73 protein-coding genes, 2 pseudogenes and 1 riboswitch are annotated in these 82716 nt (G+C 44.6%); of the genes and pseudogenes, 33 read left to right on the top strand and 42 right to left on the bottom strand.

What is annotated here, in order from left to right:
* Positions 1-711 precede the first annotated feature (711 nt).
* On the top strand, positions 712-1887 hold the full coding sequence (locus tag AB4307_RS10875) for a threonine/serine exporter family protein (protein WP_372131878.1): 1176 nt from the start codon (positions 712-714) through the stop codon (positions 1885-1887).
* A gap of 312 nt (positions 1888-2199) precedes the next feature.
* Here the strand turns inward: AB4307_RS10875 and AB4307_RS10870 are convergent, their stop codons facing one another.
* The 16 genes and pseudogenes from AB4307_RS10870 to AB4307_RS10795 form a co-directional block, all read right to left on the bottom strand.
* Positions 2200-3183: a CobW family GTP-binding protein gene (locus AB4307_RS10870; protein ID WP_065584640.1), complete on the bottom strand. Its 984-nt coding sequence runs from the start codon at positions 3181-3183 to the stop codon at positions 2200-2202.
* Positions 3184-3275: 92 nt separating this feature from the next.
* Positions 3276-4952 (bottom strand): amidohydrolase family protein, encoded by a 1677-nt coding sequence (locus tag AB4307_RS10865; protein WP_102319826.1) that lies wholly within the window; start codon positions 4950-4952, stop codon positions 3276-3278.
* Positions 4953-5061: 109 nt separating this feature from the next.
* Positions 5062-5697, bottom strand: coding sequence for a hypothetical protein (locus AB4307_RS10860; RefSeq protein WP_372131876.1), 636 nt, complete (start codon positions 5695-5697; stop codon positions 5062-5064).
* Positions 5657-5779, bottom strand: a pseudogene (locus AB4307_RS10855) (carboxylesterase family protein); the annotation flags it as partial. The gene AB4307_RS10860 and the pseudogene AB4307_RS10855, both read right to left, overlap by 41 nt.
* A 44-nt stretch (positions 5780-5823) precedes the next feature.
* The gene (locus AB4307_RS10850; RefSeq protein WP_372131874.1) at positions 5824-6108 is read right to left on the bottom strand and encodes a hypothetical protein; all 285 of its coding nucleotides are present in this window, start codon (positions 6106-6108) and stop codon (positions 5824-5826) included.
* Between the two features lie 377 nt (positions 6109-6485).
* A pseudogene (gene tnpC / locus AB4307_RS10845) lies at positions 6486-7445 on the bottom strand (IS66 family transposase); the annotation flags it as partial.
* Complete coding sequence (gene yegS, locus AB4307_RS10840; RefSeq protein WP_017066040.1) at positions 7346-8086, bottom strand: lipid kinase YegS; 741 nt, start codon at positions 8084-8086, stop codon at positions 7346-7348. The gene yegS and the pseudogene tnpC, both read right to left, overlap by 100 nt.
* 19 nt (positions 8087-8105) lie before the next feature.
* The gene (locus tag AB4307_RS10835) at positions 8106-9011 is read right to left on the bottom strand and encodes a LysR family transcriptional regulator (RefSeq protein ID WP_017059228.1); all 906 of its coding nucleotides are present in this window, start codon (positions 9009-9011) and stop codon (positions 8106-8108) included.
* 78 nt (positions 9012-9089) lie between these two features.
* Entirely contained in the window at positions 9090-10484 is a 1395-nt protein-coding gene (locus tag AB4307_RS10830; protein ID WP_102428301.1) for a BatD family protein, read from the bottom strand.
* Positions 10481-12205 carry a vWA domain-containing protein gene (locus AB4307_RS10825; RefSeq protein WP_372131872.1) on the bottom strand — a complete coding sequence of 575 codons (1725 nt, stop codon included), beginning with the start codon at positions 12203-12205 and terminating at the stop codon, positions 10481-10483. The genes AB4307_RS10830 and AB4307_RS10825 overlap by 4 nt, the downstream gene beginning before the upstream one ends.
* Entirely contained in the window at positions 12198-13277 is a 1080-nt protein-coding gene (locus AB4307_RS10820; protein ID WP_102332862.1) for a vWA domain-containing protein, read from the bottom strand. Before AB4307_RS10820 ends, AB4307_RS10825 begins: the two co-directional genes overlap by 8 nt.
* A complete protein-coding gene (locus AB4307_RS10815) occupies positions 13270-13812 on the bottom strand; it encodes a DUF4381 domain-containing protein (RefSeq protein WP_017066901.1) in 543 nt (180 codons plus the stop codon). Before AB4307_RS10815 ends, AB4307_RS10820 begins: the two co-directional genes overlap by 8 nt.
* Positions 13813-14775, bottom strand: a complete 963-nt coding sequence (locus AB4307_RS10810) for a DUF58 domain-containing protein (protein ID WP_372123008.1) — start codon at positions 14773-14775, stop codon at positions 13813-13815.
* Positions 14776-14787: 12 nt separating this feature from the next.
* Positions 14788-15771: an AAA family ATPase gene (locus tag AB4307_RS10805; RefSeq protein WP_017094550.1), complete on the bottom strand. Its 984-nt coding sequence runs from the start codon at positions 15769-15771 to the stop codon at positions 14788-14790.
* Positions 15772-15920: 149 nt separating this feature from the next.
* The gene (locus AB4307_RS10800) at positions 15921-18329 is read right to left on the bottom strand and encodes a tetratricopeptide repeat protein (RefSeq protein ID WP_372131870.1); all 2409 of its coding nucleotides are present in this window, start codon (positions 18327-18329) and stop codon (positions 15921-15923) included.
* A 192-nt stretch (positions 18330-18521) separates the two neighbouring features.
* Entirely contained in the window at positions 18522-20069 is a 1548-nt protein-coding gene (locus AB4307_RS10795; RefSeq protein ID WP_372131868.1) for an arylsulfatase, read from the bottom strand.
* Between the two features lie 346 nt (positions 20070-20415).
* On the opposite strand from AB4307_RS10795, the gene AB4307_RS10790 reads away from it, so the two are divergent.
* Together AB4307_RS10790 and AB4307_RS10785 are read left to right on the top strand one after the other, a co-directional pair.
* Positions 20416-21978 (top strand): arylsulfatase, encoded by a 1563-nt coding sequence (locus tag AB4307_RS10790; protein WP_017064704.1) that lies wholly within the window; start codon positions 20416-20418, stop codon positions 21976-21978.
* Positions 21979-22271: 293 nt separating this feature from the next.
* Complete coding sequence (locus AB4307_RS10785; protein ID WP_102320967.1) at positions 22272-22937, top strand: DUF2057 family protein; 666 nt, start codon at positions 22272-22274, stop codon at positions 22935-22937.
* Positions 22938-23116: 179 nt separating this feature from the next.
* Here the strand turns inward: AB4307_RS10785 and AB4307_RS10780 are convergent, their stop codons facing one another.
* The 3 genes from AB4307_RS10780 to AB4307_RS10770 form a co-directional block, all read right to left on the bottom strand.
* A complete protein-coding gene (locus tag AB4307_RS10780) occupies positions 23117-24139 on the bottom strand; it encodes an adenosine deaminase (protein WP_136979512.1) in 1023 nt (340 codons plus the stop codon).
* Positions 24140-24229: 90 nt separating this feature from the next.
* Positions 24230-24329, bottom strand: a riboswitch (purine riboswitch).
* A gap of 75 nt (positions 24330-24404) precedes the next feature.
* Positions 24405-24899, bottom strand: a complete 495-nt coding sequence (locus AB4307_RS10775) for a GNAT family N-acetyltransferase (protein ID WP_017060016.1) — start codon at positions 24897-24899, stop codon at positions 24405-24407.
* A gap of 166 nt (positions 24900-25065) precedes the next feature.
* The gene (locus tag AB4307_RS10770; protein ID WP_102332872.1) at positions 25066-26049 is read right to left on the bottom strand and encodes a DUF2860 family protein; all 984 of its coding nucleotides are present in this window, start codon (positions 26047-26049) and stop codon (positions 25066-25068) included.
* A 204-nt stretch (positions 26050-26253) separates the two neighbouring features.
* On the opposite strand from AB4307_RS10770, the gene AB4307_RS10765 reads away from it, so the two are divergent.
* Positions 26254-26751: a fasciclin domain-containing protein gene (locus AB4307_RS10765; RefSeq protein ID WP_017060018.1), complete on the top strand. Its 498-nt coding sequence runs from the start codon at positions 26254-26256 to the stop codon at positions 26749-26751.
* Between the two features lie 127 nt (positions 26752-26878).
* On the opposite strand, the gene AB4307_RS10760 is transcribed toward AB4307_RS10765, so the two are convergent.
* The 6 genes from AB4307_RS10760 to AB4307_RS10735 all read right to left on the bottom strand — a co-directional run bounded on the left by AB4307_RS10760 (position 26879) and on the right by AB4307_RS10735 (position 30113).
* On the bottom strand, positions 26879-27175 hold the full coding sequence (locus AB4307_RS10760; RefSeq protein WP_372118171.1) for a hypothetical protein: 297 nt from the start codon (positions 27173-27175) through the stop codon (positions 26879-26881).
* A 131-nt stretch (positions 27176-27306) separates the two neighbouring features.
* Positions 27307-27564, bottom strand: a complete 258-nt coding sequence (locus tag AB4307_RS10755; RefSeq protein WP_017060020.1) for a hypothetical protein — start codon at positions 27562-27564, stop codon at positions 27307-27309.
* Positions 27565-27729: 165 nt separating this feature from the next.
* Positions 27730-28212: a GNAT family N-acetyltransferase gene (locus tag AB4307_RS10750; protein WP_017064712.1), complete on the bottom strand. Its 483-nt coding sequence runs from the start codon at positions 28210-28212 to the stop codon at positions 27730-27732.
* A gap of 98 nt (positions 28213-28310) precedes the next feature.
* A complete protein-coding gene (locus tag AB4307_RS10745) occupies positions 28311-28625 on the bottom strand; it encodes a cupin domain-containing protein (protein WP_372131866.1) in 315 nt (104 codons plus the stop codon).
* A gap of 60 nt (positions 28626-28685) precedes the next feature.
* Entirely contained in the window at positions 28686-29189 is a 504-nt protein-coding gene (locus AB4307_RS10740; RefSeq protein WP_017069852.1) for a YgjV family protein, read from the bottom strand.
* A 123-nt stretch (positions 29190-29312) separates the two neighbouring features.
* The gene (locus AB4307_RS10735) at positions 29313-30113 is read right to left on the bottom strand and encodes a PhzF family protein (RefSeq protein ID WP_372131864.1); all 801 of its coding nucleotides are present in this window, start codon (positions 30111-30113) and stop codon (positions 29313-29315) included.
* 575 nt (positions 30114-30688) lie between these two features.
* On the opposite strand from AB4307_RS10735, the gene AB4307_RS10730 reads away from it, so the two are divergent.
* Positions 30689-31720 carry an ABC transporter substrate-binding protein gene (locus AB4307_RS10730; protein ID WP_372131862.1) on the top strand — a complete coding sequence of 344 codons (1032 nt, stop codon included), beginning with the start codon at positions 30689-30691 and terminating at the stop codon, positions 31718-31720.
* 3 nt (positions 31721-31723) lie between these two features.
* On the top strand, positions 31724-34153 hold the full coding sequence (locus AB4307_RS10725; protein WP_372131860.1) for a putative bifunctional diguanylate cyclase/phosphodiesterase: 2430 nt from the start codon (positions 31724-31726) through the stop codon (positions 34151-34153).
* A 233-nt stretch (positions 34154-34386) separates the two neighbouring features.
* Here the strand turns inward: AB4307_RS10725 and AB4307_RS10720 are convergent, their stop codons facing one another.
* Together AB4307_RS10720 and AB4307_RS10715 are read right to left on the bottom strand one after the other, a co-directional pair.
* Positions 34387-35412, bottom strand: a complete 1026-nt coding sequence (locus tag AB4307_RS10720; protein WP_017069848.1) for a GGDEF domain-containing protein — start codon at positions 35410-35412, stop codon at positions 34387-34389.
* Positions 35413-35421: 9 nt separating this feature from the next.
* Complete coding sequence (locus tag AB4307_RS10715) at positions 35422-35877, bottom strand: putative pterin-binding protein (protein ID WP_372131858.1); 456 nt, start codon at positions 35875-35877, stop codon at positions 35422-35424.
* A gap of 462 nt (positions 35878-36339) precedes the next feature.
* Between AB4307_RS10715 and AB4307_RS10710 the strand changes: the two genes are divergently transcribed.
* The 6 genes from AB4307_RS10710 to AB4307_RS10685 all read left to right on the top strand — a co-directional run bounded on the left by AB4307_RS10710 (position 36340) and on the right by AB4307_RS10685 (position 41904).
* Positions 36340-36714: a c-type cytochrome gene (locus tag AB4307_RS10710; protein ID WP_029235248.1), complete on the top strand. Its 375-nt coding sequence runs from the start codon at positions 36340-36342 to the stop codon at positions 36712-36714.
* A 37-nt stretch (positions 36715-36751) separates the two neighbouring features.
* Positions 36752-38176, top strand: a complete 1425-nt coding sequence (ccoN, locus tag AB4307_RS10705) for a cytochrome-c oxidase, cbb3-type subunit I (RefSeq protein WP_017069846.1) — start codon at positions 36752-36754, stop codon at positions 38174-38176.
* Positions 38177-38791 (top strand): cbb3-type cytochrome c oxidase subunit II, encoded by a 615-nt coding sequence (locus AB4307_RS10700; protein ID WP_017064719.1) that lies wholly within the window; start codon positions 38177-38179, stop codon positions 38789-38791.
* The gene (locus tag AB4307_RS10695; protein ID WP_372131856.1) at positions 38788-40944 is read left to right on the top strand and encodes a c-type cytochrome; all 2157 of its coding nucleotides are present in this window, start codon (positions 38788-38790) and stop codon (positions 40942-40944) included. Before AB4307_RS10700 ends, AB4307_RS10695 begins: the two co-directional genes overlap by 4 nt.
* A gap of 267 nt (positions 40945-41211) precedes the next feature.
* Positions 41212-41439: a PAS factor family protein gene (locus AB4307_RS10690; RefSeq protein ID WP_372131854.1), complete on the top strand. Its 228-nt coding sequence runs from the start codon at positions 41212-41214 to the stop codon at positions 41437-41439.
* A 282-nt stretch (positions 41440-41721) separates the two neighbouring features.
* Positions 41722-41904 (top strand): hypothetical protein, encoded by a 183-nt coding sequence (locus AB4307_RS10685; RefSeq protein WP_372131852.1) that lies wholly within the window; start codon positions 41722-41724, stop codon positions 41902-41904.
* A gap of 171 nt (positions 41905-42075) precedes the next feature.
* On the opposite strand, the gene AB4307_RS10680 is transcribed toward AB4307_RS10685, so the two are convergent.
* The 7 genes from AB4307_RS10680 to AB4307_RS10650 all read right to left on the bottom strand — a co-directional run bounded on the left by AB4307_RS10680 (position 42076) and on the right by AB4307_RS10650 (position 51660).
* Positions 42076-43368 (bottom strand): alpha/beta fold hydrolase, encoded by a 1293-nt coding sequence (locus AB4307_RS10680; protein WP_017064721.1) that lies wholly within the window; start codon positions 43366-43368, stop codon positions 42076-42078.
* A 396-nt stretch (positions 43369-43764) separates the two neighbouring features.
* Positions 43765-44502, bottom strand: a complete 738-nt coding sequence (locus tag AB4307_RS10675; RefSeq protein WP_017064722.1) for a DUF3726 domain-containing protein — start codon at positions 44500-44502, stop codon at positions 43765-43767.
* Positions 44499-46310: a hypothetical protein gene (locus tag AB4307_RS10670; RefSeq protein ID WP_372131850.1), complete on the bottom strand. Its 1812-nt coding sequence runs from the start codon at positions 46308-46310 to the stop codon at positions 44499-44501. Before AB4307_RS10670 ends, AB4307_RS10675 begins: the two co-directional genes overlap by 4 nt.
* 263 nt (positions 46311-46573) lie before the next feature.
* Positions 46574-48181, bottom strand: a complete 1608-nt coding sequence (locus tag AB4307_RS10665) for a BCCT family transporter (protein ID WP_372131848.1) — start codon at positions 48179-48181, stop codon at positions 46574-46576.
* Between the two features lie 230 nt (positions 48182-48411).
* Positions 48412-49407: a membrane dipeptidase gene (locus tag AB4307_RS10660; RefSeq protein ID WP_017060833.1), complete on the bottom strand. Its 996-nt coding sequence runs from the start codon at positions 49405-49407 to the stop codon at positions 48412-48414.
* A 206-nt stretch (positions 49408-49613) separates the two neighbouring features.
* Entirely contained in the window at positions 49614-51074 is a 1461-nt protein-coding gene (locus AB4307_RS10655) for an aldehyde dehydrogenase family protein (protein WP_017060834.1), read from the bottom strand.
* 187 nt (positions 51075-51261) lie between these two features.
* Complete coding sequence (locus AB4307_RS10650) at positions 51262-51660, bottom strand: RidA family protein (protein ID WP_017060835.1); 399 nt, start codon at positions 51658-51660, stop codon at positions 51262-51264.
* A 157-nt stretch (positions 51661-51817) separates the two neighbouring features.
* Between AB4307_RS10650 and AB4307_RS10645 the strand changes: the two genes are divergently transcribed.
* The 10 genes from AB4307_RS10645 to AB4307_RS10600 all read left to right on the top strand — a co-directional run bounded on the left by AB4307_RS10645 (position 51818) and on the right by AB4307_RS10600 (position 60360).
* Positions 51818-52702 (top strand): LysR family transcriptional regulator, encoded by an 885-nt coding sequence (locus tag AB4307_RS10645; RefSeq protein ID WP_105058091.1) that lies wholly within the window; start codon positions 51818-51820, stop codon positions 52700-52702.
* 757 nt (positions 52703-53459) lie between these two features.
* Positions 53460-53861, top strand: coding sequence for an ATP synthase subunit I (locus AB4307_RS10640; protein ID WP_372073222.1), 402 nt, complete (start codon positions 53460-53462; stop codon positions 53859-53861).
* A 1-nt stretch (position 53862) separates the two neighbouring features.
* Positions 53863-54633, top strand: a complete 771-nt coding sequence (gene atpB / locus AB4307_RS10635; RefSeq protein ID WP_017060838.1) for a F0F1 ATP synthase subunit A — start codon at positions 53863-53865, stop codon at positions 54631-54633.
* A gap of 47 nt (positions 54634-54680) precedes the next feature.
* Complete coding sequence (gene atpE / locus AB4307_RS10630) at positions 54681-54917, top strand: F0F1 ATP synthase subunit C (protein ID WP_004730405.1); 237 nt, start codon at positions 54681-54683, stop codon at positions 54915-54917.
* 54 nt (positions 54918-54971) lie between these two features.
* The gene (locus AB4307_RS10625; protein WP_017060839.1) at positions 54972-55442 is read left to right on the top strand and encodes a F0F1 ATP synthase subunit B; all 471 of its coding nucleotides are present in this window, start codon (positions 54972-54974) and stop codon (positions 55440-55442) included.
* A gap of 11 nt (positions 55443-55453) precedes the next feature.
* Positions 55454-56005, top strand: a complete 552-nt coding sequence (locus tag AB4307_RS10620; RefSeq protein WP_017060840.1) for a F0F1 ATP synthase subunit delta — start codon at positions 55454-55456, stop codon at positions 56003-56005.
* A 9-nt stretch (positions 56006-56014) separates the two neighbouring features.
* Positions 56015-57556 carry a F0F1 ATP synthase subunit alpha gene (gene atpA, locus AB4307_RS10615; RefSeq protein WP_104216112.1) on the top strand — a complete coding sequence of 514 codons (1542 nt, stop codon included), beginning with the start codon at positions 56015-56017 and terminating at the stop codon, positions 57554-57556.
* Positions 57557-57602: 46 nt separating this feature from the next.
* Positions 57603-58472, top strand: coding sequence for a F0F1 ATP synthase subunit gamma (gene atpG / locus AB4307_RS10610; RefSeq protein ID WP_017064727.1), 870 nt, complete (start codon positions 57603-57605; stop codon positions 58470-58472).
* A 44-nt stretch (positions 58473-58516) separates the two neighbouring features.
* Positions 58517-59902 carry a F0F1 ATP synthase subunit beta gene (gene atpD, locus AB4307_RS10605; protein ID WP_017060843.1) on the top strand — a complete coding sequence of 462 codons (1386 nt, stop codon included), beginning with the start codon at positions 58517-58519 and terminating at the stop codon, positions 59900-59902.
* A 14-nt stretch (positions 59903-59916) separates the two neighbouring features.
* Complete coding sequence (locus tag AB4307_RS10600) at positions 59917-60360, top strand: F0F1 ATP synthase subunit epsilon (RefSeq protein WP_017060844.1); 444 nt, start codon at positions 59917-59919, stop codon at positions 60358-60360.
* 184 nt (positions 60361-60544) lie between these two features.
* On the opposite strand, the gene AB4307_RS10595 is transcribed toward AB4307_RS10600, so the two are convergent.
* The 5 genes from AB4307_RS10595 to AB4307_RS10575 form a co-directional block, all read right to left on the bottom strand.
* The gene (locus AB4307_RS10595) at positions 60545-61081 is read right to left on the bottom strand and encodes an RNA-binding S4 domain-containing protein (protein ID WP_017064730.1); all 537 of its coding nucleotides are present in this window, start codon (positions 61079-61081) and stop codon (positions 60545-60547) included.
* Between the two features lie 117 nt (positions 61082-61198).
* A complete protein-coding gene (gene yejF, locus AB4307_RS10590; RefSeq protein WP_372131846.1) occupies positions 61199-62851 on the bottom strand; it encodes a microcin C ABC transporter ATP-binding protein YejF in 1653 nt (550 codons plus the stop codon).
* 9 nt (positions 62852-62860) lie between these two features.
* Positions 62861-63883 (bottom strand): ABC transporter permease, encoded by a 1023-nt coding sequence (locus AB4307_RS10585; RefSeq protein WP_372131844.1) that lies wholly within the window; start codon positions 63881-63883, stop codon positions 62861-62863.
* Positions 63884-63914: 31 nt separating this feature from the next.
* Complete coding sequence (locus AB4307_RS10580) at positions 63915-65003, bottom strand: microcin C ABC transporter permease YejB (RefSeq protein ID WP_004730359.1); 1089 nt, start codon at positions 65001-65003, stop codon at positions 63915-63917.
* Between the two features lie 12 nt (positions 65004-65015).
* A complete protein-coding gene (locus tag AB4307_RS10575; RefSeq protein WP_372131842.1) occupies positions 65016-66911 on the bottom strand; it encodes an extracellular solute-binding protein in 1896 nt (631 codons plus the stop codon).
* Positions 66912-67252: 341 nt separating this feature from the next.
* Here AB4307_RS10575 and AB4307_RS10570 point away from each other — a divergent pair, with 341 nt between their 5' ends.
* A complete protein-coding gene (locus AB4307_RS10570; protein ID WP_372131840.1) occupies positions 67253-68296 on the top strand; it encodes an endonuclease/exonuclease/phosphatase family protein in 1044 nt (347 codons plus the stop codon).
* A 115-nt stretch (positions 68297-68411) separates the two neighbouring features.
* Here the strand turns inward: AB4307_RS10570 and AB4307_RS10565 are convergent, their stop codons facing one another.
* Positions 68412-68924, bottom strand: a complete 513-nt coding sequence (locus tag AB4307_RS10565) for an outer membrane beta-barrel protein (RefSeq protein WP_240799178.1) — start codon at positions 68922-68924, stop codon at positions 68412-68414.
* 85 nt (positions 68925-69009) lie between these two features.
* On the opposite strand from AB4307_RS10565, the gene AB4307_RS10560 reads away from it, so the two are divergent.
* From AB4307_RS10560 to AB4307_RS10525, 8 genes are all read left to right on the top strand, one after another.
* Positions 69010-69324, top strand: coding sequence for a winged helix-turn-helix domain-containing protein (locus AB4307_RS10560; RefSeq protein ID WP_017060852.1), 315 nt, complete (start codon positions 69010-69012; stop codon positions 69322-69324).
* A 200-nt stretch (positions 69325-69524) separates the two neighbouring features.
* Positions 69525-69944 carry a D-ribose pyranase gene (rbsD, locus tag AB4307_RS10555; RefSeq protein ID WP_017060853.1) on the top strand — a complete coding sequence of 140 codons (420 nt, stop codon included), beginning with the start codon at positions 69525-69527 and terminating at the stop codon, positions 69942-69944.
* A 100-nt stretch (positions 69945-70044) separates the two neighbouring features.
* Positions 70045-71550, top strand: a complete 1506-nt coding sequence (gene rbsA, locus AB4307_RS10550) for a ribose ABC transporter ATP-binding protein RbsA (RefSeq protein ID WP_016766766.1) — start codon at positions 70045-70047, stop codon at positions 71548-71550.
* Complete coding sequence (gene rbsC, locus AB4307_RS10545) at positions 71547-72539, top strand: ribose ABC transporter permease (RefSeq protein WP_009844905.1); 993 nt, start codon at positions 71547-71549, stop codon at positions 72537-72539. The genes rbsA and rbsC overlap by 4 nt, the downstream gene beginning before the upstream one ends.
* Positions 72540-72660: 121 nt before the next feature.
* A complete protein-coding gene (gene rbsB, locus AB4307_RS10540) occupies positions 72661-73539 on the top strand; it encodes a ribose ABC transporter substrate-binding protein RbsB (protein WP_372131837.1) in 879 nt (292 codons plus the stop codon).
* A gap of 198 nt (positions 73540-73737) precedes the next feature.
* Positions 73738-74682 carry a ribokinase gene (gene rbsK / locus AB4307_RS10535; RefSeq protein WP_136982135.1) on the top strand — a complete coding sequence of 315 codons (945 nt, stop codon included), beginning with the start codon at positions 73738-73740 and terminating at the stop codon, positions 74680-74682.
* A gap of 152 nt (positions 74683-74834) precedes the next feature.
* Positions 74835-75836 carry a substrate-binding domain-containing protein gene (locus tag AB4307_RS10530; protein WP_372131835.1) on the top strand — a complete coding sequence of 334 codons (1002 nt, stop codon included), beginning with the start codon at positions 74835-74837 and terminating at the stop codon, positions 75834-75836.
* Between the two features lie 221 nt (positions 75837-76057).
* Complete coding sequence (locus AB4307_RS10525) at positions 76058-78517, top strand: CHASE3 domain-containing protein (RefSeq protein ID WP_372131833.1); 2460 nt, start codon at positions 76058-76060, stop codon at positions 78515-78517.
* A gap of 102 nt (positions 78518-78619) precedes the next feature.
* Here AB4307_RS10525 and AB4307_RS10520 read toward each other — a convergent pair whose 3' ends face one another.
* Positions 78620-79411, bottom strand: coding sequence for a carbon-nitrogen hydrolase family protein (locus AB4307_RS10520; RefSeq protein WP_372131831.1), 792 nt, complete (start codon positions 79409-79411; stop codon positions 78620-78622).
* A 154-nt stretch (positions 79412-79565) separates the two neighbouring features.
* The gene (locus AB4307_RS10515) at positions 79566-79988 is read right to left on the bottom strand and encodes a lysozyme inhibitor LprI family protein (protein WP_372131829.1); all 423 of its coding nucleotides are present in this window, start codon (positions 79986-79988) and stop codon (positions 79566-79568) included.
* Between the two features lie 345 nt (positions 79989-80333).
* On the opposite strand from AB4307_RS10515, the gene AB4307_RS10510 reads away from it, so the two are divergent.
* A complete protein-coding gene (locus AB4307_RS10510) occupies positions 80334-81911 on the top strand; it encodes an EAL domain-containing protein (protein WP_372131827.1) in 1578 nt (525 codons plus the stop codon).
* 385 nt (positions 81912-82296) lie between these two features.
* Positions 82297-82650, top strand: coding sequence for a DUF4870 family protein (locus tag AB4307_RS10505; RefSeq protein WP_017068500.1), 354 nt, complete (start codon positions 82297-82299; stop codon positions 82648-82650).
* Positions 82651-82716: the final 66 nt, after the last annotated feature.

The following is an 82716-nucleotide window of genomic DNA, read 5'->3' as shown; positions in this document are numbered from 1 at the left end:
CGAGATACCGACTACTTCTTGGAAAGCCGCGATGAACCACAAATAAGCGGCTCTTTTTTAGCCCAACTTTCTGCTCTTAAACCTTATCGACTGTATCCGCCCCATGAACCCACGGGACGATATTGTTAATACGTGAGCGCCGCAATCACACTGTTAGCGCTAAGGAACCTTTGAAACCGTCACCAAAGCTCACTCATAATAAGCTATTATTTACAGTAGATTTCGGTTAATTTCCCAAAGGCCATTATGAAAAACAAACTGAGTTTAGCAATTCAAGCATACTGCAACTGGATTGATTCAAACATTATTGAAATTGCTTATGTCGGTTCCATTCTAGTTGTGATTCTAACGCTCATCATCAATCTTATTTAGGCTTCCATTTCCTAAATATTAGTTTCCTTTACTCATTACCGAGCTTTTCTAAAAGCCTCAGAGTTAAATCAATCACCTCATGGATTTGGAGTTTTACGCCTTCAAATAGCTGCGTGAGCGGATCTATTTTTGAGGTTGCAGCTTCAACAATGACTGATTTACCTCAACGATAAACTGATAACCTCTCATTCAATGAATCCTATCTTTTTAACCATTGCCTTGTTCGTTTGTAGGAGCCCGTCCTCTATACACGACTATTGGTTACGCTTGAATGAGGATACTATTGAATTAGAATGCCCCTCAAACATATATCGCCTTGGTTATTGAGAAACAAACAGAATGAAACAAACAAATCATATCGAACAATGCCAGCAAGAAATTTTGAGCTTTTCGGACCGATTACATCAATCTGGTTGTGCGCCTTACTCGGTAGCTCAATACACTCAAGCTTATGCAAAACGCCAGAACATTGATGTCTCTATTGATGTGACCCCGACAAAAGTCATCACTATTTTTGAGCAACCCACGCAAAAAGTCGTGATGGAAAACAAAAAACCACCCTCGGTTAACTTACGTGATTTAGTCGCAACGCTTAAAGGGTTTTCGACTCATTCCCATTACGAAGGTTCAGAAACCTACTCGAATCGTACCTTGTGCTTTGCCAATTTATTGCTTCCGCCATGTTATTTAATGTTAGTTGGCAGTACTTATCTGGCGGTCGGTTTATCCATTATTCTGGGCGCTATAGCCTGGCTAGCACAAATTCTCCTGACTGGGCCAAGAAGCATTCTTGTCGAGTTCTTTGTCGCCTTAGTAGCCAGTTTTTTAACCGGTATGATAGCGGCACAGGTTCCCGGCTTACCAACATTGGCACTGTGCATTTCTTCCATTGTCCTTTTTATTCCTGGGTTAACCGTCACCAACGGCTTAGCCAGTCTTGCTCTCAATGACTTTCGGTCAGGTATCGAACTGCTTGCACAAAGCGCACTCATAGTAATGAAAATATTCATCGGCATTGTTATGGGGTTAGGCTTAGCCAACATAATCAATCAACCATTATCGGTACCGGTATTTATTGATGAAATCCCATTCGTTCTTCATGTCACCGCACTGATCGGGATTTCTGTCGCTATTGGCCTTATTTTCAACGCAAGTATGACAGAAATTCTCTTAGGCCTTCCTGTCGCGGCAATTGGCATGTGGGGGCCACATTGGTTTACTTCCGATTGGGTTGTAGGTACATGGGTAAGCACAATACTCATTACGCTTTACGGGTTGGGGATGGGAAAATTGCGTCACGTTCCACCACTCATATACATTATTCAAGGGATCATCATTCTTGTCCCCGGTAGTCGAATCATTGTCGGAGCAAGTGAGTCCTTCTTTGCGACCTCCATTTTACCCATTCCGAATATTGGTCTGTCCGCCTTGCTGATGTTTGGCGCGATTATGGCGGGACAAATCATGGTTTATTCTATATTTAGTCGTCATTTTGATTCCATCATTGAGGACTAACCATCGAGCTAACAATCGCTGATCAACACGCCCCAATAACCCACGATTGAGTCTTTATCTGCTTTTTGACGTTAAACGATTCTGAGAAGGTACTGATGAACAGAGTCTCGAAAATCGATAAGACTATTTTGTTTCAGATGGCGAGGGGAATGAGCAATATGGATTTGGAAAAACCGAATAGAATCGAAATTAGCCAATAATTCAATAAGATAAGGATGCTTAGGATGAGTCAATGCAAAGTAGGCAGAGGTAAGCTAGGTATAGGCAAGCGCTAGGTTGATAGGCTTGCCATCTACTCCATTTCCGTTCTAACTACGCCACCAGTGCGTTCAGTTTTTTACGCATACTCTCTTTATCAAGGCCACCTTTAGGTCCAATGAAGACTAACCGTGACGAACGAGATTCATCATCTTCCCATGCATCTCCAACCGTCACATTGGCTCGCTGACCCGTGCACTGAAATACACAGCGATGATCAGGACGATCGGTTAAATTTAAAATACCTTTCATGCGATAAGCATCAATTGAAAACTGTTGCAGTAGAGGATACAAACTTTGTAGATTAAGCGGTTGATCAGTTTCAAAGCTGAATGTTTCGAAATCATGGTTCACGTGATGACAGTGCTCATCATGACAATCATGGTGCTGGCATTCCTTTTGATCAGCCGCTATTTTGTTAGTGACAAAGCGCGTACTTTCAGGGGCATCAAATAAGATAGGTAAATCCACTTCGCCGAATGAAATATCAATCAATTTAGCAAACGGAGCTTGTACTCGGCACCATGCTTTGACTTGCTCTAGTTTATCAGCATCGACTAGGTCAACTTTATTAACCAGAACAATGTCAGCCACTTGAATTTGCTGCTTCGACAACGTCTCCATTGGGCCTTCTAGCCCTAAAATGTTTTCCGCATCGATCGTCGTCACGATTGCATTTAAAGGTGCGTGTGCTTGCAGTTCCGGATCTTCAAATTGAAGTGCCACTTCTTTGGGTTCTGCGATACCTGAAGTTTCAACAATAATATGGTCTGGGCGTTCCTCTAATGCGAGTAAACGCATTACCGAAACGACTAGTCCTTCTGCAAGGTTACAACAGATACAGCCATTCTCTAGGCTGATCATATTTTCACTTTCAGATTTAACTAACTCCGCATCAACATTGATTGATCCAAAATCATTGACGATCACAGCCATGCGCATTCCATTTGCATTGGTTAATATATGGTTTAGTAGGGTCGTTTTCCCTGCTCCTAAAAATCCGGCTAAAATTGTTACTGGAATAGGCTTCTTGCTCATAGCATGCTCTCTTTCGATTTTCGTTGTCTATATTTACTCGGTAAGCAATAAAAAAGGTTGAGCTAATGCCCAACCTTTTAAGTCAGGATAACTTAGCCAGTAACTTTGTTGCGAACCGCTTCACCTGGGTTTGAATCTAACAACATTTCACCAGCTTCAATGATAGGTGTCCCGTTTACAAGTACGTATTTCATGCCTGTAGAAAGGGCATTTGGTTTATCAAATGTTGCAACGGCTTTTACTTCATCAAGTTTGAAAATAGCTAAATCAGCATCTTTACCTACTTGAATACGACCTTTATTTGCCATTTGTGGCACAGCATCCTCAAGAATACGACATGCGTTTAAGCTAGTTCTTTCCATCGCTTCTACTAGTGTTACCGCTTTGTATTCCTCGACATATTTTTCAATAAAACGAGAGAAACAAGCAAGTGAGCGAGGGTGAGCTATTGCGTTGCTTGGAAGTGGCCATACATCACCTTCAATTAATACGCCTTTATCATCCATCCAAGGCATTGCATCTGAAGCGATAGCTGCACCTGGGAACAATACTGAACGGTCCATTTTAGCGCGATCTTCTTTGTTCTCATCGGGTTTTAAGAAGTGCATGACAACCACGGTACCGGGCGCTGATGCTTGTAGTTCAGTGACTTTTTCTTGGTTTAGTGCTTTACCATTCGCTTCCATGTAGCTAGCGCTTGGTACACCCCAACGTTGTAACCAATCGTCACCACGGAAAACTTCTGCGCCAATAACGGAAGAGCCAGCACCATAAGGATAAGCTTCAGTAGTAACGGCTAAACCTTGATCAATGGCGGATTGAACTAAATCGGCACAATCTTCGATATCTTGTACTGACGTGCTGTTGAGGTGACAAATGTGCATGTGTGCACCCGTTGTCGCCGACAGGCTAATGAGTTCTTGGTATGCTTCAAAGCTTGATTTTGGCTCTGCGCTGTTTAGGTAACGAACGTGAGTGTAAGTTGGTACTTCATAGCGTTTTGCTAGTTTAGCAAGATCATAGTACTCTTTGTGGCCATAACCTGGTGCGTAACCCGCGTTAATACCAATGCCTAAGCCCCCCTCTTTAAGACCTTGCTCAACCGAGCCCAGAATTTGTTTTAATTCATCTGGGGTTGCTAGGGTATTTTGCCAATTGTTTTTAGAAAAAGCTTTCTGGAACCAAACAATCGTACCATCAGGAGCAGGCATCGTAGGTTCTTTTGCTTGAATACGAGCGTAAGTCCATGCTACAGAAGCGCCGTAATTAATCGGGCGACCTTCAGCAGCAGTAATATCGTAGTACGTTCCGATTGGGAATAGACCAGATTCCATCTCAAGAGCGGTGGTTACGCCATCGAATGCTTGAGCACGGGCAGCAGGAAGTTGTTGTCCGTGAGCGTGCATATCTATAAAGCCAGGTGCAACCACGAGACCTTCAGCATCGATGATTGTTTTGCCTTGCAGCTTTTTGTCTGAGATTGCAGCAATACGCTTACCTTTAATACCGACGTGACGAATTGCGTCGAGTCCAGTTTCAGGATCAACAACACGGCCATTTTCGATAACGATATCAAATGGCCCTTTCTCGTTAGGCATCAGTTTGATGTTTTGGCCAACCAGTTTTTCAGGGGCTGCATGTAAAACAGAGGCAAAAGGCAGTGCCGCAGCCCCAACCGCTAACTTAGTCAAAGTCGAACGTTTATCTGTATCGACACCATCAAGTAATACTTGCGTAGCGTCCAATTCATTTGGGTCGTAATTTTTCATATTGATACCTGTTATGTTTGTTGTAAAAGAATATTAGTTCATGATTGTTATGAAAACTATGCTGCATGTAGAAAAATCAATCGATTGACTAACACCCACCTTTCCATCATTAGAATCCACTGCCAACCGTTATATAAAACGCGCTGTCAACGTAACTAAAAGCGAGGTCTACCCCCATGTGTAACCCATATCGGCAAGCTATCTGATAGCGAAATCCAGCACCATACGCATCGACACTTTCATCGTCTGACAGACTGCCCTCTACTGTCGCTTTATCCAGGCCATAAAACGCAGAAACGGTCCAACGATTATCAATCGCATTATCGTATTCCGCGACAACACCCAGCCCAGAGGTCACCGAGCTTTCGCCCATAAAATATTGAATAACGCCATTGATAGCGTTATTCACATCTTCATTACTGGTCTCAAACTCTACCGAGCTCTGGCCAATAATCTGTTTCACACCCAGCATCAATGGTGTGTTTGCCACTCGAAACTGGAGCTGCTGAAGCGCAGCGACTCCCGAGGTTTTTGTGCCGAATTGAATCGTTTTGTTGTACGACGCACCTATACTGAACTCTTTGAAAATATCGAGGTTCGCCTTTCCAGCGCCAACGCCACCCGTATATCGAATGGTATCTTTTAGCCACGACGGTATCACCGTTAATGTCGGTATCAGAACCTGCGCCATATTCAAAGTCCCCACCATGAATAAAGACATACACGGGTAATGACTCTGAACCATTGATCTCCGAAGGACGCCAAATATTAAGATTCAAGCAATCTTCAGATTGCTCTTGCTGGGTTATTTTAAGCTGTGGGCACACGGCGCCAAATTGTGTCGCATCTATAGCGCTATCAGCATTGTGTTCTAATTGACGGAGTGACTGTGCTGAAAACGTTGTTGATCGGCGTAAGTGATTCCTTTAAACGCTTCAATGAATACGCGTTGCTCGTCACCTGCTAAGGTATTGATCACAACAGACTCTCTATTTGCGAAAAGAGTCGCGTCCCCGATGGATACTGAAACCTGCTCTGTTGGTAATGTCTGAAGCGGTTCTGGCTTAATAGGACGTGAGCTGGTTTCATCACTACCCCACGCAGAAAGAGCAACAGTGATAGCGATAACCATGAGTGAGCGATGCGTTAAATTCATGGTTGTACCCATAAATGTGTTCGGCCATCTGACCTGATATTGGTATCATCAAACCTGAGAATCCCTATGCTCAGCCATGCTCATTTCTGGAGTATTTGAAGTATTTTTTCTTTATGGTGCGATATTAATTCACTCTTTAAATTTGAATAAATCGCTTATGCAGGACGTGATCCTACATATATTCACTACCGTGAGTGGATGTCGCTTTTTATTTATCACAAAGACTTCTTGTTGTACCTTCTTTGGCTGACTATCTAGGGTTGATAAAATTTAAACGGGTTCTTGAAACAGCTCTATAGGGGGTTGCTGTGACTCTCCTTCTGAAGCTTCAAACTCATCAAAGAACCCAAATATGTTATTAGAGTCCGATGGCATAGTTAGCACCAAACGTAAGTTTCGAGGCCAAAGCCAATATTGTTGAGGTCTGTTTTGACTTGACCCGAAGAGGTCCAAGGTAGAAGTGCGTCGATATCAGGCTCTGCTTTCGCGAGCTCTTTCATGCACTTGACCATGTAGTTTTAGAGGATAAGACCGTTGGCTTTCGCAGTCTCGACGATACTGTAAAGCATCGCGCTCGCCTCAGCGCCATTTGGTGTGTTGGAGAATAGCCAATTTTTCCTGCCAATAACCAGCGGTTTAATTGCGCGTTCAGCGCGATTATTATCGATAGATAAGTGACCATCGTCGATATAACGAATGAGTTTAGGCCATTGCCCGAGCGTGTACTTTATTGCTTTGCCTAGTGGGCTAGAGCCTATCACCTTCTGGGTTGTCATCCATTGGTAAAGCTCATCCAGTATCGGCTTGGCATACGCTTAACGCTCTGCTTTGCGTTCTTCGGCAGGCGCACCTTTTAAGCGTGATTCTATCCCGCAGAGCTTTGGGGGTTTAGCCAGCGCTTTATCAGCCTTGCCCGATTTACCTTCCCCTTGAAGCTTCTTCGCGTCCATGAACTTGCGTTAAGCACCCCACATTAGTGACGTGATGCAGACCATGATAAGCCGTGTAGCCATCGGTTTGTAGATAACCGTTGTAGTCACCTAAAAAGTCCACGGGGCACACCCTCGCGCGACTGTTTTGATAGTCGTACAAGGCGATTTTTTCACATTCGGCAGTGCCGCTTCGGGCGAGTCAGCGCCTGAGCAGTAAAGCCACATATAACACTGCTTCTCTTCTTTGAGCACATTGAGCGGCGTTTCATCCGCCTGAACCACCACTTGTTGAAGTAGGTTCTCCTTCAAGGCCGCATACAGCGGGGCGAACTTCTCACTGACTTGGATAACCCACCTTGCCATGGTGGCGCGTGATAGCTCGATACCCGACTGGGTAAACAGCGATCATCAATCAATGCATTGGGTGCTAACTCTTGTCCTCCACCCGCTAAGCGACCATTACAAAAAGCACCCACAAGGATCTCGCCGGTAAAGCTGCCTTTGTCTATGGGCAACGTGCCACTGTAGGGCTTAAAGCCAAGTGCTTTCACCACACCTGTTAGTGTATACGCACCGCCACCGAGAAAATCTTTAAGCTCGACTGGCGTTTCAGCTGTGACTTCAGCACCAAAACCCGCCGCAGCGACATTCATAAAATAGCGGTCATTCGCACGCGCGCTATCCACCGCAAACGCCTTGCCTTCCAGCGCTAGTTCAAAAGCACCCGAAATATCGTTAGGTATTCCCGTTGCGGTAGCAAAATCATTCGCAGTGCCCATTGGGATAAGCGCCAGTTGTGGTCTTTCACTGGCACGGAACTGGTTGAGCGCGTTAACGGCTTCATTCACCGTTCCATCGCCACCGACAACAATCAGACGCTTAACACCATCGCATATTGCCTCGCTTACCAAACGAAACATGTCCGACGATTCCCAAGTCACTCTAACTTGCAGGTCAATATCATTGTCCCTCGCCGCAAAGATGGCTTGCCTTAATTCCGGGATATTGGCTTTCTTTCCGTTTAAAATCACGCGAATGCTGTCCATGGCTATGTCCTTGTATAGGCTAACTTGATAACTCTTTTGCTGCCGCTTTGATCTTAGCTCGTAACCACTTATGGCTTGGTTCATTAGTACGGCTTGGATGCCAAATCATACACATATCGAGGTCTTCCAACTCGAAGGGCAATGGCAGTGTTTTTACCGCGTACTTTTCAGCAAAACAATGCACTGATGAAATAGGCATTACTCCGATGTACTCAGAGCCTTCGATAACAGGAAGCATCTCTACAACGCCCGCTGCGCGATACACGATTCTACGTTTCTCAAGGTCACTATAGTGCTCAGAGCTTAATAAGCTTTTGCGCGCATGCCACCTAGAGACCACCACATGCTCGAGTGCTAAGAACTGTTCCATATCGATGGTATCGCCAACCGTAGGATGATCACTACTACACACCACCACCAGCTCTTCTGTAGAAATCACCTCGTGCTTAAGCATGGTTCTTCCTTTAGGCGTCATATCAACAATCACGTCGTGTCTTTGCAGCCTTAAATCAGACTCATAGTCTTCGGTAAACAGAGGATGAACCTCTAACGCGATACCTGGTGCGACTTGGCTGATTAACCGCATGACTTTTGGCATCATTTCGTAGCTCGCCGCCGAGACGCAGGCAATGGAAAACACGCGGCCTGAGGTTTTAGGATCGAAGTCTCTTGATGCGGATAAGGTAGAAGTAAAGTTTTTAAGTGCAGCGGCCATTGCAGGATAGATATCAATAGCGAATGTGGTTGGCTCTACGCCTGATGTGGTGCGATGAAACAGTGGCTCATCATAGATATCTCTCAACCTTGCAAGTGCTTTACTCACTGCTGGTTGGCTTATATCCATGCGATTAGCAGCTCTAGATAAGTTCTGCTCTTCATAGATAGCAACAAATATAGGAATTAGATTTAGTTCGGTACTTTTCATACAGTTCCATATTAAAGAAGCAGGTTCCCCATAGTAGAGAACCTGCCGATTATGTTCGATGCGAATAACTAAAGTTTGCTACTTAGTTCTATCTTTTAAGTTTGGCAAGGCTTTAGGGATTTTCAAGCGAGCGGCAATTGAACGAGATTGACTCTGGCTTGATTTCTCGTTGGGCAAGTTACGTAACCCTTTCCATAAACGGGTGAATACGTTTTTATCTTCACATCCTTGTTGAAGGGCTTCGCTATCCTCTAGCCAACGCTTTTGCCCATTTGATTTACCATTTTTCGCTTTATCATGTTGCGCTTTATTCAGCTCTAACTGAGAGGTTTCGTTTCGCAATTGACGGTAGATAAAGGTTCTTAATGCAGCCCAATTACCTTGCTTGAGTAAACGACGTAGTACCAACCAACCTGGTGTTGGGCGGTTCGCATAATAACGTTTAACCGAAACAAAGCACGCCACACTGAACAACAGTGCCAGACCAACGCTAATAAACACTGACATGTAAGCCTTGATGAAAGATTGGACTGTGTGTTTGGCTTCAAACAGATTCCCTTTTATCACCACGGTTTCAAGGCGTTGATTTTTGCTGTCCCACCACTGAAATGAAAACTCTGGCAGCGTAAATTCACCGCCCTGCTGAATAACATAAACCGTCTCCTCAATTCGACTGGAACGGTAGTTACCACGATCTTGAGTATCATCTAAACGATTAGGTTGCGGGTAAGCTTGGTACTGCTGGGTCGATTCATTGTTCAACACATCTGGCAGCAACACAGAAAAGCTGTCTTTTGCCTTAATCGTGATAGTTCGAGTAATAGCATCGCCAACTTTTAGCTCTTCACTTGAGCGTTGCCATTGCTGCTCTATATCTACTTCTGTCGCAGAAAACCAAGGCGTTTCATTATCGAGTAAACCTGAAGGCAACGAAGCTTCAAACTTAATCGGCTGCGTGTAAAGCGTACCGCCCACGTTTGAACCATCAGGAGCAGAAACTTGGATACGAACCGGTACGGTTGGAATAACAAACTCACCGGAAGTCATCGGATAAAGCGTCACTTCCCAACGCTGACGTGACCATGTAGTACCACCGACTCTTTCTGTGTAGTTCGTCGCGAGTTGGTTACGCTGCTTAGCGATAACGTTAGGGATTTCGATACTGCCGATTCGAGTGCCGCCCGTTAACCAGCGCGGTGTCGCCACCTCAATGTTCAGAATGACCTGCTCATTTACGCTGACTTTGCCCGGCGTTATCTTATCGCCTGACTTTGGCTTTTCCCCTACCCAAGCGATAAGCTCAACGTCACCACTTTTTTGGAGATCGAAGATATCTGCAGCAGAAACAAAAGTAGGGAAAACAGTGCTAATCAATAGAACCATCGACACAAGCAAGGTCTTGGTTAGTTTAAAGGACTCTGAGCGCCCTACCTTTACTTGAATCGATTCAAGAGCTAAATCATATCGACTCATTGCGTTTGCTCCTGTTTTGATGCCTGTTCCTGTTTTGGTGTCTGTTCGATAGAAGGCGCAGGATCTCTTAACTGAATTTGGAATTTGGATTTCAAGAAGAACTTAGGATCGGCTTCTACTCGCTTTAACCACTTGTCGGCAAGCTCTTGGCTGCCCAAGATTTCATTGGCGTTAAGTGTTTCCTTAAGCATCAATTCCGCTACCGTTTCTTCTTCAGCGCCATCACCCGTTCGCGGCTGATCGTCTTCGAGTTCTAAAGATTCTTCAGGGCCATCTGTGGTTCCAGACTGGCTTTCACTGGTTCGGTTTACCTCTTCGACAATTCCACTAAGCACAGCAAGATTGTTCTCCACATCCGTTCTTAGTTCTGGTGACAGATCCTCTTTCTCACTTAATGATTTCAAGAGGTCTCGTGCGGAAAGGTATTCACGCTGCCTAGCTAACGCACTCGCTGCATTGTACAAACCAAGGTCAGTTTTGGTTTGCAAAAACGCACTGTGAGCGAGCTTAAAATCACGAGCATAGTAATAAGCCGCGCCCTTTCGCATTGGGTCAGTAAAATGTTTGGCAGCTTGAAGGTACTCTTTCTGGTTCAACAAACGTTGACCTTGTTGGTCGGGCGTTAGCCATAAGTCCCACCACCATTGAGTGGTCTTATCCAAAGCTGTAAACGACTCCACCACAACGGGTTTCTCAGCAGTTAAGTTGACTGTTTTCGCCAAAGTGCTTGGTGAATAAATACTGCCTGAAATAACTAGGCTAACAACACACCACTGCACCAACCACCCTTTTCTGAACCATAGCAACATAATGAAAGCCATTGGAATAAGCAGTCCATAGCCCATGTCTTTCCAAGGCATTGAAGATTCGCCGTTGAGCTGCATGTTTCTTTCAACCGCTCTGTTCAGTTGTTGGATATCCGAATCATCAACGGTCACTTCAATCACTCGTCCACCCGTCTTACTCGCTAAGTTACGCAGTGAATCTAGGTCGACAGGGTTATCGCTCACCACATTACTGTTTCCTGCGGCGAGAATGAGCAACTGATACGGATTGTCGTTAAAGAAACTCTCGTACGCCCTAATGGTGCTTGGGTTTACACCATCTGATACCAACAGTACAGAAGAGCCTAACTCACCAGACAGTTGCTGATTAATCAGTGGCAGTGCTTCCTCTGCTGACTTACCTGAAACAGGCATGATATCGGGTGTGATAGCCGCTAGAAACGGTTCAAACACCTTGCTGTCTTGCGTGACGGGCATCGCCACGTGTGCGCTGCCTGCATAAACCACTAAGCCCGTATTACCGCCTTTGCGAGCTGCCAATAAGTCTCTAATTTTCTGCTTAGATCGTTCCAAGCGACTTGGAGGCAAATCTTTAGCAAGCATAGATTCACTATTATCAAGCACAACCAACATCGACGCTTTGTCTTCACCAAAAGGCGATGCTTCACGTTGCCATGTTGGGCCAGAACAGATAATGATGGCGATAGTCACAATTACCACCAATAGCTTCAACGGCAGTTGCTTGCGCCAGCCTGTTTCGCCAATCGTCAATGCATCACGTAAATGTGCAGGTATAATGTCTTTCCACGTTGGTTTGGTCTCTTCTCTCCAACGAACCCATAACAGGAAAAACATTGGAATAAAGGCCAACAACCACAATGGTCGGATAAAATGAAACTGGGTAAAAAACTGTTGTATCGTGAGAGAATCAGGCATCACTCTCTCCTTTCAAATTCTTAACAGAAGAAGCGAGCAGCGATCTTCGGCGTATCGTTGCTAAGCTGAATGCGGTCAAATACATCACTACAACAATCGCCATCAAATAGTGGTGCAGCCCCTGTTTAGGGCGATAAGTGGTACTTTCATATAACTGAGGTTCAAGCTCACCAATCTGAGCATAGGCTTTGGTCAGTTCGTCGCGGTTAAGTGCTTCAAAGGCTTCGCCACCTGACTCTTGAGCGACACGCTTGATGGTTTCCATATCCAGAGCAACCTCTCCAACGGTTTGCGGATCGCCCATCGCAATAACGTGAATTCGAACGCCTTTAGCCTTGGCGACTTTTGCGGCATCGATAGGCTCAACAAAACTTCCTGTATCATTACCGTCTGTTAATACGATCACGACTTTCTCTTTTTCGTTGGTGTCGACGTTTGAATCTTGAACGGCAGCACTTTGCTTTTCACTTTGTTCAAACACCTTGATCGCCAAGCCAATTGCATCGCCCAAGTGCGTACTTTGCCCTGCCATCGCGACATCGGTTTGATTAAGCAGTTCAAGCCATACATCTTGGTCCGCGGTAAATGGCGTTTGTACAAACGCTGCATCACCAAACAAGATCAAACCGAGTCGGTCTCCTTTTCTGGTTTTCGCAAAATCGGCTAACACCTCTTTGGTCGCATCTAAACGAGAGATTTTATCGCCTTGTTTAGAAGTGAAATCTTGCTCCGCCATTGAGCCAGACAAATCGACCACCACCATCACATCACGACCCAATTGTTCGCGAACCTGTGGCTCACCAAGAATGGTTGGTTTCGCTAACGCACACACGACCAATACCCAAGTAATAATGAGCGTGGTTCGTTGCCACCAGCTTGGAGTTAACTGGCTTGCACCTTCTGACGGTGCTTCCCCAATCGCTTCTACCAATTCTCGAAAAAATGGCACCTTAATCGCCATTTGCTTAGTTCGATAAGCTGGCACCGCAAAGTAGACCAACAACGGTAAAGGCAGCGCAATAAACCACAGCGGATGCGCAAATTCAAAACTGGCAGATAAAACATCAAACATTGTCTTGCCCCTCAACCGTTACCTGTACATTCGGCTTGTGAAGTTTTAGCCACATCATCGCGGTTTGAATTACCTCTAAACGCTGTTCAAAGCTCAAACGCACATTAGGGTCAATTAGGCTTTGCATCCATAATTCCGAAACTTCATCGGCAAAGAACGCATTGCTGTTTTCACTCGTGTTGGCGCTAACAGGCAGATAAGCGTTCAAACGGTTCACATAAGCTTGGCCAAACAACTTGGCATTACTGCTGTCTAGGTAACGAAGCACCACTTTGAGGACTTTAAAGGTTCGTTCGGTTGAGTTCTTGTCTCTTGCATCCAGTACCATGAGTTCTTGAAGCGCTTCTTTGCGATAACGGTTATTCCACCACCTTAACGCCAAGCGATAAGCCAGATAGATAGCGACCAATAACAGAATAACGCCAAGGATCTTCCAGCCGATCGTTTGAGGAGCCCAGCTCACACTGTCAGGAATGGCGACATCATGTAGGTCGCGAAGGATATAAGTACTTGGAGGCGTATGTTCAACAGCCATTTAGCGCCCTCCCACTAGTTTCTGCAGCTGTGATATGTGATTGCCCGACGTGTCTAATTCTATATAAGGGAGGTTTTTCATCGCCATCAATTTAGCAAGGGACAGTTTCTGAAGTGCCGCTTTTTGGGCAAGGCTTTTACTTGCGAGGTTAACCTTAGATTGGCTATCCAGATTAAGTTGAAAGCGACCATCACCCACCACCCAGTTTGCGCTTGCCAGATCTTGAGGCAATGATTGTTCTAATGGATCGGTGACCATAATGGCTAAGATGTCGTTGTGTTGTTGCAGTTGCTTTAGTCGGTCAAGATGTTGCTCTTGGCAATCTCGCCAATCACTAATAAAGATTAAGGTCGATTGCTTTAATCTCATTCGTTTTATCAGTTCAATCCACTGGCTAAATCCAACACCTTCGCTATCGCTCACACTGACACCTAAGCTTTGATTAGCCTTGGTAAGATGTTTTAACTGAGCCAATAAGTCCGATTGAGAACGCTGCGCTTTGGTATGAAAGAGCTTTTGGTGCGACGCCAAAACGAAACCAACTCGATCACCATCTTTCAGCACTCGCCATCCACACAATGCCGCCACTTCGGCAGCCACAACAGATTTCATGGTGTTTTGAGACGCAAAGAACATCGAACTGCGCTGATCGACACAGATCATCACATTACGGTCTTTCTCTTCGGTATAGCTACGAACATGAGGCTTACCCGTTCGCATCGTAACTTTCCAATCGAGATTACGGATATCATCACCCAATTGGTAATGACGTAATTCTTCGAAGTTCAAACCACGACCACGGAACAAAGAGTTATGTCTGCCCGAAAGTACGCTGCCCGCTTTTAAATGAGGTAACAGTGAAAACGACTCAGCTTGAGCCTGAATTCGCACTAACCTTGAATAATCACAATACAGTCGTGGATCAAGGCCTTGCGATTTGGGAGCTTGTGTTGGCTTCGCCATCACGCCCCCTAGTTATCCAATCTCAACATTATCGAGCAGTTCTTCAACCACTCTTTGATGGTCAACACCATCGGCCAATGCGTCGTAAGACAACGAGAATCGGTGACCTAATACGGTTGGTAACATGGCACGCACATCGTCCAACGTGACATGGTCACGCCCTTGCAGCCACGCATAAGCGCGAGCACATTTATCCAATGAAATAGATGCACGCGGACTTGAACCAATCTCAATCCATTTAGACAAGTTTGATTCTGGGTAACGCTCTGGCTTACGAGTTGCCATCACCAAGGCCACAATGTAGTTCTCAACTAAATCAGAAACGGCAATGTCTGGAAGTTGGCGCCGAGCTTCAAGTACCAACTCAGGTTCAATATGTTGTGGCGTGACTAATTCTGAACTGGTCTCGCTACCGAGTTCCTCACTGCGCACAAGTCGAATGATGTCGCGTTCAGCTTCATCTTCTGGATAGTCGACTGTCACTTTCATAATGAAACGGTCCATTTGTGCTTCAGGCAGTGGATACGTACCTTCTTGCTCAACTGGGTTTTGTGTGGCTAGCACCATGAACAAATCTGGCAGGATGTGAGTTTGACCACCCACCGTAATCGTCCCCTCCGCCATCGCTTCAAGCAGAGCAGCCTGTACTTTTGCAGGCGCACGGTTCACTTCATCGGCTAATACAATGCTGTTGAAAATAGGACCCGGTTGGAAATGCAACTGAGGCTTTCCATCAAGCTCTTGATACACCTCCGTGCCCGTCACATCAGATGGCAGCAGGTCTGGCGTAAATTGAATTCGACCAAAACTGGTGTTCAGTAGATTCGCCAGCGATTTTACTGAGCGAGTTTTCGCTGTACCGGGAAGTCCCTCTAAAAGCACATGGCCATTAGTCAATAACCCTATCACCAGAGCCCGAACGACGTGGCTCTGACCGATAACACTTTTCTCTGTTTGTTCAATCAGTTGGTTTATTGCTTGTTGCGCATGGTTCATAGGTCTTCCCTTAATTCAATCTGGCTGCGTACATCCTACTCACAAGCTCCATAACTATTAGTTATACACATGATAAACAGTTATAAACGCGATAATTGGTTACAAGCGGAATAAGCAGCAAGCTCGATAGCCAAGCTCACCTCATCGCTTTATTTAAACCTAGCTTTCAATTGGTTAATGGCTTCCGGCGGTGCCACTTTGCTCAATGATGAAATACATTGCTCAAACGCCTTTGGTACGCCCGGTATATGACTGTTTCGCGCCAACACTTCACACTGGGCATACAGGTGCTGTGGGTTGCGGCTAAATTGGTAAGCCTTATGCAGTGATTGACTTGCCGTAAGCACATCCGATTTTTCCAAAGCCAATCCGTACACATACCAATATTGAGGGTCGGTTTGCGCAGTTTCAGCGGCTTGTTTAAGGTAGTCCGTTGCTTGTTCGTAATCTTTCACACGAAGCAGAGACAATCCTGTGCTGTATGGCAAAACACTCGATTTAGGCTGAGCTTCAATACCTTGCTTCAAGGTCGACAACGCTTTTGCCTCGTTACCTTGCGCTCGATACAAATCCGCTAAATTGGCGTAGCTGTTTTCGAAATAAGGCTCAATCTCGATAGCGCCTAGATAAAACTCAATCGCTTTGTCGTGCTGGCCTAAATCTCGGTAAACGTTGCCTAGGTTAGTACGTCCAAATCCTCTGTCGGCATTAAATTGCTGTATTTCAATGTACTCTTCTAATGCAGGCTTGATTTGGTCTTTCTGCAGAGGGTTCATTTCTCCCCAATAACGCACTAATGCGACTGCGGTTTCTGAACGAATCGACAATACAGGGTCTTTCAGTAGCGGCTCTAGAATTTGCCAACGGTCAGTGAATGGGAAACCAGACGAGCCTTGTACCACACCCAAACGGATCATTTCATCATCATGTTTCACCGCTCTTGCCAGCGAAATAAGCGTATTCTTACCCGTATTACCGCCCAAACGTTCTAAGCTCGATGCACGAATGATATTGCTTAAGCTAGAGTCCTGAGCCGAGTATGCCAACGCATCCTCTGCACCTCTGTGCCCTATCGAGTCAGCATAAAAGGCAACGGCAAAGTGCTGCTGATTACGATACTTAGAATCTGGGAACCACTCACCGATTTGCTTATCTGCCCACTGGTCGGTTTGATCTGCATGACAGCTAGTGCACACGTTCGGCGTTTTAATGTGTTGGCTAATATCAGGACGTGGGATATGCCAACTGTGGTCACGCCTTGGGTCGACCTCCATGTAAGTCGTCTCTGGCATGTGACAAGTCGTGCATTGTGAAGCTTCAGTATTCGCTTCGTGGAATGTGTGCTTTTCAGGCGTGTATTCTGATGCAATATGACATTGGCTACACACGGCTTCTTCCGCAATTTTTAGTTCAGCGGTATGAGGATCGTGGCAGTTAGTACATGTAACGCCTTTTTCAGCCATCACGGATTGAAGGAAAGATCCGTAAACGTAATCTTCATCGTAGATTTGACCATCGTTGTGGTAAAGCTCTGGGGTAATCAAGCTCAAGCGATACTTATCAAAGAAAGACCCGTTAACGTGATCACCCGTTTCATTTAACTGAGTACGACGGCTGTGGCATTGAGCACAGGTTTGAACTTGATTGGTATGGATGATGTCTTTTGGTTGCAGGGTTGAATTACCCTCTTGATAGATCCACTCTTTGACCGACTTCGACAAGTCGCGGTCAAAACCATAATGCGCCGAGACTGGAGCATCCTTTCCACCGTTAGCTTTTGCTAGCTGAGCCTTTTCAACGTGCTCACTCGCAGGGCCATGACACGCTTCACAACCGACATTAATCTCAGACCAAGTAGTGTTGTAGGTATTACTCGCGCTGTCGTAGTTTTTCTCTAGGTTCGTTGAATGGCAATCAGCACACATGAAGTTCCAGTTTTGACCGCTATTGGTCCAGTAAAATTCATCGGTGTTGGTGGTATCAGGATAGAGGTGAAACCAGCGTTGACCGCCTTCGCCCTCAGTGCGAGAATCCCAAGCGAAAGGAATCAACTGTACACGGCCGTCTTCAAATTCAACCATGTATTGTTGTAGTGGTTCAAAGGCAAAGGTATAGCTGATTTTGTAATCTTTAAAGTGGCCGTCTTGCCCTTCAATATTGACCCAGAACTCTTCGCCCTTGCGGAAAAATCGGTTGGGTTTTCCGTCATGAGTGACCGTTTGATCGTTGAAATCACCTAATACAGATTCGTCTGTAGCGTGCTTCATCGCCATATCATGATGAGAGCCCTCCCACGCTTCGACTTCTGCACTATGACAATCAACACACGCTTCCGAACCGACATACGTGGCTTTAGAGCCGATAGGTAAAGCATCAGAGCTAACGTGCGAAGCTACAAAGTTGGCCTTTGAAATATCAGAGTTGATATTAGGGTCTTGCTCGTTGGCATAAGCGTTCAGACTGAACAGCGACAACATCAGTGAAGACAAGATTGCGGATAATACTGCGACTCGCTGGTGTTTCAATCCGTTTACCAGTGAGCACAACCATGCAGACATAACATTCCTTGTTTTTATACATCCTTATGCTTAATAAGGTAGACGTAAAAACAACGAATTTACAATTATTTAGTGGCAATGAGCTCGATTGTTGTGATTCGTATTCACGACCGGGATTTACTCATCGATATGCGCATAAAAAAAGAGCTCCTAAGAGCTCTTCAATCTGTTCAGTTTCACTCAAACAATCACTTACTTGTTATGAGATTCCTGCAGTTTTTCCATTACCTGATCCAAGCTAAAGCTCGCAGCTTTTTGACGTGGCGGATATTCAGCAAAGGTTTCTAGGAACTTGCCCACATACGCTTGTGCTGGAACGAACATATAAGCATGGTCTAACAACCAGTCGTAATATGTGTTCGATGTAATGTCTGCGTTTTCGTATGGGTCCATACGCAGGTTAAACAGCTTAGGAAGACGTAACGTCACGAACGGCTCAGCCCAAATTTGCATGGTACCCGTTGCACGCTGCTCCATGAACACCGCTTTCCATTGGTTGTAACGAAGCGCCGCTAAATCACCATCATCGGTAAAGTAGAAGATCTCCGAACGACGGCCTTTCTCTTCTTCACCCGTTAGGTAAGGAAGGAAGTTGTAACCATCTAAGTGAACCTTAAACGTTTTATCACCGGCAGTATGACCTTTGAGTAGTTTCTCTTTGATTTGGTCATCACCAGCGGCGGCAACGAAGGTTGGCATCCAGTCCATATGGTGCATGATTTCGTTAGATACGGTTCCTGGTTCAATCTTACCAGGCCAACGAACCATTGCTGGTACACGGTATGCGCCTTCCCAGTTGGTGTTTTTCTCACCACGGAACGGGGTTGTACCCGCATCAGGCCAAGAGTTCATGTGAGGGCCGTTATCCGTTGAGTAGAAAACAATCGTGTTGTCTTTGATACCCAACTCATCCACTTGCTTCAATAGTTGCCCAACGTGTCGATCGTGCTCAACCATACCATCAGCGTAGTTACCGACACCGGTTACGCCTTTACTGTCGGCTTTCACGTGCGTTCTAAAGTGCATACGTGTCGCGTTCCACCACACGAAGAATGGTTTGTCCGCTTTCACTGCGCGAACCATAAAATCAAGTGCCGCGTCTAGTGTTTCTTCATCAACCGTTTCCATACGCTTACGCGTCAGTGGACCGGTATCTTCAATCTTGCCATCAGCGAATGACTTAATGACACCACGAGGGCCAAATTTCTTACGAAACTCAGGATCGGTTGGGTAATCTTCATTCTCTGGTTCTTCTTCAGCATTTAGGTGGTAAAGGTTGCCAAAAAATTCGTCAAACCCGTGTGCTGTTGGAAGGAATTCATCTTTATCGCCAAGGTGGTTTTTACCAAATTGACCTGTCATGTAACCCATAGGTTTCAGCATTTCTGCGATTGTCGCGTCTTCTGCTTGTAAGCCAATGTCTGCGCCCGGCAAACCTACTTTACTCAAACCCGTTCGTAATACACTTTGTCCCGTGATAAAGGTAGAGCGACCAGCAGTACAAGATTGCTCTGCGTAATAGTCCGTAAACATCATCCCTTCTTTCGCGATGCTATCAATATTCGGGGTTTTGTAACCCATGAGACCGAAGGTGTATGCACTCACATTGGATTGACCAATATCGTCCCCCCAAATAACCAATATATTTGGCTTTTCAGCCGCAAAAGTGGCGCTGGACGCGGCCATCATCGCTGTACCCAAAATCGCTAATCGACGTTTAGCGCCATATTTCGCTGTCATAGAAACCTCTTCGTAAGTTATTTGCATCCTGCCCTACAACGTATAGTCCATTTTTTACACATGCGCGAGATACCCTAAGCTATTAATCTTTTTGTCATTTTTATTGAGATACGGATACAGAAATCATCGATAAGGTTTACGCCAACAAACATGATAAGGATCACACATACAAACTAAGGCTTTATTCTACGTACCCACTGGAGCTGATATTAATCAATAGGTTACCTAAGCATCATAACGATTGGTTATAAGCACTATAAAAGGACGTAACGGAATTTTGAGAATAACATTTGCTCATCGATGCGTTGTTCTAACGCATTAATCTTAAAAGTGAATCGGAGTCCTTATGGGTACTAAAATTAATAAACTAGCATTAGGTGTTGGCTTATTAGCAGCTTCTTCAGCGGCAACAGCAGCGGAAAAACCGAATATTCTTGCTATCTGGGGTGATGACATTGGTGTTTTCAACATCAGTGCATACAACAACGGTATGATGGGTTACGAAACGCCAAACATTGACCGTATTGCGAATGAAGGCGCACTATTTACTGACCACTACGGTCAACAATCGTGTACTGCTGGTCGTGCTGCATTCCTAACCGGTCAAGAACCTTTCCGTACTGGTCTATTGACTATCGGCATGCCAGGTTCGGACCACGGTATCCCTGATTGGGCTCCAACGATCGCAGACCTTCTTAAAGAACAAGGCTACATGACAGCTCAGTTCGGTAAGAACCACATGGGTGACCAAGACAAACACCTTCCAACGAACCACGGCTTTGACCAGTTCTTCGGTAACCTATACCATTTAAATGCAGAAGAAGAGCCTGAAACATATTACTACCCTAAAGACCCAGAGTTCCGTAAGAACTACGGCCCTCGTGGTGTAATCAAGTCTACTGCTGACGGTAAGATTGAAGATACTGGCCCAATGACGCGTAAGCGTATGGAGCATGCGGATGAAGAGTTCCTAGAAGAATCTCTAGCATTCATGGAAAAAGCGGTAAAAGCTGACAAACCATTCTTCATCTGGCACAACACCACTCGTATGCACGTGTGGACTCGCCTACAAGAGAAATACCAAGGTAAGTCAGGTATCAGTATTTATGCTGATGGTATGTTAGAGCATGATGACCATGTTGGTGTGCTTCTAGACAAGCTGGATGAACTAAAAATCGCTGACAACACTATCGTAATTTACTCTACCGATAACGGTGCTGAAACGGTTTCTTGGCCTGATGGCGGCGCAACTTACTTCCACGGTGAGAAAGGTACAACTTACGAAGGTGGTATGCGTGTGCCTCAGTTAGTTCGCTGGCCTGGGACTATCAAACCTGGAACTAAAATCAACGATATCATGGGCCACCAAGACTGGATTCCTACTCTACTAGCAGCCGCTGGTGATGATAAAGTGGTTGAGAAGCTAGCATCTGACAAAGGTGCAACTTACAACGGTAAAAACTGGCGCGTACACCTAGATGGTTACAACTTCCTGCCTTACTTCCAAGGTAAAGAAGAGAAAGGCCCTCGTGACAGCATGCTTTACTTCTCTGCTAACGCTGAGCTAAACGCAGTACGTTGGAATGACTTCAAGATTTCGTTTGCTGTGATGGATGGTAACATTGTGGATGCAGTTCGTTTCCAACCAAACTGGCCTCAAGTTGTTCACCTACGTGCTGACCCATTCGAGAAAGCACCGCACGAGTCTGGTATGTACCTACGCTGGATGGCAGACAACATGTGGTTATTCGTTCCAGTAGGAAATCAGGTTCAAGAGTTTATGACGACGCTACCAGATTACCCTATGCAGAATAGCCAAGTACTGAACCCAGGTAACTTCAACCAGAATGCATACATGCTTCAAGGTAAACTTAAGCAACTAGAAGCAGCCGCAGCACAAGCTAAATAAGCTACTCTAGATTAAAAATGTAATAACGAAGCCGTGGTGACTGAATGCAGTGACCGCGGCTTTTTAGTATCCAATACAAATAACATAAGACGCGAACCGCCAACTAGTACAATTCACACCCAACCTACCCTCTCATTTTTCAAAAATAAAAACTCACACTAGTCAATGTGAACCTTAATATATGACCGTTGCGTTAAGATTTCGCAAATTTTTTCAAATCCTTATGACATGACTTGAATTGGAGTTCTTACCATGCGATTGTAGTTCAACTGCCCATAAACAACTGTATGATTATGAAAACATTAAAATCCATTGCGCTGCTTTCGACAATTATCGCAGCACCACAAGTGTTAGCTGACGTAACAATTGAAGTTCCTTCTAGCGCAGATGCTTTAGTCGAAGTCTTAGCTGTTAATGAGGCTAAACCTGATCTCGACGGTGGTTTCTTCTCTTCGAGCAAAACGATCACCGTTCCAGATGGCGTGAACCAAATCGTTTTCAAATATCAACTTGCTTTCAGCCAAGGTAACGACCGCGAGTTTGTCGATAGCGATACCATTATTGCTACTTTTGATGCGACAGACACAGCATTGACGTTCGACATGCCTAAGTTCCGTAACACCAACGAAGCGAAAAAAGGCCTTCAAAACTTAGATTGGAAACTGGTTGATGAAAACCAAAATGCAATCAGTGTTAAGCAAGATAAGCTAATCAAAGATGGCATGCAGATCGGTCGTAAGTACCCGCAAGAAGCGAAGGAGTACAACCAGAAAGGCGGCATCGCTGCACTTACAGTAGGTTCTAGCGCGGGCGTAGCAGCTGCTGTCGCACAACCGGTAACGCTTCCAACAAAGATTGACGGAAATGCCGCGAATACAGCTGAAGAAATGTTGTATTTCTGGTACGAAAAAGCAGATGCTGAAACCAAGCAGAAATTCAAAGACTACGTGAACAAGTAACTCAACTGTCTTACTTTAAAAATGAAAGAAGCTGGCACACTGCCAGCTTCTTTTTTGTCTTCATCTAGATGATTTAGGCTTATAGAGATTAAGCAGACTCAGTCGATAACACTTTACCATCCACTTTAGTTGGCCATCCTAGCGCTTTATACTCAGCTGCTAGTAAATGGGCACAGCGGCTAGAAATTCTGGTCAAAATCAGCTTTAGCTAAGTAACCTTGAACAAGCTCTCGATATTGCTGCTTCAATGGCGCTTCAATAAAGCTCGCGTCTATCGCATTCAAACTAAACAGCGCTAACTCCTGATGCGTCATCTCATGAGCTTTGCTCACCGCATTAAAGTTATCCGACATGTAACCACCAAAATAAGCAGGGTCATCCGAGTTAATCGTTACAGCCACACCCTTTCTGAGCAGTTCGACAATGTTGTGGTCTTCCATCACATCGAATACACGCAATTTAATATTCGACAGTGGGCACACCGTCAGTGGCATTTTGGTTTCAATCAGCTCTTCGATTAGAGCTTCGTCTGTCATGCACTGGACACCATGATCCACTCGACTCACGCTGAGCATTTCAATCGCATCGACAATGTTCTGAGCCGGCCCTTCTTCTCCTGCATGAGCCACCGTCAAGAAGCCCGCTTGTTTCGCTTGTTGGAATACACGCTTGAACTTCTCGGGTGGGTGTCCTAATTCAGAAGAGTCCAGTCCAACCCCGACGATCTTATCTTGATGCTTCAATACCTCTGCGAACGTTTGAATGGCGCTCTCTTCAGATAAATGGCGCAGAAAACATGCGATGATTTGAGAGGTAATGCCCAACTCTTTATGACCCTGTTCAAGCGCACGATGAATGCCGTTAATAGCGGTGTCGAATGCAATGCCACGATCGGTATGTGTCTGAGGATCAAAGAAAATCTCAGTATGGATAACATTGTCGGCTTTACAGCGTTCTAGATAAGCCCATGTTAAGTCGTAGAAATCCTGTTCTGTGCGCAGTGCATCGGCACCTTGATAATAGATATCCAGAAATGACTGTAAATCATCAAATTCGTATGCGCGTCTTAGTTGCTCTGGGGATGAATAAGGCAGCTCAATGCCATTGCGTTGAGCAAGCTGGAAAAGTAACTCAGGTTCGAGCGAACCTTCAATGTGTAAATGCAACTCTACTTTTGGGAGCCCTTGAATAAATGCGTTCATATTTCACCTACTATGGATTTTAGGTGTGCACTTACTCTGAATAATAGACAGGAGGTTTTCTTGAACGCCATTACAAAGAGTAAGAACACAATTGTGATCTAAACCCTTCGTAATCAGCACTTTGCGGGAGCTGGTAGAGACCCCCAAACCATATCATTGGGGTTATACGAAGCAAACGGTTGCTACTATACAGAGTTTAATGGGAATTTCACTAATCAATTGCTCATTAACCGATTTCTAAAGCAGGAACCTGTTTGGTTCGATCTCAACGGTAATCTGGTCGTATTCTCGACATCAGCAACATATCGATGTACTTACCCGCTTTGAACGTACTGAGTCTTTTTGTGCCTTCTAACTGAAAGCCTACACGTTCATACAAAGCAATAGCGGCGTGGTTATCGGCATGAACCTCTAACTCAAGACGCACGAGATTAAGCCAGTTATCCGCCTGATTGATCGCTTCTTGCATTAACGCCTTACCGACCCCTTTACCATGCATATCTGGGTGAATAGCAATACCAAGACCAGCGCAGTGCCTGTCTCTTACCTTGGTGGTCATGAATAAAGTAATGTGACCCACTACTTTGCCGGAGACTTCCGCAACCAGAGTGAAATGGTCTGAATGACCAAACAGTCGCTCCACTTGTTCAGAACTAAGATAAGGCTTTTGTGAGGTGTTTTCTGAAACTGAAGGGCGGCGATAAATATCGAAAATATCTTGGCTATCCGTTGCTTCTAAATGTCTAATTTGTATTTCCAAAGCGCTTCCTTATCCTATTATTTCTATCCATAAGCTAATTTTCATATTACGGATAGCAACGGGAACCTACAACCTTTAAAGGTGTAAGTGCCCGAAATAATTAAACAAATAGTAAGACTGAACTTAAACTTCTGCTTTGATGAGTATTTTTAAAATAGTGTGAATATCAGAATTTATAATCCACACCCACACTCGCTAATACTTGCTCGGAGTTATAGAAATCGATATTAGAATCTATGCTTCTTAAACCCAGTAAAGTAATGAACGCCCAATCTTTATAGCCCATCAAACCACCAAACTCATAAGCTAAGAATGCACCGAATTCATTCTCTTCACGTACTTGCCCGTAAATTGGATTCGACTCATCATATTCACGATCACTTGCATCTAGGGTGACAACAAAACCATGACGACCGATTCTCTTCGCGTAGTTTAATTCAATACCATAACTATCGAAGCTGAGTGCTCCTCCTTCTGCGTCTGAGTGGAAATACACCATTGAAGGAACAAATAGACCTGCGTGGTTTGGTAAGATAAAGCGGTATCCTGCTTTGGCGTACACATAGGTTCTTTCCCTATCCAGCAGCACAGTATCTTCCGGAGATAAGCCTTGGCTACCAGATAGCTCTTCATCAACATCTGATTGCCCAAATGCGAGATCCGTTCGAAAACCAGTTCCACCGATATTAGTGAGCTGCAGTCGTCCTACATTACCTTTCACATCCGTTTCATTTCGATTAACGCCAACAGCATACGGATCCGTCCAAGCCTTACCCGAGATAAGCGTAGGAATAACAGAAAAATCCAATATGGTGCCACCAGAAAGTTGATATCGATAACCGATCTCAAACGCAATGGTACCTGTTGCAATATCCTCTCGTGTCGTACCCGCATACACTTGGTGAGTCAGCGATTCGCCAAAAGTATATTGAACAGTACCCAAAAAGCCGAGTAGCCCTTGGTTTTCACTCTCCCCTTCCTGGGTGTTGGTGGCTTGATTCGAATCTTGTTCAGTACTCAAATTACTACTGTCAGAGTAGAAACCGGCCAATACACTGAAGTTACCGCTGAAGCCTTCACTTGGAGCAAGGCCACTGTATGCAGGCATTGAAGCCAATGCAGAAAAGACTACTGGTAAAACAAACCTCATATTCACATCCATTACTTGAATAATCACCAAATAACTATAAGCATCAAAATGGAATTATAACAAGCATTTAACAATATAAGTTTATTCGCTTGACGCTGTCGATATCGCTAACCATTCACTCAAAGACACAACAAATTGATCTATCACGATTGGGCTTTCGTAATACCTCTCGAAAATAACGGACAAAACTCAAAGGAAGACAATATGTTTAATAAATTAATCAAAACCATGTCAGTGCTAGTTGCGACGCTTCTTTTTACGGCTTTTGCTCACGCTGATCACCACGGAATGAAGAAAGATATCGTTGACGTGGCGGCTGAAAACGGCTCTTTCAACACCTTGGTAGCAGCGGTAAAAGCGGCAGGCTTAGTTGAAACATTGAAAGGTGACGGTCCCTTCACAGTGTTTGCGCCAACGGATGAAGCGTTCGCTGCGCTACCAGAAGGAACGGTTGATATGCTGTTGAAGCCAGAAAACAAAGACAAGCTGATTGCAGTACTGACCTATCATGTGGTGCCAGGGAAAATAATGGCGTCTGAAGTGATGAAACTTGATAGTGCCGTAACAGTGCAAGGCGAAGCGGTAATGGTAGGAATTGATCACGGCAACGTGATGATCAACAAAGCGCAGGTCGTGATGGCAGATGTTGAAGCAAGCAATGGTGTTATCCATGTGATTGATGCTGTATTACTGCCTAAATAATAAAGATGAACACAAATCAAAGGTTCTTAGAGGGTGTGACAGGTTCACACCCTTTTGACGTTTAAATACCAAGTTAAGATCGGTATCAAACTAGCCGAACCTGCCTTTATATAAGCAAGAACCCGGATTACATAAACAAGCGCCCGAATATCAGAAAAGTCGCCATCGATACCACCTTCGTGAAGACCACTACCCAGATGCAGTCACCAATACTAGAGTGCGTCGCTTTCCCGAGTAGGAACACAAACAGAATCAACCCTAACACCCAACCTACTGTTGGAATCAATGACACCAGAGCAACGATAACAGCAATAGTAAGAAGGGATTTAAAATCTGCGACCACGAAAGACATTTTAGAGGCGATGTACATACAACATGCGGTGATTAATGCGTCCATCACAAACGCTAAAGCTTCAATACCCACTTTACTTCCTTCACTGATATTAGTTGAAGTGAATATTATCTCTAAAGAGATGATTTTTCTTGAATAAGAGAACAAAAAGCAGGTGAAAACTGTGTCAAAAATGAGATTACCGTTCGTCTGAAGGCATAGGTTTATTTGTTCGAGTCTTCTAAGCCTTTGACCAGTGCTCGCGACCGAGTCTGATTTGCTTTTTGATAGGCATCAAAGCCATCTTCGCGTTTACCTCCGAACAAACAAAGAAACGAGTTGATGACAAATGAAAAGAATGAGATTACGACAACAAAGAGAGGAAATAACCCCGACACCCCAGCATCTAAGGCAAGAACGCCAACAGCGAAGGACAACATCGACACCAATGTATATAGTTTAGATCTACTCACATGACTCATGAACAACACTCCTTGTATTCATTCAATGTTTAGATTAGACAAATTATCTTGCACACAATTTGAACTCATCGACAATATCAATAGATCAGGAAAAGTTATCCTTAATAAGGTTCATTAATATTTCAAACTCGGTTTCTGTATCCCTAAGAACACGAGTCCGCCTATTCAGCTGCCTTGTCCATCTTCAACTATCTTTTCCATCACGTAATTGGTCAGCTTTACGCCACGCATTTCGACTTCCTGTTCATTTACTACCTTAAAGCCAAGGTGCTCATAAAAAGGCCTTGCGGTAATACTTACTTCAGAGAAATATCTCGATACGCCACGAACTCGACCCACAGTGAAAACATGTTCCATCAACGCTTTCCCGACACCCTTCCCTTGATATTCGTGGTGACAGAAAAAGTGATCAATCAAGCCGTTAGGTTGCAGGTCAGTATAGCCAACAACGCAGCCATCGAGCTCAGCCACAAAGGGTTGTAACCCATTCATACGCTTTTGCCATAACGCAAAGTCAAAGCTACTGGGTGCCCAAGCTTCGACTTGCTGTTGAGAATAATCTCGAACATTCACGTTACGTACGGTATGAAAGAAGATCTCCCACAGTGCTTTGTCATCACTCGCTTGATAGTTTCGAATTCTAACCACAACATACTCCTTTTTGTCTTAAGTCCTTTCTGAGGTGCAAATAAACAGCTGAATCAGCAAGCTTTATAACCTAACAGCCTCAGCTTTAGAGCAAGATATCAACGATAAAACACAGCGAGCCAGATCGTCACCGCATCTTTATCCGTCCTCAGCACCTTGTGTTTTTCACCTGCGGAAATATTGAGATAATCCCCTTTAGGCAAGGTAACAATGCGACCATCTTCAAACTCGATGACGCCTTGACCTTCTATCACCATCACCCATTCATTCTCATCTTGATCATACCAACCCTCTTCCGGGGAGCTGTGTCCATGCGACAATATTCTTTCAATTCGAACACTGTCGTTGGCAATCAGGTCATTGAATATTTCATTGGGTATTGATGAAAGAACATCATTGTAAATGTTTGGCATCAAGCTCTCCTAGCTAGCATTGAATTGATTAACAACTTGGGCCTTAGCTGTACTGTAAACCTAAGCAGTGGCACTCTTTCTGAAGTAAAAACGGTAATAGCCCACCAAGTTACTGCAGATAAACAGCGCCTCCATAACAACCGCTGTTGGCGAACCAACTAAATAATTGTGAACCAACCAAAAGCTGGTTCCGATGATCATCAATTCTCTTAATCGACGGTCATCTTTATTGAAGGCAGCAAAGGTCTGAAATACGGAGGCAAAGCAACTCAATATGCTGGTCAGCCCCGAATAAGTCACAGCGGTTGCGACCACCGACATCGAGCAGAACAAATATTTAAACTTAGACGAGGTAGAAAAGACGCTCGTCAAATAACGAATCGTGGCAATCGTCATTAAGCTTGCCGCTGTCCATTGTTCAAGAAGGATAAAGTGACTCGAAATAAGAACGCCAGCAAAGAACAGACAAGTGACGATTTTCTTCCTTTCCTTGAATTGGAATGACAGAAGATCAAAACAAATGGCTATCGCGACTAATACTTGGGAAAGATAAAAGGCAGACACGGTGATTCCTTCAATAATAACATTCCGCCCTAGCCGCTTCTTTCACGGTGAATAATCGAATAAAACATACTAGGCGGTTACAACAAAACAGAGCAAACAGCGCTCTAAAGCTTCTATAAAAATCTAAAGCTTCAACACACCACTAATCACAGTGGTCGCAGAGCCGATTAACTTTATTCGCCCATTAGCCAATAATTCAGTCGACATATAGCCACCACGACGAGACGCCTGATAAGCACTGAAACTGCTTTTGTTGAGCTTTTCTGCCCAGTGTTGCGTCAATGCGCAATGTGCCGAGCCAGTCACAGGATCTTCATTAACCCCAACCCAAGGTGCAAAGTAGCGAGAAACAAAATCAAGTTCCGTATTTGCTGCCAATGCTGTCACCACTACACCTCGCCCTTGAATACCTTTTAACGCATCAAAGTTTGGTGAAAGCTCCAATAACATTTGTTCGTTGGAAACTTCGATTAACTGCTTAGAGTCAAATTCTCTGAATGAAACTACTTGATGCGGATCTAAACCTAGGTGTTCAAGCAGCGTGAGGTTGGGTTCAGAACGCAATGATAGCTGTGTACTAGGAAAATCAAGCTCGATAGACGATTCACAAACGGCGGCAGATAATTCCCCAGATAAGGTGTTAAACACGACCTTATCACCTGTCTCAAGCAGTCCTTGTTCTTTCATCACATGAACCGTTGCCAGTGTGCCATGTCCACACAGCTTCACTTCGACTTCGGGAGTGAACCATTTAAGCGTCATAGTGTTAAGCGCGAGAAAAGCCGTTTCAGATACCGCCATCTCTTCAGCGATTGAAAACATTAACGACTCATCCAACGGCTCTTTGGAGATACAGACCCCGGCAGGGTTCCCTTTAAACGCTTGAGTTGTAAACGAATCTACTTGATATATCTCTAAATCCACAATGGCTCCTAAATGCACAACATTTCCCAAACCGGCAATCATGGCTCGTTGGGACATAACCTAGATATTGCTGCCCACAATAAGCACAATCACCTTGTGCTACAAGTCTTTAGCAACAACTTTATCGATACTTATTGAGAAACGAAACAAATGATAAACAAAACGTTATAGAAGTGTTTTTAGGGATAAAAGAACATTGAACATAAGAGTAAATCGCGATGGCAAAACAAAGGAATAACGACGATTAATGCGAGCGAAAACCCGAAAAAGGTAATCACCGCATCATTATTTAATGCTTAATATTTGCATAATAACTTGTAAGAATGGATATTATGATGAATATTAATTTAAATAATCCATTCACGGACAATAAACTGGAATACGTACTTGTGTTGAATACGATACGACGGAGTCATCCTTGCCTCACACGATAAAGGTTCGGTATCAAGTAGGAGTAGCAAGTTGCTATTTGCATGAAATGCATGAAGTTGAAGTTAAATTAAGTGCCTAAATTTGAATCATGTCGCAAATTTTGGGCTACGATTTAGTTATCACGTACGAAAGGGAATCCGTCAGTGAAAGCGTTTTGCGTATCAATACTTGCGTCAACATCCTTTTTGGCTAGCCCTGTATTTGGCCAGCAGCATGATATTTATCTCTACAATTGGGATGAATTTTTATCTGACAGCGTCGTTACCCAATTAAGGGACACCTACGGCATCTCACTAAAGCAGCAATATTTTTCTGACGAGTCCATTCGTGATGAAGTGCTATTGAGTGAACGACGAGGTGCGTTTGAATTGGTTGTCATTGAAAGTATGAAACTGAAAGCGCTGGCTAAACAGAACTTATTCCACAACCTGAGCGACTTGCAGCAATCCCTTTCAAGCAACTTTGACTCAAGATGGGTGGATGGGTGTGGCGAATATGGAATCCCCTACGCTTGGGGGACATCCGGCATCTTATACCGAAGCGGAAAAGTTGAGACTCCCAAGTCTTGGGGCGCTCTTCTAGACCCTGAAACCAAAACCAGCGGCCGAATCAGCATGTATTATGAGCCTACGGATTTGGTGAGTGCTGCGCTTCTGATGAATCAATTTGAGCCGTTTACCAACAACGAACAAGAACTTCGAGTCGCTTACAAAACGCTACAAGCACAGAAGCCTCACCTTGAAAGTAATGAATACGTTGTCGATTATATTCGTCATCCCGAACACTTAGCCAACATCGACCTCGCCTACGGATACTCAGGTGACAGCTATGTGCTTAATGATGCCGAACCTGAGGCATCTTGGGCCTACACAGTACCTCTAGAAGGAACAACCTTATGGTTAGAGTGTATGGCTGCAATTAACAACGGAGAGCGATCTCCACAGGCAACCACGATTCTCTCCTTCTTATCGCAACCCGAAATCGCCGCTCAAAACGCAATGGATTCATGGTTTGCAACGCCAAGTTCAAAAGCAAAAGCACTCACTTCTCAGGAGTATCAAAACGATCCCGAGCTTTTCCCGAATAAAGAAGTATTAGATCGCAGCTACCTTTATCAGCCGTTAGAACCGAGTAGCATTCAAATTCGCAATCGTATTGTCGACAGTTTGAGATAACTCATGCCAGTATTGAAGAAGCTCTATTTTGTACTTTTACCAACGCTGACATTTGTGCTCCTGATAGCAGGAATCGTGATGTACAACTTCGCATCAAATCATGCTAAGCACATGTATTTGGACAAGGTGCAATCTGATGTGAACACCGCTTTAGTCGCGGCGGAATACGAGCAGCTCCGCTTGTCCTTACTAGTTAAAGATATCGGTTCTTCGTTGCAGTTCCTCCGCTACATTCAAAATCCTGGCGACTACACGACTCTATCGCTATTGGAAAAACGAGTACTCCGAGTATTAAGCCAGAATCACGTCAATCAATTTGGGCAACGCAATGTTTATATCGTGGACCCTAAGTTCAAATTAACGCTTTCGACTCTCAGAGCCGATCCTTTCGAGGGGCTAAAGATCCCTGACAAGATTTACGAAAGAGTCTTCGATATATACACCTCGTTAATCAGCAAAAATGAACTCTCCTACGAAGGCTTCTCTTATATCTCGATCAGTGGAGAGCTCAGATACTCGTATGTTGCAGCAATTGACCCTTACCTCCTTCCCCAAGACAAACGTGCAAGTAACAGTTTAAATCGCTACATCTTGATTGCTGACGGACCTCTGATACAACTCTCTAGCTTATTAATCAAATACAATGACGATGACAATATTCAGTTCTTAATCGAGCCATCCTCTGACGCTGCCAACATCGGAAATACCCAATTCGTTATCAAATCAATTGAGCAAACCCAAGATAATATCAATGTGCAGATGACCAGCCGAAATCTCATCGCGCAAGTAAATATTCGAGAACAAAAGTTCAACCATGAGAAAGCCATCATCACTAAACAAACCTTGTTAGGTGGCTTTGGCACTCTCTTTACGATCATGTTGATCGTGCATTTAGTGGTGCGTTACCAACTTGTGCGCCCGCTTAAAGACTTACTTCAAGAGATATCGATCGGCGGGCTCAAACTTAGATACTTCAAACGCTCATCAGGGCAAAGTGAAGTTGATGGTTTAAAGAACGCGTACATAGACTCATTAACAGAGTTGAAGTTCGAAGCCGAATTCGACCAACTCACCAAGCTAGCTAACCGACGCTCTTTCATCAGACACCTTGATGTACGACTAAAAAGCTCGATGAGCCCACACTGCTATGTGGTTTGTTGGGACATCATCGATTTTCGTAAAATTAACGATCTCTACGGGGCAAAAGTTGGTGATAATGTACTGATAAGCTTAGCTCAAGCACTGAAAGAGACACTACAAAACCAACAAGCCTCTTTGGGCTTTAGTTGCAGTGATTACTCTTTAGCCAGACTGGGAGGGAATCAGTTTATCGCGATCTTGGAGATGGGTAAGAACCAAGTGATAAACGAAGAAATTGAGAACATCAACAATACGCTGACCGGCACCACCTTCCTTGACTACTATGGGTTTCGATTATCACTCGCAACAGGTGTTTTACCGCTCGACACGCCAAAGTTCGATGAGATTTGGCACCGATGCATCGATGAAATGTTAGCTAATGCGAAGTCTCATAGTGATGGCGAAAGTCGTATTGTTTATGGCGAAGAGTTGTTACATACCTTGGAACGCCATGACGTTGTAGAGAAAAGACTCTTAGAGTGCTGCGAAAGTGACAACTTTGAACTTCGCTTTATGCCTATTTTTAACGCCAAGACACTTCAGATAGATGGCGCGGAGTGCCTGATTCGTTGCCCAGCCTTATTCGATATCGATGCGGGACCAGAAGAATTTATCCCAGTTGCAGAAAAGAGTAACCTTATTGCCAGGCTCGACATGTGGGTCATTGGCACCGCGATCAAAAGCTATAAAGAGCTTTCAGAACTTCATAAATACAAGGGCACTCTGTCAATTAATATCTCGGCGATGGAGCTCTACAACCGTAATTTTGCCGACAACATCCGTAAAGTACTCGAACGTTATCAAGTGCCACCTGGCAACATTATTATAGAGATTACCGAGACCAGTTACGTGAAAAGTACCAAGCTTACGGTGCAGACTATCGAGAGCCTCAGAAGCTTAGGTTTAAAGGTCTCCCTTGACGATTTTGGTACGGGCTACACAGCGTTTAACCAACTTCTCCACTACCCTGTGGATGAGCTCAAAATTGATAAGAGCTTTATCGATAACATGGTAGACGACAAGGCCGACCGCAAGTTGGTCGAATCTATGGTTAACTTAGGCCACTCTTGTGACACGCTAGTCGTCGGAGAAGGTGTTGAGTCGATAGAACAGTATCATTACCTCAGAAAAGCCAACTGTAACCTAATACAAGGCTACTTCTTCAGTCAGCCACTCACTTATCTGGAATTCATCGAGTTTGTTCGAAACCATAACCCGCAAGCAATTTTAAACCCGCAGTCTGTTAGCAGTTCGAGATCTAACGAGCGAATCGTTGCACTCACTCAAAAGTAGTAACCTTAAACCTAAACCTAAACCTCAAAGCCTCTCTTCCTATTCAAGCGCGGAAAGCCACTATAGCTATAACTAGTAGTAGAACTATCTTCATCAGAGCAGGAGCTCTCTATTGGCTGCACATTGAATGAGGAGGCAAATAAAGAATGGCAAAAGCCATGATAGTGAAGCGGGAGAATGGTGAGCGTACAGTCAACAAAACCTAATGATCTAACTTATCGCTGATGCGGGGATTAACTCTGCATCGTCGTTAGTAGCTCCATCATATCTTTAGAGCTGATGTTCTTCTTATGCCTGACTACAGCGTCAATCATCAATTCTAAATTCCCCGCAGAGATATAATCCTTAAGCACGTCATTGAATTTTTCCTGTATCTCATCACTTGTGTACAATTGCTCAGGAATGAAGAATAGAAACTGACTGCCACTACTACGAAACGAGATAGTACTTTCCGGTACCTTTGCCGTCAGGGACTTAGCAGCTGAACTCACCACCAAGTCTCCATATTCAAGTCCATACTTTTGGTTTATCTCACTAAGGTTTCTGATTCTTACAAAGTAAAGGTCGAAATTACCGTTTGTTGGATAGCTGTTCTTAACAAACTGCATGAGCGAGACTCGATTGCGAAAGCCAGTAATGAAGTCGGTAGAATGAAGTTTTCGTTTGATTGCAAAGTCGACGTAAAAAATTGCTCCTGTCACAAGCAGTAGCAACACCAGAAATACGCTGCTTATCTGATGCATCATCACCAACTTGTCGACCATTGTGGTGTTTTCTTCAATAACCGGGCTTTGAAGTCGAAACTTTTCGTTAATAAATTCGACCAGCGTGTTGTAACAAATATCAATTTTCTTCTGCAGTGATTCCTTAGGCAAAGCGCCTTGATTCACCAACTTAATTGAGGATTCTAACGACTTAAACTTTTCAAACTCTGCGGTAAAGTACGGTTTAAAGTTTGCTGAGCGAATAAAATTGGACGATTCAGTGCTGTTGATCAGAATATCAAAACGACTCCAAGTAATGTCATATGCCAACCAAAGTTCATCATAATCAATCGTCTTTGCATGGCTAACCATCAAGAAGTTTGCATACTCTTTGACGAGTTGAAAAACAAACCAAGTGGCCTCATTTTGGCGGTTAGAAAAGCTCTTGTTGATGTCATTAATTCGAGTGACACTGTAGATATTGACGGATAGAACAACCACGGCCAAAGACAAAACAACGACTTTGATTGCGGCCATAGACAACAGCTTCTTCATAATTAGCCTCTACAGGTGAATATCACGAATCTGCCAAATCATCTTGGCATGGAAATCAGGGGTATTGGTTTCAGGGTTCGCAGAGATTGGGTAAATCAACCAAAACGGGCCTTTCTCTCTCACAGACATAAACTCCCCATTCTTTTTAATCGCAATGATGGGTTCATAGGTATCAAAATCTTCTTTGGGCACCGCAATTTTGTAGTCATTCAATGCTACGAAAGTGACTTGTGATGATATCGGTAGATCCATATTTTCAAGCACCGTTTGTAACGTCACACCACTATAAACGGTCAGACCCTCGACCCAAGGCAAGGTGGTAGTAATTTCTTTTTGAGGAAGTGACAGGAGTTGCTCTCTACTAAAACCATGCTTTTGCCCGGAGTGGTCGAAAACCGTTAACTCTGAGGCTGCAAAAATCGAAAACGAGCAAAGCCAAAGCATCACCAAGAATACAGTTCTCATTCTAAACTCCATTTAAAAAGGTCACTAATTTGAGTCTAGTATAAATTGACCATTTAACTTGTACCGATACCACTCAGATTGATTGGTATCGCTTTATCCCTAATGCCCCTACACCTCGCTGTTTTTCAATAACTTCGCCGTTTCTCTGTCTCTTCCATCACCGCTCTCGTTCAGCACTCCCTACCCGCTTGACGTATTCCTTCTCAACCGTCTAGTAACAAAAACTCGTATTTTACTCTGCGTAAGTAAACCAATAAGCCCTATGAATACGTATGAAACAACAAAATTAACAATAAATATGAGTAAGTCAGTAGCGAAAATGCTGGTTGCTGCATAACCTTTAATCGAACGTAAGCAGCTTTAAGAGGCTTAATAACGAGTTCCAGTCGTTTCTACTTCACCAGTTGATCTCGTGTATTGATCTTAGAAAGCTTACTCATTTCATAATCAAGGGAATCGAGAATGAGTTTGAATATAAAAAAATTTAACCCCATGGCGACACTTTCTACCCTAGTAATGACGCTGGTCATGTTTCCTGTTTCTGCTGAAGTTAATCAAGAACAATTCGAATTAGGTAAACAAAAAGCTAAAGTGTGTATGACCTGTCATGGCGCTGATGGCATCTCAACACAAGATCCCTACCCGAACCTTCGCGGTCAAAAAGTGGGTTATCTCATCTCTTCATTGAAAGATTACCAGACTCGAGAAAGAACCAGTGGCTTAGCGATTCTCATGCAACAACAAGCCGACACGCTCTCAGACCAAGACATCCGTGACATTTCCTATTTCTATTCTGTGCTCGGCAACGAAGCAGGCTCGCTCAGCGATTCAAATTAAGTCAGCGATTCAAAACCTCTAGGCAAGGAGCCTTGTTATGGAACAAGTGACAACGCAATACAGCATTAAGGTCGTGAAGTACTTCATCATTGCATCCTTAGTGTGGGCGATTGTAGGTATGATCATCGGCGTGATTCTCGCCGCGCAATTATATTGGCCAGTCTTAAACTTTGATTCTCAGTATTTCCAATTTGGTCGACTGCGTCCGCTACATACCTCTGGAGTAATTTACGGCTTCGTCGTGAATATCTTGATGGGGACGTCTTTGTACATTGCCCAGCGAACAGGCCATTGTGACTTGTTCAACAAAAGCCTTTCATGGATGGTATTTTGGGGCTGGCAATTCATCCTGTTACTTGCGGTCATTTCCTTACCCGCAGGCCACACTACCTCAAAAGAGTATGCGGAGCTTGAATGGCCAATCGACTTGATGATTGTGTTGGTTTGGGTGCTGTACGCGGTGTTGTTCTTTGGCACCCTTGCTAAACGAAAGGTCAGCCATATCTTTGTGGCTAACTGGTTCTTTGCTGCATTCATTATCGTCGTTGCAATGATTTTCATCGTGAACAACCTCGCGATGCCTGTGTTGGCGATGAAGTCCTACTCTGTGTTTGCAGGCGCTCAAGATGCGATTGTTCAATGGTGGTGGGGACATAATGCCGTCGGTTTCTTGCTGACCGCTGGTGTGATTGGTATGAACTACTATTTCATACCCAAAGCGGCGGATCGACCTATCTACTCGTACCGTTTGTCTGTGATCCATTTCTGGGGCTTGGTCGGCTTTTACACGTGGGCCGGAACGCACCATTTGGTTTATTCTTCTGTTCCCATCTGGATTCAGAACATCGGCATCGTTATGTCTTTGATCCTGTGGCTCCCTTCTTGGGCAGGCGCGTTCAATAGCGCAATGACCCTCCTACAAAATAAAGAAAAGCTGAAGTCCGACTACATTCTTTTATTCTTTTTCTCAGCGATTCTTTACTACTGCTTGGCAACATTCGAAGGTCCGCTACTCGCTATTCGCTGGTTCAACATGGTGGCACACAACACCGAATGGATCATCGGGCACGTACATTCCGCGGCTCTCGGATGGGTTGGGATGTCAGGGATAGCGGTTTTTTACTACTTCATTCCACGCTTATGGGGCCAAACCGATCTATGGTCACGACGACTGATTAAATGGCACTTTTGGCTTGCTCATGCTGGCGTCGCCATCTATGCAATAGCACTTTGGATCGCAGGCATCGGCGAGGGATATATGTGGCTCGCTCAAAATGAAAATGGCGAACTGATTTACAGTTTTGTAGAAGCTATGGACTTTAAAGCACCTTGGCTATTCATGCGTTTCTTTGGTGGCGCGCTGTTTGTACTTGGATTGTTCTTAATGGCTTTCAACTTGTACAAAACGGTTCGTATGCCCGTAACAAATGATGCTAAACACACTGTTAATGAAGGAGCTTAAATGATGAGTAAAGACTTTACACATTCAATCGTCATTTTAATTTTGACCACTGTTGTCGTGGCCTCCTTCTCTTTATTGGTCTGGGTAGTGCCAAGCATTGTCCGTGGCGATGATATTGCCAAAGGCAGCTTAGCGATGCCTCTCACACCGATTGAGTTAGCAGGCCGAGACATATACATCAGTGAAGGCTGCCATGTTTGTCACACACAAATGGTTCGCCCTCTAGAGCCAGAAGTGAAGCGTAATGGTCGCCCGAACCAAGAAGCAGACGATATCTATGAGTTTCCTAACTTGTGGGGCTCTAAACGTACTGGTCCTGACCTCACTAACTTAGGTAGAAAGTATTCTGACCAATGGCATGCTATTCACTTAATTGACCCTCGAAAAGTCGTACCGACCTCGATCATGCCCTCTTACCCGTGGCTATTTGAGCAGACTCTGACTGGCGATGATATTAGCGCCAAAATGGAAGTGTTACGTACCTTAGGTGTGCCTTATACCGATCAAGAAATTGGTGATGCCCGTTTGCAAGTAAGAGGCAAAACCAAAGGTGAAGCTCTGATTCGCTATTTACAAAGCCTGGGTAAAGATACGTCACAGGAGGTATCACAATGAGCACATTCTGGAATCTATGGGCGGTACTCTTAACCTTAATATTCTTTGTTCTGATGGTGTCTGTTGTCGTTAAATACTGGCGTAGCAATCACAAGGCCGATCACGACCACACCATTGGCACCTTTGATGGTATTGAAGAGAAAGATGCTCCTCCACCTAAGCTATTATTTGTCAGTTATGCAGTGGCATTTCTTTTGTCTGCTGGTTATTTGGTGCTCTACCCCGGGCTCGGCGAATGGGAAGGGTTAGTCGATTGGGAACAAAGCGACGATAAGCTCAGTTCACCATCCACCACTCTCAATGAGCAATTTGCACAAACCAGTGAAACCACGTTAGAAGGACTAGCTGCCGTCCCAGAGATCGTGAACAGCGGTAGGATTCTATTCCAAACTCACTGCGCCGCTTGTCACCGAGATAACGCTCAGGGACAAAAGCACTTTCCTAATCTGATAGACCAAGAGTGGCTTTATGGTGGCAGTGATGAAGCTGTGATTCATTCAATCGCCAAAGGCCGGAACGGTGCTATGCCGGGTTGGAGTGAAATCATGCGCCCAGATGAGGTGGCAAAAGTCTCTTACTATCTAGCGTCTCTCAACCAACGTCATACCGATGTGCCGGAGATTAAAGTCGAGCTCGGTAAAACCTTGTTCGTCCAATACTGTTCGTCTTGTCATGCTGACGGTGCTGTCGCTAACCCAGCGATTGGTGTACCTGATCTTTCCGATGACATCTGGCTTCACGGCGGCAGTATTGAAGAGATTCAGCACACCATCAATTACGGTTTGAACAACCTAATGCCTGCGTTTGATGAGCAGCTCACCGAGAACGAAATACTCGCGCTTGGGGCTTATATCCGACACGCTGGTGAAGTGGAGCAACAAAGGCTCGCGAGTTTGAAAGCGTCATCTGTTGAGCGCGGAGAATATCTCGCTTATGCCGGTGACTGTGTGGCTTGTCATAGTGCAGAAGGTGGCGAACCCTTTGCTGGCGGCCTACCCTTTGTCACCCCCTTCGGCACCGTGTATTCAACCAACATAACGCCACACACTACCGAAGGTATTGGGACTTATGACTTCGATGATTTCCGAGCGGCGTTAGTCGCAGGTAAAGGCAAGAATGGTTACCTGTACCCTGCAATGCCTTACACCTCCTATCAATACCTCACCGACCAAGACATGGTGGATTTATGGGAATACATGCAGTCAATCACCGCCGTGCCGCGACGCAATGATGACAACAGCATGATGTTTCCATCCAATATTCGCTTAGGTTTGCTTGGCTGGAACATCGTATTCATGGATACCGACCCTATTGATTATGAAGTGCCAGAGGAACTCAAAGGAGAAATTGAGAATGTCGATAAGTGGCAACAAGGCAAATATTGGGTCGCAGGACTTGGTCACTGTTCGGAGTGCCATACACCTCGAAATATTGCCCAAGCACTGATACCAGAACGTATTTTCCAAGGTAACTTGATCGACGGTTGGAACGCGCCTGATATTACAGCCAATGAGCTCTATATCGATGGTTGGGATGAAGCAACACTCACAGACTTTTTACACACAGGACATTCAGACAAAGGCACCGCTTTTGCGGGTATGGCTGATGTAGTGAAAAACAGCCTAAGCTTGATGACGCGTGAAGATATTGAGTCGATGTCCTATTACCTACTCAGTGGGGACATCAACAACACCATTGCCAGTGATGCCGTTCAGTTACAGCCTAAAGGGTTTGATGAAGCTGCGTATGCCAGTGAAATCTACACCACGTATCGTCAAACCTGTGGGGCCTGTCATGGTGACGATGGTAAAGGTCGCGATCCAATCGCCCCTACTCTGTTGAACAACGGTATTATCATGCACAGCGACCCATTCAATACCATTGCGGTAACGGTGCGCGGCTTGCAACCCACCTATCTCGACAAAGACAGAAATTTCATGCCAATGGCAAGTTTTGAGGATGTACTGTCGGATCAACGCTTAGCTGAGTTAATCACGTTTGTGCGTTTAAACCTTGGCGACAGAAATGAACCGGTCACGGCTGAGCATGTTCGAGAGGTAAGAGAAACACTTGAAGCAGCAGGCTATGCAGGTGGATTACACACCACACCTGAAATGTACGAAAATCGAGATAAGAACATTGACATACGATAGGCGCTGTAGCTGTGCGTAGCCGATTGGCCCAACAAGCAGCGAACAGCACGTAACTTTTATGTTTGCCTAACAAGCCAAAAGGAGACCACTGTGTCTCCTTTTCTTTTGCCCAAACCCAAGTTTTCGATACTTTGCCGTACAACACAATTGTAACTAACTGATTACACAATTAAGCAGAGCTGAACATAATGCGATCAATCTCGCAGAACAAAGATGACACCAAGTGCATAATATGCAAAATTTTCTAAAGATGTACTAAGGACAGTTATGGATACAACTACACTCATCTACGATACGTTGGAAGGCCTGTCGAGCGCAAAGCCTCAGCAACACGCTCAAATCCGCCAAAATCTATATAACCAATTAGATTTATCATTTGAGAAGCAGTTGGCTTTGTATTCATCAGTTCTTGGTCCAGCAAGTGCTGGTAGATTGACCGATTTGGATAGTGCAGTGATGTCTGCACGCAATATTGTTGGCTTAGAAAACAGCTAAGCAATCTTCAACCTATCTCAACTTTAACGCTGCCATTGTGCAGCGTTTTTTTATGGACGCTATTTACGATAAGTAAGGTTGGTTACGATAAATGCTGTTAGTTGCGATAAATACGGTTAGTTGCGATAAACGCGGTTAAGAAGATAAGTGCAGTTGGGTCTGTTTTTCAAGTTACACGCATTCTCATTTGGTTAATCTTATGTTCCATTTTTAACAGGTGTGTAACCACAATAATGGCGCTAATGTTAGTAGCACGTTAACCACACATCGGATGGAAGAATCATGAGAGTACTTATTGAATATACACAAACAGGCAAATACCGTGATCATGCGTGGGAAGCATTAACGATTCGTTCAAAAGGCGAAATTCAAGCTGTAACTCCCTCTTATGCGGCTCAGCTTATCGAACAGAACCGCGCCAGCTTATTGACCACTGAAAATCAAGATATCGTCATCCAACCTTAATGGCTTCAAGGGCTACCCCTCCTAGTTCCTTAAATCGAATAGTTCGATGACATAAAAAAACGCTGCATGGGTGCAGCGTTTTCTTGTTTCTGGCGTATCGTATTTCTAACGTAGATAGTTTCTAAAGTAGAAAGCTTCTAACGCATCTTGTTTCTAGTGCAAATAGCTTGATTACTTTGGCAGATTTTCTAACGCTTCAACCATCGTCATCAATTTATCGACAATCCTTTCGCCGTCTACTCGCAAGCCATTGTGTTCATATTCATTGGTGATCCACGCTTTCGAGTTAGGAATGTTCGCCAATGTTTCACGGCTGTAATCCAACTCAACGTACATGTCATCGGCGTAAACGGCACACGCCATTGGCACTGTATTCTTGCTCAACTGCTCTGCGTTGTACAAAGTGCCCCAGTCCGACTTTTCAGCCAACATGTTCGCGGCTTCACGCAGTGGCTTCAGCGTTTCAAGTTGGTCGAACATCCATGGGTACACCATTTCACCAGTAAACCAGAACTCACTGCCCGATTGGTAGTTGAAGTGTGGGTACTGCTCACGAACACGATGTGCAGACCAGTTAGACGCTGTACCTTGACAGTAAATCGATTCATGCAAGATTGCGTAAATTGGGTTAGTTAAGTAACCCTGCTCTTGCTGCATTTGATTTAGGAAGCTGTAGCTCAGCTGTCTGTTACCGTTCACTTCAACAAACGCACTCTCCAGTGTGAAATACATTGGAAGGTTTGCTTCGCCGCCACCAAGATTAATACCTATTAGCTGGAACTGTTCAACTGTGAACACCTGACCGTTTGGCAGTCTCACATCGTTGTTGAGCAGGTAATCAGAGATCTCGCGACACATAGCTTGTGCTTGTGGGAACTGAGCAAAGAAAGCTCTGTTTTTGTCTTCTACACGCTTGTAAGTCGCACGATAAACATCGTCAGCTTCTCGTTCAATAGAAGGAATGCCGCCCGTCACATAACAACGCTGCAAGCTCTGTGGGAACAGTGACAAATAGCTCAGTGTACAGAAGCCACCAAAGCTTTGACCAATCGTCGACCATTGCTTAATACCAAACTGTTCACGAATCGCTTCAGCGTCACGAACGATGTTATCCGCTCTGAAATGCGTTAAGTATTCGACTTGTTGTTCTGGAGACAAATGCGCCAAAGTTTCATGGCTGATAACCGTGCTGTTGCCAGTACCACGTTGGTCTAGAAGCAGAACACGGTAGTTTTGTAATGCACGCTTTAGCCAACCCGATTGACCACTCACCCGTGGAGAAGGAAAACCTGGGCCGCCTTGAAAGTAGATCAACCACGGCAGCTCTTGCTCATCTTTAGCGAGATCAACCAGCTCACGTGCGAAGACTTGGATCTGTTGTCCATCTTTGGCTTGATAATCAAGTGGCAACTCGAAAGAGTGCTGACGGTACAGGGTGGTTCCATCAATAAAGTTAGCTTGCACGCTTCATTCCTTTTTATCTGATTCTAAAGTCATTGGTACGAATAAAAATGGCACCCTTTGGCACCGTAGTTAGCAAGATACGCATACTAGCTTGTAAATGAAACCGTTTGTTGAACCTGAATGTGAAGGTACTTCATTAAATCGCCAAATTAGCTTTATACGCGTAACAACTTGTGTCAAAACAGAGAGTTTAAGATGTGATCTATTGAGAAGAAGAACAAAAGTGGGACACAAATAAAAAGAGCTTAACGAGGTGAGGATACGTTAAGCTCTTTGGTTTTATCTGTTGTAAATGAGGTTTTTAGGTTGAACAAGCTCAGGCTTTATAGGTTTAGTTTCTATAAGCCAAAGATCTATAAACTGAGCTTCTGTAACTTATATCTCTATAAAACAAAGCTAAGAAGCCTCGAGCTCACCTGCACCTTGAATTGAACGTTGGCTGTTTTCAACAAGGATAGCCGTCGCCGTTTCTTTCAACGCGCCCCACTCTCCATCGTCAACTTCAATGCCCTCGTTCCACGCCTTCTCTTGAGTTTTAAAAAGCGCTTCCGATTCAATGTGTGTTTGGTAGCCATCTGACAAACGTTCGATATCGAAATCCTGGACGGAAAGCTCGATGGTCATATTGTGGATATGATCGTCCGATGCCAGAGGCAAATCTGATAAAAACAGTTCTGGTGCAACGCAACCACGGTTAAGCACATACAAGGTGCTCTTAGGATTTGAGCCATTATCCCAACGTGCGGTACATGCGATGCCTTTCGCTGCCAGTTTTACAAGCTCACTGTACGCTAACCAACGGTTATGGCAGTTGTTTAGCTCGATTTTCAGCGTCTTTTTACCGACCATTTTTTCAATGGCGTAATCCATCACCACAGGAAGATGACACGCTAAGCTCGCCTTGTGCAGGTCCACTTCAACTGTGTTGTCGCTTGTCACTTGGATGTCTACAGGGCAATCGTCTTCTAGCCCCATAAAGTTGCTCGCATTGTTAAAATGACGAACACCATCCAAGCCAACCATTTGTAAATCTGCCACCATGTTCGCTATCACATCGGCTTCACCACATGTACGACGCATACCCAGAAAGGCTTTATTAACGGCCGCTACCAGTTCATTGTGAGAAACGATCATAACGATTTACCTCCATGTTGAGCGTTGATATGTGTAGGAACTTTATTTGAGTCAGCGATCTCCGCTTCACTTGGTAAGATTGGGAACACCCATTCGTCCTGATGAATTTCATCAAGCAACGGTGCACCTTGGAAAAACGTCACTCGTACCCAACGGTCTGAGCGAGGATCAAACTTAGTCGCTCCAAACATCGCTAGCTTACAACGCAGCAAATGCATTGGTGGTGAGTCTTGGTGCAGCACGTTCATTTGAATGTCGCCCATCGCCTTGTTACCTAACGTCCACACACGGCGCGCAATGGCACGATGCTGCGGTTGTTTAACAAGGAATTCAGCCAATGAAAGCTCTGGCGCGAATTGCAATAAAGCATGGTACAGACGGTAAGCTTGACGGCCGATATCCAACGGCAGTTCGCGCTCTTCGCCGAGTTCCTCGCCTCGAACACCGAGCCTTGGCTCTTCTTTGTCCTGAGAGCGATACCAGAACCAGTAGTTATTTTCTGCTTTCGTAAAGTCAGTCGTGATCGCCCAACGGTACTTTTCTTCTAACACAACCAATAGGTCTTGGATCTTTTTGCCACTAGGAAGCGACAGTGTTTCGCTACAATTCATTTGCTCTTGATGGGCGTCCACTAATTCTGGGTACAATTCCATCAAGCATGAGATAAGGATTTCTTGGGCTTCCATACTCATGTGCTTAGATTGTTCAACTAACTGCGCCCATGTATCGCAATGGTTTACAGAAGCTTCTAGTGACTGTTCTGCGTGTTTCAACTCATCAACAGCGGTTTTGTTCAACTCTTGCTGATTTTCATTGATGGTAACAACTTGTTCTAAATGACAAATCGCTTTTTTAACTAATGTACGTAGGGGCTCAATCAATGCCGTATCCGTGTGATTAGCTAACACGTCAGCTAATGCATGCTCACGGGTTGTCATCCATTGATCGACAATACTTGGGTGGTTAATCAGATATGGCGCCATACCTAAACCTGTGGCATTACCCACACCTAGGTAGCGTTGTAAGCCTCTGTGCAAGGTAATCGCTTGTTCACCGCCTTGTTGCTCCGCTAGGTAATGAACCCAATCTAGGCTGAACTCACGCAGCATATAAACAGCACACATTTGAGCACTGAACGATTGATTAAAATCTGGATTCTTTTCCAAGATTTTAAAGTCAGCAATACCAAACTTACCATTACCATAAACCGCTGTGGTTCGTAGGATGTAGCCAACTTCCGCTAGCTCTTTTGGCGTTGGTTGAACACCTTTAGCCAAGTGACTAACAATATGTTCAAACACTCGTACACTTTTGTTGGCACGCGCTAAAACAAGCACATTGTTAGGGTTACGGCCTGCTTCTTGTAGCGGTACATTCGCACGAAGTCTCTCAAGTAGGGTGACATCAACATCACCAAGAACCAGAGCAAACGTTACGTCCCACTTTTCAGCAATTACACGGTCATTTCGTTCGTCGTCTGCAATCTCATCGCAGAAAACAACCAAATGATAAACATGATTTGGCGTCTCTAGCTTATAGATAACATGACCAAAACCTCGAGCGTCTAGTTGCCACTCATGCTTAGTCACTTTCCATTGCTGTTGCGCCATTTTACGAATCAGAGTTCTTACGAAGCTGATGCGTGTTTGGTGCATAGCACCCAGTCTTTCCGGTGCCATGACGACCGTTGCGTCACGTAGTGCTGATTCAGTGTAGGTAGAACGATGTGCATCCATTTTGCTCACCACCTTATAGTTATTGGATTTTGCTAGCCATTCAGAACCGATCGTTGCTGTCTTTTGAAGCATATATAGCGACAGTATGTTGGTTAGCTTTCACGTTTTTAATCGTTATTGATATTATCGAGGCAAGCGAACTCGCCACTTATTATTTGTCCTGACTAGATCGATTGACCTAAATACGTGCCGCCCGGTGTATCTTCACCAGTACGGTTTTTATATTCCTTCCGGAATCTTGTATCAGCCTTCTTTCAAAGGCTCACACCTTGTTTATCTTCAGTTTTTAGAGAGCTTTATCTCTACATTTTCTTCTTTATACCGGCATTGATGTTTTATAAGCCTTGCTCTTTTGCCATCTTGATTGCGATTTGAGGCGCATTCCAAAGTGATGGCAACAAGATTAAGGACACCGGTACCGCTGTGATAACTATGAATGATTGCAGCGCTGAAATACCGCCGGAACCTAGGGAAATCAGAATCAATGCTGTTACCCCCATCATCACACCCCAGAAAGTACGAATAATTGCGTTAGGCTCTGTCTCACCGCTGACTACCACACTGATGGTGTAAGTCATTGAGTCACCTGTCGTTACGATGAAGATCGTCGTCAAGATCAAGAACAGAATAGAGATAAGCATTGGCATTGGTAGTTGCTGAGTTACTGCCAGTAGCGCGCCAGGTAAATTAAAGCCTTCGAACGCTTTACTTACGCTGCCTGGGTCTGCAATTTCAAACGCAAGGCCAGAACCGCCAACAATGGTGAACCAGAAACATGTTACGAACGGTGCAATAAGACTGATGGTTGATACCAATTGGCGAATACTACGACCGCGTGAAATACGTGCGATGAAGATTGCCATCATTGGGCCGTAACCTAAGAACCAACCCCAGAAGAATACTGTCCACCAGCTCAACCAACCTTCGTCACCACGGTATGTTGCCATTGGGATGAAGTTGTCTATCATGCTGCCTACACCTTGGATGTAGCCATTGAAAATGAAGTTTGTTGGGCCGAAGATCAGAATGTAGACCATCAATGACATTGCTAAAATTACGTTGTAACGGCTTAGCATTTGCATTCCGCGGTTAAGACCACTTAATGCCGACAATGTGTATAGAATGATAGCGAACAGGATGATGATAAGCTGCGTCGTGAAGCCATCAGGAATATCAAACAGTGCGTTCAGTGCGTAGCTCACTTGCAAGCCTAAGAAGCCGATAGGACCAATGGTGCCCGCCGCTACTGCGACAATACAACATGCATCAATCAATGCGCCGGTGTGACCTTTCAATGCTCGCTCGCCTAAAACTGGGTAAAGCAAAATACGAGGTTTAAGCGGTAAGCCTTTGTCGTAGTGAAGGTGCATCACCACAATAGACGTTAAGCTACCGACAATGGCCCATGCTAGAAAACCCCAGTGCATGAAGGATTGCGATAAAGCATTCACCGCGCCTTGCTGTGCGTTTTCTTGTGCGCCGTACAATGGTGGTGGGCTAACGTAGTGAGCGATAGGCTCTGCTGCTGCCCAAAATACACCGCCACCTGCCAGTAGCGTACAGAAGATGATCGCCATCCAACGGAAGCCGTCCATTTCAGGTTTAGCGATGCCGCCTAGGATAACCTTGCCTGTTCGTCCTGCCGCCAGGCCAAGACCAATAAGAAAAGTCAGAAGAAGAAGCATTTGCCAGTAAGGACCGAATACTTTTACAGACCATGCAAAGCCCGTATTTACTAGGCTTGATAACAGCTCGCCATCAAATAGAGCAAGTGCCACGAACAGAGCGATAAAACCGCCGCTGTACCAAAGTGCTGGGTTGGATAGGCCTAATTTGTCTGACGTAGACTCAGACTCGTTTGTGTTGCTTTTTGCATTAATTGTTGTGTGTGCTTGACCCGCATTTAAGCTTGAAGATTTCACGCTATTGGTTAAATCAGACATACTCTGACTCCAGAGGTTTCTTTGCAGCTGTCATTTGAATGATGACTACAAGGGTGTATTTAACACCTGCCCTATTGTTTTTTGTGTTGGGCAGGCTAATCCATGTTTGGGTTACCGCGTTGCGAAATAGACCGTTGTTCCTTTTGAATAGTGAAATTGGTTTAAGCAGCACTTGCTTATTGAACGTTTGTTAGAAGGCTGCTAATTCGATGATGGCTCGCGAGAAACCGTTAACCCTTGGTTTGAGGCTCTAGGCCATCTTTCAAGAAGTTAAACCAGTTTTCTCCCAAGACTTGCCCAGCTTCAGACTCGCTGAAACCATGACGCATCAATCCGTTATATATGTTTTCCATACCCGCACTACCACAGAACCAAGGCAACGCATCTGGCCAACCTGAGTTGTTTGCAGAGCCTTCACCGTAGTCCATTGCCTTCGACCAACGACCATTTCTCATCCATTCAAGAACGGCTTGAGGTTGGTTTAAGCATAGGTCACTGCCAATACCGAGGTGCTCTACGCCGACCATGTCAGCCGTAGTCGCAACCATCTGGCAGAAATCTTCCAAGGTACATTGGCTGCCGTTTGGTAGGTGGAATGGGTACAAGCTGAATCCGATTAAGCCGCCGCGTGCGGTTAGAGCTTTAATTACATCGTTTGATTTATTTCGTAGTGCATCATGAGCAAACGTCGGGTTCGCATGGCTGATACAAATAGGACGAGAAGACAAGTCGATAGCTTCAAGTGTTGAGCGCTCTGCACTGTGAGACATATCTATGATCATGCCCACTCGGTTCATCTCTTCGATGGCTTGTTTACCAAAGCGAGTAATACCTGTGTCGTTCTTCTCGTAGCAACCCGTCGCCAATAAGCTCTGGTTGTTGTACGTCAGTTGCATGATCAAAAGACCTTGCTTACGCATCACTTCGATAAGACCGATCTCATCGTCGATTGGAGAACAGTTTTGAGCACCAAGGAAAATGCCGACTTTGCCAGTCGCTTTTGCAGTCTCGACATCAGCCATTGAGTGAATCGGCATGATAAGGTCTGCGTTCTGCTCGAATCTTAAATTCCATTCTGCAAAGCGAGATAAGGTTTCACGAGCCGTCTCGTGGTAAACCGCGGTAGCGTGAACTGCTGTAATGCCGCTCGCCTTTAGTGTTTGGAAATATTCTCTGTTCCAATTGCAGTATTGCAATCCATCTATAACAATCCGTTGCTGGTACATAACCACTCCTATTGAAAGCTCAGTGTTCTAGCTCGGTTTTGAAAACACGCTCAAATAACATGTTTTCAAAAATGGGTTAAATCACTTGTCTAAGTTCGTTTGCTGCTTTGGTTTGAATGTTGGCCTGACTCTGTGAATCAGGCCAATTCGATAGCTGGATAGCTAGGAAGTTAATTCAGCTATCCAATTCTTATTTAGAAAGTGGATTAGTAAGGACGTTGGTAAGCCGTCTTAACCACTGTGTAGAACTCTTTCGCGTATTGACCTTGCTCACGAGGACCGAAGCTAGACTCTTTACGACCACCAAACGGTACGTGGTAATCCGTGCCTGCTGTTGGTAGGTTGACCATCACACAACCGGTCTGCGCTTGTTGCTTGAACATTGCGCTAGTACGTAGGCTCTGAGTAATGATGCCGCCTGTTAGACCGAAGCGAGTGTCGTTGGTTGTCGCAATCGCTTCTTCTAGGTCAGCGACACGAATCACACTTGCCATTGGTGCGAACACTTCTTCTTGGTTCACTTCCCAATCGTTCTTAGTGTTCAAGAACAGCGTTGGAGACATGTAGAAACCTTCGTGCTTCATACTCAAGCGTTCGCCACCAAATGCCAGCTCACCGCCGCTTTGACGTGCTTTCTCAACCCAACCTAGGTTTGCTTCAAGTTGGTTGCCATCAACGACAGGGCCCATGAACACACCCTCTTCCAGTGCGTGACCCACTTTCAGCTCGCTCATACGTTTAATCAGTGCTTCAACGTATTGGTCGTGAATGCTATCCATAACCACAAGGCGAGAAGACGCGGTACATTTTTGGCCTGCGCCAGAGAAAGAACCTGCAATCGTTGCATCAACCGCAGTTTGGATATCAGCATCGTCAGCAATAACAAGTGCGTTCTTACTGCCCATTTCTAGTTGGCATCGAACGAAGTTTGGCGCTGTAGCCGCTGCCACTTTACGACCCGTATCAACAGAACCGGTAAAGCTCACACCGTTCACTTCTTTAGAGTTGATCAGTGCATCACCTACTGTTGAACCGCTACCCAGTACAAGGTTAAACGTACCTGCAGGGATACCTTGGCGGTGGATGATCTCTGTAAGCGCGACCGCACTTGCTGGTGTTAGGTTTGCTGGTTTCCAAATAACGCTGTTACCGAAAGCCAATGCTGGAGCAATTTTCCAAGCTGCTGTTGCTGTCGGGAAGTTCCAAGGAGAGATAATGCCGATAACGCCCACCGCTTCGCGAGTCACTTCAACAGAAACACCCGGGCGTACAGAATCTGCGTTGTCACCAATTTGGCGAAGCACTTCAGCCGCAAAGTATTGGAAGAACTGACCTGCACGGTAAATCTCACCGCGACCTTCAGCAAAAGGCTTACCTTCTTCACGAGATAGCAAAGTGCCCAGCTCATCACAACGGGCAATCAGCTCATCACCAATCGCTTGAAGCACCGCTTGCTTGCGTTCAATCGGCGTTTTTTCCCACTCTGGTTGAGCGTGTTTCGCCGCTGAAATCGCTTGTTGAACTTGTTCAGCACTTGCTTGTGCAAAGTTGCCAATATTTTCAGAAATATCTGATGGGTTAATGTTCGCTACGGTGCTTACACCCGCTTGCCATTCGCCGCCAATGTAAAGTGCGTTTTCTGCTTGAACATTCTGTAAGTGAGTCATCATTCTGTCCTTGTAACGTTAGGTTGCGGTTGAGTCTGGCAACCATCGGATTAATTAATAAATTGTTAATTCATATAGAGAATAAGTATTAATTTTGTATCTAGACGTAAAACTATTCGCTTGTATTAGTAAAGATCTGCGTAGACAAACAGCTTTGATTGGCAAATTGCCTCAGTTCACAGTCCATTTATTCAGGTTGAGACGCCGATGCATAAACCACGAACTCAACCAACATCTCTTCTCTAGCTAGCCCTGCAACAACGACTGCTGCACGATTTGGATAAGGTGCGTTGAAGTATTCTCCGTATACGCTGTTTACCGTTTTCAGGTATTCACGGTCAGTCACGTAAATCAGAACCTGCAGCACAGAATCCATCGATTCGCCTGCACACTCCAAGGTATGAACAAGGTTGTTAAAAGTCTGACGCGTTTGCGCTTCAATACCGCCTTCTACTACTGCGCCCGTTTCATCGATTGGAATCTGCGCAGTGTATAGAGTGCCGTTATTAACGATTGCCCACTCTAGTGGTGCTTTTGAAGCAAAAAGAGAGGTTTTTACTGGGTGTTTTTTAGTTTGTGCGTTCACGATTTCATCCAACTTTGTAACAACTATGTTTCAAGATGGTTAAATACTGCGCCTTGACGCCTGATAAATCTAACGGTAAATTTTGTGCATTTGATAAATAAAATCTATCACCTTGCAAAAAGTAAGGTATAGCAAGGGCTAGAGAAGGATCGGAGTCATGAGTATTAAGCTACAACAGTTAAAACATTTCGTTTTGGTGGTCGAAGAAGGTGGATTTAGAGCGGCATCTCACCGTGCAAATCGATCGCAAGCGGCACTTTCGACTTCGATAAAAGAGTTGGAAAAAATACTCGGCCAACCTCTGTTTGAAACAGGCAACAAATCGACACTGACGCCTTTTGGAGAAATATGTTTGCCCAAGATCATTCAATTTCTGAACGTTTACAAAGCATTAGACAATGACTTACGCGCAGCGGCAGCAGGACAACAAGGAAGAGTTCGAATAGCGAGCGTGCCTTCGGTGGCCGCAAAACTCATCCCTAGTGTTTTAGGGGCATTTTGTGAGCAGTACCCGAATGTAGAAGTGAGTTTGATTGATGATAATGCGGCAGGGGTAGAAGCACGATTACTCTCTGGAGAAGTAGATGTCGCCCTAGGCAACACCTCCCATTTAGAAGAAGAGAGTATCGACTTCACCCCACTTCTTTCCGATCCTATCGGTGTGGTCTGCTTAAAGGACAACCCTATCGCCGCTCAACCTGAAGGGATCGAATGGCAAACTCTGTTAAAACAGCCCTTCATTCGTAACGGTACTTGCACCCTACTCGATCCAACACCTGCACGTATGCTCAGCGAACAAGCCCTATATTCCGTAGAAAACATTACTTCTCTGTTTTCTGTATTGGAATTAGGCATTGGGGTAACCACGCTGCCTAAGCTTGCTTTTCCAACCAATGAAACGCGTTTAGTGTGGATTCCTTTGATCGACCCGCCGTTACAGAGACAAATTGGAATATTCCGACTGTCTGACCGTACTATCTCACCCCAAGCGCAAGCTTTTCATGACTTGTGTATTCAATATCTGAGCTATGAAGCTTCATAAACAAGGTTTAGCAAATGGCAGTGCTGCACTGCCATTTGTTGCTTTAAAATACGCTTTATCTGGCCGCATCAACCACTATCAACAAGCTCTTAAGTGGAGTTTGAACTTCATAAAAACGGCTTTAACACTCTCAATTCTTCTTCTCACCTTCCAATATAACCGGCCATAAATACCTCGATGAGTAACAAAAATGCGGATAACCATTGATGTGACACAGTTTTTCCACGCTTCATGAGTAATAGATAAAAAATATATATTCCCGCGTTAATAAACGCACGCTGCTCGCTATAAATAACCAAATAGTGATGAATTAACACATCTAGAGTCCGACTCTAACTCTGATGAAAAGTTAATTTAAGTGCCTGAAAAATATAAATTGATTGCCGTCAACACACTTGGCTTGACCCTGATTTATTCGAGCAGTTATCAATACTTCAAGTTATCAGTAAATCATCTGAAATATTCATGATTATAGTGACAGAATTATTACTTTCATAAATGGAAAACACCCATTTCAAAAATGGAATTATTGATGTCGATATTTGTCGTTTTGATCACATAATTTTAGGCGTAGTTTATATTTTGTCGAAACGAGAGCGAATTAGTTTATATCGTTCTATTTCGTCAGGAGATATAAAACCAGCAAGATTATCTCTTTGTTAACAAGCAAAGTTTTATTAACAAGTAAATGCGAGTAGCAAGACATATTCAAACTGTGTTTTATATGAGCTTACACTGTTAAATATAAGGTTTTATTATGAGGCTTAATGGGATAAGTGGTGACATTCTTGTTGCTGCTAAAAGAGTTGTTCTCTGCCAAGTAGTATTAGCCGTCGGTGTAGTTTTATATGAAGTGTTTTTTGGTAATAAAGTAGATATGGAATCGTCGGCTTTGGGTATCGTTATTGCGATGCTACCTCCGCTGTTTGGTTTTATATATGCAAGCCTAAAGGTGCACAAGAATCCTAATTATAGTTTACGTGACTTAATGCAAATGAGTCGTGTCGTGAAAATAACTTATACGTTCTTAATGTTTATCTTGGCGTTCCAGTTTTTCAAATTGGATAACCCAGTAATATTGTACGCATATATTCTCACTATGGTTGGGTACTTCTTAACACCATTTATTACTGCCTCTACAAGATCGGAGTACGTGTAGTATGGATCAAGTAACTACCGCTCACGAATACATAGAGCATCACTTAACCTTCTTAACTACAGGTGATGGTTTCTGGGCGTTCAACATCGACTCGATGTTGGTATCTTGGATTACGGGTTTACTGTTTATTGGAGCGTTTCGATACGTAGTGACCAAAGGCACCAGCGGTGTTCCAGGTCGATTTCAATGTTTTATCGAACTGATATTTGATTTTGTAAACAACCTAGTAAAAGAGATTTTTCAAGCGGAGGATAAATTAATAGGGCCACTGGCATTAACCACTTTTGTTTGGGTGTTGTTAATGAACGCGGTCGATTTATTACCAATAGATTTCATACCAGCATTAAGTCGTGCAATGGGTCTAGAACACTTTAGAGATCTACCAACGGCGGACGTAAATATACCAATGTCGATGGCACTCGGTGTATTTATCTTACTGTTGACTTATACATTTAAAAATAAAGGATTGAAAGGCTTTATCAAAGAGCTTACTACGCAGCCATTTGATAACCCTCTTTTATACCCTGTTAACTTAGTTCTTGAATTAATAACATTAATTTCAAAACCTATATCACTAGGCTTACGATTATTTGGAAACATGTATGCAGGTGAGATGATATTTATTCTGATCGCATTAATGCCATGGTGGATGCAATGGGCACTGAGTGTTCCTTGGGCACTATTCCACATATTAATCGTATTCTTGCAAGCATTTATATTTATGGTACTGACCGTTGTTTATTTAGGTATGGCAACAGAAGAACACCACTAATTAATAACTAAAAAATTTAACTAACAAATTATTTATCGGAGATACAAATGGATATCGTAAGCGCAGTTTTATATGTAGCAGGTGCATTACTGATCGGTTTAGGTGCAGCAGGTGCAGCATCTGGTATTGGTAACTTAGCAGGTAAATACCTTGAAGGTGTTGCGCGTCAACCAGACCTTACTCCAATGCTTCGTACTCAATTCTTCATCATGATGGGTCTTGTGGATGCAGTACCGATGATCGGTGTTGGTATCGGTCTATACATCATCTTCGCCGTGGCTTAATCAAACCGCTTTGAAAGATCGATTTGTAAATAATCAAGATTTAGTGAGGAAGGTATGAACTTAAATGCAAGCATGTTTGGACAAGCAATCTCATTCGTGATTTTTGTTTGGCTCTGCATGAAATATGTATGGCCCCCTCTCACCGCGATGTTAGACGAGCGCCAAAAAGAAATCGCTGATGGTTTACGCCACTCAGAGAACGCTGCGAAAGAGCTAGAACTAGCAAAATCAAATGGCGCGCAACTCATCGAAGATGCAAGAAAAGATGTGACTGAACTGGTTGAACAGGGCCGAAAACGCCGCAATGAAATCATCAGCTTAGCGCAACAAGAAGCCGAGCAAGAAAAGGCACGCATCTTAGAACAAGGTAGAGCTGAGCTAGAAGGCGAACGCCAAAAGATACGCCGTGAACTTCAGGCAGATATGGCAGACGCAGTAATTCAAAGTGCACAGAAACTGATTAGCAAAAACCTAGATTCCGCAACGAACCGAGCGCTAGTTGACCAAATGATTAGCGAACTCTAAGGAGAGGCAATATGTCAGATTACACCAATATTGCTCATCCCTACGCCAAAGCATCGTTTGAATTTGCTTTAGGTGAAAACCAGTTACAAGAGTGGCACTCAATGCTGTCCATTCTTGTGGCTGTCGCGGAAGAAGAAACGATCGCTAGTCAGATTTCTTCAGCAGAAGGTGCTTCTACACACCAAACAGAAGAGCTGGCAAACCTCATCATTCATATTTGCCAAGGACTCGTTGATGACCACGTCATTAATCTTATTCGAGTCTTGGCCGAGAACGGCCGCCTTTCTGTTGTAAGAGACCTGTTTGAATTGTACTGCGAGCTAAAGGACGAACATGAACGTGTAGTGCCTGTCACTGTCACCAGTTCAGAAATGCTGACACAAGATCAAGTTACGTCACTAACAGCTGCACTTGAGAAGAAATTAGAGCGTCAGGTTGAAATGAAGCAGGTTATTGATGACACGTTAGTAGGTGGAATGGTCATCAAGGCGGGTGAAACCGTTATCGATGGTTCTTTAAACACATCAATTGACCGATTGGCTCATCAACTTCACGCGAGATAGGTAACAATTATGCAATTAAATTCAAATGAAATCAGCGATCTAATCAAAGAACGCATCTCGAAATTTAATGTGAGCACCGAGGCTCGCAATGAAGGCACTATCGTATCGGTTCGTGATGGCATCATCACAATCAATGGCCTTGCTGATGTTATGCAAGGCGAGATGATTGAGCTACCAGGTGGCAAATACGCACTCGCACTTAACCTCGATACGCACTCAGTAGGTGCGGTGGTTATGGGCCCCTACACTGACCTATCTGAAGGTATGAAAGTGAAAGGTACAGGTCGTATCTTGGAAGTCCCCGTCGGTAACGGTCTTCTTGGCCGTGTTGTGAACACATTAGGCGAGCCAATCGATGGCAAAGGCCCAGTAAGTTGTGACCGACTCGACCCTGTAGAAGTGATTGCACCCGGTGTAATCGAACGTAAGTCTGTTGATCAGCCAATTCAAACTGGCTATAAAGCGGTTGATACCATGGTGCCAATCGGTCGTGGTCAACGTGAACTTATCATCGGTGACCGTCAGACGGGTAAAACAGCGTTAGCTATCGATGCGATCATCAATCAGAAAGATTCTGGCATCAAATGTGTGTATGTAGCGATTGGCCAAAAAGCCTCCACTATCGCTAATGTGGTTCGTAAACTCGAAGACCACGATGCGCTAAAAAACACCATCGTAGTCGTGGCATCAGCATCAGAGTCTGCAGCGCTTCAATACCTAGCCCCTTATGCGGGTTGCACCATGGGTGAATACTTCCGTGACCGCGGTGAAGATGCGCTGATCATCTATGATGACCTATCAAAACAAGCCGTTGCTTACCGTCAAATCTCATTGCTATTGAAACGCCCACCGGGTCGTGAAGCCTTCCCTGGCGACGTATTCTACCTTCACTCACGCCTACTAGAACGTGCAGCACGAGTGAATGCAGAGTATGTAGAGAAGTTCACTAACGGTGAAGTGAAAGGCCAAACAGGCTCATTAACGGCGCTTCCTATTATTGAAACTCAGGCGGGTGATGTATCAGCGTTTGTACCAACCAACGTAATCTCAATCACTGATGGTCAGGTTTTCCTTCAAACCCAACTGTTTAACTCAGGCTTACGTCCTGCAGTAGACCCAGGTATCTCGGTATCTCGTGTGGGTGGTGCGGCGCAATGCAAGATCATCAAGAAACTGTCTGGTGGTATCCGTACTTCATTAGCTCAATATCGCGAGCTGGCGGCCTTTGCTCAATTCTCTTCTGACTTAGATGAGATGACGCGCAAACAGCTAGACCATGGTGAGCGTGTTACCGAATTAATGAAGCAAAAACAATACTCTCCAATGTCAGTCGCTGAGCAAGCAACGGTTATCTACGCAGCAGAGAAAGGCTACTTGGCCGGTGTTGAGCTAAACAACATTGCCCGTTTTGAAGAAGAGCTGATTGCTTATGCCAAAGGTCAGAACCCTGCGTTGTTCGAAAAAATCAACGCGACAGGCGATTACAATGACGAAATCGACGGTGCTCTTAAAGAGATCCTAGAAGGTTTTGTTGGGATGAAAGCTTGGTAAGTGCTCCGGTTTGTTAGCTGGAAATCAAAACAAATAGGAGCAGATTATGGCAAGTACTAAAGAAATTCGCACCAAGATAGCCAGTGTTAGTAACACTCAGAAAATCACTAGCGCAATGGAAATGGTTGCAGCAAGTAAGATGCGCAAGGTTCAAGACAACATGACGCTAACTCGCCCCTACGCCGAGAACATGCGAAAAGTTATCTCTCATGTTGCATCGGGTTCCCTGGAGTACCAGCACCCTTACCTGCAACAGCGTGAACCTAAGCGTGTCGCTTACATCATTATCTCGTCCGATCGCGGCTTGTGTGGTGGCTTGAACTCAAACTTGTTCAAGAAAGTGTTAGAAGAAATGGAGCAATGGCGCACCAAGGGAGTCGAGGTAGAAACAACCTTAGTGGGATCTAAGGCTATCTCGTTCTTCCAACGCGGCGGCAACGTTATTGCACAAACGTCAGGTCTTGGCGATACACCTAAGTTAGAAGACATCTTAGGTACGGTGAATGCGATGCTCGGGCATTACGACGAAGGTAAAATCGATAGCTTGTATCTCGTTTACAACCAGTTCGTCAACACCATGGTTCAAGCGCCAACGACCTTGCAGTTGCTCCCCCACCCTTCGGATTCTGAGGAAGGTGGTGAGCCTAAAAAAGCGCGTCGTTGGGACTACATCTATGAGCAAGCACCCAAAGACATACTCTCAGAACTGTTACATCGATACATCGAATCGCAAGTGTATCAAGGCATTGTTGAGAGCATTGCCTGTGAGCAAGCAGCCCGAATGGTCGCTATGAAAGCGGCGACTGATAACGCAGGCCAACTCATTGATGACTTGCAGTTGGTCTACAACAAGGCGCGTCAGGCTGCCATTACCCAAGAGCTGAGTGAAATAGTCTCAGGTGCCCAAGCTGTCTAGGGGTAGAAAAGACTGGGTCAAGAACAGAATTTGAGGATTTAAGAATGAGTGTTGGAAAAATAGTTAAAGTAATCGGCGCGGTGGTTGACGTCGAGTTCAGCGGCGGCAACAGCCCACGCGTTTATGATGCATTGAAAGTGACTAGCGACGAAGCAAGCTCGTTAGTATTGGAAGTACAACAACAACTGGGTAGCAATATCGTTCGTTGTATTGCAATGGGTACGTCAGATGGCTTACGTCGTGGCCTAACGGTTGAAAACACAGGCTCTCCAATCACGGTTCCTGTCGGCGAAGAAACGCTAGGCCGTATCATGAACGTGCTTGGTCAACCTATCGATGAGTGTGGTGAAATCGGTCAGAAAGAAAACTACGAGATTCACCGTGAAGCCCCTTCTTATGAAGAACAAGCAAACAGCACTGAGCTTCTAGAAACAGGCGTTAAGGTTATCGACCTTATCTGTCCATTCGCTAAGGGTGGTAAAATTGGTCTGTTCGGTGGTGCTGGTGTAGGTAAAACCGTCAACATGATGGAGCTTATCAACAACATCGCCAAAGCCCACTCAGGTCTTTCTGTGTTTACCGGTGTAGGTGAGCGTACTCGTGAAGGTAACGACTTCTACTACGAGATGAAAGAAGCAGGTGTACTAGACAAAGTAGCCATGGTTTACGGTCAAATGAACGAGCCACCGGGAAACCGTCTACGTGTAGCACTTACAGGCCTAACTATGGCTGAGCGCTTCCGTGATGAAGGTCGTGACGTACTGTTGTTCATTGATAACATTTACCGTTACACGCTTGCGGGAACAGAAGTATCAGCTCTGCTAGGTCGTATGCCTTCAGCAGTAGGTTACCAACCAACACTGGCTGAAGAGATGGGCGTACTTCAAGAGCGTATCACGTCAACAAAACAAGGCTCTATCACCTCTATCCAAGCAGTATACGTACCTGCGGATGACTTGACTGACCCATCGCCAGCAACAACCTTTGCTCACTTAGATGCGACCGTTGTACTGTCTCGTAACATCGCGGCACTGGGTCTATACCCTGCGATTGACCCGTTAGATTCAACGTCACGTCAGTTAGATCCGCTGATCGTAGGCCAAGAGCACTACGACATTGCACAAAAAGTACAAACAACGCTGCAACGCTACAAAGAGCTAAAAGACATCATCGCGATTCTTGGTATGGATGAGCTGTCTACTGAAGACAAACAGACCGTATCTCGCGCTCGTAAGATTGAACGTTTCTTAACGCAGCCTTACCACGTAGCCGAAGTGTTTACCGGTCAGAAAGGTGTCTTTGTACCGCTAAGCGAAACACTAAGAGGCTTTAAAGGTCTGTTAAGCGGTGAATATGACGATATCCCAGAGCAAGCGTTCTTGTACTGTGGCTCTATCGACGAAGTGCTTAACAAAGCAAAATCACTCTAAGAGGCAGGTGCACCATGGCTATCGGAATTACAGATAATACATTTCAACTTAATATTGTAAGTGCGGAAGGTACGCTGTTTTCAGGTCCAGCGTATGCCCTAGCCGTTTCTGGCGCTGACGGTGAACTGGGGATCCGCCCCGGTCACTCCCCGCTTCTCAGTAAGATCAAACCGGGCGTAACCGTGTTTGTTACAGACCCTAAATCAGAAGGCCAAGTGCTGTATGTCTCTGGTGGGATGCTGGAAGTTCAGCCGGATGTGGTTACGTTATTAGCCGACACGGCCTTGCATGGTAAAGACATTGACCGCGCTCGCGCAGAAGAAGCGAAATATGCCGCTCTAGAGAACATCAACAAGGGCAACATAGACATTAACTTTGCACAAGCTCAGCTAGAACTAGCGAAAGCCGTTGCTCAGTTACGTGCATCAGAGCTAACTTCTTCTCACACAAGACACTGAGAATAAGCGTTATTGGCCGTTAGCTGTGCTAGCAAACAAATACAAAAAAGGCTCACTAAATAGTGAGCCTTTTGATATCTGCGTAACGTAAAACCTAGGTCTAACGTTGCTTGATGTTCAAACGAATAGTTTTAAAAGATTCGTTTTAGAAAAGCAGTTTAGAGCAGTCGTTTAGAACTGTAGTTTAAAAGAACTCAATCGAATTACGGCCGCTTTTGTCATCACGTGTTGGCTTTGGCGTATCCGCTTTCTTTTTCGGTTTCTTCTCTTTTTTCTCTTTCTTTGGTTCAGCCTTTGCGCTTAGCATTTCTGCTTTGCTTTTCTTAGATTCCTTCTTCTTAGAATCCTTTTTAGACTGACCTTTCTTCGCCTTGTTCTCTTTTTTAGGCGTTTCTTTCTTTTTCGGCTTTTCTGATTCTTCTTGTACTGGCTGATCACACACCACTACATAGTATTCTTGGTTGAATTCAAAGAAGTCGCCATCGTACATTTTACGACGCTTACGGGTTTCTAGCTCACCATTTACCGCTACGTAGCCTTCAGAGATGATGTGCTTAGCTTCACCGCCACCACTCACTAGGTTAGCAATTTTAAACACTTTGTAGAGCTCGATTGGCTGTGATGAAACATCAATACCAATTGCTTCAATTTCAATCTCTTCGCCTTCTTCGCCCAGCTCTTGGCCTTCGTAATCAGCGTCTTCGTAATGTTCTTGGTCCATGGTGACCTCTACCTAAATATGTACTTCTGAAATATTGGGCGCAGTGTAATCTTAAAACAACGAAATGACCATGTTGAATTCAACCAGAGCCCATTTGTTTTAAACAAACCCTCTGCGTTATAAAACACCACCAACATTCGAAAGACTCACCAACTGCTTAGTATATTCATGCTGCGGATTACCAAACAAAGTCTCAGTGTCGCCCTTCTCTATTACCTCGCCAGCTTTCATGACGATGGTGTAATGACACAAGGATTTCACGACATTCAGATCATGACTGATAAACAAATAGGTCAGGCCATACTTTTCTTGAAGTGACTTCAGCAAATCCAATACTTGAGCTTGAACGGTTCTGTCCAATGACGATGTTGGTTCATCGAGCAGGATAAACTCTGGCTTTAAAATCAAAGCACGAGCAATCGCAATACGCTGCCTTTGACCGCCAGAAAACTCATTTGGGTAACGGTGACGCGTTTCAGGATCGAGGTCAACCTCTTTCATTACGTCACAGATGCGTTGGTCGAGCTCATGCTCATCCAATTGTTGATGCACTAACAAGCCTTCGCCAATCACTTGCGCGACCGACATTCTCGGGTTTAGCGCAGAAAACGGGTCTTGGAAGACCACTTGCATGCGGCTTCTAAACGGAAGCATCTGTTTTCGATCTAAACCTTGAAGCTGTTCACTCGAGTAGGTGATTGACCCTTCACTATCTACCAGCTTAAGTATCGCCATACCGGTCGTCGATTTACCAGAACCACTTTCGCCAACCAAACCGATTGAGTGCCCTTTCTTCAAAGTGAACTCCATGTCGGTGACGGCTTTAACATGAGAAATGGTGCGCTTGAATAAACCGCCCGTGATCGGGAACCAAACACGAAGTTGATTTACATCGAGTAGCGGTTTGCTTTCGGGTGACACAGGAACGGGCAAACCTTTCGGATCAGAGTTAATAAGTTTTTGAGTGTAAGGGTGAGCAGGCGCGTTAAACAGGGTATGACAGTCGTTACTTTCAACCAAGCGACCATCTTTCATTACCGCTACTCTGTCGGCAATCTTACGGACGATACTTAAGTCATGAGTGATAAAAAGCATCGCCATACCGAGCTCTTGTTGCAGGTCTTTCAACAAATCCAAAATCTGCGCTTGTACCGATACATCCAATGCGGTTGTCGGTTCATCAGCGATAAGCAGCTCAGGTTCGTTGATCAATGCCATTGCGATCATCACGCGTTGGCGTTCTCCACCAGATAGCTCGTGCGGATAGGCTGATATCTTTTGTTCTGGGTAACGAATCCCCACCTTGGATAGCCACTCTATCGCTAAGGCTTGCGCTTTGTTGGTTCGCATACCTCGGTGAATCGCGAGGGTTTCAACAAGCTGTTTTCCAATTCGATGAAGCGGATTTAGGGAAACCATAGGCTCTTGGAAGATCATTCCAATACGACCACCACGAATCCCACGTAGCTGTCTTTCAGAACAACTCAGAATATCGGTGCCAGAGAAGTTAATCTTACCGTTTAAGTAATGTGACGAGCCTTTAGGCAGCAGTTTCAATACTGAATTAGCGGTAACCGATTTGCCTGAACCACTCTCTCCTACCAGAGCAAGTGTCTCACCTTTGTATATCTCCAACGAGACATCATGAGTCACTTGCTCTATCGAGTCTTTACGCCCGAAACCGACAGACAATTTATCAATGGTCAGAACTGGAGAGGCATTAGCAGCCTCTGCTGTTGACCCTGAAGCAGGAGCTGTATTTGAAGTCATAACCTATCCTTACTTCTGTTGGTGTGGGTCGAAGGCATCACGTACCGCTTCACCAACGAAGACCAGTAACGTAAGCATCAGTGAAAGCACGACGAAGGCAGAAATGCCAAGCCAAGGCGCTTGTAAGTTAGCTTTACCTTGCGCCAACAACTCGCCTAACGAAGGCGAACCCGCAGGAAGACCAAAGCCCAAGAAGTCTAACGAAGTCAGTGTGGTCACCGAGCCTGAAAGAATAAACGGCATCATGGTTAACGATGCAACCATCGCGTTAGGTAACATGTGACGAAGCATAATACGTTTGTCATCAACACCCATGGCTTGCGCGGCTCGCACATAATCGAAGTTTCGGCAGCGTAAAAATTCCGCTCGCACGATGCCGACTAAACTCATCCAACTAAACAGCACCATAATCCCGAGCAACCACCAGAAATTCGGCTCAATAAAACTCGACAAAATAATCAGCAAGAACAGGGTCGGCATACCAGACCAGACTTCAATGAAGCGTTGTCCGAATAGATCAACCCAGCCACCGTAGTAGCCTTGTGTTGCGCCAACCACGACACCAATCACGCTCGATACAATGGTCAGAATAAAACCAAATAGAACGGAAATACGGAAGCCATAAATGATACGAGCTAATACATCTCGCCCTTTGTCATCTGTCCCTAACCAGTTAACCGAATCAGGCTCCGATGGTACCGCGCCTGCGATATCAAAGTTGATAGTGTCGTAGCTAAAAGGAATGATAGGCCAAACGATATAGCCACTCTCTTCAATGAGGTCGATTACATACGGGTCTTTATAGTCAGCCTCGGTTTCAAACTCACCACCAAACTCCGTCTCGGCATATTCATTGATAACAGGCACAAACCACTGATTATCATAAGAAACCAAGAGTGGTTTATCATTGGCAATGATCTCAGCGAACAGGCTCAAGCCAAACAAGATGGTAAATATCCAAAGGGAGATAAAACCACGCTTGTTTGCTTTAAAACGTAACCAACGAGCTTCAGCTAAAGGGTTGTTAAACATTTATTATCAATACCTTGTTATTCGTTCGCCATTAACGCGCTTCAAAATCAATTCGAGGATCAACCCAGGTATACGTCAGGTCGGAGATAATGCTCAGCACCAAGCCAAGCAAGGTCATGATATAGAGAGAGCTGAACACCACGGGATAGTCACGTTGAATGGTTGATTCAAAGCCAAGCAGACCAATTCCTTCGAGTGAAAACATCACTTCAATCAACATAGAACCCGTGAAGAAAATACTAATAAATGCGCTTGGGAAACCCGCAATAATGATCAGCATGGCGTTACGGAAAACGTGCTTATAAAGAATACTGCTCTCGTCCAAGCCTTTCGCTCTCGCAGTCACTACATATTGCTTATTGATTTCATCAAGGAAGGAGTTTTTGGTCAGCATGCTGAGCGTGGCGAATCCACCGATAACCATGGCGAAAATGGGCAACGCCAAGTGCCAGAAGTAGTCGCCAATTTGCTGATACCAGTTGAGCTGGTCGAAGTTACTCGACACAAGCCCTCGCAATGGGAACCAACTGAAGTAGTTACCGCTTGCAAACAAGATAATCAGAATAATCGCAAACAAGAAGCCCGGCACCGCGTAGCCGACAATCACCACCGCGCTCGACCAAATATCAAAACGAGAGCCGTGATGTATCGCCTTCATAATGCCTAAGGGTATCGAAATCACATAGATGATTAACGTACTCCACAACCCTAAGGAAATGGAGACAGGTAAACGCTCGATGATTAAATCAATCACGTTACCACCCTTAAACAGGCTTTCACCAAAGTTAAAGGTCGCGTAGTTTTTCAACATATCGAAGTAGCGAACGTGAATCGGTTTATCAAACCCAAACTGCTTTTTGATTTCTTCAACCACTTCAGGATCAAGCCCGCGTGAGCCTTTATAGCCACTGGCAGACGCTTGATCACTTTCACTTAAATCAACTTCTTGTCCACCACCAGAAAAACGCTCCATAATGCCAGAGTTATGCCCTTCTAATTGAGCAACAGCTTGCTCTACCGGGCCTCCAGGCGCTATCTGGATGATGAAAAAGTTGATGGTGATGATCGCCCACAGCGTGGGGATCACCAACAATAAACGTCGAAATATATACGCGGCCATGCTAACTAACTCCTAGCGACGTTTTTCAGGAAGCAAAGCCGCCTTCTCTTCTGAAATCCACCATGTATCGATACCTAAATCGTATTTTGGCAATACATCTGGACGCTCAAACTTGTCCCACATTGCTACGCGATACTCGCCAACGTGCCATTGCGGGATGTTGTAGAAATTCCACTGCAATACTCGGTCTAGTGAACGACCTAGTGTAAGAAGCTTTTCAGGGTGCTGTTGGTTACGCGCAATTTCTTCTGTTAACGCGTCAACCACTGGATCGATAACACCTGCAGTATTGTAAGTAGAATCAATGTAGTTAGAGTTCCAAACGATCATTAAGTTCGGGCTAGGATAAGGGTTTGCGGAAAATGACGACGAAACCATGTCGAAATCACGATCACGCAAGCGCTTGATGTATTGAGTGGTATCGATGGTACGGATCTTCATCTCAATACCCATGCGCTTAAGGTTCTTTTGAACCGGCGTTGCGATACGTTCCGTGGTTGGGCTGTAAATCAACAACTCAAATGACATCGGCTTGCCAGTCTTTTCGTTGGTCATGACTTTGTCTTTCAGCACCCAACCCGCTTCTTTCAACAATTTGAAAGCGGTACGCATTTGGCTACGAATACGACCGCTACCATCGGTGACGGGTGGTTGGAATTCTTCGGTGAAAACTCGCGGTGGAATCTGATCTTTGTATTGAGACAACAACTCAACTTCAGCTTCGCTTGGTAAGCCTTTCGCTTCATAGTCAGTGTTTTGGAAGTAACTACGAGTCCGTTTGTACTGACCATAAAACATGTTCTTGTTCATCCACTCAAAGTCCATCGCGTACGTTAACGCTTCACGAACTTTAGGATCAGAGAACACTGGAGATTGAATATTGAAGACAAAACCTTGAGTCGTTTCAGGCTTCTCATGGTTGATCTCTTCTTTAATGATGTAGCCTTTATCGAAGTTTGCGCCCGTGTAAGAGTTGGCCCAGAACTTAGCCGAGTTCTCGGTTCGAAGATCGAACTCCCCTGCTTTGAAGGCTTCGAGCATTACGGTGTCATCGCGATAGTAATCGTACTGCACTTGCTTGAAGTTATTGCGACCAACATTGACTGGTAGGTCTGCTGCCCAGTAGTTTTCATCTAGGCCGTAGGTAACACTTTGCCCAGATTTATAGCTGATGATCTTATAGGGACCACTACCTACTGGTGGTTCGCTTAGAGGCTCAGACAGTTTTCTGTCTTTCCAAAAATGTTTCGGCAATACACGAGTGCTTTGCGCAAAGCTGAACAGTTTTTCGCGGTTTGGATGGTTCATTTCAATACGAACAACCAAATCAGAGACCGCTTTTACTGACTTAATCTCTTTGTAATACACACGATACTGAGGCACACCTTCTTTTGAAAACTTGTCAAAAGTGAAGGCAACATCGTGCGCGGTAATAGGTTCGCCATCTTGGAATTTAGCATTTGGGTTGATGTCGATTTCCATCCAAGTGAAATCACTGGCGTAGCGAACCTTTGAAGCAATCAATGGATAGTATGCATCAATCTCGTCGCTCGGAGAAAACATCAAGGTATCGTAAATCTCTCCGGTATAACTTGCAGCAACGCCGCGGGAACCGAATCGATTAAAGCTATCGTAGGTACCTATGCTGCCATAGGTCACTTTGCCCTGCTTTGGCGCATCAGGATTAACGTAATCGAAGTGAGTGAAGTCGGCTGGATATTTTGCTTCACCAAAACCAACCAATTGTGTGGTTTCAATAACGGTGACAGCAGGAGTGGATTGGGTATCAGAAGCGTAAGTAACAGAGGGGTGTAAAACAATAAGCGGCAACATGACTGCACAGGAATTTAAATTAGACCTGAAAAACTGAGTGCGCTGCGAGGCTTTGCGTCGAAAAACTGTTCCCATTTGACTCTCCCTTCAAATGTTATGAATTCGATATTCAAGTTGATTAATCGGCTTTGAATGCATGCCGTTAAATCAAGTATAGGTTCAAATCTAACATCATGTAATAACTAATAAAACCATCAGCACCCTAACTCTTACTGTTTATTTACAATTAACTCGTCACCACTCGAATTTATTTGATGACGCAGGCTAAAGTTGCGTCACAATAATCTCACTAACATAAATGACAGAAGCGTCACTGACTTTGATTGGCTTAATTAATCAAACTTAACCCCCAAATAATCAACAAACTATACTTTACTGGAGTATCCTTGCTGCCTAGGTCTAAATGGAATGACACTTTGAATAAACCAAACCACATAACATTCGCAACGTTCAATCTTTTGAACTACCTCGAACCACCGAATGCTTACTATGATTTTGAGAACATCTACAGCTTCGATGAATGGCAGAAGAAACAGCACTGGATGGCTGAAACGATTCGTTCATTAGATTGTGATGTGATTGGCTTTCAAGAGATATTTAGCCCGCAGTCTTTAGAGCAGTTAATGAGTGAACTTGGCTACCCTTACTTTGCTGTTGTCGATAGTGCACACGTTGAGGATGACTACTTATATACCTCACCTGTCGTTGGGATCGCTTCCCGTTACCCGATTGAAAACATGCAGCCTGTTACGCCAGATTCGACGTTACTGACAGCATTCAACCTTGGCGACAAATTCTCATTCAACAGAACACCTGTTCACGCGACGATTACGTTACCCCATTTAGGTTCAACCGACTGTTATGTGGTGCACTTCAAATCACAACGTCCGACAGAACCAAAAGCAGAATCTGTCGATACGAACAACGCTCAGCAAGGTGCAAAACCACAAAGTGACACGCTCACTCGCTTCCACCAAGAACAACTTGGCTCTTGGCTATCGAGTGTCCAACGTGGTCTAGAAGCTCAGATGCTGCATCAATACATCACCAACCAACGCTACCAAACCGAGCAACCTGTTGTGTTGATGGGTGACTTTAATAAGCCACTGTTTAATGATGAGTTTAAAGGGCTGTTGAATTACTCAATCAACCGAGACGAAAACAGCAAGCATTGGCTATCCCACTTTCGATTAAAAGACAGCTGGGATCTTTACCATCAGCTACATGAAGAAGATTTGCTTGAACAGCGTAAGCCAACCCATTACTACGGCGCATCTGGGTCTGTACTGGACTACATTTTGATGTCGAACGAGTTTGATTGTCAGAACTCGTCTAGTTTGATGGAGATCTCTAGCTACACAGTGTTAGACCATCACCTCACCAATCCAAGCTTTGAACACGACCAATTCAGTACCGACCATGCCATCGTGTCTGTTACCGCTCATATTCGTGAAGCCTAGAGTTAAACATAAAAAAGCCGCAGTCAAAAACTGCGGCCTTCCACTTTAGCTAAACGGGTTGAGCTAACCGACGCCCCATTTAGAAACCGATTTACCGTTTAGCAAAGTATGAAACTTAGAATGTGTACATTGCGCCTAAGTAGAAAGAATCCAGAACAGCAGTATCTTCTGTCTTGTGTCCGTTTTCGTAATCTTCGATATCAAAAGCATCGGCTTCGTACGCTAAGCGAAAGCTCAACGAAGACATTGTAGGTGGCGTATATCCAACACCAACACCCATACGGATGCCATCTCCCGAATCATCAAAACCATCTCCTGAAGGGCGAGAGCCATCAGCAAGCTTCATGTCTAGATCAATAGTCGACAGACCGATAGTGCCAAATGGACGAATGCCATTATCAAACGTGTAACCGAGGTTCGCCGTTACCGAAAAGATTTGAGGTGTCCAAGTGAAAACCTTATTACCAGATTTCGTTTTCAGGGCGATATCACCAAAATCTGTGTATTGAGCTTCAACCGAAACAATGCGGTTAAATTTGTAACCAGCAATTAATCGGTAAGTATTGTCTTCGGCTTTAAAAGTAATAGGCTCACTGATCGTGTCAGTTAACCCGCCCACTTCGACCATTAGCACACTTAAATAATTACCCGCTCCAACAGCAGGCCAATTTGCTCAATCTCCACAATTTAGAATAAGACGAACAGAAAACACGATGAACCACACAATAGACTTCAACGGCTTAATCATTGATATCGACGCTCGAACGATTACCAACCAGCAAGGAAACAAAATCACTTTGCGCCCTCGCCTATTAGCAGTGCTCTGCTTGTTATTGGAAAATGTGGGAAGACCGATTTCAAGAGAGCATATTGTTGATGTGTGTTGGGACGGACAACTCTCGTCACCACATGTTCTTGCAAACGTAGTCTATAACCTACGCAATGTGTTCGCGCGATTAAGAGCATCCAACGTCCAGATCATTACCATTAGTAAGTTCGGATATGCGCTATCGATTGAACCCACGTAAAAGGATTTATGCCATCAATGGCGGTGACTAAGATCACCAAAAAACGCCCCATCGAAACGTTTCGATGATCATTATCACACTCTAAAACAATCAAACGTGCAAATGATAAATCAGACACTATTATCACTATCGAAACGTTTCGATGGCTTTTCTTGAGTTGTTCTCAACCCATCAAGCGTTATTTTTCGATAGGTCGTGATATGAAAAAAAGTACTCTAATAAACTCTGAACTCTCTTACCTAGTGGCGACTCTTGGCCACACAGATGAAATTACGATTTGTGACGCGGGCTTACCAATTCCAGACCACGTAACTCGTATTGATCTTGCTTTAACTCACGGTGTCCCAAGCTTTCAGCAAACGGTAAAAACCATGCTGGATGAATCTCAAATCGAAGGTGTTGTGATTGCAGAAGAGTTTGCGAAAGTAAGCCCAGAGCACCACGCTGCGCTGATTGATTTAATCAAGACAGAAGAAGCGCGTTGTGGCAAATCGCTTTCTATTACTTACATCACTCATGAAGAATTCAAACAGCGAACGCATGAAAGCCGTGCAGTGATTCGCACCGGTGAATGCACACCATACGCAAATGTTATTTTCCAAGCTGGCGTAACCTTTTAGCTCAAGCAAAACGCAACGACAGCTCAGTGTCATCACTGAACCAAAAACAATACATAGACAGAATAATCAAATACAACTGGCCCCGAGTAAAGGAACCGACATGACTCAAGCCATTTTAGAACTTAGCTCAATTGAGAAGGCCTTCCCTGGTGTGAAAGCACTGGATAAGGCAAGCCTCAACGTTTATCCAGGACGCGTCATGGCGTTAATGGGTGAAAACGGTGCAGGTAAATCAACGCTTATGAAAGTGCTTACGGGTATCTATCACTTGGACAGCGGAACTATCGCCTACCAAGGTAAGCCGGCGGCATTTAAAGGACCGCGTGATTCACAACAAGCCGGTATTAGTATCATTCACCAAGAGTTGAACCTAATACCAGAGCTTACCATCGCCGAGAACATCTTCTTAGGTCGTGAAATCACTGGCACCATGGGTCGTATCTTGTGGAACGAGATGTACCAAGAAGCAGACAAGCTACTTAAACGCCTTAACGTGAAACACAGCTCGAAAACGCCTCTAGGTCAGTTGAGCCTTGGTGAGCAGCAAATGGTAGAGATTGCAAAAGCCCTATCGTTTGAGTCTAAGGTCATCATCATGGATGAACCAACTGATGCATTAACCGATACCGAAACTGAGTCTCTGTTTAAGGTGATTAACGAACTTCGTGCTGAAGGCTGCGGCATTGTTTACATCTCTCACCGCTTGAAAGAGATCTTCGAAATTTGTGATGACATCACCGTACTTCGTGACGGTAAGTTCATTGGCCAATGTGAAGTAAAAGACACCGACGAAGATGGCCTGATCGAAATGATGGTGGGCCGTAAGTTGGACGAGCAATATCCACGTATAGGGCAGAGCCACGGTGAAACCTGCCTTGAAGTGATTGGCCTGACGGGTTCTGGTGTTCATGACGTGAGCTTTACTCTAAAGCGTGGCGAGATTTTGGGTGTGTCTGGCTTGATGGGTGCTGGTCGTACTGAACTGATGAAAGTGATTTACGGTGCCCTTCCGAGTGAGCGCGGTGTCATCAACCTAGAAAACAAAACCATTAACCCTGTAAGTCCGAAAGATGGCTTAGCAAATGGCATCGCTTACATCTCTGAAGACCGTAAAGGCGATGGCTTAGTTCTAGGGCTTTCTGTTAAAGAAAACATGTCTTTATGTTCATTGGATCAATTGACTAAAAGCGGTCAAATCCAACATAAAGATGAAGTGATGGCGGTTGATGACTTCATCAAACTATTCAACATCAAAACCCCGACTCGCGAACAAATTATTGGCAACCTTTCTGGTGGTAACCAACAGAAAGTAGCTATCGCTAAAGGCTTGATGACCAAACCAAAAGTACTGATTCTCGATGAGCCAACGCGTGGTGTCGATGTCGGTGCTAAAAAAGAAATTTACCAACTCATTAATAAATTCAAAGCTGACGGTATGAGCATTATTTTGGTCTCATCTGAAATGCCAGAAGTGTTAGGAATGAGTGACCGCATCATGGTGATGCATGAAGGCCGTGTAAGCGGTGAATTTGATGCTAAAGAAGCAAACCAAGAATTATTACTGGCGTGTGCGGTCGGTAAAAAGATCAACGAGGACGCAGCATGAGTACTAAAACCATGAGCAAAACAACTGAAACTGAAGCGCCAAAGAAAAAACCGTTAATCAGCAAAGAGTGGCTGATTGACCAAAAGTCATTGATTGCTTTGATCTTCCTGATTGTTGTCGTTTCTTTCTTAAACCCAAACTTTTTTACTGTCGACAACATCCTAAACATTCTGCGCCAAACCTCAGTTAACGCAATTATCGCTGTAGGCATGACGCTGGTTATCTTAACCGCAGGTATCGACTTGAGTGTCGGCTCTGTACTGGCACTTTGTGGTGCATTCGCAGCCAGCATGATTGGCATGGAAATCCCAGTGATGATCGCAGTGCCAACCGCTCTAGTAGCAGGTGCAGCATTAGGTGCTATCAGTGGTGTGATTATTGCCAAGGGTAAGGTTCAAGCCTTCATCGCAACGCTTGTGACTATGACACTACTTCGCGGCGTAACCATGGTTTACACCGACGGTCGTCCTATCTCTACTGGTTTCACTGACACAGCAGACGCCTTCGCTTGGTTCGGTACAGGCTACGCAATGGGCATCCCAGTTCCGGTATGGATCATGGTCGTAGTGTTCGCAGCGGTATGGTACCTACTTAACCACACACGCTTTGGTCGCTATGTTTACGCACTAGGTGGCAACGAATCAGCAACTCGCCTATCAGGCATCGACGTAGACAAAGTGAAAATCGGCGTTTACGCAATCTGTGGTCTGTTAGCAGCGGTGGCTGGCATCATCGTGGCATCTCGATTGTCATCAGCTCAACCAACAGCAGGTATGGGTTATGAATTAGACGCCATCGCAGCCGTAGTTCTTGGCGGCACAAGCTTAGCCGGCGGTCGTGGCCGTATCATGGGCACATTGATCGGTGCACTGATTATCGGCTTCCTAAACAACGCCTTAAATCTATTAGACGTATCTTCTTACTACCAGATGATTGCAAAAGCAGTGGTTATTCTTCTGGCGGTATTAGTCGACAACAAAAACAAGTAAATCTCTGTTTTATATTAAAAATATCTATCAGTAACAAACCTATAAACATTAAATCTATAAATAATGTAACAACGAGCTAGGGTTATCCAACCTAGCTCACCCTACATAAAGGACTTACACCATGAAAAAATTAGCGACTCTTATTTCTGCTGCTCTTCTTTCTACAACGGTATCTGTATCTGCACAGGCGCAAGATACAATGGCAATCGTTCTGTCTACATTGAACAACCCATTCTTCGTAACCATGAAAGATGGCGCAGAAGCGAAAGCGGAAGAGCTAGGCTACAAGCTTATCGTTCTTGATTCTCAAAACGACCCAAGCAAAGAGCTTTCGAACATTGAAGATCTAACCATTCGTGGTGTTAAAGCAATCCTCATTAACCCAACGGATTCAGACGCTGTGTCTAACGCTATTCGTATTGCTAACCGCTCAGACATCCCCGTATTAACGCTAGACCGTGGTGCAAGCCGTGGTGACGTAGTGAGCCACATTGCTTCTGATAACGTAATCGGCGGTGAAATGGCGGGTCACTACATCATGGAAAAAGTGGGCGAAAAAGCGAAAGTAATCCAACTTGAAGGTATTGCTGGTACTTCTGCAGCTCGTGAACGTGGTGAAGGCTTCATGAATGCAGTAAACGGCAGCGACCTTGAGCTTCTTGCAAGCCAACCTGCTGATTTCGACCGTACTAAAGGTCTGAACGTAATGGAAAACTTACTTGCTGCTAACCCAGATGTACAAGCAGTATTCGCTCAGAACGATGAAATGGCACTAGGTGCACTTCGCGCAGTTCAAGCTTCAGGCAAAGAAGTGATGATCGTTGGCTTTGATGGCACAGACGACGGCATCGCTGCTGTTAACCGTGGCCTACTTGGCGCAACGGTTGCACAACAGCCTGACCTAATCGGTTCTCTAGGTATCGAAATGGCAGACAAAGTACTGAAAGGCGAAACTGTAGACGAGTACGTACCAGTACCTCTAAAAATCATCGCTAAGTAATCGTTACTAAGTAACGCGATATAAAGCAGGGGTCCCCTATCCCCTGCTTTGCTTAGCTCATTAGCTCACTGACTCAAAACAAAAAGCAAAACCCGACAGTGCATCGCTGTTTCTCATAAGCCGCTAACAAGGCGAACAATTAACATCATGAGAAAGACCCATGCATTTTCAAATACGATATATCATAAGGCTCGTATCATGACTCAACTGATTGTTTTAGGTAGCGTTAACGCTGACCACGTACTACAAGTTCCTTCGTTCCCTCGTCCGGGTGAAACCTTGATTGGCGGTAACTATCAGGTCATTCCTGGCGGCAAAGGCGCAAACCAAGCCGTAGCGGCAGCAAGATTAAACGCAGATATCGGCTTCATCGCCTGTGTTGGTGACGACCCATTTGGCATCAATATTCGTCAAGATTTTGCTAAAGATGGTATAAACATCGACGGTGTGATCGTTGCAGACAGCACGCCTACTGGCATCGCGATGATCCAAGTATCCGCAACAGGCGAAAACAGTATTTGTCTTTCTGCGGAAGCCAACGACAAGCTGACTTGCGATCAAATCGAGCCGCACTTAGAAAAGATTCGCGGCGCTAAATACCTGCTGACTCAGCTTGAAACGCCAATTGAAGGCATTGAATACGCTGCGAAAGTAGCAAAAGAGAGTGGCACGCAAGTCATTCTAAACCCTGCCCCTGCTCGTCCATTGTCGGATTCGCTGCTTGCTTGTGTTGACGTGATTACACCAAACGAAACCGAAGCTGAAGTACTGACAGGCATTACCGTGACAGACAACGCAACTGCTCATCAGGCTGCGTTGGCTCTCCATGCTAAAGGCATCGAAACGGTAATGATCACGCTAGGCGCGAAAGGCGTGTGGGTGAGTCATCGCGGTCAAGGAAATGAAGCCAGCGAAGGTGAATTAATCGCAGGTTTCCGTGTTGAAGCAACAGATACAACTGCCGCAGGTGATACCTTTAACGGCGCGTTGGTGACAGGCTTGCTTGAAGATATGCCACTAGAGCGTGCGATTAAATTTGCCCACGCTGCTGCTGCTATCTCTGTGACCCGCTTTGGCGCTCAAACGTCGATTCCAACCCGTGCTGAAACCGATGCGTTTTTGGCAGAGCAACTGCCTGCTTAGCTTGATACCTATTTGAAGGGTTAACTCCTGAGCTAAACCGTAGTTAACGGATGTTAGCCTTCAAATTCGGTAACAACAAATAACAAGCATAAGCCCCTGTTTTCAGGCAGAATATCGCCCAACGTGGAAGGTTATTCCCACAAGGATTTTTTATGGCAACAATGAAAGACATCGCACGGCTCGCAAAGGTTTCGACTTCTACCGTGAGCCACGTGATCAACAAATCACGCTTTGTCAGTGAAGAGATTGCTGAGCGTGTTAACAGTGCGGCTAAAGAACTCAACTATGCGCCTTCTGCATTGGCTCGCAGCTTGAAAATGAAGCAAACCAAAACCTTGGGAATGCTAGTGACCACATCCACCAATCCATTCTTTGGCGAAGTGGTGAAAGGTGTTGAACGTCGTTGCTACGAAAAAGGCTATAACCTTATCTTGTGTAACACCGAAGGTGACAGCGAACGCATGAAATCCTCTATCGATACCTTGCTGCAAAAGCGTGTCGATGGCTTGATGCTGATGTGTTCTACCCTTGAAGGCGAACATATCGATGTATTTGATCGCTACCCAGAACTGCCTGTTGTGGTAATGGACTGGGGCCCTATGCTGTTTGCGAGCGATAAGATCCAAGACAACTCGCACCAAGGTGGCTACATGGCAACTAAGCACTTGATAGATAACGGTCATTCTCAAATTGGTTGTATCACTGGCCCACTGCACCGCAATCAAGCTTCGTCTCGTTATCAAGGCTTCAAGCAAGCAATGGAAGAAGCCAATTTAGAGATCAACCCTAAGTGGATTGTTGAATCCAACTTTGAATGTGACGGTGGTTTTGACTCTTATCAGACATTGAAAACTCGTGGCGAAATGCCGTCTGCCTTGTTCGTCAGTAACGATATGATGGCGATGGGCGTGATTCACGCTGCGGCGCAAGATGGCACATCGATTCCGAATGATCTGTCTATCATTGGCTACGATGACATCCACCTGTCGAAGTACATGACACCCGCGTTAAGCACTGTCCACCAGCCAAAACATCGTTTAGGTAAAACCGCAGTGGATACGCTTTTGAGCAGATTACAAACTCCAGATGCTTATCCGCAAGTCGTTGAACTTGAACCTACTCTTGTTGAACGAAGCAGCGTAAAAGCGCTTTAATACTCGCCACACTCATCACACCGTTGAAAGCTAGCTTATTGAGCTAGCTTTTTTGTCTTTGAAACATAATAACGCCGCTTAATCGCCCCTAAAATGCCGTTAATATGCGAAACTTACACGCTAAAGTATGTATTTACGCACTCAGCAACTATTTGCGCACTTAACAACTAATGATCATCTACACTAACAGTGAATAACAACGACATGGAGAGCGCTGTTTTATGATCGCGGGTTGGTTTGACAATATATCCCTACAGAAAAAGCTATTAGTCAGCTTTTTGATTCCTATCGCTTTGATGCTTATCGTGGCTTTTTCTGTCCATGAAAACACCCGAACGGTTGTAAAAGACAATAATTGGGTTGTACACACACATAAAGCCATCGCTCGGGCTCAAGAACTTCTCAGCTTAACAGTCGACATAGAAACGGCTGAACGTGGTTACTTGATCACGGGTGATCCTGTTTTTTTAGAACCCTACCATTTAGCTCTTGATGTATGGCCTCAAAAACTCCAAACCCTTGCGAATCAAGTGAGTGATAACCCACCTCAAGTAGAACGCCTATATAGAATCGATGATATTCATAAAACATGGCTGAAACAGTCTGGAGAGAAAGAGATCAATCAACGCAGCCTTGTCAATAAAGGCGAAGCTGAAATACAAAGTGTCATCGACCTCACTCAGCAGCAAACCGGAAAAAAATTGATTGACGAGATCCGCCAAGAGATTGCTCAATTCATTGAAATTGAACAAAAACTTATTATTACCAGGGTCGAAAAATCGGAGAACTCAGCCAATCAAACTAGCTACATATTAATCCTCGGAACACTGTTTTCCGTGTTCATATCACTCCTTGTTGCTGCGTGGGCGTCAAAGCGTATTAATCGAAGATTACACACCCTACTTGAGGCCACTAACCAAGTTGCCGCTGGCCATTTGGATCAAGGTGCTGCAACTCTGGAATTGAGTTCGAATATAAACACCCAAGACGAAATCGCTCATCTCAAACAAAGCTTTCAAAAAATGACAGACAATTTGATCAGTAATGACAGTGAAATGAGAGCGAAAACTCAGGAGCTAATCGCCGAACGAACCAAAGCTGAAGCCGCAGTAAAAGCTAAGGGCGATTTTCTGTCTACCATGAGCCACGAGATCAGAACGCCAATGAACGGCGTTCTTGGAATATCTCAAATCATTGCAAGCCAGACCCAAGAACCCGAAACAAAAGAGAACATCAACATCATTCTCGATTCTGGTCACCACTTGATGACAATACTCAACGACGTTCTCGACTTCTCAAAAGTCGAAGAAAACAAGCTTGAGCTAGATGTGGCACCCTTTAATTTTGTTCAAGTCATGCAGCCTGTATGCAGCGCTCTAAAACCCTTAGCCGATGAAAAAGGCATTCGCCTGTTGATCGAAAATAACATACCGAAAAACATCCAACTCGTCGGAGACTGTGCAAGGCTACGTCAAATCATGTTCAACTTGGGCGGCAATGCGACCAAATTCACCAAAGAAGGTCATGTGTCCATTCAAGCTGACCTCAATCGCCCCAACAATCAACTGATTCTCACGGTAACAGACACCGGAGTTGGTATCCCGAAAGATAAGCACGAGCAGGTATTCAATTCGTTCGAACAAGCCGACACTTCCACAACAAGGAAGTTTGGCGGAACAGGGCTTGGCCTCGCAATCGTCAAGAACCTAGTCAACCTCATGAACGGAGAAATCACATTAACCAGTGCAGTTGGGCTTGGTACAAAATTCCAAGTCTCCCTGCCTATCACATGGCAAGAAAGCAAAGCGAAAGACATCGCTACCCATACAGTCGATGCAGAAACTCTTAGTTATGACTCGTTAAGTATCCTGTTGGTGGAAGATAACCGTATTAATGCCATTGTTGCACAAGGCTTTTGTGAAAAGCTCGGCCATCATGTCGATCATGCAGAGAACGGAAAACTAGCAATTGAACGCCTCAAAACCACTCAATATGACCTTATCTTGATGGACAATCATATGCCTGAAATGAACGGGGTCGAGACAACAAATTACATCCGCGAAAAGCTGAAACTCGATACCTTGATATTCGCTTATACGGCCGATGTATTCCGTGAGGCGCATGACAACTTTATTCAGGCGGGTGTCGACCATATTCTGACCAAGCCTCTGCAACAAGAGAGCTTTTTCGATGCCCTGCAACAATTTTCGAATCGATTACCTAAGCAAATAAAAACCGAAGGCTCGACTGACATCAAAAATATCGTCGAACTTCATCGCAAGCCAATTGAAACACTGAGATTAACAGAAGAAGAGATAAGTCAGTCAGAAGTGATACGCATACTTAAAGACGATACGGAAGGGTTCAGTTTACTTATCGACTCAACCATTATTGAGTTCGAACAGTCGGTTGACCGTGTCATCGAATACTATTTAGCGAAGGAGTTGGAGCCACTTTGTCGTACCCTGCACTCCATTAAAGGCATGTCGCTAAACTTAGGTCTTAACATGCTTTCTAAGCAGGCATTGGAACTAGAAGTCGAAGCCAAAAATCAACAATTGCCGGATATTGAACGACTGCAAAAGCTGCTCAATCGCCTTATGGTCAATATCCATCAAGTTCAGCGGATGAAAAACGCCCATTCAGTCGAGCATCTGAATCAAATGAACGATCAAGCTTAAGAGCGCTTCGTTCCCAAGCTAAAACGCAAGGCTTAATCACCTTGCGTTTTTCGATCTTATACCGCGCTAGTCTCTGTTCTAGCGATTTAACGGTCTATCGGTTTAGCGGTTTAACAGATCGGTTATTTGTTGGATCTCATTTTCGACATCAATACCATTGTATTGCGGCGCAATCGAGGGATCTTGAATACTCACGGTTTCTACCGATTGCTTGTCGTTAAGTTTAGTCACTAACTCCCCTTTGGGTGAGTAGGCTCGGCTTCCACCACAATAAGTCGCGGTAAACGCATTAACCACATCTTGCCCGACGCGATTACAAGTAACCATGTGACACCCTTCCTCCAAGGCTCTCGCTTGAGCAATGGCAAAACTATGATGCCCACCGAAGTTGGCAGGGTGAAGAATAACGTCGACCGACTGATACCCTCTCATGATCTCCGGGAACCAAATATCAAAGCAAATCGCGACACCAAACTTTAAGCCTTTGTGCTCAAACGAGAGGCGTTCCTCCCCTCTCGAGAAATACTGCTTATCGAATTTGGTTTGACTGATTTTTCTATATTTGTGTCGTAAACCGGAAGCATCCACAACCACGACGCTGTTGTAATATTGGCCGCTATCTTTCTCGGCAATGCCTGCAACAATCAAGGTGTCATGCTTCGCTGCAAGCTGAGTTAATGAATCAATAGTACTGCTGTCGGCGAAGTCTTCAGCCAATTCATGAATTTCTTCAGCCTCATTAAAAATATACCCAGTAGTGAACAGTTCAGGCAGTAAAGTAATATCGCCAACTGACGGCTCCGCTTGCAAAAGATCAGAGACCGAATCTATATTCTTTTGTTTGTTTTTGTATTCAACTTCAAGCTGAATAAGCGTGATACTGACATTGCTCACAATCGATTCCTTGCTAGGTAATACTTCAAGCTGTAATGCTCAAGCGGGAGACTAAGCACTAAGAACGAAAGAGTAAGGCAATCCCCGATCGTTTTCTTATTCGCCCGCCAAAGGTTGAAGCAGGTGCACAGTCCTGTACGTATTTTAAACCTGCCTACGGCGCTATTTTAGGCTCTGGTAAAACCGGAGGCGTGCTGTCCATGTAGGTTAAGAAATTCGCCCACACCTCATGCGTGCGCTGCTTGGTTAACGTCGTCTTACAGGAAAGCGCCATAACCCCTCGAATAGAACCATCACGCCATTGGGTGTAAACAGAATCGCAATGTGCTGTCATGTACGCCTGCCAGCTCTCCTGAGCTTTCTTAATTGACGCCACCAACTGAGCATCATAAGCATTGTGCTCAAAGCTGGCTGCAAGGTATTTATCGAGTTCCGCTTGTGCAGATTCCAACTCAATTGCCGCACAGTGATTGATCTCGATGGTATTCATCGCATTCTCGCAATCAACAACACCTTCGTCGGCCAACGCAGAGAATGAGAAGCACAGCGCTATGAGTGCCGATATCAGTTTTGTCATAATCATCCTTTATGCTGTCACCACCAAAACGAATCGAGTCGTGACTCTATTTATTTAAACGTGGCTCAATATTTAGCTCATTCAACTCATTCAGCTAGACCAAATAACAATAAAATTTATCAGGATATAATCATTTGTTATCCGCATGAATCATCAAAAATGACGCCTCGCCAACTCAAATAAATGAGATAACGCTCAGATTTTGCTGGTAAAACTAGAAAACATATTATTTATATCAATAATTCGTGCCTGCATTCACAATATTAATTATTTATATTGCTACGTAATCGTTAACTTTATAAATTAAATCGAATGCTCACATAAATCGGTAACGCTTCTCCAACTATGGATATCAAGTACCAAAACATTGCTAAGACTTCATTTTACTTTGCCATTTCTTTCTTTTTATCCATGGTAATGCTCATTCCTTTTACACCGTATCACTACCAAACATTAACCGAAGACACATCAAGGTTAGTTGAAACCAGGTTAGAAGGGATCCAATCAAGGTTCGACCGTTTTTTATCTGAAGTTAGACCTGAACAGTCTTGCGACGCGATCGTTAGACAGCTTCGACAAAACGTTTTTGAAGCCGATTGGGTAAAAGAAGCAGCGGTATTCAATAAACAGAACCGATTTTACTGTTCAACCACCGATGGTGACGTTTCATTTCGCCTATACAGCACCATCAGGCAGCGGCTCAATGACGACCCGAATTTAACGACCCTGTCGTATTCGAACTCGGCCATCACACAAGTTCAGTCCATTATGCTCATTTTCTCGAACAAAGAAGATGCCGGAGTGAGCCTGATGATTCCGCCACACTTCATCTATGACCTTGTTGAAACAAACCTCAGCAGCCATGGAATACAGGCCAAAGTAGAGGTGATCAAAAGAGATATCCACCCTACCGTTATTGACTCATCAATCGCCAAGGTGCGGATACAATCGAACACCTACCCATTGACCATCACCTCATACATTGGGTATCAGTTTTATCTTCGCTTCATGTTGAGCTATTTATGGTTTGGCTTTTTGATGGCCGGAATCACCACCATTATTCTCCTTTCCATCAAACATAAAAAGCAGAGCCAACGCAGCTTAGAATATTCGCTTTCAAGTGCGCTAAAAAACCAGCACCTTCATGTTCACATGCAGCCTATCGTTAACCAAAACACCAACGAGATCGTCGGCTGTGAGTCACTATTACGATGGAACGACCCAATTGAAGGTAACGTCTCCCCTGCTATTTTTATTCCGCTTGCTGAAAGCTTAGGCTTGATTGAGGAGCTCACCTACTTCGTGCTACGCAAAGTATTAATGACGTTGAAAAGCAATCAAGACGTGTTCGACTCGAAGTACATCAGCGTCAACATCAGCCGCAACGTTGTGTCCAACAGTAACTTCTCTAACAAGGTGATCAGCATCTTTAAAAGACACCCTGAGATTCTCAAACAGGTAGTTTTTGAAGTAACCGAAGATGGTGAATGTTCTGATGCCGACATGGTCAAAATTAGAGACAACCTAACCAAGCTATCGAACAGGGGCGTCAGAGTCGCGATTGATGATTTTGGTACAGGCTACGCAGGGTTAGATTTCGTAAGACAGTTCCCGTTCAGCATTCTCAAAATCGATCGCGTGTTTGTGAAAAACATATCCGACGAATCCAGCTTTGGTCTCCCTTTGCTAGAGTCCATGCTTCAACTATCACGCTCCTTAGGCATGCAAGTCATCGTCGAAGGTGTTGAGTACGAATCCCAAGTGAAAATCTTATCTAAGCTCGGTGTCGACTATATCCAAGGCTTCTATTTTTATAAGCCGATGCCGATAAACCTGACTGTCAGCTTACTCAGGCAGCAGCATTTTGAGTCCGATAACGTTGAGGAATCATCCTTTTCAACACCAAAATGTGAGCAGCTTTAAACAGGTTCGATGGGATAAGCGCTGAAGATACAGTTCAGAATAATGCTTAGTACAACGCGTCACTTTAGCTTACGGTACGTTTCCCCACTCTTACACCCAGGCAGGCTTTTACCATATTTGTGACTTAAATTATCGACGCGTGTTTTGGTTGGTTTTATGACTACTCGTAATCGCTAGCATGCTATCAGCGTGATTTTTGTTCCAATCAATCTTTTCGTTAATGTCTTTTTTATCAACAAAGACCCAGTGAGACATACACTCTACACACAATACCAAACACATCACAACGCAGCATGTAACATATGCAACAAGCAACTAATTCGTGACCATCAACAAGATAATACCGTATCATGTGCGTGATTAAATTAACCTAGGAATCAATCACATGGAAAATACTGAAGTAATTAATACGGGGCTCTCAGAGAAGGACAAAAATGCAAAAACTCATGCCATCATCGCGTATGCGTTAATGCTATTAGGCTTCTTTACTGGTATTAGTTTTCTTGCAGGTGGTATTTGGGGCATCGTTAAAAAGTCCGATGCTCAAGGGACTGTCTTTGCGGATCACTACGACAACATCACCAAAACATTCTTTGTTTCGATTGTGCTTACTATCATTGGCGCTCTAACAGCCGTTTTTGTTATTGGCTATGTTGTTCTTCTTGTTGCCGCGATCTACACGCTTTGGAAGTTGATTGCTGGTTTAGCAAAAATTACTTCAGACAAGAGTTTTAATTAATATGAAAAGATGCGAAGCCGCAGCTTTAAAGCGACGGCTTCACATCTTCGTCTATTCGTCTATTCG

It is taken from the genome of Vibrio sp. 10N.261.52.C2 (genome assembly GCF_041471425.1).
Classification (GTDB): Bacteria; Pseudomonadota; Gammaproteobacteria; order Enterobacterales; family Vibrionaceae; genus Vibrio; species Vibrio crassostreae_C.
The sequence above is the reverse complement of the archived record's forward strand: the minus strand, read 5'-3'. Positions and strand labels throughout refer to the sequence as shown.

Bases quoted from the DNA above. Each gene is read 5' to 3' on its own strand.
- AB4307_RS10875 (WP_372131878.1), top strand. From the start codon at position 712: ATGAAACAAACAAATCATATCGAACAATGCCAGCAAGAAATTTTGAGC.
- AB4307_RS10870 (WP_065584640.1), bottom strand. From the start codon at position 3,183: ATGAGCAAGAAGCCTATTCCAGTAACAATTTTAGCCGGATTTTTAGGA.
- AB4307_RS10865 (WP_102319826.1), bottom strand. From the start codon at position 4,952: ATGAAAAATTACGACCCAAATGAATTGGACGCTACGCAAGTATTACTT.
- AB4307_RS10860 (WP_372131876.1), bottom strand. From the start codon at position 5,697: ATGGTTCAGAGTCATTACCCGTGTATGTCTTTATTCATGGTGGGGACT.
- AB4307_RS10850 (WP_372131874.1), bottom strand. From the start codon at position 6,108: ATGAATTTAACGCATCGCTCACTCATGGTTATCGCTATCACTGTTGCT.
- yegS (WP_017066040.1), bottom strand. From the start codon at position 8,086: ATGGACAGCATTCGCGTGATTTTAAACGGAAAGAAAGCCAATATCCCG.
- AB4307_RS10835 (WP_017059228.1), bottom strand. From the start codon at position 9,011: ATGAAAAGTACCGAACTAAATCTAATTCCTATATTTGTTGCTATCTAT.
- AB4307_RS10830 (WP_102428301.1), bottom strand. From the start codon at position 10,484: ATGAGTCGATATGATTTAGCTCTTGAATCGATTCAAGTAAAGGTAGGG.
- AB4307_RS10825 (WP_372131872.1), bottom strand. From the start codon at position 12,205: ATGCCTGATTCTCTCACGATACAACAGTTTTTTACCCAGTTTCATTTT.
- AB4307_RS10820 (WP_102332862.1), bottom strand. From the start codon at position 13,277: ATGTTTGATGTTTTATCTGCCAGTTTTGAATTTGCGCATCCGCTGTGG.
- AB4307_RS10815 (WP_017066901.1), bottom strand. From the start codon at position 13,812: ATGGCTGTTGAACATACGCCTCCAAGTACTTATATCCTTCGCGACCTA.
- AB4307_RS10810 (WP_372123008.1), bottom strand. From the start codon at position 14,775: ATGGCGAAGCCAACACAAGCTCCCAAATCGCAAGGCCTTGATCCACGA.
- AB4307_RS10805 (WP_017094550.1), bottom strand. From the start codon at position 15,771: ATGAACCATGCGCAACAAGCAATAAACCAACTGATTGAACAAACAGAG.
- AB4307_RS10800 (WP_372131870.1), bottom strand. From the start codon at position 18,329: ATGTCTGCATGGTTGTGCTCACTGGTAAACGGATTGAAACACCAGCGA.
- AB4307_RS10795 (WP_372131868.1), bottom strand. From the start codon at position 20,069: ATGACAGCGAAATATGGCGCTAAACGTCGATTAGCGATTTTGGGTACA.
- AB4307_RS10790 (WP_017064704.1), top strand. From the start codon at position 20,416: ATGGGTACTAAAATTAATAAACTAGCATTAGGTGTTGGCTTATTAGCA.
- AB4307_RS10785 (WP_102320967.1), top strand. From the start codon at position 22,272: ATGAAAACATTAAAATCCATTGCGCTGCTTTCGACAATTATCGCAGCA.
- AB4307_RS10780 (WP_136979512.1), bottom strand. From the start codon at position 24,139: ATGAACGCATTTATTCAAGGGCTCCCAAAAGTAGAGTTGCATTTACAC.
- AB4307_RS10770 (WP_102332872.1), bottom strand. From the start codon at position 26,049: ATGAGGTTTGTTTTACCAGTAGTCTTTTCTGCATTGGCTTCAATGCCT.
- AB4307_RS10765 (WP_017060018.1), top strand. From the start codon at position 26,254: ATGTTTAATAAATTAATCAAAACCATGTCAGTGCTAGTTGCGACGCTT.
- AB4307_RS10755 (WP_017060020.1), bottom strand. From the start codon at position 27,564: ATGAGTCATGTGAGTAGATCTAAACTATATACATTGGTGTCGATGTTG.
- AB4307_RS10745 (WP_372131866.1), bottom strand. From the start codon at position 28,625: ATGCCAAACATTTACAATGATGTTCTTTCATCAATACCCAATGAAATA.
- AB4307_RS10725 (WP_372131860.1), top strand. From the start codon at position 31,724: ATGCCAGTATTGAAGAAGCTCTATTTTGTACTTTTACCAACGCTGACA.
- AB4307_RS10720 (WP_017069848.1), bottom strand. From the start codon at position 35,412: ATGAAGAAGCTGTTGTCTATGGCCGCAATCAAAGTCGTTGTTTTGTCT.
- AB4307_RS10715 (WP_372131858.1), bottom strand. From the start codon at position 35,877: ATGAGAACTGTATTCTTGGTGATGCTTTGGCTTTGCTCGTTTTCGATT.
- AB4307_RS10710 (WP_029235248.1), top strand. From the start codon at position 36,340: ATGAGTTTGAATATAAAAAAATTTAACCCCATGGCGACACTTTCTACC.
- ccoN (WP_017069846.1), top strand. From the start codon at position 36,752: ATGGAACAAGTGACAACGCAATACAGCATTAAGGTCGTGAAGTACTTC.
- AB4307_RS10700 (WP_017064719.1), top strand. From the start codon at position 38,177: ATGATGAGTAAAGACTTTACACATTCAATCGTCATTTTAATTTTGACC.
- AB4307_RS10695 (WP_372131856.1), top strand. From the start codon at position 38,788: ATGAGCACATTCTGGAATCTATGGGCGGTACTCTTAACCTTAATATTC.
- AB4307_RS10690 (WP_372131854.1), top strand. From the start codon at position 41,212: ATGGATACAACTACACTCATCTACGATACGTTGGAAGGCCTGTCGAGC.
- AB4307_RS10685 (WP_372131852.1), top strand. From the start codon at position 41,722: ATGAGAGTACTTATTGAATATACACAAACAGGCAAATACCGTGATCAT.
- AB4307_RS10675 (WP_017064722.1), bottom strand. From the start codon at position 44,502: ATGATCGTTTCTCACAATGAACTGGTAGCGGCCGTTAATAAAGCCTTT.
- AB4307_RS10670 (WP_372131850.1), bottom strand. From the start codon at position 46,310: ATGCTTCAAAAGACAGCAACGATCGGTTCTGAATGGCTAGCAAAATCC.
- AB4307_RS10665 (WP_372131848.1), bottom strand. From the start codon at position 48,181: ATGTCTGATTTAACCAATAGCGTGAAATCTTCAAGCTTAAATGCGGGT.
- AB4307_RS10660 (WP_017060833.1), bottom strand. From the start codon at position 49,407: ATGTACCAGCAACGGATTGTTATAGATGGATTGCAATACTGCAATTGG.
- AB4307_RS10655 (WP_017060834.1), bottom strand. From the start codon at position 51,074: ATGACTCACTTACAGAATGTTCAAGCAGAAAACGCACTTTACATTGGC.
- AB4307_RS10645 (WP_105058091.1), top strand. From the start codon at position 51,818: ATGAGTATTAAGCTACAACAGTTAAAACATTTCGTTTTGGTGGTCGAA.
- AB4307_RS10640 (WP_372073222.1), top strand. From the start codon at position 53,460: ATGAGGCTTAATGGGATAAGTGGTGACATTCTTGTTGCTGCTAAAAGA.
- atpB (WP_017060838.1), top strand. From the start codon at position 53,863: ATGGATCAAGTAACTACCGCTCACGAATACATAGAGCATCACTTAACC.
- atpE (WP_004730405.1), top strand. From the start codon at position 54,681: ATGGATATCGTAAGCGCAGTTTTATATGTAGCAGGTGCATTACTGATC.
- AB4307_RS10625 (WP_017060839.1), top strand. From the start codon at position 54,972: ATGAACTTAAATGCAAGCATGTTTGGACAAGCAATCTCATTCGTGATT.
- AB4307_RS10620 (WP_017060840.1), top strand. From the start codon at position 55,454: ATGTCAGATTACACCAATATTGCTCATCCCTACGCCAAAGCATCGTTT.
- atpA (WP_104216112.1), top strand. From the start codon at position 56,015: ATGCAATTAAATTCAAATGAAATCAGCGATCTAATCAAAGAACGCATC.
- atpG (WP_017064727.1), top strand. From the start codon at position 57,603: ATGGCAAGTACTAAAGAAATTCGCACCAAGATAGCCAGTGTTAGTAAC.
- atpD (WP_017060843.1), top strand. From the start codon at position 58,517: ATGAGTGTTGGAAAAATAGTTAAAGTAATCGGCGCGGTGGTTGACGTC.
- AB4307_RS10600 (WP_017060844.1), top strand. From the start codon at position 59,917: ATGGCTATCGGAATTACAGATAATACATTTCAACTTAATATTGTAAGT.
- AB4307_RS10595 (WP_017064730.1), bottom strand. From the start codon at position 61,081: ATGGACCAAGAACATTACGAAGACGCTGATTACGAAGGCCAAGAGCTG.
- yejF (WP_372131846.1), bottom strand. From the start codon at position 62,851: ATGACTTCAAATACAGCTCCTGCTTCAGGGTCAACAGCAGAGGCTGCT.
- AB4307_RS10585 (WP_372131844.1), bottom strand. From the start codon at position 63,883: ATGTTTAACAACCCTTTAGCTGAAGCTCGTTGGTTACGTTTTAAAGCA.
- AB4307_RS10580 (WP_004730359.1), bottom strand. From the start codon at position 65,003: ATGGCCGCGTATATATTTCGACGTTTATTGTTGGTGATCCCCACGCTG.
- AB4307_RS10575 (WP_372131842.1), bottom strand. From the start codon at position 66,911: ATGGGAACAGTTTTTCGACGCAAAGCCTCGCAGCGCACTCAGTTTTTC.
- AB4307_RS10565 (WP_240799178.1), bottom strand. From the start codon at position 68,924: ATGGTCGAAGTGGGCGGGTTAACTGACACGATCAGTGAGCCTATTACT.
- AB4307_RS10560 (WP_017060852.1), top strand. From the start codon at position 69,010: ATGAACCACACAATAGACTTCAACGGCTTAATCATTGATATCGACGCT.
- rbsD (WP_017060853.1), top strand. From the start codon at position 69,525: ATGAAAAAAAGTACTCTAATAAACTCTGAACTCTCTTACCTAGTGGCG.
- rbsA (WP_016766766.1), top strand. From the start codon at position 70,045: ATGACTCAAGCCATTTTAGAACTTAGCTCAATTGAGAAGGCCTTCCCT.
- rbsC (WP_009844905.1), top strand. From the start codon at position 71,547: ATGAGTACTAAAACCATGAGCAAAACAACTGAAACTGAAGCGCCAAAG.
- rbsB (WP_372131837.1), top strand. From the start codon at position 72,661: ATGAAAAAATTAGCGACTCTTATTTCTGCTGCTCTTCTTTCTACAACG.
- rbsK (WP_136982135.1), top strand. From the start codon at position 73,738: ATGACTCAACTGATTGTTTTAGGTAGCGTTAACGCTGACCACGTACTA.
- AB4307_RS10530 (WP_372131835.1), top strand. From the start codon at position 74,835: ATGGCAACAATGAAAGACATCGCACGGCTCGCAAAGGTTTCGACTTCT.
- AB4307_RS10525 (WP_372131833.1), top strand. From the start codon at position 76,058: ATGATCGCGGGTTGGTTTGACAATATATCCCTACAGAAAAAGCTATTA.
- AB4307_RS10515 (WP_372131829.1), bottom strand. From the start codon at position 79,988: ATGACAAAACTGATATCGGCACTCATAGCGCTGTGCTTCTCATTCTCT.
- AB4307_RS10510 (WP_372131827.1), top strand. From the start codon at position 80,334: ATGGATATCAAGTACCAAAACATTGCTAAGACTTCATTTTACTTTGCC.
- AB4307_RS10505 (WP_017068500.1), top strand. From the start codon at position 82,297: ATGGAAAATACTGAAGTAATTAATACGGGGCTCTCAGAGAAGGACAAA.